Raw genomic sequence first — 81,496 nt, 5'->3', positions numbered from 1 at the left:
ACCGCGCTGCTGGACATCTTCCTGATGTTCTTCGTCCTGGCCGGGTTCGCCTGCCTGGTGGTCGACCGGGACCGGGCGCGTGGCCGGCTGGTCGACTGGTACGAGACCTCGCCGCTGAGCGAGCATGGCCCGTGGCTGGGGCTGCGGCCGTGGCGGATCGCCGCCGGGCTCTGCCTGGGCGCGGCGTGCGCGGTCAAGTGGTCGGGGATCTTCTTCCTGGTGGCCTTCGCGGTCATGTCGCTGATCTGGGACGCCGGGGCCCGCCGGGCGGTCGGGCTGCGCCGGCCGTACGGCGGGATGGCCGGCAAGGACCTGCCCACCGCCCTCACCGCCATGGCGGCGGCTCCGGTGATCGCCTACGTGGTCTCCTGGAGCGGCTGGTTCGCCTCCTCGTTGGGCTGGGGGCGCAACTGGGCCCAGGCGACCTCGCAGGGACCGTTGTTCTTCGTCTTCGACTCGATCCGGTCGTGGCTGAACTACCACTTCCAGGTCCTCGGCTTCCACACCGGCCTGGCGACCCCGCACGGCTACCAGTCGGAGCCGTGGAGCTGGCCGCTGCTGCTGCGCCCCGTGGCGTTCTTCTGGGAGACGCCCAAGAGCGGGTGCGGGGCGTCCAGCTGTTCGCAGGCGGTGCTCGGGGTCGGCACGCCGGTCATCTGGTACGGCGGGCTGGCCGCGCTCATCGCGATGATCGCCTGGTACGTGGCCACCCGCGACTGGCGCGCCGGAGCCGTCCTGCTCGGCTACGCCGCCGGCTGGCTGCCCTGGTTCTACTGGGCGATCGCCGACAACCGCACCATGTATCTGTTCTACATGATCCCCATGGTCCCCTTCATGATCCTGGCGATCGTGCTCGCCGCGGGCCTGGTCATCGGGAAGACGGACGCCGCGCCCAACCGCAGGGCGGTCGGAGCCGCGTTCGCCGGGGCCTTCATGATCCTCGCGTTGATCAACTTCGCCTGGCTCCACCCCGTGCTCGTCGCCGAGGTCATTCCGCACGCGCAGTGGTGGGCGCGGATGCTTTTCCCGCGGTGGGCCTAGCGAACCCGCGGCGCAGCGAGATCGCGGCGGCGAGGCAGGCCAGCGGCACCGCGGGCAGCAGGTAGCGGTAGTCGAACTCGGCGGTCGCGGCCGGGGCCAGGATGAGCCCGAAGGCGGCCAGCCAGGGCAGGAGCACCGGCCCGCCCAGCTTGCGCCAGCGCACCGCCACCCCGGCCAGGCCGATCAGGAGCAGGACGCCGACGACGATGCCGGGCATCCGGACCGTCCGCTGGTAGGCCTGCATGAAGGAGGCCCACGGGTCGTGGACCTGGGTGCCGACGACGCTCGGCCGGCCGCGGATCTCGGCGGTCGGCAGGCTCGGGTCGTACTTGCGCGCGTCGGTGTCGGTGTTGCCCTTGTAGGACGCCCAGGCCGGGAGCACCTTGTCCTCGAAGGAGAACTCGTACTGCTGGAAGGTCGCGTAGTCGGGGAAGCGCGGCCGGTCCCAGCGGAAGGCGCGGAAGAAGTCGAGAGCCACCCGGGTGAGGTAGTCGCCGGGCTGGGACATGATGGCCCGCCTGGCGAACGTCCCGGCGGCCTGGTTCATCTGCGGGGTGAACGTGCTGCCCGTCCCGAAGGCGTGGAAGCGCTGGCCGCCCCTGGCCCACCACAGGTAGTTCTGGCCGGAGAAGCTGCGCTCGCTCGGCGGGTCGGAGATGCACAGCAGCGCGATCTCAAGATCCTTGCGGGGGTCGAGCTCCATCTTCCTGCAGTCGGCGAACAGCGCGGTCCGCATGTAGAGGATCGCCCCGTCGCTGCTGGTCATCGAGAAGGTGCCGTGCGCGGAGGCGAACCAGCCCATGTAGGCGAGCACCGGGAGCGCGCACGCGGTCAGCATCGCCGTGATCGGCTTCCAGCCGGTGCGCTTGATCAGCATGTAGGCGCCGACCAGGGCGAGGATCGGCAGCCCGATCGACCGGGTCAGCGCGGTGAGGGCGAGCAGCAGGCCGATGACCGCGCCGAGCCGCCAGGACATCTTCCGGTGCCAGAGCACCAGCGTGACGATGCCCACGACCAGCAGCATGAACATCGTGTCGGACATGATCAGGTGTTCGAGCTGGATCTGGTAGGCGTCGAACAGCACCGGCACCGTGGCCAGCGTCGCCCCCCAGCCGGGCAGGCCGAACCTCCTGCGCAGCAGCGCGTAGACCAGCACCGCGATGGACAGGCCCATCAGGTGCTGGACGAAGGCCACCAGGCCGAAACTGTGGAAGGGGCGCAGCAGGAGGAGCCAGAAGGAATAACCGTTCGGGCGCAGGGCACTGGGCCTGTCGGGGTTGACGGCCCCCGACACGTATTCGAAGGAGTCGTTGAACCACAGCGCCGGGCCGTACCCGAGCATGGTGACGACACGCAGCACGAACGCCAGCGAGAGCGCGGCCACGAACACGCGGTGGCGGCGTAGGAACGCCCACAGACGTGCGCTCCAGTCGCCTGGAGGCGTCTCCAGACGTGCTCGTTCGGCGACGGTCACCATGCATTACAGGATGCCAGTCGTTTCACGGAGTTGACCCGCGCAGTAGACGATAGAGGGCATCATGATGAGATTGGCCTGTGCCGTATACGAGGGGTTGAGACGTGGAACTGACCGTGGTCATGCCTTGCTTGAATGAGGCGGAGACCGTGGAGACCTGCGTACGCAAGGCACTGGCCTGCATGCGGGAACACGGGATCGACGGAGAAGTGCTGATCGCCGACAACGGCAGCACCGACGGCTCGCAGCAGCTCGCGCGAGACGCCGGGGCCCGGGTCGTGCACGTGGACGCCAAGGGGTACGGCAACGCGCTCATAGGCGGCATCCGCGCGGCCCGGGGCCGGTACGTCATCATGGGCGACGCCGACGACTCCTACGACTTCACCGCGCTGCTGCCGTTCGTCGAGCAGCTGCGCGACGGCGCCGACCTGGTGATGGGCAACCGGTTCAAGGGCGGCATCGCGCCGGGCGCCATGCCCCCGCTCCACCGCTACCTCGGCAACCCGGTGCTCTCCTTCATCGGCCGCCTGTTCTTCCCCAGCGCCATCGGCGACTTCCACTGCGGGCTGCGCGGCTTCCGGCGCGACTCCATCCTCAAGCTGGGCCTGCAGACCGGCGGCATGGAGTTCGCCAGCGAGATGGTGGTGCGCTCGACGCTGTCCGGGCTGGACGTGCGCGAGGTGCCCACCACGCTGTCGCCCGACGGCCGCTCCCGTCCGCCGCACCTGCGCTCCTGGCGCGACGGCTGGCGCCACCTGCGCTTCCTCATGCTCTACAGCCCGCGCTGGCTGTTCCTCATCCCCGGCATGGTCCTGATGACCCTCGGCCTGGTCGCGGGCGCCACCCTGACCTTCGGCCCGGTCTACATCGGCAAGCTCGCCTTCGACGTCGACACCCTGGTCGGCGCCTCCGCCGCGATGGTGATCGGCTTCCAGGCGGTGCTGTTCGCGGTGTTCACCAAGGTCTACGCGGCGGAGGAGGGTTTCCTGCCCGAGGACAGGCGGGTGCGCAAGCTCATCGACATCGTGACCCTGGAGAAGGGCCTGGTCGTCGGCGGCCTGCTGGCCCTGGCCGGTCTCGGCGGCCTGGTCGCCTCGCTGGTCCACTGGCAGACGCGCAGCTTCGGCCCGCTGATCCCGTCGGAGTCGCTGCGGCTGGTCGTGCCCTCGGCCACCGCGCTGATCATGAGCTTCCAGACCATCTTCGCGGCGCTGTTCGTCAGCATCCTCGGTATCCGCCGGACCAGGGAGACCCCCATCGACGTGGCCGCCTCGGCCGCCGAGGAGGCCGCCGAGGCCGTATCCCGGGAGAGCACCAAGGCCTGAGCCCGCGTCCCTTAGGCTTGGCATCATGTCCCAGCACATCTTGACCGCCGTCGCGTGGCCCTACGCCAACGGCCCCCGCCACATCGGGCACGTCTCCGGATTCGGCGTTCCGTCCGACATGTTCAGCCGCTACCAGCGGATGGTGGGCAACAAGGTCCTGATGGTGAGCGGGACCGATGAGCACGGCACCCCGATCCAGGTGCAGGCCGACAAGGAGGGCGTGAGCGCCCGCGAGCTCGCCGACCGCTACAACCGGGTGATCGTCGAGGACCTCCAGGCGCTCGGGCTCTCCTACGACCTGTTCACCCGGACCACGACGGACAACCACTACGCCGTGGTGCAGGAGATCTTCAAGGGTCTCTACGACAACGGCTACATCTTCCCCAAGACCACGATGGGCGCGATCTCGCCGTCCACTGCCCGCACCCTGCCCGACCGCTACATCGAGGGCACCTGCCCGATCTGTCATTACGACAGCGCCCGCGGCGACCAGTGCGACAACTGCGGCAACCAGCTCGACCCGATCCAGCTGATCAACCCGGTCAGCAAGATCAACGGCGAGACGCCGATCTTCGTCGAGACCGAGCACTTCATGCTCGACCTGCCCGCGTTCGCCGAGGTGCTGGGCTCCTGGCTGCAGTCCAAGCAGGGCGAGTGGCGGCCCAACGTGCTGAAGTTCGCCCTCAACCTCCTGGGCGACCTGCAGCCGCGTGCGATGAGCCGCGACCTCGACTGGGGCGTGCCGATCCCGTTGGAGGGCTGGAGCGACCAGCCCAACAAGCGGCTCTACGTCTGGTTCGACGCCGTCATCGGCTACCTCAGCGCCTCCATCGAGTGGGCCCGCCGCTCCGGCGACCCGGACGCCTGGCGGCAGTGGTGGCAGAGCCCCGACGCCCGTGGCTACTACTTCATGGGCAAGGACAACATCGTCTTCCACGCCGAGATCTGGCCTGCGCTGCTCCTCGGCTACAACGGCCAGGGCTCCCGGGACGGCAAGCCGGGCGCGCTGGGCACGCTGAGCCTGCCGTCCGAGGTCGTCTCCAGCGAGTTCCTGACCATGGAGGGGCGCAAGTTCTCCTCCTCCCGCCAGGTCGTCATCTACGTGCGTGACTTCCTGGCCCGCTACGACGCCGACGCGCTGCGCTACTACATCGCGGTGGCCGGCCCGGAGAGCCAGGACACCGACTTCACCTGGTCGGAGTTCCTCAACCGCAACAACGGCGAGCTGGTGGCGGCCTGGGGCAACCTGGTCAACCGCTCGATCTCGATGGCCGCCAAGAACTTCGGCGTCATCCCCGAGGCGGGCGAGCTGACCGACGCCGACCGGGCGATGCTGGAGCGCAGCCGCGCGGCCTTCGCGAAGGCCGGCGCCGAGTTCGAGGCCTCCCGGTTCAAGAACGCCACGAACGAGGCGTTCGAGGTCATCCGCGAGGCCAACCGGTATCTCGCCGAGCAGGAGCCGTGGAAGATCAAGGACAATCCCGAGCGGGTGAAGTCCATCCTCCACGTGGCGCTCCAGGTCGTCGACGACGCCAAGACCCTGCTCACCCCGGTCCTGCCCAGCTCCTCCAACAAGATCTACGCGATGCTCGGCGGCACCGGCGTGTGGTCGGGAATGCCGGAGATCCAGGAGGTCACCGAGGAGAACGGCCGGTCCTACCCGATCATCACCGGCTCCTACGAGGGCGCCGCCCGCTGGGAGTCCACCCCGATCCGGCCCGGCACCCCGCTCGCCCCGCCGACCCCGCTGTTCACCAAGCTCGACCCGAAGATCGTCGAAGAGGAGCTCGCCCGCCTGGCCGGGTGACACACGTCGGTCTGTCCGCCTGGCCGGGTGACGCGCGTCGGTCCGCCCGGCCTGGCGGCGCGCGTCGGTCTGCGCTCGGCCCGGCGGCATGCGTTGGTCCATCCGTCCGGCCTGGCGGTGTGCGCCGGTCCGGACGGGGGTGTGCGCCGGTGCGCCGGTCCGGACGGGTAGCCCGCGTCCACGGCCCGCGCCCGGCGGTCCCGGTGCGGGCCGTATCGGCTCCTCGGTAGGTTGGGTGCCGTGAGCACGACGAAGCTTCCCGCCGTCCCCGAACCCCTGGCCGCCGAGGTGTTCGACAGCCACTGCCATCTGGACATCATGGTGGGCAACCGCCAGGCGTCCTCGGGAGACCCCGTCGCCCTGGCCGCCCAGGCGGCTCAGGCGAGCGTCGAGGGGATCCTCCGGCAGGCCCGCTCGGTAGGCGTGACCAGGCTCGTCACGATCGGCTACGACCTGCCGTCCTCGCGTTGGAACGCCGAGACCGCCGGGCTCCACGCCGATGTCTACGCCGGGGTGGCGATCCATCCCAACGAGGCGCACGCCTCGACGCCCGAGACCCTCGCCGAGATCGAGGAGCTGGCCCGCCTCCCCCACGTCAGGGCGGTGGGGGAGACCGGGCTCGACTACTACCGTGACTGGGCGTCCAAGGACGACCAGCACGCCAGCTTCCGGGCGCACATCGAGATCGCCAAGCGGACCGGCAGAGCCCTGGTGATCCACGACCGCGAGGCCCACGACGACGTGCTGCGCGTCCTGGCCGACCAGGGCGCCCCGGACGTCGTGGTCTTCCACAGCTTCTCCGGCGACGCCGAGATGGCCGGCAGGTGCGCCGAGGCCGGTTACTTCATGTCCTTCTCCGGCCCGGTCACCTACAAGAACGCCGGCTATCTCCGCGAGGCCGCGGCGGTCGCGCCCAAGGAGCTGATGCTCGTCGAGACGGACGCGCCCTACCTCCCGCCGGCCCCGCACCGGGGCAAGCCCAACGCGCCCTACCTCATCCCGCTCACGCTGCGCTGCCTGGCCGAGGTCAAGGGGATGGAGCCGGCCGGGCTCGCCGAGGCCATCAGCGCGAACGGGGAGACCGTCTTCGGCGCCTGGTGATCCGCCCCGGCGCTCTCCGGGCCGGGGAGCGCGTGGCCGGATCGCCGTGGTGACGGCGGTCAGCCCACCGCCGCGCCGAAGTCGGCCGGGCCGCCGCCGTCGAGGGCGGGCACCTTGCCGGTCCCCGGCGCGAGCGGGATCCCGGTGGAGTCGTTGCGGCCCAGCAGCGCCACCGCTCCCGAACCGTTCCGGTCCGGCGCGCCGACCACCAGGCGGTTCCCGCTGAACCCCACCGACCAGCCGGCGCGGTCACCAGGCTCGCCCCGGCCGACCAGCCGGGACCGTCCCGGATCCCGCACCGGCACCAGCCGTACGCCGCCCCGCTGGTCGGGCCCGTCGAACGGGACTCCCACGGCCAGCCGGGCGCCGCCCTCGCCGGTGAAGGCCAGCGAGAAGCCGTATCCCTCGCCGGCGGCGCCCTCCGCCCCCTGGTCGAAGACGCCCGCGGGGGTGATCTCCGCCGTGCTGGACGCCTGGAAGAGATGGACCAGCCCGGAGTCCTTCACCCGCCCGCCGTCGCCGAGCGGCGCGCTCACCGCCAGGTAGCCCACGTCGCCCTCCTCGGCGTAGGCCATCGCGTAACCGAACCGGTCGCCCGCGTCCGCGTCGACGATCTCGTGCAGGTCCCATTTCCTGCCGGTGTATCCGCCCCGGGCGGTGCGCACGTCGAAGAGCACGGCGATCGATCCCGAGTCGAGCATGCCCTCGCCGTCCTGCCGCCCCAGCCCGTCGTCGTTCTCGTACGGCGCGCCGACCGCGAGGTCCTGCTCGCCGGGGGCGCCGCCCAGCCTGCCGATCGCCACCGACCAGCCGAACATGTCTCCGGCCTCGCTGTTGCCGGAGACGCCCTCGCTGTCCTGGGAGATCCGCCGGCCCGCGCCGAGCGCGCCGGTCTCGAACAGGTAGACCGCCCCCGCGTCGGCCACCCCGCCGGCGTCCTCGTACGGCGCGCCGACCGCCACCAGGGTGCCGCCGGAGGCCAGGGACCAGCCGAAGTGGGCCTCGCGCTCCGGCCGGGGGGCGACCAGGCGGACCGTCTCGCGGCCGGCTCCGCCGTACACGGCGTAGACCGCGCCCGCGTCCCGCAGCCCTGAGACGTCCGCGTACGGCGCGCCGATCAGCAGGTCCGCGCAGCGGTCGGCGTCGAGGTGGGTCAGCTTCACCGACCATCCGAAGCCGTCGCCCGCGCCGGGCTCGGGAGCGCTCACGACCGTCGCGCCCTCGCCCCGCCCGAGCAGCACGTGCACGGCGCCGGCGCCGGCGATCCCGTGGTGGTCCGCGAACGGGTCGCCGACCACCGCGTCGTCCGTGCCGTCGCCGTCGAAGTCGCTCGCGCTCGCCCCCGAGCAGGCAGTGGAGAGGGCGGAGGCGGTCCCGGCGGCGGGCGGCACCGCGAGCATGGCCGTGACCAGCAGGGACGCCAGAAGCCTCATGACAGCCTCACCTCGATCTCCGATCCCCCCTCGATCACGCGGCCGGTCAGCTTCAGCGGCTTGCGGGCCGGCGGCAGGTCGTAGACCAGGACCCCGTCCGCCCTGCCGCCGGGGGCCAGGGTGCCCGGCAGGCCCGTCGAGACCGGCTCCGGGCTGTGGGTCGCGCCGCGGTCGTCCACCAGGACGATCGGGGTGCGGCTGATCGGCGCCGCGGTCCCTGCGGTGTTGAGCAGGGTCCACCGGACCGCGCAGAACCGGCCGCGGACCGGGGCGGCGCCCTGGTAGGCGGTCAGGCCGCACCGCGGGGCCCGGGAGATGATCAGTTGCGGGTCGTCGAGGAGGGAGCCGGTCGCGATCCGCCTGCCCACGTCGGTGCCGCCGGCGGTGGCGACGGCCGCCGGCCCCTGCCCGGCCTCGTCACCCGTGTTCACCAGCACGGCGACCGTGACGGCCAGGGCCGCGGCCACGGCCGCGGCCGGCACGGCGAGCAGTCGGCGCCTGCGCGGCGACCGCCCGGCGGCGGCCGTACCGGGCGGGGCCGAGGACGGGGTCTGAGCCGTACCGGGCGGGGTCGTGGGCGGGGCCTGGGCCGTACCGGACGGGACCGGAGCCGGGACGGCGGACGGGGCCGTGAGCGGGTCCGGGACGGAGGAGGTGGAGGACGCGGAGGAGGCCGGGAGGACGTTCACGTCCAGCACGCCGAGGGTCTGGGTGGAGTCGGGCTCCACGTTGGCCGGGGGCCGCCACGACCGGCTGAGCATGTCGCCGGCGATCAGGGTGGGCGGATCCGCCGGAGCGGCGACCGGCCCGGCCGGTGCCGCGATCCCGCCGCCGACCAGGGCGAGCAGCAGATCCTGGGCGGTGGGCCGCTGGTAGGGGTCCATCGCGGTGGCCCGGCGGGTCAGGTCGTCGAGCGGAGCGGGGAGCGCGCCCAGGTCGGGCGGGCTGTTGAGCAGCCGGGTGGCCATGGTGACCAGGTCGCCCCGGCCGTAGGGGTGACGGCCGTTGCCCGCGTAGGCGACCAGGCATCCCCAGGCGAAGACGTCGGCGGCCGGGGTGATCTCCAGGCCGCGCACCTGCTCGGGAGCCCACCAGCCGGGGCTGCCGAGCACCTCGCCCGACTGGGTGAAGCTCTGGGTGGAGTCCAGGGCGCGGGCGATGCCGAAGTCGATCACGCGGGGCCCGGACATGGACAGGATCACGTTGGCGGGCTTGAGGTCGCGGTGGACCAGCCCGGCGACGTGGATCGCGGCCAGCGCGGCGGCGACCCCGAGGGCCACCCCGTGCAGGGGGCCGGCTTCGAGCGCGCCGTGCTGGGCGATCTGGCGCGACAGCGGCGTGCCGGCGATGTATTCGGTGACCATGTACGGCCGGCCGTCCTCGTCGTTGCCGTTGTCGAGCACCTGGGCGGTGCAGAACGAGGCCACGCGCCGGGCGTTGCGCACCTCCGCGTGGAACCGCGCGGCGAACCCCTCCTCGACCGCGAACTCCGCCTTGACCATCTTGACCGCCACCGGCCTGCCGGTGGGGGCCAGTGCGAGGTAGACGGTCCCCATGCCGCCCTCGCCGAGGCGGCCGAGCAGCCGGTAACCCCCGACCTGCTCCGGATCGCCGGGGCGCAACCCTTCGGCGCCGGGCTGGTTCACGTCCTCATCACGGGGCGGATTCCCTTCCTCGCCGACGACCCCCCGTACGGCAACGTTATCCACAACGGGACCTCCCGTGTCCATCACGCGTCGTCACAGTGTGTTCGATGCGCGAAACTTGTCGGATGACGTGGGGAGTGCAGCCGTGAGCAAGCGCAGCGAACGATTCAGTGGGCACAGCGGCCCGGCGGACGCGGGTGCCGTCGCGCCGGGCGGAGAACCAGCATGAGCCTTCTCGGTCCGGTGGAGATACGTAATTTGGCGGAGAAGTTGGATATCCGCCCGACGAAGAAGCTCGGCCAGAACTTCGTGATCGACGGCGGAACGGTCCGCCGGATCGTCCGGGTCGCCGGGCTGCGGCCGGACGACGTGGTCATCGAGGTCGGCCCCGGGCTGGGATCGCTCACCCTCGCCCTGCTCCCCGAGGTCCGCGGCGTGGTGGCGGTGGAGATCGACCCGGTCCTGGCCGCCCAGCTCCCGCTGACCGTCGCCGAGCGCGCCCCGGAGTTCGCCGAGCGCCTCACCGTGGTGCTCGCCGACGCGATGCGGGTCCTCCCCGGCGACCTGCCGGAGGACCTGCCGACCGCGCTGGTCGCCAACCTGCCCTACAACGTGTCCGTCCCGGTGGTGCTCCACCTGCTGGAGACCCTGCCGTCCCTGCGCACCATCCTGATCATGGTCCAGTCCGAGGTCGCCGACCGGCTGGCCGCCGCCCCCGGATCGAAGATCTACGGCATCCCCTCGGTCAAGGCCGCCTGGTACGCCGACGTCCGGCGGGCCGGGCCCGTCGGCCGCACGGTCTTCTGGCCGGTCCCCAACGTCGACTCCGGGCTGGTCGCGATGACCCGCCGCGAGCCTCCCTCGACCAGGGCCGCCCGCGAGGACGTCTTCGCCGTCGTGGACGCCGCCTTCGCCCAGCGCCGCAAGACCCTGCGCGCCGCCCTGGCCTCCTGGGCCGGTACGGCCGCCGCCGCGGAGCAGGCGCTCCGCGCCGCCGGGATCGACCCCTCGGAGCGTGGCGAACAGCTCACCGTGGAGGATTTCGCGCGGATCGCCGAGAACCGCGTGTAGGGCGATTCACCGGGGGATCCGTGTAGGGCGGCCGGGGACCCCGTTACGATCGGACACCGTGACGAGCAAGCGAGCACCATTGAGGGACTCATGAACTCCGTGACCGTCCGCGTGCCCGCGAAGGTCAACCTGCAGCTGGCGGTCGGGCCGCTCCGTGACGACGGCTACCACGACCTGGTGAACGTCTTCCACGCCGTCTCGATCTTCGATGAGGTGACGGCCACCGCGGAGACCGGGATGAGCGTCCGGGTCGAGGGCGAGTCCGCCGACCAGGTGCCCGAGGACGCCGACAACCTCGCGATCCAGGCCGCCCTGGCGCTGGCCAGGCACGCGGGGCGCTCCTACGGCGTGAGTCTGGTCATCCGCAAGGCGATCCCGGTGGCGGGCGGCATGGCCGGTGGCAGCGCCGACGCCGCGGCCGCGCTGGTCGCCTGCAACGAGCTGTGGGGCCTCGGCCTGCCGGTCGAGGACCTGATGGAGATCGCCGCCGACCTCGGCAGCGACGTCCCGTTCGCGCTGCTCGGCGGTACGGCCGTCGGCACCGGCAGGGGGGAGCGGCTCACCCCGCTGGAGGTGGGCGGCCGGTTCCACTGGGTGTTCGCCCTGGCCGACGGCGGCCTGTCCACGGCCAGGGTCTACGCCGAGTGCGACCGCATGCGCGAGGCGACCGGCGAGGAGATCGTCTGGCCCCGGGCCGCCGACCCGCTGCTGGCCGCGCTCCGCCGGGGAGACGCCAAGGCCCTCGGCTCCGAGCTGGCCAACGACCTGCAGCCCGCCGCCGTGATGCTCCGCCGCTCCCTCGCCCGGACCCTGGAGGCCGGTCGCGAGCAGGGCGCCGTCGGGACCCTCGTCTCCGGCTCCGGCCCCACCTGCGCCTTCCTCGCCGAGTCCGAGACCCACGCGGACGAGCTGGCCCTGTCCCTCAAGGGCGCCGGCGTGGCCCGCGACGTCATCACCGCCTACGGCCCCGTCCCCGGTCCGACGGTGGTATAGGCCGGGACCGGATACGCTTGTGGAGCGATGAATCTGGTCAATCTTGAGTCGGTCTCCCACTCCTACGGTCCCAAGCCGCTGCTCAGCGACGTCTCCCTCGGCATCGAGGCGGGCGACCGCATCGGGGTGGTCGGCCGCAACGGCGGCGGCAAGACCACGCTCATCTCGGTGATCGCCGGCGATCTCAAGCCCAACGGCGGACGGGTCACCCACAACCGCGGCCTCCACGTCGCGAGCCTGTCCCAGGGCGACGATCTCGACCCGGCGCTGTCGGTGCAGGAGATCGTCCTCGGCGGCAGGCCCGAGCACGAGTGGGCGGGTGACGCGGGCATCCGCGAGATCCTCTCCAGCCTGCTCGGCGACATCGATCTCACCGCGCTCGCCGCGAGCCTGTCGGGTGGCGAGCGGCGCCGTACGGCACTCGCCAAGCTGCTCATCGACGAGCACGACCTGATCATCCTGGACGAGCCCACCAACCACCTCGACATCGAGGCCATCGACTGGCTGGCCAGGCACCTGTCCGGCCGGAAGACCGCGCTGCTGGTCGTCACCCACGACCGGTGGTTCCTGGACGCGGTCTCCACCAGGACCTGGGAGGTCGTGGACGGCTCGGTCGAGCGTTACGAGGGCGGATACGCCGCCTACGTGCTGGCCAAGGCCGAGCGCGCCCGCATCGCCGCCTCCGCCGAGGCGCGCCGGCAGAACCTGATGCGCAAGGAGATCGCCTGGCTCCGCCGGGGCCCGCCCGCGCGCACCTCCAAGCCCAAGTTCCGCATCGACGCCGCCCAGGCGCTGATCGCCGACGAGCCCCCGGCCCGGGAGACCGTCGAGCTGGTCAAGTTCGCCGCGGCCAGGCTGGGCCGTACGGTCTATGACCTTGAGGACGTCACCCTGCACGCCGGCGGTCCCGGTCAGGGCCCGCTGGTCCTGGACCACTCCACCTGGCAGTTCGGCCCGGGCGACCGGATCGGCCTGATCGGCGTGAACGGTTCCGGCAAGTCCTCGGTGCTGCGGCTGCTCGCCGACACGGTCCAGCCCGACTCCGGCAAGGTGGTGCGGGGCAGGACGGTCCGCCTGGCGCACCTGTCACAGGAGCTGGGCGAGCTCGACCCCACGCGCCGGGTGCTGGAGACCGTCGAGGAGGTCCGCAAGTTCATCCAGGTCGGCAAGAAGGAGTGGACCGCCTCCCAGCTCCTGGAGCGTCTCGGGTTCAAGGGCGACGCCCAGTGGAAGGTCGTCGGCGACCTGTCCGGCGGCGAGCGGCGGCGGCTCCAGCTGCTGCGCCTGCTGATGGACGACCCGAACGTGCTGCTGCTCGACGAGCCCACCAACGACCTCGACATCGAGACGCTGAACGAGCTGGAGGACCTGCTCGACGGCTGGCCGGGCACGCTGATCCTGGTCAGCCACGACCGTTACTTCCTGGAGCGGGTCTCCGACCGGATCGTCGCCCTGCTCGGCGACGGCAAGCTGTCCATGCTCCCCGGCGGCGTCGACGAATACCTGGCGCGACGCGCCTCGGGCGCGGCGCTGTCGGCACGGGCGGCCTCCGGCACGGCGGCTCCCGCGGACACGGCTCCGGCGGGAGGCGCGCAGGTCTCCGGGTCCGGCCTGTCGGCCAAGGAGGAGCGCGAGCTCCGCAAGGAGCTCTCCCGCCTGGAGCGTCAGCTCGACAGGCTGAGCGGCCGTGAGGCCAAGCTGCACGCCTCCATGGCCGACGCCGCCGCCGACTACGGCCGGCTGGCCTCGCTCGACGCCGAGCTCAAGGACATCCTCGCCGAGAAGGACGGCATCGAGGCGGAGTGGCTGGAGCTGGCCGACCGCCTCGGCGAATGAACACCCGTTGATCTCAACCGGTTTATCCCGCTCTGTGCGGGCAGAGTGCTCAGTGCGCTCCGGTGTCGGTCGCGTCAAAAGGGACGAGTAGCGTGCGCAGCAGGCCCGCAAGGGCCTGCTGTTCATGTTTTCCGAGGCTTGCCAGCAGCTCGCGCTCGCGGCGGAGCAGGTCGGCGAAGGCGTTGTCCACCCGGATCCGCCCGGCGTCGGTCAGGGAGACCAGGACGCCGCGCCGGTCCTCGGGGTCGGGGCGCCTGCGGACCAGCCCGGCGGCGGCGAGGCGGTCGATCCGGTTGGTCATCGTCCCGGATGTCACCAGGGTCGCGCGGAGCAGGGCTCCCGGGCTCAGTTCGTACGGCTCGCCGGCCCTGCGCAGGGCCGTGAGCACGTCGAACTCCCAGTTCTCCAGGTCGTGTTCGGCGAAGGAGGCCCGGCGGGCACGGTCCAGGTGGCGGGCGAGCCGGGAGACCCGGCTGAGCACCTGGAGAGGCTCCACGTCCAGGTCGGGGCGCTCCTGGCGCCAGGCCGCGACCAGCCGGTCGACCTCGTCCGCGGGGCGGTCGGCGTCGTGGTCCGCGTGGTGCAGGGTCATGGCACGAGTGTATCTCTCTTGACATCGAGATATCTCGCTCGATATCAATTATCTTGATGTCAAGAGATATGTGGGATCCTGAGATCTACGGCCGCTACGCCGACGAGCGTTCGCGGCCCTTCTTCGACCTTGTCGCAAGGATATCCGCCGAGCGTCCCGGCCAGGTGGTCGACGCGGGCTGCGGCAGCGGCGAGCTCACCGCCGAGCTGGCCAGGCGCTGGCCGGACGCCGACGTGCACGGCTTCGACTCCTCACCCGCGATGATCGGCAAGGCCCCGGCCGGGGGCCGGCTGACCTTCTCCGTCGATGACGTCTCGCGCTGGAGACCCGGGCGGCCGGTGGACGTGATCGTGTCCAACGCGGTCCTGCAGTGGGTGCCCGGGCACCGGGAGCTGCTGTCGCGCTGGACCGGCGTGCTCGCCCCCGGAGGCTGGCTCGCCTTCCAGGTGCCGGGCAACTTCGACGCCCCCAGCCACGCGCTGGTCCGCGAGCTGTGCCGGACGCGATGGCGCGACCGGCTCGGCGATCTGGTCAGGGAGCCGCCGGTCGACGACCCGGCCGGCTATCTCGACCGGCTCACCGCGCTGGGCTGCCGGGTGGACGCGTGGGAGACCACCTACCTGCACGTGCTCCCCGGCGACGACGCCGTGCTCACGTGGATCACCGGCACCGCCCTGCGTCCCATGCTCGACCGGCTGGACCCCGACGAGAGGGACGCCTTCCTCGGCGACTGCGCCGCCCTGCTGAACGAGGCCTACCCGCGGCGGCCGTACGGGACGGTCTTCCCCTTCCGCCGGATCTTCGTCGTCGCCCAGAAATGATCGACTGCCCGGAGTTTCCCGACGGATAACCGGGCATCAATAAATACTGCTGGAACGCGGTGGATATCTGGGTAAATCAGGGGATGGCCTGTGGCAATAGAGATCGAGGACAAATTCGACGTACCAGTGGACTACGAGATCCCCGAACTGACCGGCCTGCCGGGAATCACGGAGATGGTCGGTCCCAAGACCCACCGGCTCGTCGCGCTCTACTTCGACACCCCTGATCTGCGGCTCGCCGCGCGGGGCATCACCCTGCGGCGGCGCAGGGGCGGGACCGATCCCGGCTGGCACCTCAAGCTGCCCAAGGCCAAGGGCGTCCGGCAGGAGATCACCCACCCCCTGACCCGCAGCGTCAAGATCGTCCCCTCCGAGCTGGCGGATCTCGTGCTCGCCTACACCCGGGGCGCGCCACTCGGCCCGATCGCCGAACTCGACACCCGCCGCGCCGTGACCCAACTGGTCAACGCCGCCGGTGTACGGCTGGTGGAGATCGCCGACGACAGGGTCAAGGGCACGGTGCTCGGCGCGGAGCCGCACGTCGAGCGCTGGCGCGAGGTCGAGGCGGAGCTGATCGAGGGCGACGAGAAGCTGCTCCGGAAGACCGGCAAGCGGCTGACCAAGGCCGGAGCCGCCCCCGCCGACTCCGCCAGCAAGCTCTCCCGCCTGCTCAACGCCGCCGCGCCCGTCCCCGGGCCGCCGCACGCCGAGACCGTGCCGGGGTCCGCCGGAGAGCTCGTCATGGGCTACCTGTCCGCCCAGGCGGGGGCCCTGCTCTCCCAGGACCCCCGGGTACGGCGGGCCGAGGAGGACGCCGTGCACCAGATGCGCGTCGCCAGCCGCCGGCTGCGCAGCGCGCTGAAGTCGTTCAGGAGGGTCGTCGAGGGGAGCGAGCGCCTCCAGGAGGAGCTCAGGTGGCTCGGCCAGGTCCTCGGCGAGGCACGTGACCTGGAGGTCGTCCGCGAGCGGTTCGCCGGCAGGCTCGACGGCCTGGACGTCGCGCTGATCGTGGGCCCGGTGCGGGCGCGCCTCAGCTCCGACCTGCTGGACGCCGAGCACGAGGCATACGACCGGATCAGGGAGGTGCTCGGTGGCGAGCGCTACTTCGCCCTGCTCGACGCCCTCGACGACCTGGTGGGCACCCCTCCGCTCACCAAGGCCGCCGGCAAGCCCGCCGGCACTCTGGACGCCCTCGCCGCCAAGAGCTGGCGCCGGATGACCAGGGCCTACGACCGGGCCCAGGCCGCCGCCGACCCCGCCGAGCGCGAGCCCGCCATGCACGACGTCCGCAAGGCGGCCAAGCGGGCCCGCTACACCGCCGAGGCGCTCGGGATGAACAAGCTCGCCAAACGGGCGGAATCCGTACAGGAAGCGCTCGGCACCCACCTGGACGGCGTCGTCGCGCAGGGCCGGTTGGCCGCCGAGGCCGAGACCGCCCGCCAGTCGGGGGAGGACACCTTCACCTACGGCGTGCTGACCGGCCTGGAACGGGCCGCCGCCGAGCGCGCCTTCGAGGAGTTCCCCCGCGTCTGGGCCGAGACCGCGGAGGCCGTCGGCAAGCTCCTCTGACCCCGCCGGGGACCTGTCAGGTGAGGTAGCGGTCCATGCCCACGATCCTGCCGGCGGCGTGGTGCAGCACCATGAACGCGCCCTTGCGCAGCTGCACGTCCCCCGGCCGGTCGCTCACCCCGGCGATCAGCTCGGGCAGGACCTTGCCGTGGCTGCAGATCACCATGGGCCGGTCCGAGGCCATCGCCTTGGTGACCAGGCGCAGGCAGGCGCGGGGGTCGTAGTGGGTCTCCGACAGCAGGCGCTCGCGCCGGATCTCCAGGCCGAGCCGCTCGGCGTACGGTTCCAGGGTCTGCACGCACCGTTTGCTGGGGGAGCTGATCAGGTCGGTGGGATGATAGCCGGACAGCACGTCCGCGAGCACCTCGGCCTGCATCGCGCCGGCCTCGTCCAGCGGCCGCTCGTCGTCGTCGCCCGCCCAGTCCTGGCGCGACCCGGCCAGGCCGTGCCGGACGAGGATGAGCGGCGTGGTCTCCAGGGGGACCGCGGTGAGCGCGCGGAGCAGCCCGGCGTCCCACTCGTAGGTCAGCCGCCGCCTGGCCTCCTTCACCGGCAGCCAGACCACCTCGTCGACCTCGTCCACCGCGGTGAACCGGTCCCCGGAGACCACCCGGGCCGCCCAGTAGTCGACGCGTTTGAGCCGCTTGCCCTTCAGGTAGTGGATGGGCGGCAGCGACCGGCCGAGCAGCGCGGTGATCCCCGTCTCCTCGGCGACCTCGCGCAACGCGCCCGCGATGACGTGCTCACCGGGCTTCAGCTTCCCCTTCGGGAACGTCCAGTCGTCGTATTTCGGCCGGTGGACGAGCGCGACCTCCGGTGCGGACTCCGTGCCCCGCCACACCACCGCGCCCGCGGCGCGGATCATGTCAGTCGGATGGACGTCCAGCTCAGTCATCAATCGTCCTCCACCTCCGGGTACCGATCAGATGGGTCTGCAGGTCGTCGCCCCGGTGCCGGGTCCACGTCCCGTCCGGGTTGAGCCACCAGGAGGAGGTCTCCTCCGACGCCGCCCGGTCGAGCAGGTCGCTGAGGTAGAGCCGCTGCTGCTGGCTGGTGACCTTGACCAGTGCCTCCACCCGGCGGTCCAGGTTGCGGCGCATCAGGTCGGCGCTGCCGATCCAGATCTCCGGCCTGCGTCCCCGGCCGAACTCGTAGATCCGCGAATGTTCGAGGAAACGGCCCAGCACGCTCCTGACCCGGATGTTCTCCGACAGTCCGGGAACGCCCGGTCGCAGCGTGCACACCCCGCGCACCCACAGGTCGACCGGGACGCCCGCCTGGGAGGCCTGGTAGAGCGCGTCGATGACCGGCTCGTCCACCAGGGAGTTCGTCTTCATCCGGATGGCGGCCGGGCGGCCCGCCCGCTGGTGGGAGGTCTCCCGCTCGATCCTGGCCAGCAGCCCGCCGCGCATCGAGTGCGGGGCGACCAGCAGCCGCCGGTAGGCCGAGTGGCTGGAGTATCCGGTCAGGTGGATGAACAGGTCGGTGACATCCTCGCCGACCAGCGGATCGGCGGTGAGCAGCCCCAGGTCCTCGTAGACCCGGGCGGTCTTGGGGTTGTAGTTGCCGGTGCCGATGTGGCAGTAGCTGCGCAGCTCGCCCGAGGGCTCCTGCCGTACGACGAGGGCCAGTTTGCAGTGGGTCTTCAGTCCCACCACCCCGTAGACCACGTGACAGCCGGCCCGCTCCAGCTTGCGCGCCCAGGTGATGTTGGCGCGTTCGTCGAAGCGTGCCTTGATCTCCACCACCACGACGACCTGCTTGCCCGCCTCGGCCGCGTCGACCAGCGCGTCCACGATCGGAGAGTCGCCGCTGGTGCGGTAGAGCGTCTGCTTGATGGCCAGCACACTCGGATCGGCCGCCGCCTGTTCGATGAAGCGCTGCACGCTCGTGGCGAACGAGTCGTACGGGTGGTGCAGCAGCACGTCCCGCTCGCGGAGCACCGCGAAGATGTCGTCCTCGACGTGGACGACCTCGGCGGGCACGAAGGGGCGGAAGCCCAGCTCACCCCGGTCCAGGTCGGCGATCGCGTGCAGCCCGGTCAGGTCCAGCGGGCCGGGCAGCCGGTAGATCTCATGATCGGCCACCCCCAGCTCGTCCACCAGCAGGTCGAGCACCTCGGGCGTGATGGTGTCCTCGACCTCCAGCCGGACCGGCGGGCCGAAGCGGCGCTTGAGCAGCTCCTTCTCCAGCGCCTGCATGAGGTTCTCGGTGACGTCCTCGTCCACGTCGAGGTCCTCGTTGCGGGTCACCCGGAAGACGTGGTGCTCGACGACCTCCATGCCCTTGAAGAGCTGGCCGAGGTGGGCGGCGATCACCTCTTCGAGCGGGACGAAACGGTCCTTGGACGCCGCCACGAAGCGGGGGAGCTGGCTCGGCACCTTCACCCGGGCGAACACGGTGTGGCCGGTCATGGGATTTCGGACGGTAACGGCGAGGTTGAGCGACAGACCGGAAATATAGGGAAAAGGATGGGCGGGATCGACGGCCAGCGGCGTCAGCACCGGCCGGATCCGCTCCCGGAACAGCTTGCGCATCTCGGTGCGCTCGTCCCGGCCGAGCGCCTCCCAGTGCGTGATCTCGATGCCCTCGGCGGCCAGCTGCGGGCAGATCCGGTCGTGGAAACAGGCCGAGTGCCGCTGGGCGAGGTCGTCGGCTATGGCGGCGATCCTGGCCAGCTCCTCGCGGGGCTTCAACCCGCTTTTGGTCCGTAGCAGCAGGCCGGTGGCCATCCGCCGCTTGAGACCGGCCACCCGCACCCGGAAGAACTCGTCCAGGTTGCTGGCGAAGATCGCCAGAAACCTGACCCTCTCCAGCAAGGGCAGGGACGGATCCTCCGCCAGTTCCAGGACCCGCTGATTGAACTGGAGCCAGCTCTCCTCGCGGTTGAGGAAACGCTCTTGTGGAAGGAGCAGTCCTTCGGCGGCGGGGTGTGCGGGTTCGGCGGACATATGACCAGAATGCCCGCTTTGGTTGAACGGAACGTTAATTCAGGCTCAACTGCCGCTGTTGCTTACTCGCTTGATTCGATTTTCTCTCGCCCCTCGCCGGGACGATCGGTGTCCCCGGTCTGCCGTACGGCCTCCCGCTCGGCGGCCTTGGCCTCCCGCATCCGGATCTTCTCCTGCTCCTTGGCCTCGCGCTCGCGGACCTTCTCCTGCTCCTTGGCCTCGCGCTCGCGGACCTTCTCCTGCTCCTTGGCCTCGCGCTCGCGGACCTTCTCCTGCTCCTTGAAGAGCCGCTCCTGCTCGCGGAACTCCCGTTCGCGGGCCTTCTCCAGCTCGCGCTGCTCCCGGAGCCGCGCCTTCTCCTGGTCCCGGGCCAGCTTCTCCTGCTCCTTGGCCTCGCGCTCGCGGGCCTTCTCCTGCTCCTTGGCCTCGCGTTCGCGGGCCTTGCCCATCTCCCGCAGTTCCTTGTCGGTCGGGCGTGGCGGCAGCGGCGCGCGCCGCTGTTCCATGCCGCGGGAGGAGGCGGTCAGCCGGGGCCGCGGGTCCAGCCCGACGAGGCCGTTCCATGCCAGGTTGACCAGGTGCGCGGCCACCTCCTCGCGAGGGGGCCTGCGCACGTCCAGCCACCACTGCCCGGTCAGCGCCACCATGCCGACCAGCATCTGGGCGTACATCGGCGCCAGCTTCGGGTCGTAGCCCCGCCCCGCGAACTCGTCGACCATCACGTCTTCGACCTGGCTGGCGATGTCGTTGATCAGGCTGGCGAACGTGCCCGTCCCGGAGGCCGCGTGCGAGTCGCGGACCAGGATGCGGAAGCCCTCGCTGTTCTCCTCCACGTAGGCCAGCAGCGCCAGCGCGGCCCGTTCCAGCTTGATCAGCGAGTGCGAGGCGGAGAGCGCCTCCGTCACCATGGCCAGCAGCTTCTGCATCTCCCGGTCGACGACGACCGCGTAGACACCCTCCTTACCGCCGAAATGTTCGTAGACCACCGGCTTGGAGACATTCGCGGTGGCCGCGATCTCCTCGACCGATGTGCCGTCGAAACCCTTCTCCGCGAACAGGGTCCTGCTGATCTGGATCAGCTGCTCCCGGCGTTCCTTGCCTGACATGCGTCGTCGGGGTTCGCTCACGGTTCTAATAATGGCGCTCCCCGGTTGTGAGGCGGGAACCACGCTCCGGGCCGCCGGGGCGGCCTCCGTGCCATCGCCGGGCGGTGCCGGCGCGGCGCCGGATGCCGGAGCGGCCCCTACGGGGCTCCTGGGCGGGGCGGGCGTGGCGCGGGCCGGCGAGGCGGTCTCCGTGGGACTGTCGGATGGGGTGGGGGGTACGCGGGCCGCCAGGGCGGCCCCCGTAGAGCCGTCAGGCGGCAATGCGCTTCGCCGCCAGCCGCTCGGGAGTCGGCCAGCGGACGTCGTAGGCCCAGCCGGCCTTCTCGAACCAGCGGATCACGCCCGCGCTGAGGTCGATCTGGCCCTTGAGCGCGCCGTGCCGGGCGCAGGTGGGGTCGGAGTGATGCAGGTTGTGCCAGGACTCGCCGAACGAGGGGATGGCCAGCCACCAGACGTTGCGCGACTTGTCGCGCGACTCGAAGACCTCTTCGCCGAAGACGTGGCAGATGGAGTTGATCGACCAGGTCACGTGGTGCAGCAGCCCGATCCGGACCAGCGTGCCCCAGAAGAAGCCGGTCGCCATGCCCCACCACGACATGGTCAGCAGGCCGCCCAGCAGCCCGGGGAGCACCAGCGAGGTGATCGCCAGCACCGGGAAGTATTTGTGGAGCTTGACGATGTCCGGGTCCTTGACCAGGTCCGGGGCGTACTTCTCACGGTTGGCCCGGTCGGTCTCGAACAGCCAGCCCATATGCGCCCAGAGCAGCCCCTTGGTCACGGCCCGGAAGCCGGTCCCGAACCGCCACGGCGAGTGCGGGTCCCCCTCCTTGTCGGAGAACTTGTGGTGCTTGCGGTGGGTGGCCACCCAGTCCAGCACCGACATCTCCAGGGAGAGGCTGCCGGCGACGCCCAGCGCGAGCTTCAGCGGGCGCTTGGCCTTGAAGGAGCCGTGGGTGAAGTGGCGGTGCAGGCCGACGGTCACGCCCAGGCCGGTGATGACGTAGAAGACGCCGGCGATCACGATGTCGCTCCAGCCCAGCCCCCATCCCCAGGCGAAGGGAACGGCGGCGATCAGGGCGATCAGCGGCGCGGCCACGATCACCCCGAAGACGATGATCTCGGGTTTGGTCTTCGGCTCGGGATCGGCGTCTGGTTTGGGGCCCGGAGCAGGGCGTTCTGCCGTGACGGTCATGCGCTACCTCGCGGAGGCTCGGTGAAAAATGGTGGGCTTCGACTGGCTACGCCACCGTAACCTACGCCATCGTAAGTTAGGAATCCCTAAGTAACTAATGGAGGGAAGCTGACTCTCACCGGTGGATCCCGTAGTGGTTTCATGTCTTGTCTACCACCGGCTTGACCTGCTAAACGGTGTGTCCGCCGCCGTCTGCGAGCGATCGTTCCCCCACTTGATCGCCTCTATGGTCGATGGAGACCCAAAACGAGGCGCGTTTGATATCAAGGGCTCGGTATCGTAGGGGGGCCGGGCGTTCGGACCCCGTTCGATCCGCCAGGTTGATCCGGCATTGGGTAATTGGCAGCCCGCAAGGTTTTGGTCCTTGTTGTCCAGGTTCGAGTCCTGGTGCCGGAGCCATCCCTTACATCCGTTTTATTGATCGGGCTGGTCGGCTGGGTGGGTTCTCGGCGGGGAAGGTATCCTCACGTTGTCGAGTGGGTGACCAGGCGATGCCCTCGTGGTAGCCATCTGGCATCCCGCTTTGTCATGTCTCAGCCGCGACGCCGAGGGAGCCTCGTCCGTGAGTGTGCCGCGCCCGGCCGCCGTCATCGTCCTCGCCGCAGGCGAGGGAACCCGGATGAAGTCGAAAACGCCCAAGATCCTGCATGAGCTGTGCGGCCGTACCCTGGTCGACCACATGCTCACCGCCGCTCGAGGTCTCGAACCCGAGCGGCTCATTGTTGTCATAGGTCACGAACGAGAGCGGGTCCAGGCGCACCTGACGCGGACCAGCCCCGACGCGCAGGCGGTCGTACAGGCCGAGCAGAGGGGGACCGGCCACGCCGTCAGGATCGTGCTGGAAACAACCGGAGGCATCGACGGCACCGTCCTGGTGACCTACGGGGACACGCCGTTGCTGCGCGCCGAGACCCTCGCCACGCTCCTGGAGCGGCACGGGCGGGACGGCAACGCCGTCACCGTCCTCACCGCCGAGGTCCCCAACCCGTACGGCTACGGCCGGATCATCCGTGACACCACGGGGGCGGTCCTGGAGATCGTCGAGGAGAAGGACGCCAGCCCCGAGCAGCGGGCGATCCGGGAGATGAACTCCGGGGTCTACGCCTTCGACGGGCCCCTGCTGGCCGACGCCGTCAAGCGGGTGTCCACCTCCAACGTCCAGGGCGAGGAGTACCTCACCGACGTCCTGTCCATCCTGAGGGAGGACGGTCACCGCGTCGGCGCGCACATCGCGGCCGACTACGTCGAGGTGGAGGGCGTCAACGACCGCGTGCAACTCGCCTTCGCCCGCGAGGTGCTCAACTCCCGACTGCTGGAGACCCACATGCGCGCGGGGGTCACGGTGGTCGACCCGGCCACCACGTGGGTGGACGTGGACGTGACCCTGGAACAGGACGTGGTGATCCATCCCGGCACCCAGCTGCACGGCCGTACGGCCGTCGCCGAGGGCGCCGAGATCGGCCCGGCCACGACGCTGACCGACACGGTCGTCGGCGCGGGCGCGGTGGTCCGCAACGCCGTCTGCGTCGAGGCCGAGATCGGCCCCGAGGCTCTGGTGGGGCCCTACGCCTACCTGCGGCCCGGCACCGTGCTGGCCCGCAAGGCCAAGGCCGGGACCTACGTCGAGATGAAGAACGCGCAGGTGGGCGAGGGTGCGAAGGTTCCCCACCTGACATACGTCGGCGACGCCACGATCGGCGCCGGGGCCAACATCGGCGCCTCGACGATCTTCGTCAACTACGACGGGGTCAACAAGCGCCGCACGACGGTGGGCGAGCACGCCTTCGTCGGGTGCGACACCATGCTCGTCGCGCCGGTGAACATCGGCGACGGCGCCTACACTGCCGCGGGCTCGGTCATCGACAACGACGTCCCGCCAGGGGCGATCGGCGTGGCCCGGGGACGGCAGCGCAACATTGAAGGGTGGGTCGCGCGCAGGCGCGCGGGCACCAAATCGGCCGAGGCGGCGCTGCGGGCCGCCGAGACCGGGAATCAGCAGGGGAGCAAGTCGTGAGTGGCATCAAGCAGACCGGCGAGAAGAACCTGATGTTCTTCTCCGGGCGCGCGCATCCGGATCTCGCGGCGGAGGTGGCCAGCCATCTCGGGGTGGAGATGACCCCCACCGCGCTGCGTGACTTCGCCAACGGCGAGATCTATGCCCGCTACCTGGAGTCGGTCCGGGGATGTGACGCGTTCGTCATCCAGAGCCACACCGGGCCCATCAACAAGTGGATCATGGAGCAGCTGATCATGGTGGACGCGCTCAAGCGCGCCTCCGCCAAGCGGATCACCGTGATCATGCCGTTCTTCGGCTACGCCCGCCAGGACAAGAAGGGCCGGGGCCGCGAGCCGATCACCGCCCGCCTGATGGCCGACATGTTCAAGACCGCGGGCGCCGACCGGCTGATGTCGATCGACCTGCACACCTCCCAGATCCAGGGCTTCTTCGACGGCCCGGTGGACCACCTGTTCGCCATGCCGGTGCTGTTCAACTACCTCAAGGACAAGCTCGACCTGGAGACGACCACGATCGTCTCGCCCGACACCGGCCGGGTGCGGCTGTCGGAGCGGTGGGCCGACACGCTGGGCACCCCGCTGGCCTTCATCCACAAGCGCCGTGATCTCGACGTCGCCAACCAGGTGAAGGTGAGCGAGGTCGTCGGCAAGGTGCGCGGCCGTACCTGCGTGCTGATCGACGACATGATCGACACCGCGGGCACGATCTGCAAGGCGGCCGACGCGCTGTACGAGCAGGGCGCCACCAACGTGCTCGTGGCCGCCACCCACGCGGTGTTCTCCGACCCGGCGGTGGACCGGCTGAAGAACTCCAAGATCTCCGAGGTGATCGTCACCAACACGCTGCCGCTCGCCGAGGAGAAGAGGTTCGACAAGCTCACCGTGCTGTCGATCGCCCCGCTGATCGCCCGCGCGATCACCGAGGTCTTCAGCGACGGCTCGGTGACGAGCCTGTTCGAGGGCGACAGCTGACCCGCGAGGGAGGGCGCCGGGCGCCGTGACCCCGCGTCGCGGGGCGGAGCCCGGCAATACACCGGTAGGCTATGCAGATTGCGTGCGTTCGTAACGCCTTCCGCTAGGGCGGGTGAGGGGGAACGCACCTTTCCATCCGTCGAAGATCCCTAGGAGATCCGTCGTGTCCGAAGTAGTCATCAAGGCCGAGTCGCGCAACGAGTTCGGCAAGGGCGCCGCTCGCAAGATCCGTCGCGAGAACAAGGTTCCCGTCGTCCTCTACGGGCACGGCACGGACCCGCAGCACCTGACCCTCCCGGGTCACGAGCTCCTGCTCGCCCTGCGCACGCCGAACGTGCTGATCCGCCTCGAGGGCGCGGCCGCCGAGCTGGCCCTGCCCAAGGGCGTCCAGCGCGACCCGATCAAGGGCTTCCTGGAGCACGTCGACCTCCTCCTCGTCAAGCGCGGCGAGAAGGTCACCATCGACATCCCCGTCACCGTGGTGGGCGAGGTGGCCGACGGCATCCTCGACCAGCAGCTCGTCTCCGTCTCGGTCGAGTCCGAGGCCACCCACATCCCGACGGGCGTCGAGGTCGACGTCGAGGGCATGGAGATCGGCACCCAGTTCACGGCCGGCGACCTGAAGCTGCCCGAGGGCACCAGCCTGATCGCCGACCCGGAGACGCTGGTCCTGCACGTCACCGCGGCGCCGACCGCCGAGCCGGAGGCCGAGGCCGCCGAGGGTGAGCCCGCTGCGGCCGCCGAGGGCGAGTCCGCCGAGGCCGCCGAGTAGTTTTCTCTGCTACACCTGTCAGGGCAGTCCGGCACCGGGCTGCCCTGACGCGCATATGAAGGGATGCCGACCGTGGACCGCTGGTTGGTCGTTGGCCTGGGGAATCCCGGGCCGGAGTATGCCGGGAACCGGCACAATGCGGGTTTCATGGTGCTCGACGAGCTCGCCGCGCGGGCCGGCGGGCGCTTCAAGGTCCACAGGTCGCGGGCCGAGGTGCTGGAGGGCCGCCTGGCGGGCGCCCCGGCGGTGCTGGCCAAGCCCCTGTCCTTCATGAACCTCTCGGGCGGACCGGTCAAGGCCCTGGCCGACTTCTACAAGGTGGACCCGGCGCGCGTGATCGCGGTCCACGACGAGCTGGACATCCCCTACGGCGCGCTCCGGGCCAAGCTGGGCGGCGGGGACAACGGTCACAACGGACTGAAGTCGATCACCAAGTCCCTGGCCACCAAGGACTACCTGCGGGTGCGGTTCGGCATCGGCCGCCCGCCCGGCCGGATGGACGCCGCCGCCTACGTCCTGCGGGACTTCGCCACCGCCGAGCGCAAGGACCTGCCGTTCCTGGTCGACCGGGCGGCCGACATGGTCGAGTCGCTGATCACCTCGGGCCTTGAGCCGACCCAGAACACCTTCCACGCCGGCGACCTGAACGTCTCCGGACCTCCCAGGTAGCCGGCGGCGCGCTCAGGTGAGGGCCATCAGGTTCTGCAGCAGCTCCGCCTGCTCGATCGCGTCGTCGAGCGCGTTGTGGGTGTGCGGCCGCGAGGAGAGCAGGTGTCTGGGCATCTGCCGCTTGGTGGCCCAGCCGATGGGCACGCCCGCCTTGGCGGCGTAGAGCGTCTTGATGTCCAGGCAGCGCGAGTGCCCGAACGGTGAGACGCCGTCGAAGCGCATGAAGTACCAGTACATCCACATCCAGTCGTAGGCGAGCGGGTAGGCCGCCAGCACCGGAGTGCTGTTGCCGCACACCTCGCGGATCCACCCGGCGGCGCCCTTCATCGCCGCGGAGGGCTCCGCGCCCTCGCGGATCAGCGTCTCCCGGTCGAGCCCGCTGACGGCCAGCGCCTCGGGCACGTGGTCCCCGCTGATCGGCTTCAGCTCGGCATAGAAGGTGTGGATCTGCGGATCGACGGGTTCGAAGGCCTTCCCGGTCATCCGCCCGGCCACGGCCATGCCGAAGCTGACCATCGAATACGGCCCGGGGATCGGGCCATCCGCTTCAATATCCACAGAGATATACGTTTCGGTCTTCAACCCTCCGGCCTTTCTTCTGCCCGCTAACATCCAGTGACTGTCCGTCCACGAATGGCTACGCAGGGGGAGCGCGTGCGCGACGTTACCGTCGTCCAGGCGACGCCGAGACCGGTGCCGGCGACCCGTCCGCGTATGCCGGGCTGGGTGCGCGGATACCGGGCGCGAGCCGTCGCCGCCGACATGGGCTCCGCCTCCCTCGCGGGCTTCCTGGCGCTGTTCGTCCGCTTCGGCGAGGTTACTCCCTACGTCACTCCCTACGTGATGTTGAGCGCCGCGCTCCCCGCCGTCTGGATCTGCGCGGTCGCGCTGAACCGCGCCTACGAGCCCCGCCTGTTCGGCCTGGGCCCGGAGGAGTTCCAGCGGGTCTTCCAGTGCGGTTTCATGCTCACCGCCGCCCTCGCCGTCGGCGCCTACGTGACCAAGACCGATGTGGCCCGCGGCTACGTGGTGCTGGCGCTGCCGCTGACGACGCTGCTCACCCTCCTCGCGCGCTACGGCCTGCGCCGCTCCCTGCACCGGAGGCGGGCGCGCGGGCGCTGCATGCGGCGGGTCGTGACGGTCGGCCACCGGGCCGCGACCGCCGAGCTGATCCGCCGGTTCCGCCGGGAGCGCTACCACGGCATGGAGGTCGTGGGGGTCTGCATGCCGCGTGACGGCATGGGCGACGTGGAGGGGGTCCCGGTCCTGGGCGACCTCTCCGACGTCCCGCTCGTGGTCGGGCAGATCGCGGCCGACACCGTGGCCGTGCTGGCCTGCCCGGAGATGGACGGCCTGGCGCTGCGGCGGCTGGCCTGGCGTCTGGAGAAGACCGACACCGACCTGGTCGTCGCCCCGGCGCTGATGGAGGTGGCCGGGCCGCGCATCACGATCCGCCCGGCGGCCGGGCTGCCGCTGCTGCACGTGGACCACCCCGAGATCGCGGGCCTGCGCCAGGTGGTCAAGAACCTCTTCGACCGGGTCGGGGCGGGGCTGCTGCTGGTGGCGCTGCTGCCGCTCCTCGTCGGCCTGGTGGCGGCCGTGCGGATGTCGGGTCCCGGGCCCGCGTTCTTCCGGCAGACCCGGGTGGGCCGGGGCGGCACCGAGTTCACGATCTACAAGTTCCGGACGATGGGCGCCGACGCCGAGCGGCAGCGGATCGACCTCTCCGGAGACGGACAGGGCGTGCTGTTCAAGATTCGCAAGGATCCTCGGGTGACCCCGCTGGGCGCCCGGCTGCGCCGTCACTCCCTCGACGAGCTGCCCCAGTTGATCAATGTGCTGCTCGGTCACATGTCGCTGGTCGGCCCCCGGCCTCCGCTGCCCGACGAGGTCGCCCGTTACGGCGACGACGTCCGGCGCAGGCTGCTGGTCAAGCCGGGGATGACCGGCCTTTGGCAAGTAAGTGGGCGATCTGACCTATCTTGGGAGGAATCGGTGCGGCTGGATTTGCGTTATGTGGAGAATTGGTCCCTCACGCTGGACCTGCAGATCCTGTGGAAGACTTGGTCGGCTGTCGCGCGAGGGGCTGGAGCATACTGATGACGATTCGCGACGATCACGTTCTCGCCACGGACCTGGCGACAGAGGCCGGTGAGAGGCTGCTCGCCCTGCGGGAGAAGGAAGGGTTCGCCGACCCCTCCACGCTCCGCAAGGAGGGCGACGCCTCCGCGCACGTGTTCCTGATGGACGCCCTGGCGCGGTTGCGTCCAGGTGACAGTGTGCTGTCGGAGGAGGCGACCCGGGAAGAGCGTCTCGACCCCCGGCGCCTCAAGGCCGAGCGGGTCTGGATCGTCGACCCCCTGGACGGCACCCGCGAGTTCGCCGAGGAGGGGCGTGGTGACTGGGCGGTCCACGTGGCGCTCTGGGAGAACGGCGGGCTGAGCGCCGGGGCGGTGGCGCTGCCCGCCCAGGGCCGGACCCTGTCGACCCTCGAACCCCCCGTGCTGCCCGCCGTCCGGCCGGAGGCCAGGCCGCGGATCGCGGTCAGCCGGACCCGGCCGCCGGAGTTCGTCCAGAACCTGGCCCGCCTCGCCGGCGCCGACCTGGTCCCGATCGGATCGGCCGGCGCCAAGATCTCCGCGGTGCTCACCGGCGAGGTCGAGGCCTACGTGCACGCCGGTGGTCAGTACGAATGGGACTCCGCCGCGCCGGTCGCCGTGGCCCTCGCCGCCGGAGCCCACGCCAGCCGTATCGACGGCTCGCCCCTGACGTATAACCAGGGCGACCCTTCATTGCCGGATATCCTTGTTTCCCTACCGGGACTAGCGCCAACGTTGCTCGCTGGAATCCGGGATCTGCACCGATAAATTCCCGCTAGGAGAGTCTGATGCTCCAGTGCGACTACACCACGTCGCAGCTCGATGTCCTCGAGGCAGAGGCCATTCACATCATGCGTGAAGTGGCGGCCGAGTTCGAGCGTCCGTGTCTGCTCTTCTCCGGTGGTAAAGATTCCATCGTCATGCTCCGCATCGCCGAGAAGGCGTTCTGGCCCGCGCCGATCCCCTTCCCGCTGATGCACGTGGACACCGGCCACAACTTCCCCGAGGTCATCGAGTTCCGCGACCGCCGGGCCGAGGAGCTGGGCGCACGGCTGGTCGTGGCCAGCGTCCAGGACTCCATCGACGCCGGCCGGGTGGCCGAGGAGACCGGCCGCAGGGCCTCCCGCAACCGGCTGCAGACCACCACGCTGCTGGACGCGATCGAGGACAACGAGTACGACGCGGTGTTCGGCGGCGCCCGCCGCGACGAGGAGAAGGCCCGCGCCAAGGAGCGGGTGTTCTCCTTCCGCGACGAGTTCGGTCAGTGGGACCCGAAGAGCCAGCGGCCGGAGCTGTGGAACCTCTACAACTCCAAGATCCGCAAGGGTGAGCACATCCGGGTGTTCCCGCTGTCCAACTGGACCGAGCTCGACATCTGGGACTACATCCGGCGTGAGGGCATCGAGATCCCGTCGATCTACTACGCGCACACGCGCAAGGTGTTCGAGCGTGACGGCATGCTGCTGGCCGACAGCGAGTTCATCACCCGCGACGAGGACGAGCAGCTCTTCGAGAGCGTCGTCCGCTACCGCACCGTCGGCGACGTGACCTGCACCGGGGCCGTCCAGTCGGCCGCCGCGACGGTCGAGGAGATCATCAGCGAGATCGCCGCCACCCGGATCACCGAGCGCGGTGCCACCCGCGCCGACGACCGGGCCTCCGAGGCCTCCATGGAAGACCGCAAGAAGGAGGGCTACTTCTAGTGCGTGATCTTCTGTCGCGTCGGCCGGCCCTCGCGGAGGGCCGGCCGGGCGAGAGCCGAGGGCCACTTCCGACGCAGTCTTCCCGCGAAAGCCGTACGACCTCTGGAGAGCAGTTCTGATGGACATCCTTCGCTTTGCCACGGCGGGAAGCGTCGACGACGGAAAGTCGACCCTCATCGGACGGCTGCTCTTCGACTCCAAGGCGATCTTCGAAGACCAGCTTGAGGCGGTCGAGCGCACCTCCCGCGACCGCGGCACCGAATACACCGACCTGTCGCTGCTCACCGACGGCCTGCGGGCCGAGCGGGAGCAGGGCATCACGATCGACGTGGCCTACCGCTACTTCGCCACGCCCAAGCGCAAGTTCATCATCGCCGACACCCCCGGGCACATCCAGTACACCCGGAACATGGTCACCGGCGCGTCCACGGCCGACCTGGCGATCGTCCTGATCGACGCGCGCAAGGGCGTGCTGGAGCAGTCGCGGCGGCACGCGTTCCTGACCACGCTGCTGCGGGTCCCGCACCTGGTGCTGGCCGTGAACAAGATGGACCTGGTCGACTACTCGCAGGAGCGGTTCGAGGAGATCCGTGAGGAGTTCACCTCCTTCGCCGCCAAGCTGAACGCGCCCGACCTGACGTTCATCCCGATCTCGGCCCTGCACGGCGACAACGTGGTGTCGCGCTCGGAGAGCATGCCCTGGTACAACGGCTCCTCCCTGCTGCACCACCTGGAGCACGTGCACATCGCCTCCGACCGGAACCTGGTCGACGTGCGTTTCCCCGTCCAGTACGTCATCCGGCCACAGCGGGCCACCGATCCCGCCCTCCACGACTACCGGGGATACGCGGGCCAGGTCGCCGGCGGCGTGCTGAAGCCGGGTGACGAGGTGATGCACCTGCCCTCGGGCCTGGTCACGCGGATCGCGTCGATCGACACCTTCGACGGGCCGGTGGAGGAGGCGTTCGCGCCGATGTCGGTGACCCTCCGGCTGGAGGACGACATCGACATCTCGCGCGGCGACATGATCTGCCGTCCGAACAACCAGCCGCACGTGGCCCAGGAGCTGGAGGCGATGATCTGCTGGATGAGCGACGTCACCAAGCTGGGGCCGCGCACCAAGCTGACCATCAAGCACACCACCCGGACGGCCCGCGCCCTGGTCCGCGACCTGCACTACCGGCTGGACGTCAACACCCTGCACCGTGACGAGTCGGCCCAGTCACTCGGCCTGAACGAGATCGGCCGCGTCTCGCTCCGCATCACCCAGCCGCTGTTCGTGGACGACTACGCGAGAAACCGCCTCACCGGCGGTTTCATCCTCGTGGACGAGTCCACCAGCAACACCGTCGGCGCCGGGATGATCGTCGAGGCGAAGTAGGCCCGTCCCGGGCGGTCACCGCAGACACCACGCCGGCCCTCTCCGCCGACGTCGCCGACGACAACGGCGCGGGGGAGGGGGCCGTCGTGCTGCCGGGACGGTCCGGAGCCCGCGCTCCGACGCCGAGGGGTCCGTGGAGGTCCGCGGAGCGGCTCACAGCGCGTCGACGTACCCGCAGTCGACGCCGTCGTCTTCGCGTCCGTGGAGGTCCGCGGAGCGGCTCACAGCCCGCCCAGGTAGATCCTTTGTCTGTTCTCTGACCGGTTGGTTACTCTCCGCGCTATTGTCGGCACGTTCCGTATCCGTCGGGTAAGGATTCGTGCCTGTGTCTGATAGTCCCGTCCCCGCCAGGGTCGTTTTCGTGGGCGGCCTCGGCCGTAGCGGCACCACTCTGCTGGAGCGCCTCCTCGGTGAGGTGCCCGGCGTCGTGCCGCTCGGAGAGGTCGTTCACCTCTGGGCGCGGGGCGTGCTGGCGGACGAGGCGTGCGGATGCCGCGAGCCGTTCGGCTCGTGCCCGTTCTGGCGCAAGGTCGGCGAGCGCGCCTTCGGCGGCTGGTCGGAGGGTCTGGCCCACCGGGTGCTGGCACTCCGGCATCGGGTGGACCGCACCCGGCGCATCCCCGTCCTGGCCCAGTTCCTCACCGAGGGGCGGCCGGGCGACGGCGGCTGGCCGTCCTCCGGCATGGCCGAGCTGAGCGAGTACGCCGCCGCCCATCGCCGCCTGTACGACGCGGCGGGCGAGGTCGCCGGCTGCCCGATCGTGATCGACTCCAGCAAGCACGCCTCCCTGGCCTTCTGCCTGGCCGCCGCCGGAGTCGACGTGCATGTCGTGCACGTCGTCCGCGACCCCCGGGCGGTCGCGCACTCCTGGCACCGGCGGGTCGCGCGCCCCGAGGACGGCCGCCCGATGACCCGCTGGTCGCCGGCCCGGACCTCGCTGCACTGGCTGGCCCAGAACCTCAGCCTGGAACTCCTGGCACGCCGGGGCGTCTCCGTCACCCGGATCCGCTACGAGGACCTCCTCGGAGCCCCCGCCGACACGCTCAGGCGCCTGGTCGCCAGGATCGGGCTCCGGCCCCGCCTGGACTTCCTCGCCGACGGCGGGGCCGAGCTCTCGATGGCCCACACGGCCTCGGGCAACCCCATGCGCTTCACGGTCGGCCGGATCGGGCTGACCCCGGACGAGGGCTGGCGCACCGCCGCCTCGGGCCGGCACCAACGCCTGGTCGCCGCACTGACCTGGCCACTCATGCACAAGTACGGCTATCGCGGGAGGCTCGCGTGAGTCCATCGGTGGGTGTGGTCATCCCCACAAGAGGGCGCCGGCCCGACCAGTTGCGCTCGGCCACGCGCGCGGCGCTCGGTCAGGATCATTCCGGCTCGGTGGAGGTCGTCATCGTCGTGGACGACGGCGACCCGGTCTCGGTCGTCGACCAGGTGGCCGACCTGCTGGCCGGCCGGGTTCCGGCGCCCCGGAGGCAGACGGCGGGGGCACGCGGTGTCCGGGTGGTGGCCAACCGGCTCAGCCCCGGCCTGCCCGGGGCGCGCAACACGGGCATCGCGGCGCTCGGCACCGACCTGGTGGCCTTCTGCGACGACGACGACCAGTGGCTGCCCGGCAAGCTCAGCGCCCAGGTCGCCGCCCTGGAGGCGGAGCCGGATGCGGAGTTCTCCAGCTGCGCCATCGAGGTCGAGTACGGCTCCCGCCGCGTTCCCCGTCTCGCCGGGACCGACCTGGTCACCCGTGCCCATCTGGTGCGCTCGCGCATGGTGATGGTCCACTCCTCGACGTTCCTGTTCCGGCGGGGCACCCTCTGGGTCGACGAGAGTGCCCCCAACGGCCAGAACGAGGACTGGGACCTGGCGTTGCGCGCCGCCGCGCGCCACCCGATCGTGCATGTCGACCGTCCCCTGGTGCACGTCCGCTGGGGCGGCTCCCTGTACGTGACCCGCTGGGCCGATCGAATCGCCGGGCTGGAGTGGATGCTCGCCCGGCATCCTGATCTGGCCGTGGATCCGCGCGGCGCGGCGCGGGTCTACGGTCAACTCGCCTTCCACCACGCCGCCCTCGGCCGGCGGCGGGAGGCGGGCCGCTGGGCCTGGCGGGCGTTCGCCGCGCGGCACGGCGAACCCCGCGCGCCCATCGCGCTCGCCGTGGCGGCGGGCCTGGTGTCGGCCCAGGCCGTGCTCAGCACGCTGCAGCACCGCGGGCACGGCATCTGATGGCGTTCAGGACCGTCCATGAGACGTTGAGCGTCCCGCGCCAGCGGCCGCGACCGGACAAGGCCACCCGCAGGCGGCTCCGCCGCAGGGTGCACGTAGCCGGCCTGGCGATCGATCCGATGACCGAGAGCGAGGTCGTCGACCACGTGGTCGACGCGCTGAAACGCGGTGAGGGCGGTCACCTCGTCACCCCGAACGTGGACATCAGCTGGGCCGCCGCCCGCGACTCCGAGGTGCGCGGGATCATCGAGGAGGCCGACCTCGTGGTGGCCGACGGCATGCCGCTGGTGTGGGCGGCGAAGCTGCTCGGCACGCCCGTCCCCAGCCGGGTGGCCGGCGCCGATCTGATCTGGTCCCTGGCGGAGGCCGCCACCTTCTACCGCTACCCGATCTACCTGCTGGGCGGGCCGCCGGGGGTGGCCGCGCAGGCGGCCGGCCGGCTGACCGCCCGCCATCCCGGGCTGCTCGTCGCCGGGACCGACGCCCCGCCGTACGGGTTCGAGGCCGACTCCGAGAGCTACGCGAAGGTCAGGGACGCCGTGGTGGCAGCCGGGCCCCGGCTGGTCTTCGTCGGGCTCGGCTTCCCCAAGCAGGACCGGCTCATCGGGATGCTCCGCAAGGACCTGCCCGGCACCTGGTTCGTCGGATGCGGCTCGGCCATCGCGTTCGCCGCCGGTGCGGTGCGCCGGGCGCCCCAGTGGATGCAGCGGGCCGGGCTGGAGTGGCTCTTCCGGCTGCTCAACGAGCCCGGCCGGCTGGCCCGCCGATATCTGCTCCACGACCTGCCGTTCGCGCTCTGGCTGCTCACCGCCTGCCTGCTCCGGCGGCTGTTCTCCTGAGGGGGCCTCTGCCTGCGGCTCCTCTCCCACCGCCCCCTCTCCCACCGGCCCCTCTCCCGGTGGGCCCTCTCCCACCGGCCCCTCTCCCGGTGGGCCCTCTCCCGGTGGTCACGCGCGAGGAGATGGCGAGGCCTACCGGGAGGCCAGATCCCTGACCCGGTGGGTCTCCTCCGGGGTCAGCCGGCCGGCCGCCGTGGCCAGGGCCCGGCGGGAGTCCATCGGCCGGTAGGCGGTGCGGGAAAGACCGCTCCAGGCGAAGCCGCCGGCACCGGTGGCGGCTGCCGTACACGCGCGGGAGATGCGCTCCTCGGCGCGGGTGGTCCAGGTCAGGCCCGACCAGTCGTACAGGCGGCGGAAGCCCCGCAGCGGATCGGCGGCCAGCTCCTCGTAGCGGGCCAGCAGGATCCCCGGGTGCCGCGCGGCCAGGTCGGCGGCGACGGTCCGGGCCGCCCGCCACAGGGCGACGGCCTTGGCGATGCGGTCCTGGCAGCCCACCAGCGGGCGGAGCTCCTCCAGGTGCGGGTGGTCCCGGATCAGCAACGGCTGTTCGAGCAGCTCGTGGAAGTAGATCGTCCAGCCCAGCCGCTGCCAGCTCCCGACGAACGACACGGGATCGCGGAGCAGGATGACCACCCGGCAGCCGAGCCGCTCGGCGAACCAGCCGGCCGAGAACAGCGCGAACGGGTCGTCCAGCAGCGCCCGGCGCCCGGTCAGCCGGCCGAGCGTGAACGCCGTGCCGTACCGGAGCATCCTCGCCAGGTCGTACGGCGAGCGGTTGCGGCGCAGTTCGGCCAGGAACCGGTAGCGCAGTGCGACGGTGTCGGCGAAGGCGGGCAGCCAGGTCTCGTCGTTGTCCGGGCAGATGTACTGGAAACGGTGGGTGACCTGGGCGTTGAGCACCCCCGGGCACTGCCCGGGCGGGTGCTGGGGGTTCAGCGGCTCGTTGACGTAGACCAGCTCGCCGCCCGCCGCGAGCATCTTGCCCGTCCAACTCGTCCCACTCCTGGGCAGCCCGGTCACCAGTACGGGCGTCATCGTGCCCGCCACGACTTCAGGGCGGCCAGGCTGTGGACGCCGAAGGGGCGTAGGCCGTACCGGCGATGGATCTGCCACAGCGGGAGCAGGTTCTTGACCAGCATGCCCCCGGCCCAGCCGAGGGCGGCGCCGGACGCCCCGCAGGACGGCACCAGCAGCGCGTCCAGCGCCACCGTCACCGTGATGGCGGCGACCAGGTTGGCCAGGCTGGAGCCGGTGTGTCCGGCGGAGGTCAGCACCACGTCGACCATGCCGCAGGCGGTGGCGAGCGTCATCGTCGCGGCCAGCACGAGTGCTACCGGGACGCCGGAGGCGTAGCCGTCGCCGAACAGGCCGAGCAGCCACGGCGCGAGCACGGCGTAGCCCAGCCAGATCGGCCAGGTCAGCAGGACCAGCCACATGGTGGTCGACTGGTACAGCTCGCGGGCGCGCGCCAGGTCTCCCGCGGCCAGCGCGCGCACCAGCCTCGGCTGCACGGCCTGGGTCAGCCCCTGGTTGGCGAGCTGACCCACGATCTTGAATCGGGTGGCGGCGGTGTAGATCGCGGCCTCGACCGGCCCGGCGAGCATCGCCACGACCACGATGTCGAGTCGCTGGAACACCGCCTGGATCCCGGCGGCCATCGACCGGGGCCAGGTGTAGCGCCACAGGTCGTGCGCCGTCCCCGGCAGGTAGGACGTGTACGGCAGCCGCCGGCGCAGCCAGATCGCCGACAGCAGCAGGACCGGCAGGGCCGGCAGGGCCCAGGCCGCCGCGAGCAGTGGCACCGACCCCGCCCCCGCCACCACCACGGCCGAGACCAGCACGAGCTGGGCCACCGGCTGGAGCACGCCGTCCAGCAGCACGGTCGGCCGCATCGCGCCGAACCCGCGGGTCGCGGCCACCACGACGTCCGCGCACACCACCACCGGCAGCGCCGCGGCCAGCACCCGGACCGTGGGGTCGGGGGTGCTGAGCAGGGCCACCACCCCGGTGACCAGCGAGAGCGTCCCCACCGGGACGAGCGCCGCGCGGACGTAGCCGGAGGTGCAGTGGTATCCGAACGGCCGGGAGCGGGCGATGAAGTAGATCAGCCCGTTGCCGGCGTCCATCCGCAGGATGCCGGCGGCCATCAGGCACAGCGCGGTCGCCGCGAAGAAGGTGCCCGCGGCCTCCTGGCCGGCCTCCCGGGTGACCAGCACGACCACCGCGAACTGCGCGGCGGCGGCGGTCGCGGCCCCGGCCAGCCCGGCCAGCCCGCCCCGTGCGGACCCGTTCAGCCGGGGCAGCCGGGGCAGCCGGGGCAGGGTCAGCGCCGCCATGGCGGCCCTTCGTCCTGAGGCAGCGGCAGCCGTGTCGCCCTGTCGGGGGGTGCGCCGTCCGGCGGGGGCGCGCCGGGAGAGGTCAGCGCCGCCATGTCGGCTCCGTGCCGAGCCATGAGGTCAGCAGGGCGTCGGACTCCTCGAAGCGGTCGGTCAGCTCGCGGCGGAGCGGCTCGGGCATCGGCGTGGGCCGGGGCCGGGGGTTGTGCCGTTCGAACACCGGGTCGCCGATGTGCGGCAGTCCGAGGAACTCCAGCACCCGGTCGTAGACGGTCTCCGGTTCGGTGAAGAACCGCCCGCTGTCCAGGACGAGCACCCGGTCCCGGCCGATCAGCGGCTCCAGCGGGGCGAGCTGTTCGGCGTAGCGCCCCCTGGCCAGGTAGGCGTGGTGGCGGTGGGCGTGGTTCACCGAGTAGGGGGAGGCGCACAGCCCCTCCACCGCCCCGGCCAGCCGGCTCTCCTCCAGCTCCACCGCCCTGGCGAAGGAGGTCTCGTTCTCGAAGCCCCGGGCCAGCTCGTGGGCGTGGGCGGAGAAGGCGCGTTCCACCGGGTCGCGGACCAGCACGATCACCTTCACACCTGGCAGGTCCCAGGCGATCCGGGGGCAGGCGAGCGGATGGAACAGGTAGTAGGGCGACGATTCGAAGGCCTGGGGGCGGCAGCCGTACCGGCGCGCCAGCCGGGAGGCCGTGGCCTGCAGCGGGAAGTGCGCCCGGTACCAGGGCAGGCCGCGGTCGTAGGCCACGTCGAAGTAGTGGACGCCCTTGTGGAGGACGGGCTTGAGGATCAGCGGGTGCTGGGCCAGCGCCCGGTAGAGCGAGGTGGTGCCGGAGCGCTGCGCCCCGGCGATCAGGAAGGAGGGCAGCACCCGGCTCCCGGAGGTGAGGCGTCCGGCGGTCCGCGACAAGGCGTGGACGGAACGCTTCATCCTGGCTCTCACGTCAGGGCCTCCTCGAAGTCGACGGCGGGGTTGAGCCAGTGCTCGGCCGGGCCGAGCGGGGCGTGACCGTCGGCCGCGTGCCGGTCGGCCAGCGCGATCAGGTAGCGGATCGCGGTCAGCCTGGCCTCCGCCGCCGACAGCCCGAACGGGGCCAGGATCGGCAGGGCCTGTGCCACGCAGGCCCGTGCCGCGGTCGCCGGGCGGGTGCGGCGCAGGGCGCGCTGGAAGAAGTGGTGGACGGCGTCGAAGCCGAGTGGCACGCCGGTGGCGAACCGCTCCCAGTCCCAGACCAGCAGCCGCCCGTCCGCTCCGCGTGCGATGTTCCACGGCGAGAAGTCGCCGTGCCAGGCGGACCCGTGGCCGGATATCCGGCTGATCTCGCCGACCGCCTCGACGAGCAGGTCTTCGGGGATCCGGCCTCGCCGTACCGGGAGCGGGGTCAGCGCGAGCACGGACAGGCCGCGCCAGGAGCCGTGGTGCAGCACGGCCGGGGGGACGACGGTCTTCAGCGGCACGCCGGCGAGCAGGTCGAGCGCCCGCGCCTCGTTCGCGATGAGCTCGCGGCTCCGGTCGGTGTCGCCGATCTTCACGAAGGCGGCCAGCCCGTCCGGGGCGCGGGCCTCCAGGATCGGCTTGCGGTTGGCCCGCAGGGCGGGCCGGACGTGCAGCACGATTCTGACGGGGGCGCTCAGCACCTCGCTGAGATAGGTCTCGATCGTGTCCTCGTCCGACGCGACCATGACCTTCCTGCCGGGATGCCACCACGCGCGGGGCGCCAGCCTGCGGGGCAGCAGGGGGTGGGGCAGCACGCTGTACGGCCGGCGCCCGCCGGAGCCGGGGAACAGCAGGCCGACGGTCTCGTCGAGGTAGCGCAGCCGGACGCGGGCGTCGTTCATGCGGCCCCGCTCGCCATTGAGTTCCTCCAGAGCAGCGCGAATGAGATCAGATACAGGTTGAGCGGCGTGACCAGCCCGTCGTAGACGAACATGTAGAGCAGGGTGAGGATCATCACCAGGACTCCGGCCAGGCCGATCGGGCTCCGGTCGCGCCAGTGGCGGCGGACGGCCCCGGCGAAGAACGCCACGTAGAGCGCGGCTCCGACGAATCCCTGCGTGATCATCAGGTGCCAGAGCTGGCCGTCGCTGCCCAGCGGAGGGTGGCCGCAGACGTCGCACCAGCCGGTCTTCCCGGTGGTGACCGTGCGGTGGTTGCCCATCGCGTTGCGGGTGTTGCCGTAGCCGATGATCGGTGAGGTGGCCGCCGCCGCGACGGTCGCCGTGACGGTGAAGGCCCGGATGTCGTTGCTGTGCGGGCTGTCCAGCCGCTGGGCCACCATCGCCTGCAGCGGGCTGAGGAAGAACACCAGCGCCCCGCAGGCGGTGGCGGACAGGACCACGACGCGGGCCCTCGTGCCCAGGCGCAGGAACAGGTAGGCGGTGGCGACGCCCAGGCCGATCCAGAGGCCGCGGTTGAGGGAGTAGACGATCGGGACGGCGGCCAGCGCGATCAGCGGGGCCACGGCCAGGCGCCTGCGCGGCCCGCCGTACACCCACCAGCCGACCACGAACCAGATGAGCAGCACCGAGACGTTGCTGCCCCAGGCGTTGGCCCACTCGAACGGGGCTTCCGGGCGCGGGGAGGAGTGGCCGAGCACCTTCTGCACCTGGGCGGCGGTGGGGTGGATCAGGTTGTGGACGAAGGAGTTGCCGCTGATCCAGTGGGGCAGGATCCGCTCGACCGGCGAGGTGAAGTCGGCCCGGGGGACCAGCACGCCCAGCAGGCCGCCGGCGACGGTCGTGACGAACAGCACGCCGAGCATCCGTACGAGGGTGAGCTGCGGCAGCTCCCGCTCGGTCAGGTTGCCCAGGTAGAGGACCATGATCATCAGTGAGACGTAGAGGAGCAGGCGCATCAGGTAGCCGATCACCCGTCCGGCGCCGAGCTCGCCGTAGGTGTCCGGCGGCATCTCGTCGAGCATGAGCGCGCTGACCAGGTAGCCCGCCAGCAGCAGCAGCCAGAGCCCGAACCCGCGCGGTGCCCTGATCGGCCGCCGCCGCCACAGGGCCAGTGCCATCGGCGGGGCCAGCACGATCACCGACAGGCCGCCGAAGCCCAGCGCCCACCAGATGGGGTAGCCGACGAGCAGGGCGGCGATCGGCCAGGCCGCCGGATGGAGGCCTCTCACGTCGGGAAGACCATCTTGTCGGCCGCGGGCGGGTGCGGCTGCGACGGCAGGGGGGCCTGGGCCGGCGCGGGCCGGCCTCCGGTGACGGGGTGGGCCGTCCCGTCGGAGGAGACGGGCGCGGGCGCGGAGGCGGCAGCCGGGGCAGGGGCGGGGGCGCGGGTCCGGCGGGTCTTCGGAACCCGGCCGGTCTTCGAGGTCCGTCCCGTCCTCGGAGTCCGTCCGCTCTCCGGGGGCCGTCCGCTCTCCGAGGCTCGTCCGCCCTCCGGGGGCTGGGCGCCCGAGACGGCCGACGGCCCGGCCGGTGGGGCGGCGAGCGCGCCGAGCACGGGGATCCTGCGCTCGTTGAGACCGCGTACGGCCTGTGCCACGTCACGCGAGGACGTCCCCGGCACGGTGATCAGCAGCACGGCGCTCCCCGCGCCGTCCGTCAGCTCTCCGATCTCCTCCGCGCTGAGGACGTCAAGGCCGGTCAGGCGCCTGAGGTCGGAGCCCGTGCGGATCCTGGTGTCGAGGCGGTCGCGGACCCAGGCGGCGCCGACCCCGGCGAGCAGGCCGATCATGAGGCCGCTGCCCAGATGCAGGGGAGGGCTGGGGGCGCTGGGCTCGGCCGGGGCGACCGCCTCGCTGATCACCGAACCCGGGGTGACGGGGACGGTCCTGAGCGCGTCGTATCTGATCGTGAGGTTGTAGACCTGGCGGTTGAGCACGTTCTGCCGCTGCAGGGCGATGGTCCGCTCCGCCGTCCCCCGCGCCAGGCCGGGGAGCGTGTCCGCCACCGTGACCAGGCTGGCGTTGACCTGTTTGAGCTTGGCGAGGAGCGCCTTGAGCTGGGCGTCCAGTGCCTGCGTGGCGGACTCCTCCCGGTTGGCCAGATAGGCCTGCGCGTAGGCGCCGGCCCCGGCGGCCGCGACGCGCGGGTCGGTGGCGGTGTAGGAGATCTCCAGAACCGAGGTGTTGGGCGGCACGGAGACGTCGACGGGCTCCGGCGTGCTCCTGAGCAGGGCTCGGGCCTTCTTGGCGACCACGGCGGACTGGGCGATCTGCACCTCGGTGTCGAGGTTGAGCGGCTCGCGCTGCCGGTTGGTGACCTGGTTGGTCTGTTCGGCGAGGCCCGTCGGGGAGACCAGCACCTGGGCGGTGGCGGTGTAGGCGGGCGGGGTGAGCCGGAGCAGGGCGACGCCGCCGCCGAGCCCGGCCGCGAGGAAGAACAGCAGGATCGGCCATCTGCGGCGGACGAGGGAGGCGTAGTCCGCCAGATCTCCACCGGAGCGGCGGACGGGGGAGGCGTGGTCCGCCAGATCTCCACCGGAGCGGCGGACGGGGGTGTCCGGTGGCAGGCTCATACGTTGCGGTCCCTTTCGGGCGGCGTCGGCGCTTCAGAACCCTAGGAACTATAGGTCGGGTAGCCATTTCCCCGATCCATTACACAAGATTTTCTTCAGATTGACCCTGCTAATCACGGTGCGATAACTATCGTTTATCCGACATTTCCCGCCTCCCGTCGGGTGACTGCGGAACGGACCGGCAAAGTCCGTGACATGGCACGTCCGGAGGGTGGGAGGGTGTGCTCCGGACAAAGTCAAGAAATGTGCAAGCGGAGCGTCTGCGAGGAACCGTTGCATCGGATAAATGCCACTTTAGGGATAATTTCCCGCAAGGCCGGAATCGGCGGAGCGGGTCTCGCGCTGGTCCTGGGAATGGGCGCGTGCGCTCAGCCCGCGGCGGTCTCCGCGGAGTCGCCGGAGCGCGCCACCGCCCGGGTCAACGGCTTGCTGGGCATCCGCCCGTCGGGGGCCGCCTGCGAGGTCACCGTCAAGCTCATCCCCTCGTGCGGGGCGTGGTGGGGGATCGCGCCGGAGATCTTCACCGGCAGGCGCCCCGGGCGGGCGCTGGAGCGGGCCGAGGGGCGGATGGGCCGCCCGGCCGACATCATGCACGTCTACCACCGGGGCCCGGAGCTCTTCCCGACCCCCGAGGAGCGGAAGATCGCGCGCGACCCCGCGGGCCGCAGGCTCCTGCTGATCAACTGGAAGCCGTCCTCCGACCGGACCTGGGCGGAGATCGCCGGGGGTGCGCTGGACCAGCGGATCGACCGTCTGGCCGACTACGTCCTGAAGAGCTTCCCCGAGAGGTTCTTCCTGACCGTGCACCACGAGCCGGAGAACGACGTGCGTGCGGCACCGGGTTCGGGGATGACCGCCGAGGACTACTCCGCGATGTTCCGGCACGTGGTGCTGCGCCTGCGGCAGCGGGGCGTCCGGAACGCGGTCACGGTCATGACCTACATGGGCGCGCCCAACTGGGCCGCCGAGCCCTGGTTCGAGAGGCTCTACCCCGGTGACGACGTGGTCGACTGGGTGGCGATGGACCCGTATGCCGACGACAGGGTGCAGACCTTCGACGGGCTGGTCAACAAGACCCGCGAGGAGTTCGCCGGGTGGCCGGGCTTCTACCGCTGGATGCAGTCGCGCTTCCCGGGCAAGCCCATCATGATCGCTGAATGGGGCGTGTTCGAGCGCCGCGGCCGGCCCGGGTTCAAGGAGTCGTTCTTCTCCTCGGTGCGCGAGGAGATGCGGCGCTACCCCCAGATCAAGGCGCTGGTCTACTTCGACTCACCGCGGGCGCCGCGAGGAGACACCCGCTTCGACACCACCCCCGGCGGCCTGAGGACCTTCTCCGACCTCGCCCGCGACCCCTATCTCCGCGCGACCCCGGTCCCTGAGCAGTGACCACCCGGCGGCGGCCGCCGCCACGGTGCCGGCCAGGATCCAGAGCGTGGCCGTGTTGCCCACGCCGAGGAGTTTCAGCGCCGACGCCAGCAGCACCACCGCGAGCAGCGCCCGGATGATCCCGCCGGGAGCCCGGGCCGAGATCCGCGCGCCCAGGTAGACGCCGGGGATCGAGCCGGCCAGCAGCGAGGTGGTGACGTCGAGCTGGAAGTCGCCGAACAGCAGGTGCCCGAGGGCGGCCGAGACGACCAGCGGGACGGCCTGGACCAGATCGGTGCCGACGAGCTGGTTGGCCTTCAGCGCGGGGTAGAGCGCGAGCAGCGCCACGATGATCAGAGATCCCGAGCCCACTGACGAGATGCCGACGACCAGGCCGCCGATTGTACCGACCAGTAAGGTCGGAAATGGGCGCACGACGATCTCGCCCAGGTCGGTCGAGACCTCCCCCTCACGCCGCGAGAGCCAGGCCTTGGCGACCAGGCCCGCGACGGCCAGCAGCAGCGCGACGCCCAGGGCGTACTTGATCGTCTGCTGGATCTGCTCGCCGTCCCCGAACGCCCGGGCCACGAGCACCCCGCAGAAGGCCGCCGGCACCGATCCCGCGCACAGCCAGCCGACCAGCCGCAGGTTGACGGTGCCCCGGCGCATGTGGACGGCCCCGCCCACCGGCTTCATCACGGCCGAGGCGACCAGGTCGCTGGAGACGGCCGCCAGGGGCGGCACGTTGAAGAACAGCATCATCATCGGCGTCATGAGCGCGCCGCCGCCCATGCCGGTCAGGCCGACGACGATCGCGACGAGGAACGATCCGGCCGCGAGGGGGAAGTCGATGCCCATCGGTCGTTCACCTTTCCTCGACGGCCGCGTGCACGGTCCTGTGGTCGCGCCTCGGCGGGCGCGTCCTCTCCGGGGCGGCGGTGGCGTGCTCGCCTCTCGGCGGGCGCGTCCTCCCCGGATCGGCGCCGCCGTGGTCGCGCCTCAACGGACCCACCCTCCCTGGATCAGCGGATCCAGCACCTGCTGGACGGCCCGCTCCACGCTGATCGAGGTGGTGTCGACGACCAGGTCGGCGTCGTCGGGCTCCTCGTAGGGGTCGGAGACGCCGGTGAACTCGGGGATGATCCCGGCCCGGGCCTTGGCGTAGAGCCCCTTGCGGTCGCGGCGCTCGCACTCGGCGAGCGGCGTGGACACGTGGACGAGCAGGAAGTCGGCGCCGACGGCCTCGACCATCGCGCGGACCTCGTCGCGGGTGGCGGCGTAGGGCGCTATGGGCGCGCAGATCGCCAGACCGCCGTGCCTGGCGGCCTCGGCGGCGACGAACCCGATCCGGCGGATGTTGAGGTCGCGGTCCTTCTTGGAGAAGCTCAGCCCCGCCGACAGCAGGTGACGGACCACGTCGCCGTCGAGATAGGTGACCGTACGGCTGCCGCGCTCCAGCAGCGCGTCCCGCAGCCCTCGCGCGACGGTGGACTTGCCGGAGCCCGACAGGCCGGTGAGGAAGACCACCAGTCCCCGCCGGTGCGGCGGCCCGGGAAGCGTCACGGGCTCGGGGCCGGCCAGGTGCTCCGTCGCGCCGTAGGCCTCCGCCACGTGCTCGCGCAGCTCCAGGTCGATGCTGGGCTCGTGCCGGGGCGCGAGGGGCACCACGGCCACGAGCGTGCCCTCGGGCAGCCGGTCGCGGGCCTTGAGCGCGGCGCGGACCACGGCGGGGCCTCCCTCGCCGAAGGCCAGCGGGAGCAGCAGGATCGCCGCGTCCAGCTCCTCGGCGGTCGCCTTGATCTCCTCCAGGTCGTCCAGCGGCCCGCGCATGGTGACCGCCAGCACCTCCCGGCCGGCCAGTTCCTTGCGGACCTCGGCGGGAGTGCGGCGCAGCCGGGCGAACGGCCCGTGCTCGGGCGCGTCCAGCGTTTCCAGCGGGCCGGCGACGGAACCGTCAGCCCGCTCGGTGACGGTCAGCACGGCCAGCGCGGCGCCCTCGGGGTCGCGTAGCGTGATCCGGTCGCCGGGCGCGGCGGGGTGGTCGTCGGGCAGGGCGAGCGTCACGGGCGCGGGCCACGCGGTGCCGTCCGCCAGCGTGCCGTGCTCGTCCACCGCGTGCGCGTCCGCTGAGGTCAGGAAGCCCGTCAGCGGCTGGAAGGCGCCGGAGAGCAGCAGCTCCAGATCGGCCAGCTCGCGGGCGTCGGGGGTCCACTCGAAAGGCGCCGTCATCTGCTCCACAATCCCGATCGAATTAGTCGGATTTCGTCAGCTTACCCACTCCGTTTCCCCCGCACCAGCCGAGTGACTCTCAGATCAACCGGGCGAAGTGGCTCTGGGGCTTGCGGATCACCATGATGATCTCATCGTGCGAGGAGGGCCGCCGCCCCCTGGAGAGGGTCTCCATCAGGGAGCAGGCCACCCGGGCCAGCCTGCCCAGTGGCCCGCGCAGCGCCGGTCCGCTCGTCGCGGAGACGTCTTCGGTCACCATGAGGCCGCGCGTCAGGCAGAAGGAGTGCATCCCCTCGCGCGAGGTGACCTGTCCGTAGCAGGAGGGCAGGGGGCCCACGGTGCCCGGCGGGGCGAACCTGTGCCACACCGCCCGCCGCAGCCCGGCGGGCGCCAGCCGGTCGTACGTCCCGTAGGCGGAGGCCCTGTCGCGCATCCGCAGCAGCAGCAGCCCGCCCGGCCGCAGCCCGGTGAGCAGCCGGTCGAGCACCAGCTCGGGGTGCTCGATCCGCTCCAGCAGGAACGACACGTAGACGATGTCGAACGACCGCGGCGGCACCGGCACCGACCGCAGGTCTCCCAGCGCCCAGGAGTCCAGGTCCTTGCGCGTGGACGTGCTCGCCCGCAGCACCGGCAGGTCCTCGTCGATCCCGGTGACCCGGGCCTCCATCTGGTCCAGCTCCAGCTCCAGCGGATCGGGCCACCCGCACCCGGCGACCAGGACGTCGAGCCGCCGGCCCGACTGCCCCGTCCACTGCTCGCGGATGCGCCGACTGAATATGTCGTCTCGCGCGACGACCGACCGTACCTCTGACATGTGACTAAGAGTAGTCAAGTCAATACGATTCGTCGCGCATTTCCCCCTCCTCACCGCGGTGATCTCCCTGCGGGAGGAGGTCACGGTGCAAGTAGCCTTGGGTGTACCCCCGTGCTTCACCGGCCGGGGGCCTGTCGTGTTGCCGTCGTGGGGCTGTGGGCGAATCTGATGAGCCTTTCCGGACTGCTGGACCTTGTCGCAGGGGAGCCGAAGCTGGCTTCCGTTCTTGAGGACGTCCGAGGGGGAGACTCCTCCGACGTGTCGCTGATCGCGCCACCCGCGCTGCGGCCGTTCACCGTGGCCGCGCTGGCCAGGGAGGGGGCCAAGGACGGGGCGCGGGCCGTTCTCGCGGTGACCGCCACCGGGCGCGAGGCCGAGGATCTCGCCGCGGCGCTCACCAGCCTGCTCGACCCGAACACCGTCGCGGTCTTCCCCGCCTGGGAGACGCTGCCGCACGAGCGCCTGTCGCCGCGCGGCGACACGGTCGGCCAGCGGCTCGCCGTACTGCGCAGGCTGGCCCACCCGGTCGAGGGCGACGTCGCCGCGGGCCCGCTGCAGGTGATCGTCGCGCCGGTCCGGGCGGTGCTGCAGCCGATCGTGCGCGGCCTGGGCGACCTCCGCCCGGTACGGCTGCGCGCCGGCGACGACGCCGACCTCGAAAGCATCGTGCACCGGCTCGTGGAGAACGGCTACAACCGGGTCGACATGGTGGAGAAGCGCGGCGAGGTGGCCGTCAGGGGCGGCCTGCTGGACGTCTTCCCGCCGACCGAGGAGCACCCGCTCCGGCTGGAGTTCTGGGGCGACAGCGTCGAGGAGATCCGCTGGTTCAAGGTCGCCGACCAGCGGTCGCTGGAGGTGGCGGAGGAGGGGCTGTTCGCGGCCCCCTGCCGCGAGCTGCTGCTGACGGAGGACGTCAGGCGCCGGGCGCGGGAGCTCGCCGAGCTGCATCCGGCGCTGGCCGAGATCCTGGACCAGCTCGCCGAGGGCGTCCCGATGGAGGGCATGGAGGCGTTCGCGCCGGTGCTCGCCGGGGAGATGGACCTGCTCATCGACCACCTGCCGGCGCAGGCGGCGGTGTTCGTGTGCGACCCGGAGCGAATCCGGGGCCGCGCCGACGAGCTGGTGCGGACCAGCCAGGAGTTCCTGGAGGCGTCCTGGATCAACGCGGCGTCCGGGGGAGAGGCGCCGATCGACCTGGGGGCGGCGGCGTTCCGCACGCTGGAGGAGATCCGCGACCATGCCCGGGAGCTCGGGCAGCCCTGGTGGTCGATCGCGCCGTTCGGCGGCGACGACCTCGGCGACGGGCTGGTCCTGCGGGCGCGCGAGTCGGAGGCCTACCGGGGCGACACCCAGCGGGCCCTGGGCGACATCAAGGGCTGGCTGGCGGAGGACAAGGTCGTCGTGCTGCTCAGCGAGGGCCACGGCCCGGCCGAGCGGATGGTCGAGCTGCTCAAGGGCGTGGACCTGCCCGCGCGGCTGGAGAGGGCGCTCGACCGGGCGCCGGACGGGACGGTCGTCCACGTCAGCACCGGCCTGATCGAGCACGGCTTCGTCACCCCCACCCTGGCCGTGCTGACCCACCTGGACCTGGTCGGGCAGAAGGCGTCCACCAAGGACATGCGGCGGCTGCCCTCCAAGCGGCGCAACATGGTCGACCCGCTCCAGCTCAAGGTCGGCGACCACGTGGTGCACGAGCAGCACGGCGTGGGCCGCTACGTCGAGATGGTGCAGCGGACCGTGCAGGGCGCGACCCGTGAATACCTGGTGATCGAGTACGCCAAGGGCGACCGGCTCTACGTGCCGACCGACCAGCTCGACGAGGTCACCCGCTATGTCGGCGGCGAGTCGCCGACGCTCAACCGGATGGGCGGCGCCGACTGGGCCAAGGCCAAGACCAAGGCGAAGAAGGCGGTCAAGGAGATCGCCGGGGAGCTGATCCGCCTCTACTCCGCCCGGATGGCCTCGCCGGGGCACGCCTTCGGCCCCGACACGCCGTGGCAGCGGGAGATGGAGGACGCCTTCCCCTACGCCGAGACCGGCGACCAGCTGGAGGCCATCGACGAGGTCAAGCGCGACATGGAGCGCGGGGTCCCGATGGACCGGCTGATCTGCGGCGACGTCGGCTACGGCAAGACCGAGATCGCGGTGCGGGCGGCGTTCAAGGCCGTGCAGGACGGCAAGCAGGTGGCGGTGCTGGTGCCGACCACGCTGCTGGTCCAGCAGCACCTGTCCACCTTCGCCGAGCGCTTCTCCGGATTCCCGCTGAACGTCCGGCCGATGTCGCGCTTCCAGAGCGACGGTGAGGTCAAGGCGACGCTGGAGGGCCTGCGCGAGGGCTCGGTGGACGTGGTGATCGGCACGCACCGGCTGTTCTCGCCGGAGGTCAGGTTCAAGGAGCTGGGCCTGATCATCATCGACGAGGAGCAGCGGTTCGGCGTCGAGCACAAGGAGGCCATGAAGCACATGCGGACGCAGGTCGACGTGCTGGCCATGTCCGCCACGCCGATCCCGCGCACGCTGGAGATGGGCCTGACCGGCATCCGCGAGATGTCGACGATCCTCACCCCGCCGGAGGAGCGGCACCCGATCCTCACCTTCGTCGGCCCCTACGACAACAAGCAGATCGGCGCCGCGATCCGGCGCGAGCTGATGCGCGACGGCCAGATCTTCTTCGTCCACAACCGCGTCTCCAGCATCAACAAGGTCGCGGCCATGCTGCGCGAGCTCGTGCCCGAGGCCAGGGTCGCCGTCGCGCACGGCCAGATGAACGAGCACCAGCTTGAGAAGATCATGGTGGGTTTCTGGGAGCGCGACTTCGACCTGCTCGTCTGCACCACGATCGTCGAGTCGGGCCTGGACGTCCCCAACGCCAACACGCTGATCGTGGACCGGGCCGACAACTACGGCCTGTCCCAGCTCCACCAGCTCCGCGGCCGGGTCGGCCGGGGCCGCGAGCGCGGCTACGCCTACTTCCTCTACCCGCCGGAGAAGCCGCTCACCGAGACCGCCCACGAGCGGCTGGCCACCATCTCCCAGCACACGGAGATGGGCGCGGGCATGTACGTCGCGATGAAGGACCTGGAGATCCGCGGCGCGGGCAACATCCTGGGCGCCGAGCAGTCGGGCTTCATCGCGGGCGTCGGCTTCGACCTCTACGTGCGGATGATGGCGGAGGCCGTGCAGGAACAGAAGGCCAAGCTGTCGGGCGCCTCCGTGGCGGAGGAGCGGCCGGACGTCAAGGTCGAGCTGCCGATCAACGCGCACATCCCGCACGACTACGTGACCTCCGAGCGGCTGCGCCTGGAGGCATACAAGCGGATCGCCGGGATCGGCGCCGACGCCCACATCGCCGCGGTCCGTGACGAGCTCGTCGACCGGTACGGCAGGCCGCCGCAGGAGGTGGAGAACCTGCTGGAGGTCGCCCGCTTCCGGATCCGCGCCCGCCTGGCCGGGCTGACCGACGTCACCCTGCAGGGCCAGCACATCAGGTTCGCCCCGGTGACGCTCAGGGATTCCCAGCAGGTCAGGCTCCAGCGCCTGTACCCGAAGGCGCTGCTGAAGCCGGCAACCGGTACGTTGCTGGTGCCCGTGCCCAAGACCAGGCCGCTCGGCGGTCAGCCGCTGCGCGACCTGGATCTGCTCAAGTGGTGCGGGGATCTGGTCGAGGCGATGTTCCTCCAGAACATGCCGGTAAAATAAGCGGCGTTTGTCGTGAAGGGATCGCATGTGAAGTCGACTCGAGTGCGCGTCATCGTGGCGGCCGCCGCCGCGGGTGTCGCGCTGACCGCCTGCTCTCCGACGCAGGCCGGCGCCGCCGCGGTGGTGGGCGGTGACCGGATCAGCTCCAACGAGCTGGACGGCAACGTCCGGGAGTTCGAGGCCGCGCTGGCGAAGGCCAACGTCTCCGTGGCGCAGCTGCAGTTCCCCGGCAGCCTTCCGCAGGTCGTGCTCTTCCAGCTCGCCACCGCCAAGCAGTACACCAAGGTGGCCGAGAGCAAGGGCGTCACGGTCACCGACGCGGAGATCGATCAGGTGATCTCCGCCACCGGCGGCCAGGCCCAGCACGAGCAGCAGATGCTCCAGCAGGCCGTGGCGCCCTCGCAGTCGCGCGACTTCACCAGGGCGAAGCTGCTGATGACCAAGCTCATGGCCAAGTACGGCGGCGGCAGCGACCAGGCCGCCCTCCAGCGGGGCCAGGAGCAGGCGATCAAGGACCTGGCGAGCGTGAAGATCACCTGGAACCCCCGTTACGGGCAGATCAACGCGCAGCCGAGCCAGGAGCAGCCGAACCTCTTCCTCGACAGCGGCCGTTTCGGCGCGGACCCCGCCGCGGCGCCGCAGCAGTAGCCTCGACGGCATGCCCCTGATCGTCGTCACCACCTCGCCCCGGGTCGCCCCGGGGCTGCTCAGCCGCCGCGCGTGGCAGGTCCTTGAGGATGGTCCGGTGCGCACCGGGTCGGCGGACCATCCGCACCTGCCCTACCTCGCCGAGGCGGGGATCGCCGTCGAGGTCGTGACGCCGGATCCGGCCGCCCTGGCCCGGCAGGCGCGCGAGGAGACCGTCGTGTGGCTGGAGGCAGACGAGGCGCTGATGCGCTCCATCGGCTACGCGGCCGTGGCGCTTGAGGACCCGCCGGTGATCGAGGTCGTGCCCGGCTCCTACGACCTGCCGGGGGCACGGCTGCTCGACCTGGTCGCGGTGATGGACCGGCTCCGGACCGGCTGCCCGTGGGACGCCGGGCAGACCCACGAGTCGCTGGTGCCCTACCTCCTCGAAGAGGCCTACGAGGTGCTGGAGACCATCGAGGAGGGCGACTACGCCGCCCTGCGCGAGGAGCTGGGCGACCTGCTGCTCCAGGTGGTCTTCCACGCGCGGGTCGCCCATGACCGCGCCGACGGTTTCGACATCGACGACGTGGCTGAGGGGATCGTCGCCAAGCTGGTCCGCCGCCACCCGCACGTGTTCGCCGACACCCGGGTCGAGGGCGCCGAGGAGGTCAGCGACAACTGGGAGACCATCAAGGCGGCCGAGCGCGCGGCCAAGAACGGCGGCGACTCGGGGTCGGTCCTGGACGGCGTCCCGATGGGTCAGCCCGCACTCTCCCTGGCCGCCCAGCTCCTGCGCCGCGCCGAGCGCGCCGGGGCTCCCGCCGTCCTCCCCGCCGAGCCCGCCGCCGGCGACCTGGGGGCGCGGCTGTTCGAGCTCGTACGGCAGGCGCACGCGGCCGGCCTCGATCCGGAGGCCGAGCTGCGCGCCACCGCCCGCCTCTACCGCGACCGGGTCCGCGCGTGGGAGGCCGGGGACGCCTGAGGGCCGGTCAGGTCAGGCGCCCGCTCACGAACTGCATGAGCCCGTAGGTCTTCTGACGCACCCCGGAGAAGCCGAGCCGAGCGAGGGCGCCGGTCACCTCGCGGTCGCCGAACATGCGGACCCCCGAGAGCGCGCCGGCCAGGTCGTTGACCGGGCCGGCCAGTGGCAGCCGCCGGGTGGTCATGAGGGCGACACGGCCGCCGGGCCTGAGCACCCGGGCCATGCCCGCGAGGGCCTCGAAGGGCCGGTCGAACAGGTAGAGCGCGGCCAGGCAGGACACCGCGTCGAAGCTCGCGGGCCGGAAGGGCAGGTCCACTGCGTCCCCGCGCACGTAACCGATGTGTCCCGCCGGGGTGTCGCGGACCGCGCGGGCGAGCATCGTCGCCGAGGCGTCGATCCCCACGACCAGCCCGTCGTCGTCGACGTCGCGGGCCAGGGCCCGCGTCACGTTGCCCGGACCGCAGGCCACGTCCAGCACCAGGTCGGCGGGCCCCAGCGCGAGCATCGTGCGGACCAGCGCCTCCTCCTGCCCGGTGTCCGGCCCGAGCGGGCCCTTCATCGCCCCGACCAGCGCGGGCCGCCAGAACCGCTCGTAGATCCTCGGCAGGAACCCCGAACGCATGAGCCGCTGTGCCGGAGACCCGGCGGGGGACTTCTCGCCGAGGAGGTCCAGATATCCGGGATCGGAGGTGGGCTCCGGCAGGACCGGGATCAGCAGTTCACGGATCCGGTCGAGCGCTGCGAGATCGCGCATGCCTCCGATTGGAACACACGACCCGCCCGGAGGGGACGGCGGCCGCCGTACCGGCAAGTAGGCATCGGTAGGCTTCTGAGGCAAACTGTCCTGCGACTTTAGGAGCGCTTCGTGGCTTCCATCGAGGGCGTCACCGCCCGCGAGATCCTTGACTCCCGGGGCAACCCGACGGTCGAGGTCGACATCCTGCTGGACGACGGCAGCGAAGGTCGCGCCGCGGTTCCGAGCGGCGCGTCCACCGGCCAGTTCGAGGCCGTGGAGTTGCGCGACGGCGATGAGCGCTACGGCGGCAAGGGCGTGGAGAAGGCCGTTCTCGGCGTGACCGACGAGATCGCCGACGAGATCCTCGGGTTCGACGCCGCCGAGCAGCGCAGCATCGACCAGGTCATGATCGACCTGGACGGCACGCCGAACAAGGCCCGTCTGGGCGCCAACGCCATCCTGGGCGTCTCCCTCGCCGTGGCCAAGGCCGCCGCGGAGAGCGCCGAGCTGCCGCTGTTCCGCTACCTCGGTGGCCCGAACGCGCACGTGCTGCCGGTCCCGATGATGAACATCGTCAACGGTGGCGCGCACGCCGACACCAACGTGGACATCCAGGAGTTCATGATCGCGCCGATCGGCGCCGAGTCGTTCCGCGAGGCCGTGCGGATGGGGACCGAGGTCTACCACGCGCTCAAGGCCGTGCTGAAGGAGAAGGGCTACGCCACCGGCCTGGGCGACGAGGGCGGCTTCGCGCCGAACCTGCCGTCCAACCGCGACGCGCTGGACCTGATCCTGGTCGCCATTGAGAAGGCCGGCTACGTGCCCGGCGAGGACGTCGCCCTGGCCCTCGACGCGGCCGCCTCGGAGTTCCACAAGGACGGCGTCTACACCATCGACGGCAAGGGCCTGTCCGCCGCCGAGCTGATCGCCTTCTACGAGGACCTGGTCACGAACTACCCGCTGGTCTCCATCGAGGACCCGCTGGACGAGAGCGACTGGGAGGGCTGGAACGCCCTCACCAAGGCGATCGGCGACAAGGTCCAGCTCGTCGGCGACGACCTGTTCGTGACCAACCCCGAGCGGCTGTCGCGCGGCATCGCCGAGGGCACCGCCAACGCGCTGCTGGTCAAGGTCAACCAGATCGGCACCCTGACCGAGGCCCTCGACGCCGTGGACCTGGCCCACCGCAACGGCTACCGCTGCATGATGAGCCACCGCTCCGGCGAGACCGAGGACACCACGATCGCCGACCTCGCCGTGGCCACCAACTGCGGCCAGATCAAGACCGGCGCCCCGGCCCGCTCCGACCGCGTGGCCAAGTACAACCAGCTCCTGCGCATCGAGGAGCTCCTCGACGACGCCGCCCGCTACGCGGGTCGCGCGGCGTTCCCGAGGTTCCAGCGGTAGTTTCGCACGGTACGGCTTGCGCCCGATTTGGTCGGGCACAAGCCGTACCGCGCCGGAGACCGCCCGGTGCCCGGTTCCGTGCCGGAGCGCGGAGGGCGCCGATGGTGTCCGGGCCGTGGCGCGGGAAGGCCCCCGGGCCGTCGCGCGTGGCACGGCAGGGAGCACAGACGGGAGAGGTGCATGGCGAAGCGGCCGCAGTTGACCGGACGGGCGGCGATCCTCGCGATCGTGGTGTGCGCGATCGCCATGAGCCTCGCCTACCCGGTGCGGGAGTACATCGCGCAGCGCCGCCAGATCTCCCAGCTCCAGCAGCAGCAGGTCAGGGAGCTTGAGGCCATCAAGGCCCTCGACGACCGGCACAGGCAGCTCCAGGACCCCGGCTACATCAAGCGGCAGGCCAGGGAGCGGCTCTTCTACTGCGACCCCGGACACAAGTGCTACGTCGTCATGGGCAGGGAGCGCTCGGAGGGCAAGGGCACGACGGGGGAGAAGAAGGTCGTCAGGCCGCCGTGGTACCAGACGCTCTGGGAGTCGGTTGAGGCCGCCGACACCGGGAAGGGCGAGAAGGCGGCCGGGGGCGCGGGATGACCCCGATAACCTGGGTGCCGTCTTCTCAGGGGGGTGTCACGGATGGTGGATGATCGCGATGTGGCGGCGGTGGAGCGGCAGCTCGGCCGGACGCCACGGGGTCTGCGGGCGGTGGCGCACCGCTGTCCGTGCGGGCTGCCCGATGTGGTGGAGACCGCGCCCCGGCTGCCCGACGGCTCGCCGTTCCCGACGCTGTACTACCTGACCTGCCCGAAGGCGGCCTCGGCCATCGGCACGCTGGAGACCTCCGGGATGATGCGGGCCATGCAGGCCAGGCTCGCCGAGGATCCCGCCCTGGCCCAGGCGTACCAGGCCGCCCACGACGACTACGTCGCGCGTCGCGACAAGGCCGCCGCCGAGGACGGCCTGGAGCCGCTGCCCAGGGACATGCAGAGCACCGGGGGCATGCCGACCAGGGTCAAGTGCCTGCACGCCCTGGTCGGGCACGAGCTGGCGGTCCCCGGCGTCAACCCCTTCGGCCGCGAGGCCCTCGACGCGCTCGGTGAGTGGTGGGCCGACGGGCCCTGCTGCTCCGTCGCGGAGACCGGGACCGCGGTCGAGACCGAGACCGAGACCAAGACCGAGACCAAGACCGAGACCAAGACCGGGACCGGGACCGGGGCCGGGGCCGGGGCCGGGATCATGCAGAGCGGAGAGGCGTTCCCGGCCGGGGACGCCGAAGAGGCGGCCGTGACCGCGAGCACCGAAGAGGAGAGCAAGTGACCCGCGTCGCCGCCATCGACTGTGGCACCAATTCCGTCCGCCTGCTCATCGCGGACATCGAGGCCGACACCCTGACCGACGTCGAGCGGCGGATGGAGATCGTCCGGCTCGGCCAGGGAGTGGACGAGACCGGCAGGCTGGCTCCGGAGGCTCTGGAGCGCACGTTCGGCGCGATGCGCGGCTACGCCAAGCTCATCGACCAGCACGGCGCCTCCGCGGTCCGCGTGGTGGCCACCAGCGCCACCAGGGACGCCGCCAACCGGCAGGACTTCGTGGACGGCGTACGCGAGATCTTCGGCGTGGAGCCCGAGGTGATCACGGGTGCCGAGGAGGCGGAGCTGTCGTTCACCGGCGCCACCCGCGACCTGGTACGGCTCTCGCCCGAGACCGGTCTGCCCACCCCCGACGGCACCCGCCCGCCGTACCTCGTGGTCGACATCGGGGGCGGTTCCACCGAGTTCGTGCTCGGTTCCACGCACGTGGAGGCCGCGCTGTCGGTCGACATCGGCTGCGTCCGGCTGACCGAGCGGCACCTGCGCGACGCGGGCGCCCCGCCGTCGGCCGAGGTGGTGGAGGCCGTGGTCGCGGACATCGACGAGGCGCTCGACCGGGTCGCCCAGGAGGTCGCGGTGGAGCGGGCGCTCACATTGGTCGGCCTCGCCGGCTCCGTGACCACCGTTGCGGGAATAGCGCTTGACCTGCCGGGATATGACCCGGATAAAATTCACCACTCGCGGATTGCGGTAAATAGGGTCCGCGAGGTTTCCGAGCGACTGCTGGCGATGACCCATGACGAGCGGGCGGCCATTCCCGTCATGCATCCCGGCCGGGTCGACGTGATCGGTGCGGGGGCGCTGATCCTGGACCGGATTATGGAACGGTACGGTTTCACCGATGTTGTTGTCAGTGAACACGACATTCTGGATGGAATCGCCTGGTCCGTGTCTAAACCTTAACAACATCTGGACATTTCCCATGCCGAGGGAGTATTGAGGGATCCTTCCGTTTTATGGTTAGGTAAAGAAGCTTTAGCGAGGCTTTGCCGTGGGGCCCGGCACAGCTGGTGTCGGGGCGGCAACCGTCTCCGGAGCGCACTTTCGTTCCTAACGAAACGGAGCATCCCCTCATGTCCGGACTAGCTCGTAAGCTAGCCGCCGTAGGAGCCAGCACGGCCATGCTGGCGACGATGGCGGCAGGGCTTCTGGCCACGCCCGCAGCGGCGGCCAGCGGTTCCACCACCCAGGCGGGGAAGGTGGCTTCCTCCTCCTCCGCGCCGAGGCCCGCGGTCTCGGTGAGCAAGACGAAGGCCTCCCCCTCCAGCTCCGACGAGTGCCCCACCCGGGTGACGTTCTCCTCGCGGATCAAGGTGAAGGCCTACGGGGGCAAGACCACCGTGGCCTACCGCTGGCTGCGCGGGAACGGCTCCAAGAGCGCCGTCAAGACGTTCGTGGTCAAGGGCAAGGGCGTCAAGTACGTCACGGCGAAGGAGTCCTCGACCTTCAAGGGCGGCGACACCAAGGGCTGGCAGGCGCTGCAGGTCCTGGCGCCGCGCAAGGTCACCTCCGCCAAGGGCTACTTCAAGGTCTCCTGTGGCGACGACGAGTGGGACGGTGACAAGGAAGTCGTCAACACCGGCACCGTCGGCGCCCAGGCGTGGGTCGACGAGCGCAACTGTGAGGCGACCCTCATCGGCCGCATCACCACCTCCGGCACGCGCTGGGTGCGCTACCAGTGGGTCGTCAACGGTCGCGTCGTCGACCGGGACGCCGTGCGCGTCTACGGCTCGCGCAAGGTCTACCACGTGATCAGGCCGCACGAGAGCCTGCGTGGCTGGGCGGCCCTGCAGATCCTGAGCCCGGGTGACGCCTCCTCCAACCGCGCCTACTTCAAGATCTGGTGCCGGGACTCGTCGCCGAAGGTCTCGGCCTCCGTCGACGCTCCCTCGAACTACGAGGGCGACTGCCCGGTCACCCGCACCTTCACCGGCACGATCAGCGCCTCGCACGGTCGTGGCGAGGTCAAGTACCGCTGGATCCGTGACGGTGTCGCGGGCGGCTGGCAGAGCGTCTACTTCGACGGTCGTGGCTACGGCCACCAGAGCCGCAGCGTGAGCGACTCCTGGAGCGCCTCGGCGTCCGGGACCAGCAGGCGCTCGATCGAGATCTACGGCGGCCCGACCAGCGGCACCGTCGAGGGCAAGGTCACCTGTAAGGCCGCCCCGCCGGCGTCGAAGGCCTGGATCCAGACCGAGAGCACGTCGGCCAAGCAGGCCGAGGCCGAGGCCGGCTGCCCGGCGGGCTCGGTCACCGGCACCGGCAGCGTCTACGCCACCGGCCCGATCAAGCTCACCGTCACCTGGAGCGTCAACGGCTCCGTGGTGAAGTCCGAGGACCTGGAGTTCACCTCGGCGGGCACCAAGTCCGTCTCCTTCGCCAGCGCCTCGGACGGTCGCAAGGGCGGCAACGCCCGGTTCGGGATCGACGGCGGCGGCTCGGTCACCGTGGACTACGAGGCGGTCTGCGCCAAGCCCGCTGAGACCCCGAAGGCCTGACCCGAGTCTCGTCTTAGCGTCTCGTCCTGATTGAAACAGGCGGCGCCCGCTTCCGGCGGGCGCCGCTTTTCGCTGTCCGGGGGCCGGACTTCTCCACGCGCAGGTCTTTCCACACGCGGGGTCGGAGTTCTGTCCGCGCAGGTCTTTCCGCACGCGGGGCTGAGTTCCGCCCGCATGGTTCCTTCCGCACGCGAGCCGGGGTTCTCTCCACGCGACCGGGACTTTCGCCGCGCGAGCCGGGGCTCTCTCCGCCGGGGGACCGGGGCGCGCTCGGCCTCCCGATCCATCGACCATGTGCGATCGGGCACCATCTCCCGGTCCATCGACCACACGGGATCGGGCACCATCGAGGTCATGACCTATGTTCCTCCCGGATCCGGCTGGCCGGGCGACCCCGCCCGGCCGGACACCCCCGTCGCCCACGACCCCGCCGAGGTGGCAGAGCTCGCGGGCGCGAGCCGTACTCTCGCCGAACTCACGGCCCGGCAGTCGGTCTGCCGGGCCTGCCCGCGCCTGGTGGAGTGGCGCGAGGAGGTCGCGACGGTCAAGCGGCGGGCCTTCGCCGGGGAGACCTACTGGGGGCGGCCCATCGCGGGGTGGGGGGATGAGAGGCCGGAGGTCCTCATCGTCGGACTGGCCCCGGCCGCGCACGGGGGCAACCGGACCGGCCGCATCTTCACCGGGGACCGCAGCGGGGACTGGCTGTTCGCCTCGCTGCACCGGACGGGCCTGGCCGCGCGGGAGACCAGCGTCCACGCGGGCGACGGGCAGCGGCTCATCGGCGCGCGCATGGTGGCCGCCGTCCGGTGCGCTCCGCCGGCCAACAAGCCCGAGCCGTCGGAGCGGGCCACCTGCCTGCCGTGGCTGTCCCGGGAGGTCGCGCTGGTCGCCGGCGGCGTGCGCGTGGTGGTCGCGCTGGGAGGCTTCGCCTGGCAGGCGGTCTGGCCCGCGCTGAAGGACGCCGGATACGACCTGCCGAGGCCCAGGCCGCCCTTCGGGCACGGCGCCGAGGTGGAGATCTCCCGCGACGGGGCTCCGGCCTGGCTTCTCGGGTGCTACCACCCCAGCCAGCAGAACACTTTCACCGGCCGGGTGACCGCCGAGATGCTTGACCAGGTCTTCACCAGGGCAAACGCTCTCCGTCCTTTGGGCACTCAACCACAGAGAGAGTGTTGACCGAACTTTTGGGGAGAAGGGAGATAGTTCACCCTGATTTTGGAAAGAGTCGCGCAAGTTGCCCGGAGGGCGCGTGGCACGATCGGCGGGGTGGACGTATGCTTGTGAAAGCTTTCACAAAGCCTCGGATCTAAGGATGGCGCCGAAGTGAACCGCAACTCCAAGCACATCGTGGTCGTCGGTGGGGGCTACGTCGGTCTCTACACCGTGCTGCGCCTGCAGCACACGCTCCGCAAGGAACTGCGCGACGGCAGCGTGCGCATCACCGTCCTCACTCCCGAATCCCACATGACCTACCAGCCCTTCCTCCCGGAGGCGGCGGCCGGAAACCTCTCGCCCCGGCACGTGGTGGTCCCGCTCCGCCGGGTGCTGAGGAAGGCGACGATCCTCAACGGCAAGGTCTCCAAGGTCAACCACGCGGCCAAGACGGTCTCCTTCACGCCCAACGTCGGCACGCCGCACGAGATCGGCTACGACATCGTGGTCATGGCCGCCGGTTCGATCTCCCGCACCCTCCCCATCCCCGGCCTCGCCGACGCCGCGATCGGCTTCAAGACGGTTGGCGAGTCGATCGCGCTCCGCAACCGGGTGCTCGAACTCCTCGACCGGGCCGAGTCCGACGACGACGAGGCCCTGCGCCGCAGGGCGCTGACGTTCGTCGTGATCGGCGGCGGCTTCGCGGGAGTCGAGGCGCTCGCCGAGCTGGAGGACATGGCCGTCGACGCCGTCCGCTACTACCGCACCGTCTCCCGCGCGGACATGCGCTGGGTCCTCGTCGAGGCGACCGACCGCATCCTGCCCGAGGTCGGCCCCGAGATGGGCAAGTGGACCGCCGAGCAGCTCCGCGAGCGGGGCATCGAGGTCAAGATGAACACCCGCCTGGACTCCTGCGAGGGCGGTCTGGTCAAGCTCTCCGACGGCGCGGAGTTCGAGTCGGCGACCATCGTGTGGACCGCCGGCGTCAAGCCCAGCCCGGTCGTCAACGCCGGTGACCTGCCGCTGGACGAGCGTGGCCGGATCAAGACGACCACCCGCCTGACCGTCGCCGGGGTCGAGGACGCCTTCTCCGCCGGAGACGTGGCCGGGGTGCCCGACGTGACCAACCCGGGCCAGTACTGCGCGCCCAACGCCCAGCACGCCGTACGGCAGGCCAAGGTCCTCGCCGACAACATCACCCGCCTGCTCCACGGAGAGGAACTGGTCGACTACCGGCACAAGTACGTCGGATCGGTCGCCGGGCTGGGTCTTCACAAGGGCGTCGCCAACGTCTACGGGGTCAAGCTTCGCGGATTGCCTGCGTGGTTCATGCACCGCACCTACCATCTGTCGCGGGTGCCTACTCTCAACCGCAAGGTCCGTGTGATGGCGGACTGGACCTTGGCGCTGTTCTTCAAGCGGGAGACCGTCTCACTCGGAGAGATCGAGGCGCCGCGCACGGAGTTCCGCGAGGCCGCGACGCACTGAGTCCCGGGCACCCGCAGGTGGGAAACTGCTGGGTTCTCGTCGGGGGGTGTTGCAGATCGTCATGCTCGTCCCTTGAGCCCCAGCCCAAGCCGGGAGGGGGGCGGGGGTGGGCTTGTCTGCGATCACCGTGCTGGGAGTGGACAGACCGGGAACGATCGCCGAGGTGACCGCGGTGCTCGCCGGATGCGGCGCTAACGTCGAGGATTCGGCGATGACGCTGCTCGGCGGCCATGTCGCGATGATGCTGCTGGTCTCCGGCCGGCTGCCGCCGGCCTCGGCCTTCCCGGGGGTGGCGGTCACCGTGACCGATGTCGAGTCCCGCCGTGACGCCGGCCGCGACCCGGACGGCCTCGGCTACGTGCTGACGCTCCACGGTCCCGACCGTCCCGGCATCATCTCCGCGGTCAGCGCGGTGCTCGCCGGAGCCGGTGGCGACATCACCGGCATGACGTCCCGTCTCTGCGGCCGGCTGTACGTCCTGATCGCGGATGTGCGGCTGCCGGAGGCGGTGGACGTGGCCGATCTGATGTGCCGCCTGGCCGCGGTGGGCGCAGACCTCGGCTCCGAGATCACCTTCCGCCCCGCCGAGCCGGACGTGCTGTGACGGGCGCGCCCGTGTCGGGGACCCCCCGCGAGCTGATCGCCGCCCCGCACCCCGTGCTGAGCGCCCGGGCACTCCCGGTGGACCCCGCCGACCCCGGGGTCGTCGTCGCGGCGGCCGACCTCCTCGCCACCATGCGCCGGGCACGGCACTGCACGGGCCTGGCCGCCCCCCAGATAGGCCTGGGCTGGCGGCTGCTCTCCGTCGACGTCTCCCTCCATCCCGGGGCCCGTTCCTGCGCCGGGGAGCTGGTCGTGGCGAATCCCCGGCTGGTCGCCGCCTCCCGATGGGAACCCGCCCGCGAGGGCTGCCTGTCCGTCCCCGGCCTGACCGGCGACGTCCTGCGCGCGACCCGCATCACCGTCCGGGGTGAGCGCCCCGGCACCGGCGCCCCCCTCACCATCGACGCCGACGCCTTCGAGGCCCGCTGCATCCAGCACCAGCTCGACCATCTCGACGGCGTGCTGTTCCTGGACCGCGTCATCCGCGCCTGGGCGGTCCGTGGAGTGGAGCCGGTCGGAGAATAAGCATTTTGTGATTTCCGTGATTATTTGCGGCTTTTGTTTCTTAAGTCTGCTTTTCTGCGCGGCGTTCCGTGGCGGGCCGGCGCGGGCCGGCCGTTGACGCCAGGGGTGCCGTCGCGCCCGATCGTCCTGCGCCCAAAGGCCTCAGGGGCGCCGCCGGTCACATGTTCGTGTGACGCATGATACGAAGTTGTGCTCCTCGGATGAGTGGTCCGTTACGTATGATTACGGCGTCCCCGTAGCCCAACGGCAGAGGCAAACCCCTTAAAAGGGTTCGAGTGAGGGTTCGAGTCCCTCCGGGGGCACTGCGCGTTCATGCGGAGAACGGCCCGTGACCGGCGACGCGGTCACGGGCCGTCCGTCTCCCGGGACCGGGCCGAGCCGGCGCGCGGCGGCGGAGGCGGCTCGGCGGGTCTCCGGTGCGCGGTCCGTGATAGCTGTGAGAGACGGGAACCTGGCGAGCAGGTCGTTCGTTGGATCACTCGGCGGTAGCCGTACGGCCACATGGATGAGACAGACATGGATATCAACACGATACGGCCGTGTGACAACCGATCTAATACGCTGATCGCGTAGGTCGCAGCGTGGAGGCAGCGATGGAGAGTAAGAACCCCGTATTCAGTCGGCAGTCCAACGGGCAGCAGCAGGCATGGGGAGCGCCGACCCCCACCCCTGACCAGCTTCAGGGGATGTACGACAGGCCGGCGTACGCGCCCCCCGCGCAGCGGACCATGACGATCGACGACGTGGTGGTGCGCGGGTTCATCACGCTGGGGACGCTGGTCGTCTCCGCGGCGGTGGCCTGGGCGCTCAACCTCGGCATGGCGGCCCTGCTCGTCGGTGTGATCGCCGGTCTCGTCCTCGGCCTGATCGTCTCGTTCAAGCAGAGCACGAACCCGGTGCTGATCCTCGGATACGCCGTCTCCTACGGCGTGGCCATCGGTGTGATCAGCCACATGTACAACGACCTGTACAACGGCATCGTCTTCCAGGCGGTGGTCGGCACGGCTCTGGCCTTCGCCGCCATGCTCGCCGTGTACTCGCTGCGGATCATCCGTGTCACACCGAAGTTCACCAAGTTCGTCGTGGCGGCGGGTCTGGGCCTGATGGGCCTCATGCTCGTCAACTGGATCGCGACCTTCTTCATCGAAGACGGCATCGGCATCCGCTCGGGCGGCCCGCTGGCCTACGTGTTCAGCATCGCCGCGATCCTGATCGGCTGCTTCTTCCTGCTGCTCGACTTCGACGCGGTCGAGCAGGGCGTGCGCGCCGGCGCCCCGGAGAAGTACTCCTGGCTGATGGCCTTCGGCCTGACGGTCACCCTGGTCTGGATCTACCTGGAGATCCTGCGTCTGCTGAGCTACTTCTCCAGCAGCGACTAGGCACGCGATCAGGCATGACCGAAAACCCCCGCCGGAGCATCTCCGGCGGGGGTTTCTTCTTGCGTGGGGTGGGCAAGCCGATGAACGAGAAGCCACCAATGAGCGACGCATCATCACGGATGACCAGCTAGTGAGGGCTTGCTATCTGCGGACTCGTGATGCACTGTCGAGCAAAGGAGCCCTATCCGTGGAGGTGCCCATGTCGTTGAACCACTCACTGGAGACGCAGAGCAAGCTGATCGCAAGGGTCCCGGATATCACAGGACGCGCTCTCCCAGAGTGGTTCCAAGCCATCGACAACGGCCCGTCTTTCCTGCGCTGTGACGAGCGGGCCAACTGGCTCGCCGACGAGCACGGGCTGACCCACGGCTACGCGGCGGCCATCGTGCACGAGCACGAGCGCCACCGCCGTAGTCGCTACCTGTAAGTCGTCCATCTTCGCAGGGCCCGCACCGCCGTCCGGCGATGCGGGCCTTCGCACGCGAAGTCATGATCTTGGCGTGCGTGACTTCTCCGGCCCCTGGGGAGAACGGCCTTCCGCCTCCCGCCTCCCGGCCGAGGTGGACGGGCGCCGAGCCCGGACCGTTCCGAACGGCGAGACCACCGGAGGAGAGCGATTCGCCCGCCGGATAAAACACGGCGGTAGCCTCACCGGCCATGATGGTGCCATGGATCTCGACAAGGCACGTAACTTCATCCGCGACAACCACCGCGCGGTCCTGCTGACCCGGCACGCCGACGGGCGGCCGCAGATGTCTCCCGTCACCGTCGGGCTGGACGGCGAGGGGCACGCGATCGTCAGCACCCGGGAGACCGCCGCGAAGGTCCGCAACCTCCGCAGGGACCCCCAGGTGGCGCTCTGCGTGACGACTGACGCCTTCTACGGCGAGTGGATCCAGATCGAGGGCACCGCGGAGGTCGTCTCGCTGCCCGAGGCGATGGAACCGCTGGTGAGCTACTACCGCGACATCTCCGGCGAGCATCCCGACTGGGACGACTACCGGGCGGCCATGGAGCGGGACCGGCGGGTGATCCTGAGAATCGAGCTCACCCGGGCCGGCCCCGACGTCCACGGATGACTAGCTGAGGCGTTCCAGGACCATGGCCATGCCCTGACCGCCGCCCACGCACATGGTCTCCAGGCCGATCGACCGGTCGTGGAACCGGAGGCTGTTGATCAGCGTGGAGGTGATCCGGGCACCGGTCATGCCGAACGGGTGGCCCACCGCGATGGCGCCGCCGTTGACGTTGAGCCGGTCGAGGTCGATGCCGAGATCCTGGTAGGACGGGATGACCTGGGCGGCAAAGGCCTCGTTGATCTCGACGAGGTCCACGTCGCCGATCGACATGCCCGCCCGCGCCAGGGCCTGCCTGGAGGCCTCGACCGGGCCCAGGCCCATGATCTCGGGGGACAGGCCGGTCACGCCGGTGGAGACGATCCGGGCGATGGGGGTGATGCCCAGCTCGGCGGCCCTGGTGTCGCTCATCACGATCACCGCGGCGGCGCCGTCGTTCAGCGCGCAGCAGTTGCCGGCGGTGACCGTCCCGTCCGGCCGGAAGACCGGCTTGAGCTGGGAGACCGCGTCGTAGGTGGTGCCCGCGCGGGGACCGTCGTCCTTGCTGACCACGGTCCCGTCGGGCAGGGTGACCGGGGTGATGTCGGTCTCCCAGAAGCCGTTGGCGATCGCCTTCTCGGCCAGGTTCTGGGACCGGACGCCGAACTCGTCCTGTTCCCGGCGGGAGACGCCCTTCAGCCCGGCGAGGTTCTCCGCGGTCTGGCCCATCGCGATGTAGACATCGGGCACGGCGCCGTCCTCGCGCGGGTCGTGCCAGACCTCGCCACCGCCCTCGGCGGCCTTGGCCGAACGGCCGCGGGCCTCGTCGAACAGCGTGTTCTGCGTGTCGGGCAGCGAGTCGGAGTTGCCCTTGGCGAAGCGGGAGACGCACTCCACGCCCGCCGAGACGAACACGTCGCCCTCGCCCGCCCTGATCGCGTGCAGCGCCATCCTGGTGGTCTGCAGCGAGGACGAGCAGTAGCGGGTGACGGTGGTGCCGGGCACGGTGTCCAGCCCGAGCAGCGTGGAGACCACGCGGGCCATGTTGAACCCCTGCTCGCCGCCCGGCAGGCCGCAGCCCAGCATCAGGTCGTCGATGGTGGCGGGGTCGAGCTGGGGGACCTTGGCCAGCGCGGCCCTGATCATCTGTGCGGTCAGGTCGTCGGGACGGATGTCCTTGAGGGATCCCTTGAAGGCGCGTCCGATCGGCGAGCGCGCGGTTGCGACGATGACTGCCTCGGGCATGTGGCTCTCCTGGGTTGGTTGGCTGCTCCTCATGCGGAGGTTACCGCGCAGTAGCGCAGATGCCACGACCCGGGGCGGAATGAAACAGAACTTTGTACGGCGCGCACAAGGGGCCCTGCCCGGAGGCGGGCCCCTGCCCCTCTCCCGGCAGGTGTGGTCGGCCGCACCTGCCGGGAAAGGGACGCGGGGCACGGGAGGACGGCCGCAGGTGTCCGGGTCAGCCGTACATGCCCGGAGAGGTGCCGGTGCCGTCCTTGATCCCGTGCAGGCCGCCCCGCTCGTCGCGCCATGTCCGCCAGCCGTCCTGGCCGCCGGTGAACCAGGCGGGCGGGGCGTCGGAGCCGGCGACCTTCCTGCCCTCGGCCAGCTCGAACTCGCACAGCGAGGCGACCGAGTAGAAGCCCGGACTCTGGCCCTTGAGCGGGAGAGGCTTGGGATCGGTGACGCAGAAGGACCAGCCCCGCTCGCCCTTGATCTCGGCGTTCTGGCCGGTGGTCAGGTCGAAGGCGCTGCCGGGCTTGCCGGGCTTGAGGAAGCCGAGCTTCTCCATCCGGTCGGGGAAGGCCAGCCACCAGCCCGAGTCGGGGACCTGGGTGGCGGGGATCTGGCCGAGGACCCGGCCGCTCTCGGCGTCCAGCCGGGCGAAGCCGCCGTACTGGCCCTGCTGGTCGACCGGGCGGACCACCGGTGCGAACCCGGGGCTGCCACTGGGGTAGACGCGCACGACCGAGGGACGTATCCAGTTGACCGTGCCGTCGGCGAGCTTGAGGGAGAACAGGCCGAAGGAGGAGACCTTCTTCGTCTGCGGGTTGGTGTAGGGGGCGACGTAGCCGATGAGGTTGTCGGCCGTCGCGCCGAACGACCAGCCGCCCGACATGTCGACCCCCGCGCCGAGGGGCTGCTCGACCGGCAGCCGCCAGCCGGCCTTGCCGGTCCTCAGGTCGTAGGCCTCCAGGACCGGGTGCCGGGCCAGGCGCAGGAACACGACGCGGGAGGCGTCGGACCACTCGACCTCGGCGATGCCGGGGAGCTTCCACATCAGCTCGCCGGTGGCGGGGTCGAGCACGACGACCCGCGCCGTGGCCAGGGCGGTCTGTTCGGACATGCACACGAACGCCCCGCACCTCTGCGGGCCGAACGTGGAGTGCACCGGGCGGGTCCACTTCTGCGCCCCGGTCCTCGCGTCGCGGGCGATGAGCGTGGCGTTCCAGCGGCCCTGTCTGGTGGGGTCGACGGCCACCGCGACGGCCTGGCCCCCGCCGGTCTCGACGATCGCCGGAGCCGGGACCCCCATCCCCGGCAGGCGGCCCGCCATGGCCGCGGGATGGGCCCACAGCTTCTTGCCCGAGGAGAGGTCGACGGCCACCGTCTCCAGCGCGCCGTCGGGCTTCATGGAGGTCGTCATGGCCACGCCACCGGCGGCGGTGGTGCGGCTGACCGCGTTCACCTCGGTGTTGTGCCAGGTGGGATGGGCCGGTGTGGCCGCTTCACTGCCGGAGCAGCCAGCCAGGGCCAGGGCTCCGGCGAGCACCAGTGCCGGTTTCGCGTGGGGCCAGATCACGGGCATTCCACTCCAATGGGGGCGAGACGTCACGACTTCGCCGCGGAGGGTAACCGTGTTCAGGCATTATGAGGCGGCGCCCCGGGCCTCCGGCGGAACATCGTCACCCACCGTCCGTGGGGTCCGGTTGCTCGGCCGGCGACGCGAGTCGCGGACACCTCGGTGCCGGGTTCCTCCGCGGCCATAGCCGCCGCGAGGTAGATCGACTCACTGCGCTGGCGCCGTGGTTCGGGCCACAGTCCCAGCGCACTGCCTACAGAAGGTAGCACCGCGTAAGCAACCTGTAGATAACCTTGGACAGATGGATGGAAACGATCCGGTCCGAACATTTCGCCCGGGTTTGCAGTGAATTCCTCCCCCAGCAGGTCGGCGAAGGCCACCGTCCGCCCGCCCGCCTCGACCACGGCCACCGTCTGCGCGGCGGCGAGCTGACGGCTCCAGCGCCGGGTCACCCAGCGCAGCGGCTGCACGATCGGCCGGACCGTGCCGAGGTCGGGACAGGTGCCCACGACCACCTCGGCCCCGGCCTCGCGCAGCCGCCGCACCGCCTTCTGCAGATGCCGTACGGCCTGCGCGGGCAGCGTCTGCGTGGTGACGTCGTTGGCGCCGATGAAGATGACCGCGATCTCGGGCATGGCGTCGAGCGCCAGGTCCACCTGGTCGGCGAGCTCGACGGAGGCCGCCCCGGACTTGCCGAGCACGGTCAGGCGCACCGGACGCTCGGCGACGACGGACAGGCCCGAGGCGATCAGCACGGCCGGGGTCTCCGCGGGGTCGTTGGTGCCCAGGCCGACCGAGGTGGAGTCGCCGAGCATGACCATCCGGATCGGCTCGCCGTCGAAGTCGCCGTAGACCCCGTCCGACGGAGGCCCCTCCATACCGTGCGGGCGGCCGACGATCCGGCGGGCCAGCAGGGCCTCGGCCAGCAGCAGCCCGTAGGTGGCCGCGCCGAGCGCGGTGATCCCGCCTCCGCCCACGGCCGCGGCGGCCGCGATGCGCCGGGCGGTCCGTACCGCCCCCGGTGTCCAGGTCACGTGGCGTTGCTCCCTCGATACGGCGCGGCGGTAGCGTTGCCTTGAAAAGTAACCGAGTCCCGTCCACCCCCAGGGGACCCGGGCGTTCAACACAACAAGCTGACAAAGCTTTGGTATTTCGAGGTGATCATCCGGTGCGCGTACATGATTCACTCGTGGAGCTGATGGGCAACACTCCACTCGTCCGGCTGCACAAGGTGACGGCGGGGCTGCCGGCTCAAGTGCTGGCCAAGGTGGAGTATTTCAATCCTGGCGGCTCGGTGAAAGACCGGATCGCGGTGCGGATGATCGATGCCGCCGAGAAGTCGGGCGCGCTGCGCCCCGGCGGCACGATCGTGGAGCCCACGTCGGGCAACACCGGGATCGGGCTGGCCATCGTGGCCCAGCAGCGGGGCTACAAGTGCCTGTTCGTGGTGCCCGACAAGGTCGCCCAGGACAAGATCGCGGTCCTGCGCGCCTACGGAGCGGAGGTCGTGGTCTGCCCGACCGCGGTCTCTCCCGACCACCCGAGCTCCTACTACTCCGTCTCCGACCGGCTGGCCCGGGAGACGCCGAACGCCTGGAAGCCGGACCAGTACTCCAACCCGAACAACCCCGACAGCCACTACCACTCCACCGGCCCGGAGCTCTGGGAGCAGACCGAGGGCCGGATCACCCACTTCGTGGCGGGCGTCGGCACGGGCGGCACGATCAGCGGCGCCGGCCGCTACCTCAAGGAGGTCTCCGGCGGCCGGGTGAAGGTCATCGGAGCGGACCCGGAGGGTTCGGTCTACTCCGGCGGCAGCGGGCGGCCCTACCTGGTGGAGGGCGTCGGCGAGGACATCTGGCCGGCCACCTACGACACCGCGATCTGCGACGAGATCATCGCCGTCTCCGACAAGGACTCCTTCGGCATGACCCGCCGCCTGGCCCGCGAGGAGGCGCTGCTGGTGGGCGGCTCCTGCGGCATGGCGGTGGTCGCGGCGCTGCGCGTGGCCAAGCAGGCCGGCCCGGACGACGTGGTCGTGGTGCTGCTGCCCGACGGCGGCCGGGGCTACCTGTCGAAGATCTTCAACGACGACTGGATGGCCGACTACGGCTTCCTGACCACCTCCAGCGACGAGGGCCTGGTCAAGGACGTGCTGACCCGCAAGGGCTCCGGCATGCCGGAGTTCGTGCACACCCACCCGCACGAGTCGGTGGACACGGCCATCTCCATCATGCGGGAGTACGGCGTGTCGCAGCTTCCGGTGATGAAGGAGGAGCCGCCGGTCATGGCCGCCGAGGTGGTCGGCTCGATCCTGGAGCGCGACCTGCTCGACGCCCTCTACCGCGGCCGGGTGCGGGCGACCGACCCGCTGGCCGACCACATGTCCCAGCCGCTGCCCATGATCGGTGCGGGCGAGCCGGTCTCCATCGCGGTCGAGGCGCTGGAGAAGGCCGACGCCGCGGTCGTCCTCGACGACGGCAAGCCCGTCGGCCTGGTCACCCGTCAGGACCTGCTGGCCTTCCTCGCCAACCACTAGCCGCCTCCCTCACCGGCCGCCGGTCGAAAGACCGGAAGATCGAAAGGCCGGTGGGCCGGAGGCCGGTGGGTCGTAAGGCCGGAAGCCGGAAAGCCGGTGAGCCGGAAGGCCGGTGGGCCGCCGGTCGGCAGGTCAGACGGCGAACTCCGCCAGCACCTCCCAGGCACCCTCCGGGGTGGGGCCGGCGACAAGACGGCCGCCGAGCGCCTCGACGCGCTCGGCCATGCCCACCAGGCCGAATCCGCCGCCCAGGCGGGAGACCCTGACGTCGGCCGCCGAGCCGTAGTTGCGCACGCGCAGCCGTACCGTGCCCATCGCGCGGCCCGGCGGGTTCCGCGGGGTCTGCCTGCCGTTCGAGGCGCGCCGGTCGGGCCCGTCCTGCCCGCCGGAGCCGGCGAAGAGCCGCAGGTCCGCCTCCACCCAGCCGGCGCCCGGGGCGTGCCGGCGGACATTGGTCAGGGATTCCTGCAGGACCCGGTGGAGGGTGGTCATCACCTCCGGGGCCAGGGTCTCGTCGGTGATGCCCTGGCCGATGTCGAAGGCGACCCTGGGGCCGCCGGCGGAGAAGCGCTCCACCATGATCCGCATGTCCGCGAGCCTGCTGCCGGGGGTCCGGGCGGCCTCGTCCTCCGCCCGCAGCACGCTCACCAGGCGGCGCATCGAGGTCAGCGCGTCGGCGCCGGCGTTGGCGATCGCCTCCAGCGAGGGGACCACGGCCTCCGGCTTCTGTTCGGCGACGATCTTGGCTGCCTGCGCCTGGACGACGATCCCGGTGATGTGATGGGCGACCAGGTCGTGCAGCTCCCTGGCGAGCTCCAGGCGTTCGGCCCGCCGTACGAAGCTCACCGCCTCCTTGCGGCGCTCCAGCTGGAAGCGGAGATAGGCGCCGACCGCGGCGGCGAAGGACCAGCCGACGAAGACGAGGAAGCCCATGCCGAGGGCCATGTTGCCCTGGGGAAGGCGCCCCGCCGCGGTCTCCAGCACGATCATCGACGCCACGGAGAACAGCGCGGCCCGCCTGATCGGCTCGATCCAGCGCAGCCCGCCGATGGTCAGGATCAGCAGCGATCCCGTCTCGGCCAGACCCGGCCCCCCTCGGACCCCGACGATCCCTATGACCAGGGTGAAGACGAACGACGTCACCAGCAGGACGGCGAACCCGCCGACCCGCCGGGTGCGGCGCCACAGCACGGCCAGGACGCCGACGACGCCGCACAGGGCATTCAGCCACGCCGTCCATTCGTCGTTCGACGCCGCGATCGCGAGGTCGATCAGAAGCAGCAGGGAGAGCCAGCCGATGAGCGCGAACTCGCTGAGCCGTTGGATCCAGTAGACGACGCGATGTGTTTCTCCCACGGCCCCTGAGCCTAGGCCGCATGGCTGACATGAAATATCAGCCGTTCGGCTGATCGGTGCCTCCGCGAACCGATCCTTCAGCGGAGGCGGGGCGGGGTGCCCGCCGCCGATGCTTGAGGTGTCGAAGAGGAGAGGGAAATGACCGTCATCGGGATCGTGTTGCTGGCCGTCGGACTCGTGGTCGCGGTGTCTCTGACACTCGCGGACCCCGCCCTGCTGTCGCGTATCAACGGGGAGCCCGCCGAGGGCGCCAGCGGCCGCCACATCCAGGCCCCGCCGGTGAGCGCGGGCGGGGAGGTCGTGCGGCTGCGGCCGCGCCTCGTGGAGGACCGCGAGCCTCGGGCGGCCTGAGGGGTGACGTGCGGTCCCGTGATCGTCGTCGTGACGTACGGTCGTGTGGCGTGCCGTCCCCCGATCGCCGTCGTGAGGAGCTGTCGGGTAACCGCCGTCGTACGGCGTGCGGCCCCGTCATGCTGCCGCATGGCTTCGGTGCTTTTGCGAGTAGCGTTGGCCGTATGAGTGAAGGATTCGAGACGCTTGCCATCCACGCAGGTCAGGAGCCCGACCCCCACACCGGGGCCGTCGTTCCTCCGATCTACGCGGTGTCGACGTACAAGCAGGACGGCGTGGGCGGGCTGCGCGCCGGATATGAGTACAGCCGGTCGGCCAACCCGACCAGGACCGCACTGGAGGAGGCGATGGCCGCCGTCGAGGGCGGCACCCGGGGGCTTGCCTTCGCCTCCGGCCTGGCGGCCGAGGACGCCGTGCTCCGCACGGTCTGCAAGCCCGATGACCACGTCATCATCCCGAACGACGCCTACGGCGGCACCTACCGGCTGTTCTCCAAGGTCCACGCGCGCTGGGGGCTGCACTACGACCCGGCGCCGCTCGGCGACCTGCGCGCCGTCGCGGCCGCCATGACCCAGAAGACCAGGATCGTCTGGGTGGAGACGCCCACCAACCCGCTGCTCGGCATCGCGGACATCGCGGCCCTGGCCCAGCTCGCGCACGACAACGGCGCCCTGCTGGTGGTCGACAACACCTTCGCTTCGCCCTACCTCCAGCAGCCGCTGTCGCTGGGCGCCGACATCGTGGTGCACTCCACCACCAAGTACGTGGGCGGCCACTCCGACGTGGTCGGCGGCGCGCTCGTCACGGGCGACGCCGAGCTGGGCGCGGAGCTCGCCTTCCACCAGAACGCGATGGGCGCGGTGGCGGGGCCGTTCGACGCGTGGCTGACGCTGCGCGGTCTCAAGACGCTCGGGGTGCGGATGGACCGCCACTGCGACAACGCCGAGCGCGTGGTCGACCTCCTGCTCGCCCACCCGCGGGTGACCTCGGTGCTCTACCCGGGAATGCCCGACCACCCCGGCCACGAGGTCGCGGCCAAGCAGATGAGGCGCTTCGGCGGCATGGTCTCCTTCCGGGTGGCCGGCGGGGAGGCCGAGGCGGTCGAGGTGTGCAACCGGGCCAAGCTGTTCACCTTGGGCGAGTCGCTCGGCGGTGTCGAGTCGCTGATCGAGCACCCCGGCCGGATGACGCACGCCTCGGCGGCGGGCTCGCCGCTGGAGGTCCCCGGAGACCTGGTCCGCCTGTCGGTCGGCATCGAGTCGATCGACGACCTGCTCGCCGACCTGAGCCAGGCGCTGGGCTAGCGGCTCCCGCCGCCCGGCACGGGCCGCCCGGCAGCGGGGTGATCGGTCACGCCGACCCGGGGGCGGCCCGTGCCGGTATGACCGGGGCGACGGGCCGCGCCGACACGGGTCACGTCAGCACGGGTCACGCAGGCACGGGCCGCATCGGTACGGGGCTCATCAGTACGGGGCTCATCAGTACGGGTCGCCCCAGACCATCAGCACCAGGATGACCAGCCAGATCAGGGTCATGATGCCGGAGAGCGCGGCGATCCGCCCGGTCTGCACCTTCGCGTCGTCGTCCGGGTTCTCGTTGCTGAGGACCCGGATGGCGGTGATCTGGTCCCGGTCCACGATGACCAGGAGCACCGCGGCGACGATGAACAGGGTCATGGAGATCGACAAATAGGGTTTGCCCAGGTATTCGCGGCCCAGCAGCAGGCCGAACAGGAACACGCCGATGGCCGCGATGGCGTAGACGCGCGTGGTCTTGTGCAGGTAGCGCAGGACGTTGACGTCCTTGGCGCGGATGAACCTGGGAGTGGACATGGTGGCTGCGGTGACCGGCCCCAGGGCGAAGATCGCGAAACCGATGTGCAGCCAGAGCAACAGGTCTGTCATGCGCCAGACATTAGCCCCCGGTGATCTCGGCTGGGTATGGCGCGCGCAAGTTCTCCGGATGTCTCCGCGCCCTCTCCGGATGTCTCCGTGTCCGGAGAGGGATCCCGGTCACTCCGTGCCGGGGACGTCCCGCCCGCCGCGGGTGGCGGGAACTGCCTGTCGCGGGTGCGTGAAAGCATGCACAGCTCGTAACACACGCCGGCGACCAGCGTCAGCGCCACGAGAATCGCCGCGACCATCGGACCGCCTCACTTCCGTTCACTGACGGCGTCTGCCGTCAGTGAGAGAGACAGAGCGGACGGATAAGTGGTTGTCACGAAAACATCACATTGTGGATGTCATGGCTTTCGGGCCGCGTGCGATGGTAGATCTTCGCATTTCGGCCCTGAGCACCCCGGCGGAGTGAGTAGGATCACTGGCGAGCTCGTTCCCGTGTGATGGGACCTTCGGTGGTGAGATCGCGGTCGTGCCGGGCGAGCATTGAACCGGATCGTGCACGACGGCACAAGGGAGTGCCCGCTGTGGGTGTGAGACATGTCGAGCCGTACACCGAGGAGTGGCTGAGGCAGCCGGCTCTCTACGTGAGCCGCGTCGTCGAGGCGCTGGGCGCCGAGGCCACCGACTGGTGGGAGGGGCCCTGCGACCCGCGCGCCGTCACCATCCTCCTGACCGGCGGCGACGCGCTGGTGTGGGACGAGGAGAGCGGCTGGCGCCGCGGCCGTTACGTGTCCGGCGACCGTGAGTTCTGCACGGTGCTCGCCGAGGCCCGCTATCTCGGCGGTGGTCTGCTGCTCCGTCCGGAGCGGGTCCCCTCCGCCATCGCCGACGCCCGGGCGGGCGTCGGCAACAGCACGGCCTGGCGGCCCTGCTACCGCTCCTACCGCCACTACCGCGACGGCTTCGACCTCGCGCTCAACGGCTACCACGTCTACGCCGAAGCGTGAGATGAGGCCGTCCTGCGGTGTTCCCGCCGCAGAGTCCGTCCGGAGCCGCCGCGCCCTGACCGGCCTGCGGTCAGCGCGCCCGGCGGGTCCGCAGGAAGTCGCTGACGACGTATTCGCCCAGCCGGTCGGCGCTGGAGGAGAACACCCGGCCGCCGTTGCGCCGGGCGACCTCGTTCACGAACTCCTTCAGCCGCTCGTCCTCGGCGAGCATGAACACGTTGAGCGTCGCCCGGCGCCGGGTCATCTTGTCGACCTCGGCGAGCGTCAGCTCCAGCGTCTCCTGCGTGGGCGGCCACTCGAAGGCCGCTGAGCCGTTGCGCCGCAGGTGGGCGGTCGGTTCGCCGTCGGTGACCACGAGCACGACCGGTTCGAAGTCGGGGTGGCGGTCCAGGTGGCGGCCCGCGATCAGCAGGGCGTGGTGCAGGTTCGTGCCCTGGACCATGTCCCACTCCAGCCCGGCCAGCTCGTCGGGCTGCAGGACGCGGGCGTAGTTGGAGAAGCCGATGATCTGTACCGAGTCCTGGGGGAACTTCGAGGAGACGAGCGCCTGCAGGGCCATCGCGGTCTGCTTGGCCGCGGCCCAGGTGCCGCGCAGGGCCATCGAGTAGGACAGGTCCACCAGCAGGCACACCGCCGCGGCCGTGCGCCGCTCGGTCTCCGCCACCTCGAAGTCGTCGACCGACAGGGTGACCGCGCCGCCCCCGCCGCGCCGTACGCCGTTGACCACCGTGCGCACCACGTCGATGGGCTGCTCGTCGCCGAACCGCCAGGGCCGGGAAGAGCCGGTGAGCTCCCCGGCGGCGCCGGCGTCGACCTGGTCGTGGTCGCCGCGGCGGCCCGACTCGAGCGAGGCGAAGACGCGTCGCAGGGCGGTCTCGCCGAGGCGGCGGACGGCCTTGGGGGTGAGCTCCAGCTTGCCCCGCTGGCGGCGGAGGTATCCCTGCTGCTCCAGCTCCCGCTCGATCTGCCGGAGTGCCTCCAGGTCGTCGACGGCCGCGCGGCCCAGCGCGCGGCGGATCGCCCCCTCGTCGATATCGTCCAGCCGCGCGCCGGGGTAGTCCTGGCGGAGCGCGGCCTCCAGCTGGGTCAGGTCGGCGAGCTCGTCGAGGGCCGTCACCGCGTCGCCCATCCCCATGGGGTCGTCGCCGGTCAGCCGTTCCGGGGTGTTCCAGGCGAGGTCGGGGCGGCGGGAGTAGAGCGACTCGCCCAGGCGGCGCATCTGCTCGCCCATCCCGGCCTGCTCCAGCGTCTGGTTGATCAGCGCGTTGAGCTCCTCACGCTGGCGGGGGGTGAGCGAGGCCAGCAGGCGCTGGGTCGCGGCGGCCCGGCGCGCGAGGGTGTCGACCAGCTCCTCCAGGTTCCGCGGCGACTCCGGGAACATGTCTCCATATTTCGACATGAAATTCTCGAAGTCATCCTGCGTGTGCTCACCCCGGGCGTCCCGGTCGAGCATGTCGTTCAGCTCGGACATCATCTCCCGGACCCGCTCCATCGCGGCGGGGTCGGGGTTGGCCAGTGCCTCCCGCATGCCGCGGAACTGGCTGTCGAGCACCTCCCTGCGCAGCAGGTCGCGCAGCTCCTCGAAGGTCTGCCGGGCGGCGGCCGAGCGCCACTGGTAGGTGCTCAGCTCCTGGATCGCGCTCGCCGTGTCGTCGGGGAGGCCGTCGAGCTCCGACTCGCGCAGCCGGGCGTCGTCCGACGGGTCGGGGAACAGCTCGCTCCGCTCCTGGCCGATCGCCTTGTCCAGCAGAGCCCTGGCCCGCTCCAGCGTGCCATCGAGCCGGCCGCGCTCACGCAGCTCGCGCCGGCGCCGCCGTACCTCGCGGAGCAGATCGTCGAGCCCGCGCCGGTCCTGTGCCCCCGGCAGACCCTGCTTGAGCAGGTCACGCAGGGCGTGGCCGGGGTTGGATCCGGACAGGACGGCGTCGCCCATCTGGTCGAGCGCCGAACGGACGTCGTACGGCGGGGCGAGCGGGTCGGGCCCGTCCCGGTATTCGCCATAGCGATAGCTCATGCTGACACCTCAGGTGCGGTAGACCGCCGTGCCGTCCACTTCGTCCTTGGACAGGCGGCGCAGGAGGTAGAGCCCCTCCAGGGCGAACTCCAGCGCGGCCGCGGCGTGTCCCGGGGACTCGTCGCCGATGCCGAGCCTCGACATGATCTTGGCCAGGCCGGGCACCGGGCCGATCCTGCGCAGCAGCTCCGCGGCGGGGATCATGGGCCCGGACTCGACCTGGACGCCCTCGGAGAACCGCTCCAGCAGCGCGTTCAGGTCCGCGCCCCCGAGCGTGCCCCGGAACGTCTCGGCCACGGCCCGGCGGAGCAGGTGGGCGAGGACCTCGGTCTCCCGGCCCTCCTCGCTGACCTCGAACTCCACCTTGCCGCGCAGCGTGTGCACGATGCCCGGCAGGTCGGCCACCCGGGTGACCGCGTGCTCCTCGCCGGTCAGGGCCGCACGCCGTACGGCGGAGGCCGCGGCGGTCTCGGCCGCGGCGATGGAGAAGCGGGCCGACACCCCGGAACGGGCGTCGACCGCCGTGGACTCGCGGACCAGCCGGGTGAAGCGGGCGATCACCTCGACCAGGTGCTCGGGGAGGTCGGCGCCCACCTGGTCGAGTGCCGCCTCCTGGCGGATGAGCGTGAGCTCGGCCTCGATCGAGAGCGGATAGTGGGTGCGGATCTCGGCGCCGAAGCGGTCCTTCAGCGGAGTGATGATCCGGCCGCGGTTGGTGTAGTCCTCGGGGTTGGCGCTGGCGATCAGCAGGATGTCCAGCGGAAGCCGCAGGTTGTAGCCGCGGACCTGGATGTCGCGCTCCTCCAGCACGTTGAGCAGCGACACCTGGATCCGCTCGGCCAGGTCGGGCAGCTCGTTGACGGAGAAGACACCCCGGTTGCTCCGCGGGACCAGGCCGTAGTGGACGGTCTCCGGGTCGCCGAGCGTGCGCCCTTCCGCGATCTTGATCGGGTCGATGTCGCCGATCAGGTCGCCGACGGAGGTGTCGGGAGTGGCGAGCTTCTCGCCGTACCGCTCGTTGCGGTGCTTCCAGGAGATCGGCAGCTCCTCGCCCGTCTCGCCGGCCAGACGGCGGCAGCGGACGCAGGAGGGCTCGTAGGGGTGGTCGTTGATCTCGCAGCCGTCGACGACGGGCGTCCACTCGTCGAGCAGGCCGGTGACGGTGCGGATGAGCCGGGTCTTGCCCTGGCCGCGCTCGCCCAGCAGGACCAGGTCGTGCCCGGCGAGCAGGGCTCGTTCCAGATGCGGGAGGACGGTGTCGTCGAAGCCCACGATGCCGGGGAACCGCGGCTCTCCGGCCCTGAGGCGGGCCAGGAGGTTCTCACGGATCTCGGCCTTTACCGTACGGTGGATATGGCCGCTCGCGCGTAGCTCGCGCAGAGTACGTGGCTCTGGGATTTGAGGCACGAGATCGAGCCTACGTCCCCGGAGCCGAAACCGGCACTCTTATCCCGGTTTCGGATCTTGCTCATTGGGTGACGGTCGGTGCGCGTGCTTGTTCCCACAGTGGGGAGAATCGCTCCAGGACAAGGTTTCGGGGAAGAAGGAGAGGCGAGGCGAGTGGTGCTTCTGACAAGTCGTTTCGCCGACGGTCTCGCCGTGGGATCCGACCTGGTCACCAATGCCGAGACCGCGGTCCGCCAGGCCCTGTCAGGCCTGTCCGCACCGGCTGACCTGGTCTGTTTCTTCATCTGCGGCGAGGATCCCGACGACGTCTCCCGCGCGGGACTGCGCGTGATGAGCATGGCCTCCGGCGCCTCGGTGATCGGCTGCAGCGCCACCGGCGTGATCGGCGACGGCCAGGGGGTCGAGGTCACCCCTGCGGTCAGCGTCTGGGCCGCCACCCTGGAAGGCGCCCGGCTGACCACCTTCGCGCTGGACACGCTGCGGACCGATGACCGTTTCGTCGTGGTCGGCCTGCCCGAGCGCGGCCCCGACGACCACGCGGCCATCCTGCTCGCCGATCCCTACAGCTTCCCGACCGACGGCTTCGTCGAGCGCTCACAGGAGGTGCTGGGCGACCTCCCGCTGATCGGCGGGCTGGCCAACGCGATCCAGGGCCGGGGTGCGGTACGGCTGTTCGCCGACGGGGAGATCTACACCGAGGGCGCCGTCGGCGTGCTGCTCAGCGGCCCCGTCAACGTCAGCACCGTGGTCAGCCAGGGGTGCCGCCCCATCGGGCCGACGATGGCGGTCACCGCGGTCGAGGACAACCTGCTCCTCGAACTCGCCGGCCAGCCGGCCCTGGCCCGGCTGGAGGAGATCGTCAGCGCGCTGGACGAGGACGACCGGGACCTGGTCGCGTCGGGGCTGCAGATCGGCGTCGCCATGGACGAATACGCCGAGCGGCACGAGCGCGGTGACTTCCTGATCAGAGGGGTGCTCGGCATCGACCCCGAGCGGGAGGCCGTGGCCATCGGCGACGTCGTCGAGATCGGCCGCACCGTCCGCTTCCAGGTCCGCGACGCCGCCACCGCCGACGAGGACCTCTACGAGCTGCTCGACGCGCACCGCGAGGAGTTCGGCCGGGTGGACGGCGCCCTGCTGTTCTCCTGCAACGGCCGGGGCTCGGCCATGTTCGGCACCGCCGACCACGACGCGGTCGCGCTCCGCGACACGCTCGGCCCCATCAGCGTGGCCGGTTTCTTCGCCGCCGGGGAGGTCGGCCCGGTCGGCGGGCACAACCACGTGCACGGGTTCACCGCCTCTGTCCTGGTCTTCTCCTCCCATCCGACTGCGGATCGGCCTTACGATCACTAGATGTCCGGATCAGTGCTTGCTGTCGACATCGGCGGGACGAAGTTCGCCGTCGCCCTGGTGGACTCCGACGGGAACGTGCGGGCGGCCCGCCGGGCGGCGACGCCGCCGGGTGGCGACGCGCGGGCCCTGTGGAAAGCGCTCGGCGAGCTGGTCGACTCCCTGCTGGACGGTGCCGCGGCCGATGGTCTGATCGACGGCGACACCGCCGCGGGCGGCGTGGTCGACGGTGTCGGAATCGGCTGCGGCGGCCCGATGACCTGGCCGGAGGGGGCCGTCTCCCCGCTGAACATGCCGGGTTGGCGCGGCTTCCCGCTGCGGGCGAAACTCGCCGAGCGGTTCCCCGGCGTGCCGGTCCGCATCCACAACGACGCCGTCTGCCTGGCCGTCGCCGAGCACTGGCGGGGAGCCGGGCGGGGCAGCGCCAACATGCTCGGCATGGTCGTGTCCACGGGGGTGGGCGGCGGGCTGATCCTGGGCGACCGGCTGATCGACGGCGGCAGCGGCAACGCCGGGCACATCGGGCACATCGTGGTCGACCCCGAAGGGCCCCCCTGCGGCTGCGGCGGCCGGGGCTGCCTGGAGGCGATCGCCCGGGGCCCGGGGCTGGCCGCCTGGGCGGTGGAGCAGGGCTGGCATCCGGGCGCCGGGTCCGCTTACGTGGAGACGGCACTCGCCGGGTCCGCTTATGTGGAGGCGGCGGCGGCCAGCGGGCGGCAGCTCGCCCTGGACGCGGAGGCGGGCGACCAGATCGCCCTCGCCGCCATGCGCCGCGCCGGCCGGGCCCTGGGCCTGGCCATCGCCTCGGCCACGAACCTCTGCGACCTCGACGTCGTCACCATCGGCGGCGGCCTCTCCCAGGCCGGGCCGCTGCTGTTCGATCCGCTGGAGGCGGCTCTGCGGGACCACATCCGGATGGAGTTCGCCCGGCGGGTCCGGGTCGTCCCGGCCTCCCTCGGCCAGGACGCCGGCCTGGTCGGCGCCGCCGCCCTGATCCTCGCCGCCGACCGCTACTGGACCCACTGACGGCGCGTCCGCCCCCGTACGGCTCCGCCTCCTCGGCCCGCCTCGCCGTCCCTGGCCATGTCCCATGACTGCCCTGCCTCGGTGAGAGATCGTCAAGAGTTCAGCGCAGGGCGTCCACGGGTTCCATGCGGGCGGCTCGCAGGGACGGATAGAGGCCCGCGAGGAGGCCCACCAGGGCGCCGGCGACGGGAGCCGCCAGGGCGAGGCGGGCGTCGAGGACGGGGGTCCACTCCTTGGCGGCGGAGATGGCGACGACGGAGACCAGGCCGAGGCCGGCGCCGATCACGCCGCCCGTCATGCCGATCAGGGTGGACTCCAGCAGGAACTGGGCGGCGATGTGGCGGCGGGCGGCGCCCAGCGAGCGGCGCAGGCCGATCTCGGCGACGCGTTCCATCACGGTCACCAGCGTGACGTTGGCGATGCCGATCGCGCCGACCACCAGGGACACCAGGCCGAGGATCAGGAACAGGCCGTTGACGTCGTCCTGGACGCCGTCGCGGGCGCGCGTGGGACTGGGCGGGGCGATCACCTGGAGCTCGCCGGGATGGTTGGGGCTCAGCGCGACGGGGGCCTGACCGGCGATCAGGTCGGCGGCACCGAGGGTGGTGTTGACCAGGACGCGGGTGACGTTCTTCAGGCCGAAGTCGGCGCCGATCGTGGGCGGCACGATCACGGCGGTGGACAGGATCTGCTCGCGGCGCAGGTCGCCCAGGATGCCGATCACCGTGTAGGCGCGGTCCTCGATGAAGACGGCGGGGGCGCTCGTCAGCCGGGTGACGCCGAGCATCCTGGCGGCCTGGTCGCCGAGGACCACCACGCGGTCGCGGCGCTCGACGTGGCCGGCGTCGAAGAAGCGGCCCTCGGTCATCCGGCCGCGGACCGCCCGCGGGAGTTCGGGCCCGCCGGCCACCACGGCCAGGGTCTGGTTGGTGACCCTGGTCGGGTCCACCAGGGTGTTGGAGGCGACCTGGAGGTTGGAGCTCTCGTCGGTCTGGGCGAGCGCGGCGGCCGAGGTGACCCCGCGCAGCCGGGTGAGGGCGGCCGGGGCGTCCCAGGTGACCAGCGGGTCGGCCTTGTCGGGGACCTCGACGGTGATCGCGGTGGCGGTCAGCTCGTCGAACCGGCCGACGATCTGGTTCCCGGCGGTGGCGGCGACGCCCAGGGTGATGACCAGGGTGGTGATGCCGAGGACGGTGCCGAGCGTGGTCAGCGCGGAGCGGACGGGGCGGGCGAGCATGCCGGCGAGGGCCTCGGCCCAGAGATCGCGGATGTCCATGGTCACTCCTCCCGGAGGGGACGGAGCGCGCGGGACGCGACGGTCTCGTCATGGTGGACGGCCGCACTGTGGAGGGGACGGGGTGTACGGGACGTGATGGTCTCGTCATGGTGGACGGCCGCACTGTGGAGGGGGCGGGGTGTACGGGATGCGGTGGTCTCGTCATGGTGGACGGCCGCGCTGCGGAGGGGACGGGGGCGCATGATCACTCCTCGGTGAGGACGCCGTCGCTGATGCGGACCCGGCGGCCGGCGCGGGAGCTCACCGCGTCCTCGTGGGTGATGACCAGGAGGGTGAGCCCCTGGTCGCGGAGGCCGTCGAAGAGGTCGAGGACCGCTCCGGTGTTTTTGCTGTCGAGGTTGCCGGTGGGCTCGTCGCACAGCAGCAGCGACGGGCCGCCCATCAGCGCGCGGGCGATGGCCATCCGCTGGCGCTCGCCGCCGGACAGGCGGTCGGGCAGGAAGTCGAGGCGGTGGGTCATGCCCACCTTCTCCAGCGCCTCCTCGGCGCGGGCTCGCCGTCCCCGCCGGCCGTACCCGTTGACGGTCACGCCCGCCGGGGCGTCCACCGGCCCGTGCCCCGTCTTCCCCCGGCCCGCCGGCCCGTTCCAGGTGCTCCCGCGATCCGTCCTCCCGAGCCTCGGCCTTCCGAGCCCCGCCTTCTCCCGCCCGGCCCGGGCGCTCCGGCCGTAGACCTCGGCGAGCATGACGTTCTCCGCCACGGTCCGGTGGGCGAGCAGGTGGAAGGACTGGTAGATGAAACCGATCTTGCGCCCCCGCAGCCGGGTCCTGGCGCCGTCCCTCAGCGTGGTCGTCTCGATCCCGTCCAGCAGGTAGGAGCCCGAGGTGGGCCGGTCCAGCAGGCCCAGCGTGTTGAGCAGGGTGGACTTCCCGGACCCCGAGGGGCCCACGATGGCCACGTAGTCCCCCTGCCCGACACGCAGGCAGATCTTGGAGAGCGCGAGCACGGGCGGCTCCGTGGGGAACACCCGGCTGACCTCGTCCAGCCGGATGACATCGGGGGGCACGTCAGGAATCACCGCTGACCACCACCCGGTCGCCCTCTTTCAACCCGCCGGGCTTCACGGGCGTCACCTCGACGTCGCCGTCGGCGGTGAGGCCGGTCCTGACCTCCACGTCGCGGACCTTGTCGCCGCCGCCG

The 81,496-nt window shown here is 71.0% G+C and carries 70 protein-coding genes, 2 tRNA genes and 1 pseudogene (1 of these 73 cut by a window edge); 44 read left to right on the top strand and 29 right to left on the bottom strand.

The genetic code is table 11. From position 1 onward, the window contains the following. Positions 1-1,041 (top strand): dolichyl-phosphate-mannose--protein mannosyltransferase (locus BM085_RS28710; protein WP_093889992.1); only part of this gene is annotated, 1,041 nt, incomplete at its 5' end. Here BM085_RS28710 and BM085_RS28705 read toward each other — a convergent pair. Next, the gene (locus tag BM085_RS28705) at positions 989-2,518 is read right to left on the bottom strand and encodes a hypothetical protein (RefSeq protein ID WP_093889991.1); all 1,530 of its coding nucleotides are present in this window, start codon (positions 2,516-2,518) and stop codon (positions 989-991) included. The two genes, BM085_RS28710 and BM085_RS28705, sit on opposite strands and share 53 nt — an antisense overlap. A 101-nt stretch (positions 2,519-2,619) precedes the next feature. Between BM085_RS28705 and BM085_RS28700 the strand changes: the two genes are divergently transcribed. The 3 genes from BM085_RS28700 to BM085_RS28690 all read left to right on the top strand — a co-directional run bounded on the left by BM085_RS28700 (position 2,620) and on the right by BM085_RS28690 (position 6,748). Next, entirely contained in the window at positions 2,620-3,840 is a 1,221-nt protein-coding gene (locus BM085_RS28700; RefSeq protein WP_177245320.1) for a glycosyltransferase, read from the top strand. A gap of 25 nt (positions 3,841-3,865) precedes the next feature. Further along, entirely contained in the window at positions 3,866-5,647 is a 1,782-nt protein-coding gene (metG, locus tag BM085_RS28695) for a methionine--tRNA ligase (protein ID WP_093889990.1), read from the top strand. A gap of 240 nt (positions 5,648-5,887) precedes the next feature. Continuing rightward, positions 5,888-6,748 carry a TatD family hydrolase gene (locus BM085_RS28690; protein WP_093889989.1) on the top strand — a complete coding sequence of 287 codons (861 nt, stop codon included), beginning with the start codon at positions 5,888-5,890 and terminating at the stop codon, positions 6,746-6,748. 59 nt (positions 6,749-6,807) lie between these two features. On the opposite strand, the gene BM085_RS28685 is transcribed toward BM085_RS28690, so the two are convergent. Both BM085_RS28685 and BM085_RS45375 read right to left on the bottom strand, forming a co-directional pair. Beyond that, positions 6,808-8,181, bottom strand: a complete 1,374-nt coding sequence (locus BM085_RS28685; protein WP_093889988.1) for an FG-GAP repeat protein — start codon at positions 8,179-8,181, stop codon at positions 6,808-6,810. Then, the gene (locus tag BM085_RS45375; RefSeq protein ID WP_245789753.1) at positions 8,178-9,890 is read right to left on the bottom strand and encodes a serine/threonine-protein kinase; all 1,713 of its coding nucleotides are present in this window, start codon (positions 9,888-9,890) and stop codon (positions 8,178-8,180) included. Before BM085_RS45375 ends, BM085_RS28685 begins: the two co-directional genes overlap by 4 nt. A gap of 162 nt (positions 9,891-10,052) precedes the next feature. On the opposite strand from BM085_RS45375, the gene rsmA reads away from it, so the two are divergent. The 3 genes from rsmA (at position 10,053) to BM085_RS28665 (ending at position 13,727) form a co-directional block, all read left to right on the top strand. Beyond that, on the top strand, positions 10,053-10,898 hold the full coding sequence (gene rsmA, locus BM085_RS28675; protein WP_093889987.1) for a 16S rRNA (adenine(1518)-N(6)/adenine(1519)-N(6))-dimethyltransferase RsmA: 846 nt from the start codon (positions 10,053-10,055) through the stop codon (positions 10,896-10,898). A gap of 90 nt (positions 10,899-10,988) precedes the next feature. After that, positions 10,989-11,891 (top strand): 4-(cytidine 5'-diphospho)-2-C-methyl-D-erythritol kinase, encoded by a 903-nt coding sequence (locus tag BM085_RS28670; RefSeq protein WP_093889986.1) that lies wholly within the window; start codon positions 10,989-10,991, stop codon positions 11,889-11,891. A gap of 27 nt (positions 11,892-11,918) precedes the next feature. Then, positions 11,919-13,727 carry an ABC-F family ATP-binding cassette domain-containing protein gene (locus BM085_RS28665; RefSeq protein WP_093889985.1) on the top strand — a complete coding sequence of 603 codons (1,809 nt, stop codon included), beginning with the start codon at positions 11,919-11,921 and terminating at the stop codon, positions 13,725-13,727. 49 nt (positions 13,728-13,776) lie between these two features. On the opposite strand, the gene BM085_RS28660 is transcribed toward BM085_RS28665, so the two are convergent. After that, positions 13,777-14,319, bottom strand: coding sequence for a MarR family winged helix-turn-helix transcriptional regulator (locus tag BM085_RS28660; RefSeq protein WP_093889984.1), 543 nt, complete (start codon positions 14,317-14,319; stop codon positions 13,777-13,779). Between the two features lie 56 nt (positions 14,320-14,375). Here BM085_RS28660 and BM085_RS28655 point away from each other — a divergent pair, with 56 nt between their 5' ends. Both BM085_RS28655 and BM085_RS28650 read left to right on the top strand, forming a co-directional pair. Continuing rightward, positions 14,376-15,140 (top strand): trans-aconitate 2-methyltransferase, encoded by a 765-nt coding sequence (locus BM085_RS28655; RefSeq protein ID WP_245789752.1) that lies wholly within the window; start codon positions 14,376-14,378, stop codon positions 15,138-15,140. Between the two features lie 90 nt (positions 15,141-15,230). Continuing rightward, positions 15,231-16,709: a CYTH and CHAD domain-containing protein gene (locus BM085_RS28650; protein WP_093889982.1), complete on the top strand. Its 1,479-nt coding sequence runs from the start codon at positions 15,231-15,233 to the stop codon at positions 16,707-16,709. A gap of 16 nt (positions 16,710-16,725) precedes the next feature. Here BM085_RS28650 and BM085_RS28645 read toward each other — a convergent pair whose 3' ends face one another. The 4 genes from BM085_RS28645 to BM085_RS28630 form a co-directional block, all read right to left on the bottom strand. Continuing rightward, the gene (locus tag BM085_RS28645; RefSeq protein ID WP_093889981.1) at positions 16,726-17,604 is read right to left on the bottom strand and encodes an NUDIX hydrolase; all 879 of its coding nucleotides are present in this window, start codon (positions 17,602-17,604) and stop codon (positions 16,726-16,728) included. Continuing rightward, complete coding sequence (locus BM085_RS28640; protein WP_093889980.1) at positions 17,597-19,660, bottom strand: RNA degradosome polyphosphate kinase; 2,064 nt, start codon at positions 19,658-19,660, stop codon at positions 17,597-17,599. Before BM085_RS28640 ends, BM085_RS28645 begins: the two co-directional genes overlap by 8 nt. Positions 19,661-19,722: 62 nt before the next feature. Further along, positions 19,723-20,787: a TetR family transcriptional regulator gene (locus tag BM085_RS46960; RefSeq protein ID WP_281249876.1), complete on the bottom strand. Its 1,065-nt coding sequence runs from the start codon at positions 20,785-20,787 to the stop codon at positions 19,723-19,725. Between the two features lie 229 nt (positions 20,788-21,016). Then, positions 21,017-21,958 (bottom strand): acyl-CoA desaturase, encoded by a 942-nt coding sequence (locus BM085_RS28630; protein ID WP_093889978.1) that lies wholly within the window; start codon positions 21,956-21,958, stop codon positions 21,017-21,019. A gap of 324 nt (positions 21,959-22,282) precedes the next feature. Here BM085_RS28630 and BM085_RS28625 point away from each other — a divergent pair. The 5 genes from BM085_RS28625 (at position 22,283) to pth (ending at position 26,387) form a co-directional block, all read left to right on the top strand. Then, positions 22,283-22,357: transfer RNA gene (locus BM085_RS28625), tRNA-Gln, on the top strand. Between the two features lie 163 nt (positions 22,358-22,520). Beyond that, the gene (gene glmU, locus BM085_RS28620) at positions 22,521-23,972 is read left to right on the top strand and encodes a bifunctional UDP-N-acetylglucosamine diphosphorylase/glucosamine-1-phosphate N-acetyltransferase GlmU (RefSeq protein ID WP_093889977.1); all 1,452 of its coding nucleotides are present in this window, start codon (positions 22,521-22,523) and stop codon (positions 23,970-23,972) included. After that, positions 23,969-24,946, top strand: a complete 978-nt coding sequence (locus BM085_RS28615) for a ribose-phosphate diphosphokinase (RefSeq protein WP_093889976.1) — start codon at positions 23,969-23,971, stop codon at positions 24,944-24,946. Before glmU ends, BM085_RS28615 begins: the two co-directional genes overlap by 4 nt. Positions 24,947-25,109: 163 nt before the next feature. Beyond that, positions 25,110-25,718, top strand: a complete 609-nt coding sequence (locus BM085_RS28610; protein WP_093889975.1) for a 50S ribosomal protein L25/general stress protein Ctc — start codon at positions 25,110-25,112, stop codon at positions 25,716-25,718. A gap of 63 nt (positions 25,719-25,781) precedes the next feature. Further along, positions 25,782-26,387, top strand: coding sequence for an aminoacyl-tRNA hydrolase (pth, locus tag BM085_RS28605; protein WP_012894976.1), 606 nt, complete (start codon positions 25,782-25,784; stop codon positions 26,385-26,387). Positions 26,388-26,399: 12 nt separating this feature from the next. Here the strand turns inward: pth and BM085_RS28600 are convergent, their stop codons facing one another. Further along, positions 26,400-26,945 carry a 3'-5' exonuclease family protein gene (locus tag BM085_RS28600; RefSeq protein ID WP_245789751.1) on the bottom strand — a complete coding sequence of 182 codons (546 nt, stop codon included), beginning with the start codon at positions 26,943-26,945 and terminating at the stop codon, positions 26,400-26,402. A gap of 75 nt (positions 26,946-27,020) precedes the next feature. On the opposite strand from BM085_RS28600, the gene BM085_RS28595 reads away from it, so the two are divergent. From BM085_RS28595 to BM085_RS28565, 7 genes are all read left to right on the top strand, one after another. Next, positions 27,021-28,487, top strand: a complete 1,467-nt coding sequence (locus tag BM085_RS28595; protein WP_093889973.1) for a sugar transferase — start codon at positions 27,021-27,023, stop codon at positions 28,485-28,487. Further along, positions 28,487-29,254 carry a 3'(2'),5'-bisphosphate nucleotidase CysQ gene (locus BM085_RS28590; RefSeq protein ID WP_093889972.1) on the top strand — a complete coding sequence of 256 codons (768 nt, stop codon included), beginning with the start codon at positions 28,487-28,489 and terminating at the stop codon, positions 29,252-29,254. The genes BM085_RS28595 and BM085_RS28590 overlap by 1 nt, the downstream gene beginning before the upstream one ends. A gap of 20 nt (positions 29,255-29,274) precedes the next feature. Next, complete coding sequence (gene cysD / locus BM085_RS28585; protein WP_031163329.1) at positions 29,275-30,189, top strand: sulfate adenylyltransferase subunit CysD; 915 nt, start codon at positions 29,275-29,277, stop codon at positions 30,187-30,189. 118 nt (positions 30,190-30,307) lie between these two features. Continuing rightward, on the top strand, positions 30,308-31,570 hold the full coding sequence (gene cysN / locus BM085_RS28580; RefSeq protein WP_093889971.1) for a sulfate adenylyltransferase subunit CysN: 1,263 nt from the start codon (positions 30,308-30,310) through the stop codon (positions 31,568-31,570). A 325-nt stretch (positions 31,571-31,895) separates the two neighbouring features. Further along, the gene (locus BM085_RS28575) at positions 31,896-32,855 is read left to right on the top strand and encodes a sulfotransferase (protein WP_093889970.1); all 960 of its coding nucleotides are present in this window, start codon (positions 31,896-31,898) and stop codon (positions 32,853-32,855) included. Then, positions 32,852-33,793 carry a glycosyltransferase family 2 protein gene (locus BM085_RS28570; protein ID WP_093889969.1) on the top strand — a complete coding sequence of 314 codons (942 nt, stop codon included), beginning with the start codon at positions 32,852-32,854 and terminating at the stop codon, positions 33,791-33,793. The genes BM085_RS28575 and BM085_RS28570 overlap by 4 nt, the downstream gene beginning before the upstream one ends. A 26-nt stretch (positions 33,794-33,819) precedes the next feature. Then, positions 33,820-34,632, top strand: coding sequence for a WecB/TagA/CpsF family glycosyltransferase (locus BM085_RS28565; RefSeq protein WP_245789750.1), 813 nt, complete (start codon positions 33,820-33,822; stop codon positions 34,630-34,632). A 132-nt stretch (positions 34,633-34,764) separates the two neighbouring features. Here BM085_RS28565 and BM085_RS28560 read toward each other — a convergent pair whose 3' ends face one another. From BM085_RS28560 to BM085_RS28535, 6 genes are all read right to left on the bottom strand, one after another. Continuing rightward, a complete protein-coding gene (locus tag BM085_RS28560) occupies positions 34,765-35,667 on the bottom strand; it encodes a sulfotransferase (RefSeq protein ID WP_093890000.1) in 903 nt (300 codons plus the stop codon). Further along, positions 35,664-36,968: a lipopolysaccharide biosynthesis protein gene (locus tag BM085_RS28555; RefSeq protein ID WP_093889967.1), complete on the bottom strand. Its 1,305-nt coding sequence runs from the start codon at positions 36,966-36,968 to the stop codon at positions 35,664-35,666. Before BM085_RS28555 ends, BM085_RS28560 begins: the two co-directional genes overlap by 4 nt. 82 nt (positions 36,969-37,050) lie before the next feature. Next, positions 37,051-37,908: a sulfotransferase family protein gene (locus tag BM085_RS28550; protein ID WP_093889966.1), complete on the bottom strand. Its 858-nt coding sequence runs from the start codon at positions 37,906-37,908 to the stop codon at positions 37,051-37,053. Then, positions 37,905-38,804, bottom strand: a complete 900-nt coding sequence (locus BM085_RS28545; protein WP_093889965.1) for a hypothetical protein — start codon at positions 38,802-38,804, stop codon at positions 37,905-37,907. The genes BM085_RS28550 and BM085_RS28545 overlap by 4 nt, the downstream gene beginning before the upstream one ends. Further along, positions 38,801-40,093, bottom strand: coding sequence for an O-antigen ligase family protein (locus BM085_RS28540; protein WP_093889964.1), 1,293 nt, complete (start codon positions 40,091-40,093; stop codon positions 38,801-38,803). Before BM085_RS28540 ends, BM085_RS28545 begins: the two co-directional genes overlap by 4 nt. Continuing rightward, positions 40,090-41,436 carry a YveK family protein gene (locus BM085_RS28535; protein ID WP_093889963.1) on the bottom strand — a complete coding sequence of 449 codons (1,347 nt, stop codon included), beginning with the start codon at positions 41,434-41,436 and terminating at the stop codon, positions 40,090-40,092. The genes BM085_RS28540 and BM085_RS28535 overlap by 4 nt, the downstream gene beginning before the upstream one ends. A 354-nt stretch (positions 41,437-41,790) precedes the next feature. Here BM085_RS28535 and BM085_RS28530 point away from each other — a divergent pair, with 354 nt between their 5' ends. Further along, positions 41,791-42,822, top strand: coding sequence for a glycoside hydrolase family 26 protein (locus BM085_RS28530; protein WP_143121108.1), 1,032 nt, complete (start codon positions 41,791-41,793; stop codon positions 42,820-42,822). Here the strand turns inward: BM085_RS28530 and BM085_RS28525 are convergent. From BM085_RS28525 to BM085_RS28515, 3 genes are all read right to left on the bottom strand, one after another. Then, positions 42,706-43,659: a sulfite exporter TauE/SafE family protein gene (locus tag BM085_RS28525; RefSeq protein WP_093889962.1), complete on the bottom strand. Its 954-nt coding sequence runs from the start codon at positions 43,657-43,659 to the stop codon at positions 42,706-42,708. The genes BM085_RS28530 and BM085_RS28525 overlap by 117 nt on opposite strands. A 141-nt stretch (positions 43,660-43,800) precedes the next feature. Continuing rightward, positions 43,801-45,030: an adenylyl-sulfate kinase gene (gene cysC, locus BM085_RS28520; protein WP_093889961.1), complete on the bottom strand. Its 1,230-nt coding sequence runs from the start codon at positions 45,028-45,030 to the stop codon at positions 43,801-43,803. A 79-nt stretch (positions 45,031-45,109) separates the two neighbouring features. After that, entirely contained in the window at positions 45,110-45,844 is a 735-nt protein-coding gene (locus tag BM085_RS28515) for a class I SAM-dependent methyltransferase (RefSeq protein WP_093889960.1), read from the bottom strand. A 168-nt stretch (positions 45,845-46,012) separates the two neighbouring features. Here BM085_RS28515 and mfd point away from each other — a divergent pair, with 168 nt between their 5' ends. From mfd to BM085_RS28500, 3 genes are read left to right on the top strand one after another with little or no spacing between them, the layout of a single operon-like run. Further along, positions 46,013-49,543: a transcription-repair coupling factor gene (gene mfd, locus BM085_RS28510; protein WP_093889999.1), complete on the top strand. Its 3,531-nt coding sequence runs from the start codon at positions 46,013-46,015 to the stop codon at positions 49,541-49,543. Positions 49,544-49,570: 27 nt separating this feature from the next. Further along, on the top strand, positions 49,571-50,191 hold the full coding sequence (locus tag BM085_RS28505; protein WP_177245318.1) for a SurA N-terminal domain-containing protein: 621 nt from the start codon (positions 49,571-49,573) through the stop codon (positions 50,189-50,191). Between the two features lie 10 nt (positions 50,192-50,201). Then, on the top strand, positions 50,202-51,155 hold the full coding sequence (locus BM085_RS28500) for a nucleoside triphosphate pyrophosphohydrolase (RefSeq protein ID WP_093889958.1): 954 nt from the start codon (positions 50,202-50,204) through the stop codon (positions 51,153-51,155). Positions 51,156-51,162: 7 nt separating this feature from the next. Here the strand turns inward: BM085_RS28500 and BM085_RS28495 are convergent, their stop codons facing one another. Further along, positions 51,163-51,909 carry a methyltransferase domain-containing protein gene (locus tag BM085_RS28495; protein WP_093889957.1) on the bottom strand — a complete coding sequence of 249 codons (747 nt, stop codon included), beginning with the start codon at positions 51,907-51,909 and terminating at the stop codon, positions 51,163-51,165. A gap of 111 nt (positions 51,910-52,020) precedes the next feature. On the opposite strand from BM085_RS28495, the gene eno reads away from it, so the two are divergent. The 13 genes and pseudogenes from eno (at position 52,021) to BM085_RS28430 (ending at position 63,386) form a co-directional block, all read left to right on the top strand. Further along, positions 52,021-53,298 (top strand): phosphopyruvate hydratase, encoded by a 1,278-nt coding sequence (gene eno / locus BM085_RS28490; RefSeq protein ID WP_093889956.1) that lies wholly within the window; start codon positions 52,021-52,023, stop codon positions 53,296-53,298. A 180-nt stretch (positions 53,299-53,478) separates the two neighbouring features. Beyond that, on the top strand, positions 53,479-53,886 hold the full coding sequence (locus BM085_RS28485; RefSeq protein ID WP_093889955.1) for a septum formation initiator family protein: 408 nt from the start codon (positions 53,479-53,481) through the stop codon (positions 53,884-53,886). Between the two features lie 42 nt (positions 53,887-53,928). Further along, positions 53,929-54,429 (top strand): annotated as a pseudogene (locus BM085_RS28480) (DUF501 domain-containing protein); the annotation flags it as partial. A gap of 176 nt (positions 54,430-54,605) precedes the next feature. Further along, positions 54,606-55,565, top strand: a complete 960-nt coding sequence (locus BM085_RS28475; RefSeq protein ID WP_093889954.1) for a Ppx/GppA phosphatase family protein — start codon at positions 54,606-54,608, stop codon at positions 55,563-55,565. 230 nt (positions 55,566-55,795) lie between these two features. Next, complete coding sequence (locus tag BM085_RS28470; RefSeq protein ID WP_143121107.1) at positions 55,796-57,160, top strand: hypothetical protein; 1,365 nt, start codon at positions 55,796-55,798, stop codon at positions 57,158-57,160. A 354-nt stretch (positions 57,161-57,514) separates the two neighbouring features. After that, positions 57,515-58,336 carry a uracil-DNA glycosylase gene (locus BM085_RS28465; protein ID WP_093889997.1) on the top strand — a complete coding sequence of 274 codons (822 nt, stop codon included), beginning with the start codon at positions 57,515-57,517 and terminating at the stop codon, positions 58,334-58,336. Between the two features lie 147 nt (positions 58,337-58,483). Beyond that, positions 58,484-59,800: an NAD(P)/FAD-dependent oxidoreductase gene (locus tag BM085_RS28460; protein WP_093889952.1), complete on the top strand. Its 1,317-nt coding sequence runs from the start codon at positions 58,484-58,486 to the stop codon at positions 59,798-59,800. A 106-nt stretch (positions 59,801-59,906) separates the two neighbouring features. Further along, entirely contained in the window at positions 59,907-60,404 is a 498-nt protein-coding gene (locus tag BM085_RS28455) for a glycine cleavage system transcriptional repressor (RefSeq protein WP_093889951.1), read from the top strand. After that, complete coding sequence (locus tag BM085_RS28450; protein ID WP_218158852.1) at positions 60,401-60,928, top strand: peptide deformylase; 528 nt, start codon at positions 60,401-60,403, stop codon at positions 60,926-60,928. The genes BM085_RS28455 and BM085_RS28450 overlap by 4 nt, the downstream gene beginning before the upstream one ends. A gap of 229 nt (positions 60,929-61,157) precedes the next feature. Next, positions 61,158-61,230 (top strand) — tRNA-Leu (locus BM085_RS28445). A 291-nt stretch (positions 61,231-61,521) separates the two neighbouring features. Further along, positions 61,522-62,307 carry a Bax inhibitor-1/YccA family protein gene (locus tag BM085_RS28440; RefSeq protein ID WP_093889950.1) on the top strand — a complete coding sequence of 262 codons (786 nt, stop codon included), beginning with the start codon at positions 61,522-61,524 and terminating at the stop codon, positions 62,305-62,307. 199 nt (positions 62,308-62,506) lie between these two features. Continuing rightward, positions 62,507-62,734 (top strand): DUF4287 domain-containing protein, encoded by a 228-nt coding sequence (locus BM085_RS28435; protein WP_086568675.1) that lies wholly within the window; start codon positions 62,507-62,509, stop codon positions 62,732-62,734. A 241-nt stretch (positions 62,735-62,975) separates the two neighbouring features. Then, positions 62,976-63,386 carry a PPOX class F420-dependent oxidoreductase gene (locus BM085_RS28430; RefSeq protein WP_093889949.1) on the top strand — a complete coding sequence of 137 codons (411 nt, stop codon included), beginning with the start codon at positions 62,976-62,978 and terminating at the stop codon, positions 63,384-63,386. Here the strand turns inward: BM085_RS28430 and BM085_RS28425 are convergent, their stop codons facing one another. The 3 genes from BM085_RS28425 to BM085_RS28415 all read right to left on the bottom strand — a co-directional run bounded on the left by BM085_RS28425 (position 63,387) and on the right by BM085_RS28415 (position 67,202). Then, entirely contained in the window at positions 63,387-64,607 is a 1,221-nt protein-coding gene (locus BM085_RS28425; protein WP_031163277.1) for an acetyl-CoA C-acetyltransferase, read from the bottom strand. Between the two features lie 217 nt (positions 64,608-64,824). Next, positions 64,825-66,174 carry an outer membrane protein assembly factor BamB family protein gene (locus BM085_RS28420; RefSeq protein WP_093889948.1) on the bottom strand — a complete coding sequence of 450 codons (1,350 nt, stop codon included), beginning with the start codon at positions 66,172-66,174 and terminating at the stop codon, positions 64,825-64,827. Between the two features lie 53 nt (positions 66,175-66,227). Further along, entirely contained in the window at positions 66,228-67,202 is a 975-nt protein-coding gene (locus BM085_RS28415; RefSeq protein WP_093889947.1) for an SGNH/GDSL hydrolase family protein, read from the bottom strand. 134 nt (positions 67,203-67,336) lie between these two features. Between BM085_RS28415 and BM085_RS28410 the strand changes: the two genes are divergently transcribed. Beyond that, a complete protein-coding gene (locus tag BM085_RS28410) occupies positions 67,337-68,707 on the top strand; it encodes a cystathionine beta-synthase (protein WP_093889946.1) in 1,371 nt (456 codons plus the stop codon). A gap of 132 nt (positions 68,708-68,839) precedes the next feature. On the opposite strand, the gene BM085_RS28405 is transcribed toward BM085_RS28410, so the two are convergent. Next, positions 68,840-70,063 (bottom strand): sensor histidine kinase, encoded by a 1,224-nt coding sequence (locus BM085_RS28405; RefSeq protein ID WP_093889945.1) that lies wholly within the window; start codon positions 70,061-70,063, stop codon positions 68,840-68,842. 138 nt (positions 70,064-70,201) lie between these two features. On the opposite strand from BM085_RS28405, the gene BM085_RS28400 reads away from it, so the two are divergent. Continuing rightward, positions 70,202-70,414, top strand: a complete 213-nt coding sequence (locus BM085_RS28400) for a hypothetical protein (RefSeq protein ID WP_093889944.1) — start codon at positions 70,202-70,204, stop codon at positions 70,412-70,414. 164 nt (positions 70,415-70,578) lie between these two features. Further along, positions 70,579-71,718: a cystathionine gamma-synthase gene (locus BM085_RS28395; protein ID WP_031163265.1), complete on the top strand. Its 1,140-nt coding sequence runs from the start codon at positions 70,579-70,581 to the stop codon at positions 71,716-71,718. A 174-nt stretch (positions 71,719-71,892) separates the two neighbouring features. Here the strand turns inward: BM085_RS28395 and BM085_RS28390 are convergent, their stop codons facing one another. Further along, positions 71,893-72,318: a hypothetical protein gene (locus BM085_RS28390; RefSeq protein ID WP_093889943.1), complete on the bottom strand. Its 426-nt coding sequence runs from the start codon at positions 72,316-72,318 to the stop codon at positions 71,893-71,895. 521 nt (positions 72,319-72,839) lie between these two features. Between BM085_RS28390 and BM085_RS28385 the strand changes: the two genes are divergently transcribed. Further along, positions 72,840-73,262, top strand: a complete 423-nt coding sequence (locus BM085_RS28385; RefSeq protein WP_093889942.1) for a DUF6292 family protein — start codon at positions 72,840-72,842, stop codon at positions 73,260-73,262. A gap of 70 nt (positions 73,263-73,332) precedes the next feature. Here BM085_RS28385 and BM085_RS28380 read toward each other — a convergent pair whose 3' ends face one another. Next, entirely contained in the window at positions 73,333-75,276 is a 1,944-nt protein-coding gene (locus BM085_RS28380) for a vWA domain-containing protein (protein ID WP_093889941.1), read from the bottom strand. Between the two features lie 9 nt (positions 75,277-75,285). Beyond that, complete coding sequence (locus tag BM085_RS28375) at positions 75,286-76,683, bottom strand: sigma 54-interacting transcriptional regulator (RefSeq protein ID WP_093889940.1); 1,398 nt, start codon at positions 76,681-76,683, stop codon at positions 75,286-75,288. A 156-nt stretch (positions 76,684-76,839) separates the two neighbouring features. Here BM085_RS28375 and BM085_RS28370 point away from each other — a divergent pair, with 156 nt between their 5' ends. Next, a complete protein-coding gene (locus BM085_RS28370) occupies positions 76,840-78,036 on the top strand; it encodes an FIST signal transduction protein (protein ID WP_093889995.1) in 1,197 nt (398 codons plus the stop codon). Beyond that, positions 78,037-79,059, top strand: coding sequence for an ROK family protein (locus tag BM085_RS28365; RefSeq protein WP_093889939.1), 1,023 nt, complete (start codon positions 78,037-78,039; stop codon positions 79,057-79,059). A gap of 100 nt (positions 79,060-79,159) precedes the next feature. On the opposite strand, the gene BM085_RS28360 is transcribed toward BM085_RS28365, so the two are convergent. From BM085_RS28360 to BM085_RS28345, 3 genes are all read right to left on the bottom strand, one after another. Further along, positions 79,160-80,335, bottom strand: coding sequence for an ABC transporter permease (locus BM085_RS28360; RefSeq protein WP_093889938.1), 1,176 nt, complete (start codon positions 80,333-80,335; stop codon positions 79,160-79,162). A gap of 205 nt (positions 80,336-80,540) precedes the next feature. Further along, a complete protein-coding gene (locus BM085_RS28350; protein ID WP_245789749.1) occupies positions 80,541-81,362 on the bottom strand; it encodes an ABC transporter ATP-binding protein in 822 nt (273 codons plus the stop codon). 1 nt (position 81,363) lies between these two features. Next, positions 81,364-81,496 carry the 3' portion of a peptidoglycan-binding protein gene (locus BM085_RS28345; RefSeq protein WP_245789748.1) on the bottom strand. It continues 1,649 nt past the right edge of the window, so only the last 133 of its 1,782 coding nucleotides appear in the window; its start codon lies beyond the right edge, outside the window; it ends in the stop codon at positions 81,364-81,366.

The sequence above is a fragment of the Streptosporangium canum genome, from assembly GCF_900113865.1.
Classification (GTDB): domain Bacteria; phylum Actinomycetota; class Actinomycetes; order Streptosporangiales; family Streptosporangiaceae; genus Streptosporangium; species Streptosporangium canum.
This window is presented reverse-complemented; position numbering and strand designations above follow the sequence as displayed.

What these genes read in the sequence shown, in the direction of transcription:
- BM085_RS28705 (WP_093889991.1), bottom strand. Translation starts at nt 2,518, where the DNA reads ATGGTGACCGTCGCCGAACGAGCACGTCTGGAGACGCCTCCAGGCGAC.
- metG (WP_093889990.1), top strand. Translation starts at nt 3,866, where the DNA reads ATGTCCCAGCACATCTTGACCGCCGTCGCGTGGCCCTACGCCAACGGC.
- BM085_RS28685 (WP_093889988.1), bottom strand. Translation starts at nt 8,181, where the DNA reads ATGAGGCTTCTGGCGTCCCTGCTGGTCACGGCCATGCTCGCGGTGCCG.
- rsmA (WP_093889987.1), top strand. Translation starts at nt 10,053, where the DNA reads ATGAGCCTTCTCGGTCCGGTGGAGATACGTAATTTGGCGGAGAAGTTG.
- BM085_RS28670 (WP_093889986.1), top strand. Translation starts at nt 10,989, where the DNA reads ATGAACTCCGTGACCGTCCGCGTGCCCGCGAAGGTCAACCTGCAGCTG.
- BM085_RS28665 (WP_093889985.1), top strand. Translation starts at nt 11,919, where the DNA reads ATGAATCTGGTCAATCTTGAGTCGGTCTCCCACTCCTACGGTCCCAAG.
- BM085_RS28660 (WP_093889984.1), bottom strand. Translation starts at nt 14,319, where the DNA reads ATGACCCTGCACCACGCGGACCACGACGCCGACCGCCCCGCGGACGAG.
- BM085_RS28655 (WP_245789752.1), top strand. Translation starts at nt 14,376, where the DNA reads ATGTCAAGAGATATGTGGGATCCTGAGATCTACGGCCGCTACGCCGAC.
- BM085_RS28645 (WP_093889981.1), bottom strand. Translation starts at nt 17,604, where the DNA reads ATGACTGAGCTGGACGTCCATCCGACTGACATGATCCGCGCCGCGGGC.
- BM085_RS28640 (WP_093889980.1), bottom strand. Translation starts at nt 19,660, where the DNA reads ATGTCCGCCGAACCCGCACACCCCGCCGCCGAAGGACTGCTCCTTCCA.
- BM085_RS28630 (WP_093889978.1), bottom strand. Translation starts at nt 21,958, where the DNA reads ATGACCGTCACGGCAGAACGCCCTGCTCCGGGCCCCAAACCAGACGCC.
- pth (WP_012894976.1), top strand. Translation starts at nt 25,782, where the DNA reads ATGCCGACCGTGGACCGCTGGTTGGTCGTTGGCCTGGGGAATCCCGGG.
- BM085_RS28595 (WP_093889973.1), top strand. Translation starts at nt 27,021, where the DNA reads ATGGCTACGCAGGGGGAGCGCGTGCGCGACGTTACCGTCGTCCAGGCG.
- BM085_RS28590 (WP_093889972.1), top strand. Translation starts at nt 28,487, where the DNA reads ATGACGATTCGCGACGATCACGTTCTCGCCACGGACCTGGCGACAGAG.
- cysD (WP_031163329.1), top strand. Translation starts at nt 29,275, where the DNA reads ATGCTCCAGTGCGACTACACCACGTCGCAGCTCGATGTCCTCGAGGCA.
- cysN (WP_093889971.1), top strand. Translation starts at nt 30,308, where the DNA reads ATGGACATCCTTCGCTTTGCCACGGCGGGAAGCGTCGACGACGGAAAG.
- BM085_RS28560 (WP_093890000.1), bottom strand. Translation starts at nt 35,667, where the DNA reads ATGACGCCCGTACTGGTGACCGGGCTGCCCAGGAGTGGGACGAGTTGG.
- BM085_RS28555 (WP_093889967.1), bottom strand. Translation starts at nt 36,968, where the DNA reads ATGGCGGCGCTGACCCTGCCCCGGCTGCCCCGGCTGCCCCGGCTGAAC.
- BM085_RS28545 (WP_093889965.1), bottom strand. Translation starts at nt 38,804, where the DNA reads ATGAACGACGCCCGCGTCCGGCTGCGCTACCTCGACGAGACCGTCGGC.
- BM085_RS28535 (WP_093889963.1), bottom strand. Translation starts at nt 41,436, where the DNA reads ATGAGCCTGCCACCGGACACCCCCGTCCGCCGCTCCGGTGGAGATCTG.
- BM085_RS28530 (WP_143121108.1), top strand. Translation starts at nt 41,791, where the DNA reads ATGGGCGCGTGCGCTCAGCCCGCGGCGGTCTCCGCGGAGTCGCCGGAG.
- BM085_RS28525 (WP_093889962.1), bottom strand. Translation starts at nt 43,659, where the DNA reads ATGGGCATCGACTTCCCCCTCGCGGCCGGATCGTTCCTCGTCGCGATC.
- cysC (WP_093889961.1), bottom strand. Translation starts at nt 45,030, where the DNA reads ATGACGGCGCCTTTCGAGTGGACCCCCGACGCCCGCGAGCTGGCCGAT.
- BM085_RS28515 (WP_093889960.1), bottom strand. Translation starts at nt 45,844, where the DNA reads ATGTCAGAGGTACGGTCGGTCGTCGCGCGAGACGACATATTCAGTCGG.
- mfd (WP_093889999.1), top strand. Translation starts at nt 46,013, where the DNA reads ATGAGCCTTTCCGGACTGCTGGACCTTGTCGCAGGGGAGCCGAAGCTG.
- BM085_RS28500 (WP_093889958.1), top strand. Translation starts at nt 50,202, where the DNA reads ATGCCCCTGATCGTCGTCACCACCTCGCCCCGGGTCGCCCCGGGGCTG.
- BM085_RS28495 (WP_093889957.1), bottom strand. Translation starts at nt 51,909, where the DNA reads ATGCGCGATCTCGCAGCGCTCGACCGGATCCGTGAACTGCTGATCCCG.
- BM085_RS28485 (WP_093889955.1), top strand. Translation starts at nt 53,479, where the DNA reads ATGGCGAAGCGGCCGCAGTTGACCGGACGGGCGGCGATCCTCGCGATC.
- BM085_RS28470 (WP_143121107.1), top strand. Translation starts at nt 55,796, where the DNA reads ATGGCGGCAGGGCTTCTGGCCACGCCCGCAGCGGCGGCCAGCGGTTCC.
- BM085_RS28465 (WP_093889997.1), top strand. Translation starts at nt 57,515, where the DNA reads ATGACCTATGTTCCTCCCGGATCCGGCTGGCCGGGCGACCCCGCCCGG.
- BM085_RS28440 (WP_093889950.1), top strand. Translation starts at nt 61,522, where the DNA reads ATGGAGAGTAAGAACCCCGTATTCAGTCGGCAGTCCAACGGGCAGCAG.
- BM085_RS28435 (WP_086568675.1), top strand. Translation starts at nt 62,507, where the DNA reads ATGTCGTTGAACCACTCACTGGAGACGCAGAGCAAGCTGATCGCAAGG.
- BM085_RS28430 (WP_093889949.1), top strand. Translation starts at nt 62,976, where the DNA reads ATGGATCTCGACAAGGCACGTAACTTCATCCGCGACAACCACCGCGCG.
- BM085_RS28425 (WP_031163277.1), bottom strand. Translation starts at nt 64,607, where the DNA reads ATGCCCGAGGCAGTCATCGTCGCAACCGCGCGCTCGCCGATCGGACGC.
- BM085_RS28420 (WP_093889948.1), bottom strand. Translation starts at nt 66,174, where the DNA reads ATGCCCGTGATCTGGCCCCACGCGAAACCGGCACTGGTGCTCGCCGGA.
- BM085_RS28400 (WP_093889944.1), top strand. Translation starts at nt 70,202, where the DNA reads ATGACCGTCATCGGGATCGTGTTGCTGGCCGTCGGACTCGTGGTCGCG.
- BM085_RS28395 (WP_031163265.1), top strand. Translation starts at nt 70,579, where the DNA reads ATGAGTGAAGGATTCGAGACGCTTGCCATCCACGCAGGTCAGGAGCCC.
- BM085_RS28390 (WP_093889943.1), bottom strand. Translation starts at nt 72,318, where the DNA reads ATGACAGACCTGTTGCTCTGGCTGCACATCGGTTTCGCGATCTTCGCC.
- BM085_RS28380 (WP_093889941.1), bottom strand. Translation starts at nt 75,276, where the DNA reads ATGAGCTATCGCTATGGCGAATACCGGGACGGGCCCGACCCGCTCGCC.
- BM085_RS28365 (WP_093889939.1), top strand. Translation starts at nt 78,037, where the DNA reads ATGTCCGGATCAGTGCTTGCTGTCGACATCGGCGGGACGAAGTTCGCC.
- BM085_RS28360 (WP_093889938.1), bottom strand. Translation starts at nt 80,335, where the DNA reads ATGGACATCCGCGATCTCTGGGCCGAGGCCCTCGCCGGCATGCTCGCC.